We start from the raw sequence: 115,343 nt of genomic DNA on the forward strand, positions 1-115,343 counted from the left end.
AAATCATCGATCAGCATTCTGCACAAGGCAATGACGTTCTTTGCCTTGTTGCGATAAAGCCCGATGGTCTTGATGTGCTCGATCACCCCTTCTTCGCCAAGCGCCAGCATCTTGGCTGGAGTATCGGCAATCTGAAACAGTTTGCGGGTGGCACGATTGACGCCCACATCGGTCGCCTGAGCGGAGAGGGCGACGGCAACCACAAGGGTAAATGGGTTGACGTGTTCCAATTCTCCCTTGGGGTCTGGCCTCTGCACCGAAAAGCGCCGGAAGATCTCCTCCAGCTCTGCCTTGTTATAAGCCGTGCGTGCATGTCTGCGACTTCTCGCCGCGCCATTTGACTTTTGTGAGGTTTGCATGTGGGATTGGTTCTTCGAAGTTGCCATATGGCTTGTATCGCAAGGCTAAGGATGGAAGGCAACGTGGACGCCCACGAAGAGCAACCGGTTTTTGCAGCCGAACTGACGCCCTACCGCTCACTGGGACGAAAGGGTTTTCGCATATTGCTCCTGATCAGCGGAGGCATATGCATGCTTCACGCCGCTTTTTTTCTGGCCACTGGAGCATGGCCCATTGGGCTTTTCTTCGGTGTGGACTTCCTGCTGTTGTGGGGCGCGTTCGCCTTGAATTATCGGTCCGGGCGGGCGCGTGAAGAAGTCACGGTGTCGCGCACCAATGTCTCTGTGCGCAAATTCTCGCCCGCGGGCAGGCTCGTGGAACATCGCTTCAACCCTTTTTGGGCTCGCTTTCGTGTAAAGCGGCACCACGAATTCGGCATCACCTCCATGCACGTGACAGGCGAGGGGCGACATACAGATATTGGTTCCTTCCTCAACCCGGATGATCGGGAAAGCTTCGCCAAAGCGTTTCGCTCCGCTCTTTCCACCGTCAAACAACGATTGTGAGGCAAGAAACGGGTGGCACTTGCTCGCGTCCCATGGTCTTCTCGGTTCATGATGAGGATTGAGTCATGAACGCCCTTCAACCCGTGCCGGACAGCCAGATCGACGTGACGCCAACCGGCGAGGATTATCAGATCGTCAAGCAGGTGATCGAACTGATCACGCTGGATTATCGTGAACAGCCCTCGCTGGAGAAGATTGCGGCGGAGCTTGGACAATCACCCACGCAACTGCAGAAAGTGTTTACCCGTTGGGCCGGGCTTTCGCCCAAAGCCTTCCTGCAAGCGGTAACGCTGGATCATGCCAAGCGTCTGCTAGGGCATGAGCAACTGCCGCTACTTGAAACCTCGCTGGAAGTTGGCTTCTCCGGGCCGGGGCGGTTGCATGATCTTTTCGTGACCCACGAAGCCATGAGCCCCGGTGAATGGAAAGCGCGCGGTGGCGGTCTCACTATGCGCTACGGATTTCACCCATCGCCCTTCGGGCTCGCTCTGGTAATAGCAACGGATCGCGGGCTGGCGGGCCTTGCCTTTGCAGATGACGAGGGAGGGCAGGACGCCTGTTTTGAAGATATGGCGCGCCGCTGGCCGAATGCGGAGTATGTCGCCGATCAAGAGGCGACCAAGCCTTATATTGCCAGAGTGTTCGATGCGCGCCGCTGGTCACCCGAGGAGCCGCTTCGGGTGGTATTGATCGGATCGGATTTCCAGGTGCGGGTGTGGCAAAGCCTTTTGAAAATCCCGTTTGGAAAGGCCGTGACCTACTCGGATGTTGCCTGCGATATTGGACAGCCCAAAGCAAGCCGTGCCGTGGGTGCAGCCATCGGACGCAACCCGATTTCCTTCGTTGTGCCATGCCACCGCGCACTGGGTAAAAGCGGCGCTCTTACTGGCTATCACTGGGGGCTAACGCGCAAACGTGCCATTCTCGGCTGGGAGACGGGTAGGGCTTAACGCAGGGTTCAGGCCAGATCAAGAAGTGCTCTTGCTGCGCCTTCATCCGTGATCAGCGTGTTGCAACCGATGCGGCGAATGGTGGCGCGAATGGCTTTAGCGCGGTGCGCGCCGCCGGAGGACAGCACGATGTGCTTTGCCTTCTTCAACGTATCGAGATCGACAGACATGACCCGCTGATTGATGGGGTGGTCGATGGAATGTCCGGCCTCATCCAGGAAGTTGAACATTGTGTCACACACGCAACCCGCGTCCACCAGTTCTTGCAAGGTTTCGTGAGAGATGAAGCCTTCGGATAGCGATGTGGAATGTGGGCCAATATCGCCGCAGGAGACAATTGCGAGATCAAGCTGTTCCGCCAGATCATAAAGGGTTTTGAGGCCGCATTTATCAATGAGTGCTTGTTTCGTCTCGACTGAATCGACGAGCAGAGGTGCGAGAAACATATAGCATTCCGCGCCCAGCTGGCTGGCCAACCGCCACGTATAATCGATGGGATTTGTTTGGTGGACAGCGACAATGCCGCCGAGCAATGAGACGACCTTGCAATTTTCCCGACGTGGAGAGCGGAAGCCGGAAAGGGAGGCGGTCATGGTTCGGCCCCAGCCGACGCCAATGGTCATGTCGTTATTTATGACCTCGGTGAGGAATTGGCCGAGCGCAAGCCCTACGGCTTTGGCCAATGAATCGGCATCCTGCTTTGCTGGGGCTGGCACGACAATCGCCTCATCCAGACCATAAGCCTGTTCCAGCTTGACGGCGAGCGCCACGCAATCATCCACCCCCTCGCTGATCCAGATCTGAACCTCCGAGCGCTTAACCGCTTCATCCAGCATTCGAATGACGGTGGAGCGGCTGACGCCCAGCCTGTCTGCCACATCTTTCTGCGTCAGTCCCTGATTGTAGTAGAGCCAGGCGGCGCGAAGCCGCTGAGAAGCGGCTTCCGAATAAGCAATGTGGGTTTCGCGCTTCAATTTCGCCAAGGGAACTGCCGATTGGTCAGAGTTGTTGATAGTGGTGACTATCAACGTGGATGAGACATATGTCAAATCCGATCAGCAAATGTCTTGACTTTCATTCGCGAGCATTGCGATAGTGGCGGTGAAGGGACGGGCGTGTCCCAAAGCACTTTCAGAACGCAAGGAACATCCGATGGCGTCCAAACTTGAACAACTCCGTTCCATGACCACGGTGGTCGCCGATACGGGCGATATCGAGGCAGTGGCGCGTCTTAAGCCGGTGGATTGCACCACCAACCCGACAATCGTTCTCAAGGCCCTCGGCACGCCGATCTTCGCCGACAAGGTCAAGGAAGCTGTTGTCTGGGGCAAGAGCCAGAACGGTTCTTCAGACGCTGTTGTAGCAGCGGTTGCGGATCGCCTGGCCATTTCCGTCGGTGCGGCACTGGCCGAACTCGTGCCCGGTCGCGTTTCCACCGAAGTGGATGCTGATCTCTCCTTCGATACGGAAGCGTCCATCGCCAAGGCACGCGGCATCATCGCGGCCTATAAGGAGCGCGGTATTGAGAAGGATCGTATTCTCATCAAGCTAGCCTCCACCTGGGAAGGCATCAAGGCTGCGGAAGTGCTCCAGAAGGAAGGCATTGATTGCAACCTGACACTTCTCTTCTCCAAGGCTCAGGCGATTGCCTGCGCTGATGCCAAGGCATTCCTGATTTCGCCTTTCGTTGGTCGTATTCTCGATTGGTACAAGAAGTCGACCGGCCAGGACTATACGGCGGAAACCGATCCGGGCGTCGTCTCCGTTCGCCAGATCTACAACTACTACAAGGCCAATGGCATCAAGACGATTGTCATGGGCGCATCCTTCCGCAATGCAGGCGAAATTGAAGCTCTGGCCGGTTGCGACCGCCTGACCATCAGCCCGGCATTGCTGGATGAGTTGGACAAGGCGGAAGGCACGCTGGAGCGCAAGCTTTCGCCGGACAACATCACGGAAGATCCGTTCCAGCCAATCGACGAGAAAACATTCCGTTGGATGCTGAACGAGGATGCCATGGCGACCGAAAAGCTATCGGAGGGCATTCGCCTCTTTGCCAAGGATCTGCTGGCACTGCGCGATATCGTGAAGAAGGAATTGGCAGCCTAAGCTTCCTTAAAGGTAAAACATTGTACGGCCCGGTTTTCGACCGGGCCGTTCGTGTTTTAGGCAGCTCGATGCGCCTGGATCGACGTCTTCACAAAGGTTGCGATGAAGACCATGCTCATCAGCAATACAATGGTTGGGGCAGGGGCGCTGTCGATGAAGAAGCTTGCGTAGATGCCCACGAAGGAGCAGCCGACGGCAATTGCAATGGCTGTGAGCAGCATGGTGTGGAAGCGGCGTGCCATCAGATAAGCAATTGCGCCCGGACCGACGAGAAAGGCTACGGCCAGAATGATGCCAACAGCCGTCAGCGCCCCCACCACGGTAAGAGACAAGACCGCCAGCAGCCCGTAATGCAGCAGCCTGACCGGTAGGCCGATGGCCTGCGCATGTTGTGCATCGAAAGCGTGCAGCAGCAGATCCTTGCGCAAAATACCGAGGAAGAGAGTTGCTGCCAGTGCGATGAGCCCGGATTGAATAAGATCAGCCGGGGCAATGCCCAGCATATCTCCAAATAGAATATGATCGAGGTGAACATCGCTCTGCACCGCGACATACATGGTCAGGCCCAGCCCAAACATGCCGGAAAAGACGATGCCGAGCACTGTATCTTCCTTGATACGGCTGTTTTCCTTGATGAAGCCGGTGCCTATGGCGCACACCAAGCCAGCTGCGAAGGCGCCAATCGCGAGCGGAATGGAAAGTATGTAAGCGAGAACCACGCCCGGCAGAACGGCATGGGACACAGCATCGCCCATCAGTGACCAGCCCTTGAGGACGAGGAAGCAGGATAGCATTGCCATCGGTACCGAGATCATCAGCGTGACGAGAAATGCGTTCTGCATGAAAGGAAGCTGGAAGGGCAGGATTGCCAATTGCAGGGTTTCGCTCATGCCAGCCTCCCTGCAATTTCCCGGTTCCGTCGGCGTCTAGCCGCCAGCACGCCATGTTTGGGCGCAAAGACAAAGGTGATCAGGAATATGAGCGTTTGTAACACCACGATCACGCCACCTGTCGCGCCATTGAGAAAGTAGCTGGCATAGGCGCCAATAAAGCTGGTGACCGCGCCAATGGTGGCGGCAAGAGCAATCAGGCGGCCAAAGCGATCAGTCAGCAGATAAGCAGTTGCACCAGGGGTCACCACCATTGCAACGACGAGGAATGCGCCAACCGTTTGCAGGGCGGCAACTGTAGAGGCGGCCAGCAGCGTGAAGAACAGCACCTTCAAGGCGTCCGGTTTCAGGCCAATGGTGCGGGCATGGTTCTCGTCAAAGAAGGCAACCATCAGGTCCTTCCATTTGAGCGCCAGCACGGCAAGGCTGACGCCGCCAATCAGGAGCAGTTGCAGCTTGTCCTCGGCGGTGATGGCGAGAATATTGCCAAGAACAATGGTCTGGATGTTCACCGATGTCGGTGAAAGCGACACCATGAACAGGCCAAGGCCAAAGAAGGAGGTGAATATGAGGCCGATAATGGCATCTTCCTTCAACTTTGTGCGCTGGTTGAGAAACAGCATGGCACCAGCCGCAAGCCCACCGGAGAGGAAAGCGCCGAGCGCAAAGGGAAGGCCCAGCATATAGGCACCCGCCACGCCGGGTACGATGGCATGTGAAAGGGCATCGCCAATCAGCGACCAACCCTTCAGCATCAAATAGGCGGAGAGGAAGCCGCAGACGCAGCCGACGAGTGCGCTGACCAGAATTGCATCGCGCATATAGCCATAGGTAAAGGGCTCAATGAGCGTCTCGAGCACTATGGGCCTCCTGCCGACGCGTCTCTGTTGGCTCCACCCGTGCGGTATCTGCTCCGTAGGTCACGTAGGGCCGTTCTTCATCGGTAATGACCCTGATCCGCCGCCGGTCGTCATCGTCATGCAGGTCGGTGCCGCCTAGGATGAAATGACGCAGCACGCCGCCGAACGCCTTTTCCAGGTTTTCTTCGTTGAAGACCTGATCTGTTCGACCCTCCGCAATAACTGTGCCTTTGACGAAGACGGTGCGGTCGCAAAAATCGGGCACGCTGCCGAGATTATGGGTGGAAACCAGCATGATGCGGCCTTCATCGCGCAAGGCTTTCAAAAGCGCAACAATCTGCTCTTCCGTGGTCACATCCACGCCGGTAAAGGGTTCATCAAGCAGAATAATCTGCCCCTCTTGCGCAAGCGCGCGGGCCAGAAACACCCGCTTGCGTTGCCCGCCGGAAAGCTCGCCAATCTGGCGTTTGCGGAAGGCTTCCATGTTCACGCGACGAAGCGCCTCGGTCACCATGGCGTGGTCACGGCGCGAAGGAATGCGCAGCAGGTTCATATGGCCATAGCGGCCCATCATCACCACATCCTCCACCAGCACGGGGAAGTTCCAATCCACCTCTTCTGCCTGTGGAACATAGGCAACCAGATTGCGGCGCAATGCCTCTCGCGCTGACATTCCAAGCAGTTCCACCTTGCCGGAGGAGAGGGGTACAAAGCCCATGATTGCCTTGAATAGAGTTGATTTTCCCGCACCGTTCACACCCACCAATGCAGTGATGCTGCCCTTGGGAACGGCAAAGCTTGCATTGGAAAGTGCGACATGGCCGTTGCGATAGGCGACAGTGATGTCGTCTACCGAAAGCCCTGCGTGATGGCGTGTGGACCTGCCCATCCTCATGATGCCAACCCCTTTGCAATCGTACCGGTTGTGACCTTCAAAAGATCGAGATAGGTCGGAACAGGGCCATCGGGTTCGCTTAAGGAATCCACATAAAGGACACCGCCGTAGGCAGCCCCGGTTTCCTTGGCAACCTGCTTGGCCGGATCGGCCGAGACCGTGCTTTCTGAAAAGACAACGTTGATCCGATTTGCCCGAACGGCATCTATGACGGATTTCACCTGTTGCGGCGTGCCCTGGCTATCGGCATTGACCGGCCAGAGATAAAGCTCCTTCAGGCCAAAATCGCGAGCCAGATAAGAAAATGCGCCTTCACTGGTCACGAGCCAGCGGCGATTTTCCGGCAGTCGGGAAAGCGCATCACGTATGGGCTGTACGGTGGCGCGGATCTTGTCACTATAGGCCTTTGCATTGGCGTTGTAGGTTTCCGCGTTGGCGGGATCGGCGGCAACCAGAGCCTTGCGGATGTTTTCCACGTAGATCAGCCCATTTTCCGGCGACATCCAGGCGTGCGGATTGGGCTTGCCCTGATAGGCGCCGCCGGCAATGGACATTGGCTCTACGCCCTCTGAGACCGTAACGCTCGGTACCTTGCCAAGGTTGACCAGGAACTTGTCGAACCACTGTTCCAGATTGAGCCCATTGCGCAGAACAAGCGTGGCATTGCGGGCGCGCAAGATATCGCGTGGCGTCGGTTGGTAATTGTGGATCTCCGCGCCGGGCTTGGTGATGCTTTCAACATCTGCCGCCGTGCCCGCAACATTGCGTGCCATATCGGCAATCACGGTGAACGTGGTGACAACCTTCGTTTTTTCCGCCGCTGTGGCGATGGAAGGTAACAGGCCGAGAGCCGCGATAAACGCCAGAGTTAGACTTTGAAAACGCACGGGGGGCACCCTTATTGCAATTCATTCTCATTTGAATGTAGCGTTTCGATCCAGACTGTCAATGCTATTGCGAATTAGTTGCAACAACGAATGGCTTTGCCGTCCCGCACGGGTGGGTTTGCCTTTCATCAGCTAAGTTGCTTCGCGCGGAAAGGTGGAAAGCCGCCGGTCATATTAAAGCTTCTTCAAGAGTAATGCGGCAGTATGTGTCGTCTCGGGAATATGTATTGCGTTGATGGGAGTGATGGATGCCGGAGTTCCGGTTGTGAAAGGCTTGAAGCTGAGGCTTTCACGAACTCTCATCCTTGTTCTCGGTGGCTTGCTTCTCGTGGGTGGAAGTGGCGCAGCAGCCCTTTATTTTGGTTCTGAAAAGCTTCTCGGCCCTCCCTATGAGAGTGTGAACGGGCTGGAATGCACCACGCTTCAGGAAATGAAGATCAACCGAGAGCAACGCACCTGGGTGCGTCGTTATGTCTTCACCGAAGGAGGCGATGGCCCGGCGCGGTTGAGAACTGCGGTGCGCGTGGCAAAAGCGGTACAAGCATCTGCCAAGGCCGATCTCATTCAAATCACTGTTCTGGATAAATCGGGGCCAACACAGCGTGCTGCCATGCGCGGGCGCGCCATTGGTGCGCAGGTGGTCTACATTCCCGACACCAGCAAGGCGCCAGACCCGTCTGACCCGATCTATTCCGCATTCTACATTGAGGGAGCCGCGAGCAACGGCGAATTCTACGGCTTGAGAATTTCACCGCCGGTTGAAGATATCGAGAAAATTGCCGCGGGGTTGACGGATGGGGCCGATTGCATTTCTCCTGTGGTAGAGACCGAAGGTGATGCCCACGGTGGAGCTGGCGAGCATGGCAAGAGTCCTGGCCATGGGGAGAAGAAGGGCAAAGGTGCCGCTTCTGAGCATGGCGGAGGTCATGATGCTCCTGCTGCGGACGCAGGCCACGGAGAAGCAAGTCCTGCTGAGGCGTCTCATGGTGAGGCTGCACCTGCCGAAGGGCATGGCGCGGAAGGTGCAAAAAGCGAAGGTCTCGTAAGCTCGATCAGCAACATGCTCTTCGGCAAGAAGAACGAGGCCGAGGCAGCGCAAGCGCACGCTGATGAGACGCATGGAGTAGCGGGGAATAACCACGATACCAACTCAGAAAGCCAGCAGGCCTCAGATCATCAGGCACCAAGCCCCGAAACGACCGCTGTGGCTGAAAAGCCCGGTCTGGTAGACCGCATCAAGAACATGATGTTCGGGGATAGCAAGCCGGACGTCGTGGAAAAGCGTGCGCCATCCCCAAATGCCAGTGATACCGCGCATGAGGTGGAGCCTGCCCATGATGGGATCGATCCCATGAAGGTCGCTGCACCAACGGAAGCACAGGCGGCTCCTGATGCCGCCTCTCCCAAAGTTGGTCATTGAAGGGCAGGCTTACTTCCGTAATTTCCTCAAGCATTTCCGATAAGCGGAATACTCTCAATATCTGCTTTAACGCAGTCCGGTGGTAACACGGCAAATGCTTCTGTAACTGGAATGCAAAAAGGCTCGCCGATGACGAGCCTTTTCATGTTTAAAGCCAGCGATTGTTAGTCCGCTTTATTGCGGCGTGCCGGGAAGAGAATGACATCGCGGATCGACGGCGCATTGGTCAGGAGCATGATCAGGCGATCAACGCCGATGCCAAGGCCGCCAGCGGGCGGCATGCCCTGGTCAATTGCATCAAGGAATTCGTCGTCCAGCTGCTTGTCCTTCTCACCGCGAGCATGGGCCTGTTCCAGCTGCTCTTCCATGCGGCGGCGCTGCTCTTCCGGGTCGTTGAGCTCGGAAAACGCATTGCCCACTTCCCAGGCATTGCAATAGGTCTCGAACCGCTCAACAAGGCGCGGTTCGCCCGGCACTTCCTTGGCGAAGGGGGAAATATCCTTCGGGAAATGTGTGACGTGGCTGGGCTGAATCAGCGTGCCTTCGACCTTTTCTTCAAAGATGAAGGCAAGGCACTCGCCCCAGGTCCAATCCTTTTCGACTTCGAAACCGGCAGCCTTGGCGGCAGCGCGGGCTTCCTCATCCGTCTTGATTGAGAGGAAGTCGATGCCGGTTGCTTCCTTTACGGCGTCCGGCATGGGAACGCGCTTGAACGGACCCTTGAATGAAAGGGTCTTGTCTCCAAACACCACATCCGTGGTGCCGTGAATAGAGGTTGCCAGCGTTTCAAACAGGCGTTCAACCAGCGCCATCATGTCTTCATAATCGGCATAGGCCCAATAGCACTCCATCATTGTGAATTCAGGATTGTGCCGGGTGGAAACACCTTCATTGCGGAAGTTGCGGTTGATCTCGAACACCTTGTCGGAGAGCCCGGAAACCAGCGTGCGCTTCAGGAACAGTTCCGGCGCAATGCGCAGATACATGTCCATCTTCAGCGTGTTGTGAAAGGTCTTGAACGGGTCAGCAGTCGCGCCACCGTAAACCGTTTGCAGCATCGGGGTTTCGACTTCCAGGAAGCCTTCGCTTTCCAGGAACCGGCGGAAACCGGAAACGATTTTCGAGCGCTGCTGGAAGCGCAGCTTGCTCTCATCGTTCGACATGATGTCGAGGTGGCGCTTGCGGTAGCGAATTTCGACATCCGCGATGCCGTTCCACTTTTCCGGCATCGGCAGCAGCGACTTGGTGAGCATTGTGATCTCTTGTGCATTGATCGTCAGCTCGCCGCGCTTGGTACGGCGAACCACACCCGTCACGCCAATAATGTCGCCGATGTCGATCATCGCCAGCATGTCGCGGGCGGCTTCCGGCGTGGTGTCCTTGTGGCTGAAAATCTGGATCTTGCCAGAGGCATCCCGAACATCCATGAACATGCCGGAATTGCGCGATGAATAGACGCGGCCAGCAACGGTGACGACGTCCTGCGTCTCGACATCCGGCTCCAGACCTTCATATTTTTCCGCGAGTTCCGCATTGGTCATCGTGCGATGGAAATGAGCCGGATAGACGTCGCCGACCTTTTCGCGCAGCATTGCCAATTTCTGGCGGCGCACTTCCGTGGCGTCGGAGGAGAGGGCGGTTTCAGTCTTCTGTTCGGTCATCGTCTATCGCCTTTTCGGCTGTGTTCGTTGCGGTTACCGGCTCATCAGGCCCCTCGCGGAGAGGGGCCGGAGCAATGCGGCAGATTATTGTGTCTTCAGCTTCCGCTGCCAACCATGGTGGAAACCACGGTTGCGGCAATCTTCAGGCGCTGGCGCACCACGGAGCGACCGAGCAGAGCCATCGAGTCAAACAGCGGAAGTGAGCGCTGGCTACCCGACATGGCAATGAAGAGCGGCGGCGTGACCACGCGCAGTTTCTTGCCCAGCTTGTCTGCTACGGACCGTAGTTCCTGATCGATGCTCTCCACCGTCCATTCCGCCATCTTTTCGAAATCGGCCTGAACGGTATTGATGATTTCCAGCGTTTCAGCAGGCGAGGTCTTCAGGCCGCCAAAGGAAGCTGGCGTCAGCCCCACATCATTGGCCAGCAGGAAGCCGCCCAGGCTCGGCAATTCACCGAGCTTGGAAATGCGGCTTTGTGCCAGCTTCAAGCCTTCCGTCAGGCGGCTGTTTTCGGATGCCCATTCAATGGTACGGGCAATGAATTCTTCCGGTGTCAGTTTTTCGCGCAGCCAGCGACCGTTCAACCAATCGAGCTTCTGGATGTCAAAGATCGCGCCAGCCTTGGAAAGATTGTCCGGGTCGAACTTATCGGCCAGTTCTTCCATCGTCAGAAGCTCTTCGCCTTCCGCAATCTGGATGAAGAAGAGGCCAAGGAAGTTCATCAGCGCTTCGGGCAGGTAGCCAAGAGCTGAATAATAGGAAATCGAGGTTGGGTTCTTACGCTTGGAAAGCTTAGACTTGTCGGCATTGCGCATCAGCGAAAGATGCATGAACTTCGGCTCCTGCCAGCCGAAATAGCGATAGAGCAGAATGTGCTTGGGCACGGAGGCCAGCCATTCCTCGCCGCGCGCCACATGCGTGATCTTCATCAGATGGTCATCGATGACGTTTGCCATGTGATAGGTCGGCATGCCATCGGCTTTCATCAGCACCTGCATGTCGACCGAAGACCACGGAATGGAAACATCGCCGTAGACGCCATCGTTGAACTCGCAGGCACCTTCGGTCGGGATCTTCATGCGAACAACATGCGGCTCACCGGCGGCAACCTTGGTGGTCACTTCTTCGGCGCTCAAATGCAGGCAGCGGCCATCATAACCGGGCGGCTTGCCGGCAGCGCGCTGCTCTTCGCGCATCTTTTCCAAGCGCTCCGGCGTGCAGAAGCAGCGGAATGCATGGCCCTTTTCCAGGAGTTCATCAGCGAAGGGCTGATACATGGCCTTGCGGTCGGACTGGCGATAGGGACCAAAGGGACCGCCCACATCCGGGCCTTCCTTCCAGTCGAGGCCTGCCCAGCGCAGGGCATCCAGCACCTTCTGCTCGAACTCCGGTGTGGAGCGCGTGGCATCCGTATCTTCGATACGCAGTATGAACTCGCCGCCCATCTTCTTTGCGAAGAGATAGTTGAACAATGCGATGTAAACCGTGCCGACATGCGGCTCGCCGGTTGGAGAAGGTGCGATGCGGACGCGAACGCCGGAAGTGCTCATGAGGACCTGCTCGAACTTGGACAATGGCGCGCCCAAGGGGCGTAAGCCTGATTATAGGTTTGGCTGGCCTTAGCGCATATTCCGCTGCAAGCGTCAAGATTTTTAGGTCTGGCAGGTATTACTGCACCGGCCAGAACCACATCAATGCCGGCACGCTGACGAGAACGATCATTATCGATAGCGGCAGGCCCAGGCGCGGATAATCGGAAAAGCGGTAACCGCCTGGCCCCATGACCAGCGTATTGCACTGGTGGCCGACAGGCGTCAGAAAATCGGAACCTGCACCAATGGCAACCGCCATCAGGAATGCCTCTGGCCGAAAATTGAGAGTCGTCGCGAAGCTCACGGCAATCGGTCCCATGACCAGCACCGTTGCGGCATTGTTGAGGAATGGGGTCACGGCCATGGCCGTGATCATGATCAGCGCAATGGCTCCATAGGGCGGCAAGTTATGGGCGATCTGGCCCAGCCAACCTGCTATCAATTCGCTGCCGCCGGACGTGCGCAGAGAATCCGAGACAGGAATGAGAGCGCCAAGCATGACGAGGATAGGACCGTCGACGGACTTGTAGATATCCGTCAACGGTACTGCCTTGAAAAGAGCCATGCCCAGCGCGGCAGCAAAGAAGGCAACGGCGACCGGCGCATAACCAAGAGCAGTGGTAACCATGGCCAGCGCCAGGATCATGATTGGGATGAGTGCCTTGCGCTGCGTTCCCAGCATGACTTCCTGTTGGGCAAGCGGCAGAAGCGCCAGATCCTGCAGAACGCCGGGAAGGGTTTCACGCCCGCCCTGCAGAACGATGACATCGCCTTCGCGCAGCACCAGATCGCTGAGGCGTTCACGGACACGTTCGCCTCGCCTGCTGACGGCAAGAATGTTGACGCCTCGCGTATAGGACAGAGCCATTCCACGGGCAGTAAGACCCTCAAGCGCCGATTGACGGGAGATAACGGCCTCAATGGAAATCAAATCTTGCTGGACGCGTTTGCCCTGGTTCAGCTCCTTGCCGGAAAGTCTGAGTTTGGCACCGGAGATCACCCGCTCCAGCGCAGAAGATCTGCCTTCCAGAAGGACGGAATCATCCTCCCTGAGAATAAGATCGGGAAAGGGTGACATGCGCACCGGCCCGCGCAGAACAGCTGTTGCAACCACTTCCCCGTCACCCAGCTTCAGAAGTTCGGCAAGTGGCCTGCCCATGATCTGGCTTTGGCCCGTCACCACCGCTTCTGAGGCATAGTTGGAGATTTCGACGGCTTCTTCGATGCTATTGTTCTGTTTTGTGCGTTCAGGAACAAGCCAATAGAAGAACATCAGGAAGGTGACGCCGACGATTGTCAGAATGCCGCCCACGGGCGTAAAATCGAACATTGAAAACGGTGTGCCCGTCATTTCCGCGCGAAGGCGTGACACGACAATATTGGGCGAGGTGCCGATCTGGGTCATCAAGCCGCCGAGAAGGGCGGAAAACGCCATCGGCATCAGGTAGCGCGATGGCGATACACCGGATCGGCGGGCGAACTGAAAGGCCACCGGCATCATGATGGCCAATGCGCCAATATTCTTGATGAAGGCGGAAAGAACCGCCACCACGATCATCAGCAGCGCCATCTGGGTGCGCAATGATGTCAAGTTCGGAAAGAATTTTTTGATCGCGAGATCGACAATGCCGGAACGCGCAACACCAGCGCTCACGACGAGCGCGCTGCCAACAATGATGACGATATCATCTGAAAAGCCGGAAAACGCATGATTGGCGGGTACGACACCAAGAGCGACGGCGACCACAAGAGCACAGCAAGCAACCACATCATAACGAAAGCGGTCCCAGATGAACACCGCCATCATGCCTGCAATTACGGTGAAGGAAAGGATCTGTTCAGTGGTCATGCCGCTCCGCAAGGGCCGTGGCGGCAAGAACTGCCACCGAATGATGGGCCTGCCGCAACGCTTCAAATGAGAATCGCAGCAGGTGATCACACCAATACAATGCCAGTCTCAAAGTTCCAACCACTTGCGCGGGCGTACGCTATTGTCCCTGTTTCTGCCGCTTCCGCTGTCTGGCATTTCGAGCAAACATGTTGAGAAGCTCAACCAGAGCAGAAAACGCCATGGCTGCATAAACATAGCCCTTCGGCACGTGGAAGCCCATGCCCTCGGCAATCAGCGTGGTGCCGATCATCAGCAGGAAGGCGAGCGCCAGCATGACGATCGTTGGGTTCTTCTCGATGAAGTTTGCCAGAGGTGTTGCCGCGACCAGCATGACCGTCACGGCTGCGACGACGGCAACCACCATGATCGGCAGATGCGGCGTCATGCCAACCGCTGTAATGATGCTATCAACCGAAAAGACGAGATCCAGCAGCAGGATTTGGCCGATGGCTGCGCCGAAGCTCATGGTAACGGTCTTGCCCACCATGTCTTCCTTGTGGTCGACCGGATCGACACTGTGGTGGATTTCCTTGGTCGCTTTCCAGACCAGGAAGAGGCCACCGGCAATGAGGATGAGATCCTTCCAGGAGAAGGCGTGACCGAGCACTTCAAAGACCGGATTGGTCAGCTGGACGATCCAGGCAACGGTGCCGAGCAGGCCAAGGCGCATCACCAGCGCCAGGCCAATGCCGATCTTGCGCGCTTTTTCGCGGCTTTCCGGCGGCAGCTTATTGGTAAGGATGGATATGAAGATCAGATTGTCGATACCGAGAACAACTTCCATGACCACAAGCGTGACCAAAGCGACCCAGGCGGCTGGATCTTGGACAAGGACCATAATGTCTTGCATTGAGTGGTTTTCCTCTGCGCCGCGATGATGACCGGCGAACTATTGGTAGAATTTCGGCGGCCTGATTTAAGCCGTCTCACTATACGAAACAGAGGTGAAAACTATTCCCTATCCAGTCAATTATTTTTTTACGCCATAGGCGGCCATGAATAGGCGTACTGCACTGGAAACAATGCGATGCAGTTCTTCCGCAGGTGGCTGATCCTTCAAGTCCCCGAAGAGGCGGAGTTTGAAGAACCCCCCGGATGTAAGGTCGAGGAAATGGCGTGCTGCCAGCGGCACATCGTCTATAATCAAGCGGCCGGCATCGCAATGGCGCTTGAGAAATGCTTCGAGCACCGTGCGGACGTTAAGGTTATCGGTGCTGAAAAAACGGCGTGAGAGGTTGGGCATGCGGTGGACAACACCAATCATGGTGCGCATCGCAGATACTGTTTCCTCGTGGGTGACGCGCAGAATGAAGCCGGAGCCGAACCGATAAAGACCGTCTTCCACCTCTGTCGAATCGTCGAGCACATCTTGCATGGATCGGGCCAGCCTACCGCGTTCTCGCTCCATGATCGCGGCGAACAGATCATCCTTGCCATTGAAGTAGACGTAGATCGTACCCTTGGAGACGCCTGCCTCACGGGTGATATCGTTCATGCTGGCAGCATCAAAGCCGACATTCATGAAAACGCGCTTGGCACCGTCAAGAATCTGTTCCCGCTTGGCAGGATCTTCTCCTGCTGCGAACCGCCCTGGCTGCGGCGGGTTCTCACAGGGGGTGCATCTCTTCTCCGTCATATAAGAACCTAATTTTTAACCTTTTCGAACCGAGCGGTTCGATTGCACTTGTAATGTCCTGCATATGGGATTATGTCAAGATCATTAAACCGATCGGTTCGATTGGATGCCACCCAGCTACGGTGATAGCACATGACATCTCCTTCCAATTCAGGTTCTCTCCGCGTCGTGCCCCAAGATGCGGAAAACAAGGACAAGAGCGAAGCGCGGCCCTCTTCGCCAGCGCCTGACAAGGTTTCTGCGGAAGCAAAGCCTTCGGAAACTGGTGGACCTAAGAAAAAGCGTAGCCCTGTGCTTCCCATCCTTTTGCTTGCGGCCCTTGGCGCAGCTGGATGGTATGGCCATAACTGGTGGACCGAAGGCCGGTTCCTCGTGTCGACCGATGATGCTTATGTGGAAGGCGATATTGCGGTCATTGCGCCAAAGGTTTCCGGATACGTTCAAAAGGTGAATGTTATTGAAAACCAGACGGTCAAGGCTGGCGATCCGCTTGTAACCCTCGATCAGGGCGATTATCAGCTGGCGCTTGAAAAGGCTCAGTCCAATGTGCAGAGCGCCAAGCTGGCGGTAGCGCGGATCGACGCGCAGATCGGTGGCGGTGAGGCAAGTCTGCTTCAGGCACAGGCGCAACTGGGTGCGGTTCAGGCAGCGCTTCGCGGTGCCGAAATTACGCAGAAGCGCGCGGCTGAACTGGCTGCAAAGAATGTCGGTACTGCGGCTGATCTTGATAATGCGCAGGTTGCTCTCGACCAGGCGCAGGCAAATGTCAAAGCTGCCGAAGCAGCTGTCACCTCCGCGAAGGCCAATATTGAACTTCTGAAAGCCCAGCGTGCCGAAGCCGTGAATACGATCGATCTTCAACAACTGGCCGTTGATCAGGCCAGGCGCGATCTCGATTTCACGGTGCTTAAGGCGCCATATGATGGAACGGTCGGCAATCTGGCTGTCCAGACGGGTGATTTCGTTACCGCTGGCAAGCGCCTCGCCTCTCTCGTTCCCCTGAATGCGCTCTATATCAGTGCAAACTTCAAGGAAACGCAGATCGGCCATATCGTGCCGGGCTCCAAGGTCCGTATTCACGTCGATGCCTTCGACGACCATCCGATTGAGGGAACGGTGGAATCCATATCCCCTGCCTCAGGGGCGGTCTTCTCGCTGCTGCCGCCGGAAAATGCGACAGGCAATTTCACCAAGGTCGTTCAGCGCGTTCCGGTTCGCATCGCTATCCCGCAGGAAGCTCTGGCAACGGGTCGTTTACGTGCAGGTCTCAGCATCATTGCCGATGTCGATACTCGCACCGCACCGGATGCAAAGAAATAACCAGCCTTCAATGCCTGCCGAGCTTTCCAGTCCGGCAGGCGATGTGTCGTCGTCTCTGCGCGAATGCCGGTCAATTGCCTTGAGGTTCGTCCGGTAGTGCCCTGAAGGAGCAAGCCCATGGCTGCCGTTACAGCAAATGCTGGCGCCATGCCTGTCGATCCGCCCATGGATAGAAGAAAGCTGATTGCCTTCTTCGCCATGGTTGTCGGCATGTTCATGTCCATTCTCGACATTCAGATCGTCTCAGCCTCGCTATCGGAAATCCAGGCGGGCCTCTCTGCGGGTTCTGATGAAGTCGCCTGGGTGCAGACATCCTATCTGATTGCGGAGGTTATCATGATCCCGCTGTCTGGCACGCTGGCACGTATTCTTTCCACGCGCGTTCTCTTCACCATTTGCGCCGCTGGCTTCACAATGGCCTCGGCACTCTGCGCCACGGCAACCAGCATCGAGCAGATGATCATCTACCGCGCCTTGCAGGGCTTCATCGGCGGCGGCATGATTCCCTCTGTCTTCGCGGCGGCATTCACCATCTTTCCACCTTCGAAGCGTTCGGTCGTGTCTCCAATCATCGGCCTGATTGCCACGCTTGCACCGACGATTGGACCTACAGTGGGCGGCTACCTCAGCAATGCCTTTTCCTGGCACTGGCTGTTTCTCGTCAACATCGGGCCGGGCATTGTCGTGACACTGCTTGCCTGGACATTCATCGACTTCGACAAGCCGCAGCACCAGCTGATGAAGCGCTTCGATTGGTGGGGCCTGCTTTCCATGGCAGTCTTCCTCGGATGCCTGGAATATGTGCTGGAGGAGGGCAACAACAAGGATTGGTTCAGCGACGAACGCATCGTGCTTGGCACCGTTGCCATGACGATTGGCGCTGTCGTGTTCTTCTGGCGGGCGTTCAAGGTTGATTTCCCGGTGGTAGACCTGAAGGCATTTTCCAACCGCAACTTTGCCTTCGGCTCACTCTTTTCCTTCATTATGGGCGTCGGTCTCTACGGCCTCACCTATATCTATCCGCTCTATCTCGCCCGTATCCGTGGCTATGATGCGTTGATGATCGGTGAGACCATGTTCGTCTCCGGTCTCGCCATGTTTTTCACCGCGCCCGTCGCGGGCAAGCTTTCGGTGAAGATGGACCCGCGGGTGATGATGGCCATCGGCTTTTTCGGTTTCGCTTGCGGTACCTATCTGATGACCGGGCTGACAGCGGATTGGGATTTTTACGAGCTTTTGCTGCCGCAGATCCTGCGCGGTTGCTCGCTGATGCTGTGCATGGTGCCGATCAATAACGTGGCACTTGGCACATTGCCGCCGCAGCGTATCCAGAACGCATCCGGCCTTTATAATCTTACCCGAAACCTCGGTGGCGCGGTGGGGCTGGCCATCATCAATACCATGCTGACCCAGCGGTCCGATGCTCATTATGCGCGTCTTTCAGAACATGTGAACTTCGGCAATCCAGCCGCTCTCGACTGGCTGAACAATGTTGCCGGAAACTACAACTCCTACGGCATGGATGGTGCAACCGCCGCCATGCAAAAGCTTTCGGGGATGATCCACCAGCAAGCGACCATCATGTCCTTTATCGATGTGTTCATGGGTCTGACCATATTGTTCGCAAGTCTTATCCTGTTGGTGTCGATGATCTCCAAACCAAAAGCCGCCCCGCCTCCAGACGCGGCACACTGACATCTGCTCCCTGCCAGATGCCAGCTCCTGAGGGGCCGTTGCCGAAAAGCAGCGGCCCCATTTCCATTTCAATATGTCGCAATCCAACGTGTTTTTCGACATCGCGAACATTTCTGATTTACGTACCTCAATTCCTCCTTTATGCCTTTGCACCGGAGGAGACATGAAGCCAACCGTTCACGATATCGCAGCTCATGCGGGCGTCAGCCTTGCAACGGTCGATCGTGTTTTGAACGGTCGCGCCGGTGTGCGTGCACCCACGCGGGAGCGGGTGGAGGCGGCGATTGCAGCACTTGGTTTTGTGCGCGATGTGGCGGCTGCCAACCTTGCAAAAGGCCGCATTTATCGCTTCACCTTCATTCTTCCCGCCAACGATAATTCCTTCATGATTGGTGTGCGCACCGAGGTGGAAGAGGCGATCCGGTGGGCGGCACGCGAGAGGATGTCGATCCGCGTGGTTGATGTTCCGGCCTTTGACGATCTGGCGCTTGCTGGAGCACTGGAGCAGGCGGGCGAGGATGAGGTGGATGGCATCGCTTTCGTGGCCGTCGATTCCGCTGCCGTTCGAGATGCCGTGGAGAGATTGGCGGAACGCGGAATAATTCTCGTCACTCTGGTGTCCGATCTTGCGGGTTCCAAGCGTCATCATTTCGCGGGCATCGATAACGTTGCTGCCGGGCAAACCGCTGCAACGCTGATGTGCCGGTTCTTAGGTGAGCGCGCAGGAAAGATCCTGCCCATCGCGGGATCGCTGCAAGTTCAGGATCATCGTGACCGTTTGAAGGGGTTCAGCGATCATGTGAGCCGCTCTTTTCCGGGCCGTGCGCTCCTGCCCGTCGTGGAAGGTGCGGATAACCCGGAGCGCGTCGCATATCTGGTGCGCCATGCGCTGGCTGAGAGTCATGGCATTGCCGGCATTTATAGCTTCGGGGCAGGCAATCGCGGGCTTTTGCAGGTGCTGAATGAGCAGGCGGCCGAGGGGCCGGTGGTCGTGGTGCATGAACTGACCGAGGTCAGCCGGCAAGGCTTGCTCAGCGGCCGTATTGATGCGGTTCTCAATCAGGATGCCGGGCATGAGGTTCGCAGCGCCCTTCGCGTGCTGAAGGCGGGGACCGATGGTGCAGCCCTTCTCGCCGCGCAAGAGCGCATTCGCATCGACATATTCTTGAAAGAAAATCTGCCCTGAGGGCAGGAGAGAAGGAGAAATCCATGTATCTTGGTCTCGATCTCGGCACGTCCGGCGTCAAAGCTTTGCTGATCGATGATAATCAGGCCGTCATTGGCTCGGCAACCGCCGCACTGGATGTTGCGCGCCCACACCCCGGCTGGTCGGAGCAGAACCCGGCGGATTGGATCGCCGCGACGCAGGAGGCAGTTGCGGCCCTGAAGGCAGCGCATGGTGAAGCGCTTGCTGCTGTTCGCGGCATTGGCCTTTCCGGGCACATGCATGGCGCAACGCTGATCGGTGCAGATAATGCGGTGCTGCGTCCCTGCATTCTCTGGAACGATACCCGCTCTCATGCGGAAGCAGCGAAACTGGATGCTGACCCACGTTTCAGGGCGCTGACTGGCAATATCGTCTTCCCCGGCTTTACCGCGCCCAAGCTTGCCTGGGTCAAGAACAATGAGCCAGAGATATTCGGCAAGGTCGCCAAGGTACTTCTGCCAAAGGATTACCTGCGTCTTTGGCTGACGGGCGAGCATATCTCCGAAATGTCCGATTCCGCTGGCACCAGCTGGCTCGATACAGGCAGGCGTGCATGGTCGGACGAATTGCTGGCTGCTACCGATTTGACCAAAGAACACATGCCGCATCTGGTGGAGGGAACCGAAGCGGGTGGTGCGCTACGTGGCGAACTTGCCGCGCAATGGGGCATGACGGGCAATATCGTGGTGGCTGGTGGAGCAGGGGATAACGCTGCCTCTGCCTGCGGCATGGGTACAGTGCGGGAAGGTCAGGCTTTCGTTTCGCTCGGCACCTCCGGCGTTCTTTTTGCCGCCAATTCCGCCTATCTGCCAAAGCCCGAAAGCGCCGTTCACGCCTTTTGCCATGCGCTTCCCAATACGTGGCACCAGATGGGTGTGATCCTCTCTGCCACCGATGCGCTGAACTGGCACGCAAAGGTCACAGGCAAAACTGCAGGCGAGCTTTCTGCCGAACTGGGCGATGCGCTTCAGGCTCCCGGTGGTGTGACGTTCCTCCCCTATCTTTCCGGCGAGCGCACACCGCATAATGATGCTAAAATTCGCGGTGCCTTCATCGGTCTTGCCCATGAAACATCGCGCAAGGCGCTAACCCAGGCAGTGATGGAAGGCGTGACCTTTGCGATCCGCGACAGCCTGGAGGCACTGAAATCGGCAGGCACCAGCATTGAGCGGGTGACGGCGATCGGCGGCGGCTCGCGCTCGCGCTATTGGCTTGCCTCAATTGCAACGGCGCTTGGCGTGCCGGTCGATATTCCAGCCGATGGAGATTTTGGAGCAGCCTTTGGTGCGGCAAGGCTCGGCCTTGTGGCTGCCACCGGCGCTGATCCGCTCTCCGTCTTCACCGCGCCGAAAACCGCCGAAACGGTCGATCCGGTTTCCACGCTGACTGCTTCCTATGACGAAGCGTATCAGCGTTACAGCGCACTCTACCCCGCCATCAAATCCCTTTGAACAGACCTTCCCAAGGAGGAGTAACACCCATGAGCACCGGCTTTTTCGCAAACACACCGAAGATCAAATATGAAGGCCCCGACAGCACCAATCCGCTGGCTTTTCGTCATTACAATCCCGATGAAGTGGTCATGGGCAAGCGCATGGAAGACCATCTGCGCTTTGCCGTCGCCTACTGGCACACCTTTGTTTGGCCAGGCACGGACCCGTTCGGCGGCAACACCTTCGAGCGCCCATGGTTCAAGGATACTATGGACGCCGCGAAGCTGAAGGCCGATGTGGCCTTTGAATTCTTCCAGTTGCTTGGTGCACCCTATTACTGCTTCCATGATGCGGACGTGCGCCCTGAAGGCGCGAGCTTCGCGGAGAACACCCGCAATCTCAACAAGATCGTTGATTATTTCGCAAAGAAGCAGGAAGAGACGGGCGTCAAGCTGCTTTGGGGCACGGCGAACCTTTTCTCTCATCGCCGCTACATGTCTGGCGCTGCCACCAATCCTGATCCGGATGTCTTTGCCTTTGCGGCAGCCACGGTGAAGACTTGCATGGATGCGACTCTGAAACTCGGTGGCGAAAACTACGTGCTCTGGGGTGGCCGCGAGGGTTACGAGACCCTGCTCAACACCGACCTGAAAAAGGAATTGGACCAGATGGGCCGATTCCTTAACCTAGTGGTGGAGTACAAGCACAAGATTGGCTTCAAGGGAGCGATCCTCATCGAGCCGAAGCCGCAGGAGCCTTCCAAGCATCAGTACGACTATGATGTCGCCACGGTTTACGGCTTCCTCAAGAATTACGGGCTTGAGAAGGAAGTAAAGGTGAATATCGAACAGGGGCACGCGATCCTGGCGGGCCATAGTTTTGAACATGAACTGGCGCTTGCCAATGCGCTTGGCATCTTCGGCTCCATTGACATGAACCGCAATGACTACCAGTCCGGCTGGGATACCGACCAGTTCCCCAACAATGTGCCGGAAATGGCGTTGGCCTATTATCATGTTCTGGCGGGCGGCGGTTTCACCACCGGCGGCACGAACTTCGATGCCAAGCTGCGTCGTCAATCACTTGATGCCGAAGACCTGCTGATTGGCCATATTGGCGGCATGGATTGCTGCGCGCGCGGTTTGAAGGCTGCCGCAAAGATGATTGAGGACAAGGCGCTTTCGCAGCCTCTCGACGCTCGCTATGCCGGGTGGAACAAGGCGGAGAACCAGAAGATGCTGCGTGGCGAAGAAAGCCTTGATGCCATTGCGGCCCGTGTGGAAAGCCAGAACGTCAACCCGCAGCCGAAGTCTGGCAAACAGGAACTGCTGGAGAACGTGGTCAACCGCTACGTTTGATCGCTTTAAAAGGTAAGGAGCCGCTTTGCGGCTCCTTACAAGAGTTTTTGCGCAAAGGCGAAGCTGGAAACGGAAATTCGATTGCCGCTGGGGTCCAGCGTTTGGGAGAAACGATAGCCCTGGCCCTCGCGGATGCCGTTAAATTCGAGACCACGTTCATAAGCGCGGGCAACGAACTCATCGACATCAGCGACATCGAACACAAGTTCCACCTGCTTTTGTTCGCAAGGGTCAGCCTCTGTGCGCCGGATTAACAACGCAGCACCCCCTTCAACGGGGGTCAGTTCTATCAGTTCATCGCCTGCAAGGTTCCTGGCTCTGAAACCGAAATGATGCGCATAGAATGCCACCATCGCTTCTACATCGCTCGAATGGAGGATGATTCTGCCGATGCCAGCCACGTTCATATCGATCCCGCCGTTCTTGCCAAGCCCGTACAAGGGTTTTAATCCGCTAGCCGTTTTGCACGGCTGTTTGCAAATAATCTCTGCTGGCGCTCCAAGGGCATGCATGTCTTCAATGCCACCTATTCATCAAAAAGATATATACTTTTCCACCAGAGCGGGAAAGATGAGTATGGCTTTCGTCCGCTACGCGGAGGCATCCCTAATCACATGTTTTTCTAGCATTAAATTCGTTTTCAATCAGTTACTTAATTCCTCAATTCGGGGTGGCGGATGAGGCATGTTCCGACACGTTTTTGTATGGCTGAGCCTTGCTATCCCATTGTACCTCAAGTGTGTTTTAACAACATGTCATGCTAGCGCGGTTGTCTTGGTGGACGAACTGCGTTAGCCATTACTGCAACGTTGCAGTTATTCTCAGGGAGGAGACTAAATGAAGACGATAAAAGGTCCGGCCATCTTCCTCGGCCAGTTTGCGGGCAGTGAAGCTCCGTTTGACAGCTGGGACGGCATTACCAGATGGGCAGCAGAGAAGGGTTATGTGGGCGTTCAGGTGCCGACATGGGCAAGCCAGCTGATAGACTTGAAGAAGGCCGCAGAATCCAAGGATTACTGCGAGGAATTTGCGGGCGTTGCGCGACAAAACGGCATCGAGATCACAGAGCTTTCCACCCATTTGCAGGGGCAGCTTGTTGCCGTGCATCCGGCTTATGACGAAGCGTTTGACGGCTTTGCCGCGCCAGAGGTGCGAGGCAACCCGAAGGCCCGTCAAGCCTGGGCCGTTGAGCAGGTGAAGATGGCGCTGAAAGCCTCACGCAATTTGGGCATCAAAGCCCATGCCACCTTCTCCGGTGCGTTGGCGTGGCCCTTCATCTATCCTTGGCCGCAGCGCCCCGCCGGTCTTGTTGAAGCAGCGTTTGATGAGTTGGCTGCGCGCTGGCGTCCTATCCTCGACTACGCTGATGAGAATGGCGTCGATATTTGCTACGAAATTCATCCCGGCGAAGACCTGCACGATGGCGTGACGTTTGAGATGTTCCTGGAGCGGGTGGGTAACCATGCGCGCGCCAACATGCTCTATGATCCCTCGCATTACGTGCTGCAGTGCCTGGATTACCTGGATAACATCGACATCTACAAAGACCGGATCAAGATGTTCCACGTCAAGGATGCCGAGTTTAACCCGACCGGACGCCAAGGCGTTTATGGTGGCTATCAAGGCTGGGTACAGCGTGCTGGCCGCTTCCGGTCACTCGGTGACGGGCAGGTCGATTTTGGTGCCGTCTTCTCCAAGCTTACCGCCAATGATTTCGATGGTTGGGCCGTGGTCGAATGGGAATGCGCGCTGAAGAATTCTGAGGATGGCGCGCGTGAGGGAGCCGAATTCGTCAAGGCGCACATCATCCGCGTGACGGAAAAGGCGTTCGATGACTTCGCGTCCGGTGGCACGGATGATGCCGCCAACCGCCGAATGCTTGGCCTTTAAGCGGCTGGAGAGGTCCCATGACAATCGAAGCAAGCAAAACAGAGCAGCGGGCAGCCAAGATCAGGCTCGGCATGGTTGGCGGCGGGCAGGGAGCCTTTATCGGCGCCGTGCATCGCATGGCGGCCCGTCTGGATGATCATTACGATCTGGTAGCGGGAGCACTGTCTTCGACGCCCGAAAAATCCAAGGCATCCGGTGCAGTTCTTGGTCTTGATCCTGAGCGGTGCTACGGCTCATTCGAGGAGATGGCCGAAAAAGAAGCGGCGCGCCCTGATGGCATTGAGGCGGTTTCCATCGTTACGCCGAACCATGTGCATTTTCCTGCGGCGAAGGCCTTTCTGGAACGCGGCATCCACGTTATTTGCGATAAACCGCTGACCTCCAATCTGGAGGATGCAAAACAGCTGAAACAGGTGGCCGACCAAGCTAAGAGCCTCTTCATCCTAACCCATAACTATACTGGCTACCCTATGGTGCGCCATGCGCGGGAACTGGTGGCAAGTGGCGAGGTGGGTGATATTCGATTGGTACAGATGGAATATCCGCAAGATTGGCTGGCAGAACCTGTGGAACAGACGGGTGCCAAGCAAGCCGTATGGCGCACAGATCCCAACCAGTCCGGCGTTGGCGGTTCAACGGGCGATATCGGTACCCACGCCTATAATTTGGGAAGCTTCATATCCGGCCTGCAACTGGATGAGCTGGCTGCAGACGTGCACACCTTCGTGGAAGGCAGACGGCTGGATGACAATGCCCATGTCATGCTGCGCTTCAAGGGCGGCGCGAAGGGCCTGCTCTGGTGCAGTCAGGTGGCTACCGGCAATGAGAACGGGTTGAAAGTGCGCGTCTACGGCACCAAGGCCGGTATCGAATGGACGCAAGCTGACCCAAACTATCTCTGGTTCACGAAACTGGGGGAACCAAAGCAGTTGATCACGCGTGGCGGTGCCGGTGCAGGCTCTGCTGCTGCCCGTGTAACGCGCATTCCGAGCGGCCATCCGGAAGGTTACCTGGAGGCCTTCGCCACGATCTACTCCGAAGCTGCTGCGGCCATTCATGCGGCACGCACGGGCGTGCGTGTCGATTCGGCGGTGGTCTATCCGACGGTAGACGACGGTGTGAAAGGCGTTGCCTTTGTTAGCGCTTGTATCGAAAGCTCACGCAAGAACGGAGCCTGGGTCAAGCTTTGAGAGAGTGCCAGGGTCGCGTTGGCGGCCCTGGCGCGGGTTCGTGAGGACGAGTCCGGTAGGTTAGTTGCACTGAAACTTCGAGGTCCAGATCCAGCTCACATTCGATTTTGAGGCTGGAATTTTCTGTTGCGTCATGCCGCTGTTGGCCGGTTTGCCGTCAATGCAAAGTAGCCAGTAGGGTGAGCCTAACTGGCCCTTGGTGGAGGATGGGGTCGTTGAAAAATTGCCGGTTCCAAGAACCATCAACAACGAGTTGCCAGCGTATTTATGTGACCATCCCGTCACATAATCCGGTCCGGCTTTTTGCATTGCCTGTTGAACGGTCATTCCTTGCGTCCAACCTATCTTGAAGCTGAGAATGGAATGGCCGTTCTTGTACGAAAGCGTTGCAGCGTTTGTAGCCGCTGGAAGTGCAATGCTCAGAGCTGCTGCGCGGATCAGGAGTGATAAAGTCTTGTTCATGAAAAGGTTCTCCGAAAAATACAACCTAAAGTGACATGTTCCTGATTAAAATACAACGCAAATCTAGTCTTGTAAGGTGATGAATGATCGATCCCAAAGCACTTGCTGACCGCTTTCCCGGTGACTTTCTGTTTGGCGTAGCAACGGCTGCCTATCAGATAGAAGGAGCAACCAAGGCTGATGGGCGCAAGCCCTCTATTTGGGATGCGTTCTCAAACATGCCGGGGCGCGTTTATGGACGCCACAACGGCGATGTGGCTTGCGATCATTACAACCGGCTCGATGAAGATCTCGACCTTATCAAGGAGATGGGCGTTAACGGTTATCGCTTTTCCATTGCCTGGCCGCGTATCATTCCGGACGGGATCGGTTCCACCAATGAGAAGGGGCTGGACTTCTACGATCGGCTTGTGGATGGCTGCAAGGCGCGCGGTATCAAGACGTTCGCCACGCTTTATCACTGGGATTTGCCCCTGGCGCTGATGGGCGATGGCGGATGGACGGCACGCTCAACGGCCTATGCTTTCCAGCGCTATGCGCAGGTTGTGATGGCGCGGTTGGGCGATCGTCTCGATTCCGTTGCAACATTCAACGAGCCCTGGTGTTCGGTCTGGCTCAGCCATCTCTACGGCGTCCATGCCCCGGGAGAACGCAATATGCAAGCCGCACTTCATGCCATGCATCACACCAACCTGGCGCATGGCTTGGCGGTGGAAGTCATTCGCCAAGTGGCGCCACAGGTGCCGGTCGGGTTGGTGCTCAACGCGCATTCCGTGGTGCCGGGCTCTGACAGCGAAGCCGACCGCGCTGCGGCAGAAAGAGCCTTCCAGTTCCACAATGGCGCATTCTTCGATCCCGTCTTCAAGGGTGAATATCCGCAGCAATTCCGCGAAGCGCTGGGATCGCAAATGCCGACAGTCGAAGAGGGCGATCTATCCGTCATCAGCCAGAAACTGGATTGGTGGGGCCTTAATTACTATACCCCCATGCGCGTGCTGGATGATCCTTCCGGTCAGGAGTTTCCGGCAACGCAGCCGGCCCCTTTCGTCAATCCCGAAAAGACCGATATTGGCTGGGAGATCTACCCTTCGGCGATGGGTGATCTCGTCAATGATCTCTACCGTCGCTACGATTTGCCAGAGATGTACATCACCGAAAACGGTGCCTGCTACAATCTGGATGTGGTGGATGGCGAAGTGGACGACCAGCCTCGTATAGACTATTATGGCGATCACCTCTCGGTTGCAGCAGACCTGATCTCTGAAGGTGTTCCGCTGCGCGGCTATTTTGCCTGGAGCCTGATGGATAATTTTGAATGGGCAGAAGGCTATCGCATGCGCTTTGGTCTGGTTCATGTGGATTACGATACGCAGAAGCGCACCGTTAAAAAGAGCGGCAAATGGTATCGTGAATTGGCCCAGCATTTTCCTAAAGGTAATCACATTAAGCCATTTATTTAGCACGGCCTTAATCATTGCCAGGTAGCTTCGCGTCATGCGCGTAGAGAGGATTTCATGGCGACAGGATGTGAAGGCTGTAAAAACGGCTCCGGCTTTGAGTTGCCTTTCTCGATGGCGTTTCAGCCAATTGTAGATGTGGCGACAGGTGAAGTGTTTGCGCATGAAGCCCTTGTCAGAGGCATGGCAGGGGAGGGCGCAGGCTTTGTGCTGGCGCGTGTGAACGACCAGAACCGTTACGCCTTTGATCAGGCTTGCCGGGTAAAGGCTATCGAACTGGCGGCAGGTCTTCTCAGAGACAATGGAAACGAGAAGCTTTCCATCAATTTCATGCCGAATGCCGTTTATGAACCCAGAGCGTGCATTCGCTTGACCCTTGCCACAGCCGAGCGCGTAGGCTTTCCGCTGGAAAGGATTATTTTTGAATTTACGGAAAGCGAGCGGATCGACACGAACCATCTGCTCAACATTCTGTGGACCTACCGCTCCATGGGCTTCAAGACAGCAATCGATGATTTCGGCGCTGGCCATGCGGGTCTCAACCTGCTGGCCCGCTTCCAGCCGGATATCGTAAAGCTGGACATGGATCTCATCCGCGGCATCGATCAGGACCCGGCGCGCCGCATTGTCGTGAGGCACACGGTTGCCATGCTGGCGGATTTCGGCATTACGCCGCTGTGCGAAGGCGTGGAAACCGCAGGTGAGCTTCATGTTCTACAGGATCTGGGCATCAGTCTTTTCCAGGGTTATCTCTTTGCAAAACCTGCGTTTGAGAGCTTCATTCGCCCTCAGCTGATGGCTGCATAAACCCCGCTCATCAAAGGCGGCGGTTTCTCGTCCGATTGCTTGATTAGGCTGGTTACTGAAAAGTGCCTGCTTGTTTAGCGGGTTCGCCTCTTTATCTAGAGCCGGTCGAAATGGCATTTCGGCTGGCTCCTCCCGCCGGTCGGGATTGATAAAAGGTTTTATGAAATGCTTCTTGAAAAGCTGAACTGGCGCTATGCCACGAAGAAGATGGACCCGAAGCGGGCCGTTTCTGAAGACAAGGTCGAGCGCATCGTCGAGGCTGCACGCCTTGCGCCAACATCCAGCGGTCTACAGCCGTTTGAAGTCATCGTAGTGTCCAATCCGGAAGTGCGTGCAAAAATTCAGGCGGTTGCCTGGAACCAGGCGCAGATTACCGAGGGTTCGCATCTGCTCGTCTTCGCGGCATGGGATAATTATACTCCCGAGCGCATCAACGCGATGTTTGATCTGGTCAATGAAGAGCGCGGCTTTACCAACGAAGGCTGGGAAAATTATCGCAAGATGATTCTTGACACCTATCCCCCGCGCGACCCGCAGGTGAACTTCGAGCATGCCGCCCGCCAGGCCTATATCGGTTTCGGCATGTCAATTGCGGCAGCCGCCTTCGAGGGTGTGGACGCAACGCCGATGGAAGGCTTCGAGCCTGAAAAGGTGGACGAAATCCTCGGCCTCAAGGCTCGTGGCCTTCGCTCTGTTACGCTCCTTCCGCTGGGGTATCGCGAAAGCGAAAATGACTGGCTGGTCAACCTGAAGAAGGTTCGCCGTGCCAAGGATAAGTTCGTTAGCGAAGTGCGCTGATAGGGTGCATCCAACAGGGCATGGAGCAATTGTTTCATGCCCTGTTTCATAAGCTGTTGAGCAACGTTTCAAAGCCTGCAATTCGAGCCAGTCCGTTAATGTAAATTGAACGCTTTGGCAGGCAATGTGGCCTCTCATTCCGGGGCGCATGTATGCGATTTGTCTCAGCAAAATTCGGACAATCCGCGACGACAGTGGATCGGCGTTCTGCCGTTCGCTCACTGCTTCTTATTTTTGCGGCAGTGATGATCTGCGTATCCGCCATGGTGTTCAGTGCGCTGGACCGTGTTGGCCACTATGCCAACCAGTTGGATGAAAGCCGTTCCCGTGAAGCGGTCACCGGTGCAATGCGAACGTTTCGGGATCAGCTGGCCGCAACGCTTCATGATTACTCGGCCTGGGATGATGCAGCACAATTTGGCTATAGTCCGATGGGGCGTGATTGGCTCGTGCGCAATTTCGGGGAAATGAGCTTTAACAGCGATCTCTTTGATGTTGCGATGGTCTTGAATCAGCGTGGAGCGGCAATCACTGCCCATTCACAGGGAGAGGATATTTCTCGTCGGGTCGGGGACTTCCTCACGCCCGATGTGATCAGCCTTTTCGAAAAGGTTCGCGGCATGGATGATACCAGCATGCCGGAAGCCACAGGTTTCGTCTCGACAAAGAAGGGCGTGGCAGCTGTTGGGATCGGGCTCATTCGTAAAAAATCCGGTGAGCGAGCCGTTTCTCTCGGCGAAAGTCGCTATGCGGTTTTCCTTCGGCATTTAACGGATGACGCTATCGAGAGAATTGCACAGTCTTATGTTTTGCCCGGTCTGGAACTGGTCGCTGATACTGCTGCATCAGAGCAGAGGGTCGTTTTAAATAGCACGAGAGGTCGACCTGTCGCCTCGATTACCTGGGTGGCACGTTCACCGGGCGATACGAGCCTTGCACAGGTGCGTCCATTAATCTGGTGCGCCGTCTTGATGATCGGCATTTACATGGTGCTGCTCTTCGTGACGGGCAGCCAGATTTTGAAGCGCGTGAGTGCTGATGAAGCAGCAGCCGTAAAGCTTTCCCTGACCGACCGTCTGAGCGGTCTGCCTAATCGTGCTGGTCTTTTCGTCGGCCTGCAGGAACTGGTGACGAAGGCGCAAGAGGAGGGGAGCGATGTCGCACTCCTTTACCTCGATCTCGATGGGTTCAAGGAAGTCAACGACGCCTACGGGCATGCGACCGGTGATCGGTTGATCCGTAGCGTCTCCGCCGGGCTTCGTGTGTTGACGAGGGAGAACGCGGTCCTGGCCCGATTGGGCGGCGATGAATTTGCTGTCGCATTTGCTGGCTTTGATGTGCAGAAGGAAGCCGCTCAGCTTTCAGATCGTGTCCTGGAGTTTCTTGACGAACCCTTGACCATTGGCGAACGTGTTGCGGTCATCGGCTGCAGTATTGGTCTGTCAGTCTCGAAGAAGGGGCTTGTGCCGGGAGAGGAACTGATCCGCCGGGCAGATGTGGCCATGTATCGCTCCAAGGAGGATGGCCGCGGTCGCTGGACTTTCTATGATGCTTCCATGGATGACGAACGCGAAGAGAGAAATCTTCTGGAACTCGATCTGCGTGCGGCTATCGACCGTCAGGAAATTGGGGTCGTGTATCAGCCCATAGTCCGTGCCAGCGATTACAGTATTTCCGGTGTAGAAGCGCTGGCACGCTGGAATCGTGCGGGCTACGGACCTGTTTCGCCTGAAATCTTCATCCCGATCGCAGAAAGCACGGGTCTGATCGATCTTCTGGGTCTGTGTGTCTTGCGGTCGGCATGCTTTGCGCTGCGCCAGTGGCCTGATATTACGCTGTCGGTCAATGTTTCTCCCGGGCAATTCCGTGATCCGGCCTTTGTCGGACGTGTGGGGGATATTTTACAGGAAGCAGATATCGACGCCTCGCGCTTGACGCTGGAAATGACTGAGACCTACTTCATCCAAAACCCTGCTCGTGCCCGGCAGACGCTGGATATGCTGCGTGACATGGGTATCAAGGTTGCGCTGGATGATTTTGGTGCTGGTTTCTCAAGTGTGGGTTATTTGCGCCAATTCGGTTTTGACCGCATCAAGATCGACCGGGCACTCGTTGAAGGTGTGGCGGATAGCCAGCGCGATGCCGAATTGCTGCATGCGACGGTAGCGCTCGCGCGGTCTCTCGATATGCCTGTGACGGCAGAGGGTGTGGAGACGCAGGCTCAGGCCGAGGCACTGAAGATCGCCGGATGCCAACTTTTGCAGGGCTATCTCTTCGGCAAGCCAAGCGGGCAGGAGCAGATCACGCAGATGATGGTTTCGCTTGAAGAGAAGCCACGGCTTTATGGGACGAAGTGATTGAGCGGGCTATTGGCCCGCTTCCTTGCTTAGCTTCCCAGATGCTTTTCGCCACGTTTACGGGCCAGTGCAATCTGATGCTGCCTCTGGCGGTAGCGGTCCTTGTCCGCTTCGCTGCGCTTGTCATAGCATTGTGGGCAGGAGACGCCTTCTTCGAAGAGAGGAGATGCCATAACCTCTGGTGTCAGGGGCTCACGGCAAGCGTGGCAGAGTTTGTGATTTCCTTCCTTTAGTCCGTGCGTGACAGACACGCGCTCGTCAAATACGAAGCATGCGCCTTCCCACAGGCTCTCTTCTTGCGGCACTTCTTCCAGATATTTCAGGATACCGCCCTTGAGGTGGAAAACCTCATCGAAGCCCTGTTCCTTCATGAAGGCCGTTGCCTTTTCGCATCGGATGCCGCCGGTGCAATACATGGCAATTTTCGGTTTGTTATGCAGGCCGGAATTGTTGCGCACCCAGTCGGGAAATTCACGGAAGGTCTTGGTCTTCGGGTCCACCGCGCCCTTGAAGATGCCGATGGCTGTTTCATAATCGTTGCGCGTGTCAATCACGATGGTCTCGGGATCGGATATCAGGGCGTTCCAATCCTTCGGGTCGACATAGGTGCCAACGATGCGATTGGGGTCGATATCCTCAACACCCATCGTTACGATTTCCTTCTTCAGCCGCACTTTCATGCGCAGGAACGGCATTTTGGAAGCGCGGCTTTCCTTATGCTCCAGGTTGGCAAATTCCGGCAGAGCGCGAATGAAAGAGAGTACGGCGGCAATTGCGGCATCTGTGCCAGCAATCGTGCCGTTGATACCTTCGCGCGCCAGCAGCAATGTGCCTTTCACGCCTTTCTCTTCGCAAAGCGCTTGAAGCGGGTCGCGAATATCCGCGAAGCGTTCAAAACGCGCAAAGTGATAGAGCGCGGCCACGAGGAAGGAGCCGGACTGGGCGTCAGCACTGGTGTTCAGAATGTCGGTCATGAAAGGCGAAATACTGCCTCACGCGCTGCAAAGCAACGATTTTCGCGATCACGAATGTGCTTTGATCTTTGTCAATCTCTGGCAGGCGTGTTTCATCCCCGCCATGAAACGGGGATGAACTTTAATGAAAAGAACTCAGGCGGCTCTTTGCGCCATCCGGGCTGCTGATTTGGCATCCAGATTAAACTGTACCATCAACTCCCGCAGGCGCGTTGCTTCGGCAGCAAGTGCTTCCGATGCGGCACTGGTTTCTTCCACCATGGCGGCGTTCTGCTGCGTGCTCTGGTCCATGTGATTGACGGCGGTATTGATCTCCTTCAACCCGGTGGACTGCTCACGTGCCGAGGTGGCGATGGCGCTGACATGTTCGTTGATGGCAACGATCAACTGGCCGATGCTGGAAAGCGCCGTTCCGGTATCCGATACCAGTCGCACGCCGGCACCCACTTCCGTTGTCGAGTTCTGGATGAGAACCTTGATTTCGCGGGCTGCATTGGCCGAGCGCTGGGCAAGTTCGCGCACTTCTTGTGCCACGACAGCAAAGCCCTTGCCTGCCTCGCCAGCACGCGCCGCCTCAACGCCTGCATTCAACGCGAGGAGATTGGTCTGGAACGCAATTTCATCGATCACGCCGATGATATTGGAGATCTGCGTGGCAGAGGATTCGATCCGGCTCATGGCTTCCACGGCTTCAGCCACCACAGCACCGGATTTTTCAGCGCTCTGGTTGGCTTCCGTCGCCACGCGGCGGGCTTCCTCAGTCAGGTGAAGCGATGAGGAAACATTGGTCGTGATCTCATCAAGAGCGGCCGCAGTTTCTTCCAGCGATGCTGCCTGCTGCTCCGTGCGGCGAGACAGATCATTGGTATTGCTGGCAATGTCGCGGGTGCCGGCATCAATGTTCATGGCAGAGGACACGACGACCGACATGGTTTGGCGCAACTGCTGAACAGCATCGTTGAAATTGGTGCGCAGGTCTTCGTATTCCGGTGCAAAGCGTTGATTAAGCTGCACGGTCAGGTCGCCACGTGACAATGCACTCAAGCCATGTGCCAGCGCCTGGTTTGCTTCCATCATCGACTGCATGCGCTGCTGTTCACTGTTTTCCTGCTCAAGGCGCTGCTTCTCAACCATCTTGCGGCTGGCATCGGCATCCTGCTGCAGATTGAGTGACTGCTGAACGCTTTCCTTGAAATATTGGACGGCGCGAGACATCTCGCCGATCTCGTCGGCGCGGTTCTGGTTTGGCACGTCTGTTTCCAAAGCGCCGCCGGAGAGCTTCTTCATGACTGCGGACAGCGAGATGAGAGGCTCGGTAATGCCGCGCAGCAGGAACATCAGCGCAAAAGCTGAAGCCAGCAGAGTGAGACCGGCAATGGCTGCCTGGCCCAGCAGGGACGACCACGTGTCACGCATGATCGCTTCCGTATCGAAAGCGAGCACCATGGTGCCGATGGTCATTTCCTTTCCTTCTTCCGTGTGCTTCAACGGCACGACGGAGAAGCGAAGATTGTCTTCATTAGCAGTGGCAGCCTGTTTGCCAGCAAGCTCAGTCGCGGAGGTGATCGCCTGCGCTTCGCCTGAGGAAAAGAAAGCCTTGCCGGTGTTGTCCAGAACAACGGCAGCGCGGAAATCGTTATCGGTTGTCGCCGGTTCGAACGTGTCTTTCGCCAAACCCTTGTCGAACTGCCACATGGCGGTGGAGGCGCCAGCGGTGGTCATGGACGCCGTCAGGCGCACCTTGCGCTCAAAAAGTTCACGGGCAGAATCTGCCTGCGACCAGACAGAATAGGCGCTGATGGCGATAGAACCAACGGCAATGAGGGCCAATGAAGGTAGCATCACCTGCATGCGAACGGATTTGCTTTTGAACATGGTCTTGATCCTGAAAATCTCGAATACGTCCCGCATTTGCTTGTCTGGGCGGCGAGACAGCGTGAGGCGGGCTATTTTTGCGGGTTGAACCAGTAGCGCGTGTCCATCGCCAGAATATCATCCGGCAGATTGGGGTTCGGTATCTTGATGATTGTCCGGTTTTTCAGGTCGCCTTTTTCTAGCGCCAGCATGATATCCGGATAGGAGAGGAAGACCTTTTCAAACGATCCATCCTGCCACGCAGCTTCCAGCCCGCGCATCAGGTCGTCGCGCAAATCAGGTCGATTGCGGGAAACGTAAAAGATCGAAGCGGAAGGATATTGCAGAACAAGGTTCTTTTCGACAGCAAGTGATGGAAGTTCCGCCACTTGTTTGGCCTGCTCGTTGAGAGCCTCATTCACGCCTCGCGCGAAGTAATCGCCACGCTTGCCGATGGTCATACGGTAGAGATTTTTCTGCGGCCCGGTGCGAACGGTGAGGTCCGATTTGCGCAGCACGTCCACGTCAGCCCAGCCGGTTCCCTGCAGCGCTATGAAATTTTTGAGGTCTGCGAGGTTCTTGACCTGGCTGAACTCACTTTGGCGGCTGCCATCAATGAGAAAGAGGCGATAACCGCCCAGGCCCATATCGACGGGAAAGGGTACAGAGAGAAGCTTTGTGGAAACGGCTTTGGAAGCATTGACCCAGGCGATATCGATCTGCGCGCCGTTCGCGATAGCATCCACCATGCCGGCATTTGAGCTGTAGCCGGTGGGTGATGGTTTCAGACTGTAGTTTTTACCCGATTTTTCAATGGCCAACTTGAGAACTTCGAAGCCCAGTGTCTTCTCTTTCCCGCCGGCAGAGTTGTAATAGATCGTATCGCCTCCAGCTGCTTGCGCAATACTGGAAACGCAAAAGACGCCAAATGCCATGGCGCATAAACTGCGGCGCGTCAGCAAAGCATATTCCCCCTGTTGTTCCCGAGGGCAAGGTGCTTGGTCTAAATTAAAAAATGTTGAATATTCAGCAAGAAAACGACATCGTAGCGCTATGAAATTGATAGTCAGTCAGAAGCAATTTGATCCCAAATATTGGATTTCGTCCTAGGCCAATCAGTCTGCCGCTTCGAGCCACAGCGTCGCGATGATCGACGCTTCCTGTGCTGGCGCATCATTAAAGATACGTTCTGCAAGAGGCATGACATCCGTGCGAAGCGCCTGCTGCGTTCGAATAACGACACCAAGCAGCAACGCCAGAGTTTCGCTTGTGGGAAGCAGATCCGGATTTTCGTTGATCGTTTGCATCAGCACGCTCAGATCATGCTCATGGCCAAGAAGATCGACCAGATGCTTCACCTGTTCGCGTTTTGCCTCCATGGCACTTGGCCAAAGGTCTTTCAGCAATTGCAGATGCATCCAGTAGATCTGGCCGCATTTGCGAAGCTCATGGAAAGCGGTTTCAGTATGGCTGGCATGGCAGGATTCCAGCGCCTTGTGCGATTTCCTCAAGTGTTTGCGCCAGACTTTTTCAAGCCGTTTGGCGGTGCGTCCACGCCCTTCCGGCAGGTCCAGGGCCTCCAGAGCCTGTATCGCATCCCGGCATGTCGAAATCGCCTGGGTTAGCTTCGCCTCCAGATCGTGTTCCGCCTCTTCGGCAATCTGATCACGGCGCTCACGCAGAGCATTCTGCGCAAGCTTGAGCGCTTCTGCCTCTTCTTGGTCACTCGATCGGGATTTTAGATAATCCAGCGTTTCCACGAGCGCCGTCGCATCGCGCACGGTAGAAAGCGTTCGGGCCATATCGCGAATGCGTTCATTCTCTTGTCTGCGGAACTCCTTGGCCTCCGGTTCAACAAGTCGGTAGAGAGCGCGCAGGCGCTTGAAGCGTTTTCGAGCGGCGTGAATGGCCTCATGCGTGCCTTCAGGACGCTGTTCCAGAACATCGATCGCCCGGCGCAACTGTTCTTCAACGGCACGAGAAAACTCGGCGCTGAAGGACTTAGAGGGCTTGATGCGATACGCCATGTATAAGCTCCAAAGCGAGGTCCTGGGTGGCAAGGATCATATTCGAGTAACGGCCGTCGCCGGTTACCTCTTCGCCCAGCCAGGCTGGCGGCTCAAAGGCATCCTCTTCACTATCAAGTTCAACTTCCGCAACCACGAGCCCGGAATAGAAGCCCTCATATTCATCGACCTCGACGACTTTGCCGTCATGCGGCACATGGTGTCGCTTCTTCTCGATGATAATGCCAATGGCCGTGCGAGCAAGTTCCTCCGCATCGCTCACCGGGATCTCATATTCGAACTCATCACGCACCAGTGCACTATGTCCGATCTTGATGGTGAGGGTGGCCTGTGCGCCATCCTTGATGCGAACCCGGACGTTCCGGTTTTCATCCACGGCGATATAGGCCTGGATCAGGCTCGCCTGCGATACCGCCTTCTCTCGCCAGTCCTGTGACCGCACCAGAAATTTACGTTCGATTTCCTTTGCCATGCGGTTGTCCGTCCTTAGTTATCCTCTAACCTATTGCAAAGAATGGGGCGAGGCCAGTGCTTGGTCCAGGCCGAAACGGTTTTTTCCTCGACAGCGACAGCCTGTCGCGCTATGCCCTTCGCAGCTAATTCAATCGTTTAAAATCCGTCTAACGGGAGATCGATCATGAGCAGCAAGACCGAAGGTCTGCTTTCCATCCTGAAACTTCAGCCGGTCGTGCCGGTGCTGATCGTGGAAGATGCGGCGTCTGCCGTGCCTTTGGCTCGTGCGCTCGTCGCGGGAGGCTTGCGGGCAATTGAGATCACCATGCGCACACCTGCGGCACTGGATGCGGTAAAGGCGGTTGCTTCCGAAGTGGAAGGTGCCAATGTCGGTGCTGGAACGATTTTGAATGCGCGTGATTTTGAAGCGGCCGTCAAGGCCGGCTCAACCTTCATCGTGAGCCCTGGTGTGGCACCGGGCGTGCTAAGCGCCGCGAAGGATTCTGAGGTGCCGCTTTTGCCAGGTGCGGCAACAGCCAGCGAAGTGATGACGCTTCGCGAGGCGGGCTATGACGTCATGAAGTTCTTCCCCGCTGAACAGGCTGGTGGTTCGGCCTATCTGAAGGCGCTGTCATCTCCACTTGCGGGAACACTGTTCTGCCCAACGGGTGGCATCTCTTTGAAGAACGCGCGCGATTATCTCTCGCTGCCGAACGTTGTCTGCGTTGGCGGTTCATGGGTTGCGCCGAAGGAGCTTGTTGGCGCTGGCGATTGGGCGGCGATCACGAAACTGGCATCGGAAGCCTTCGCACTTAAGGGCTGATTGCCTTTGTAATGCGGAGATACGTTCCTATCTTCTCCTTGAGTTCAACAGGGAGAAGATGAATGTTCGACGCGAAAAAGCTGCTTGACCAGTTTCTGGGGTCACAAATCCCCGGATTGTCCGGGTCGGTCAAAGGGCGTGCCGAACAGGCGGGCAGCTTTGCCCGTAACAACCCGATGAAGGCAAGCGCCCTGGCTGCCGCCATCCTTGGCACCAAGACAGGCCGCAAGCTCGCCGGAAATGTAGCGACCGTGGGCGGCATTGCCGCCATTGCCGGCCTTGGCTATCTCGCCTACCGCAACTACCAGTCCGGACAGAAGCCGCAGGGCGTGCCAAATGATCTGGCAGCGCTCCAACTTCCAGCGGATTCACCGTTCCATCCGCAGTCGGCGACACTGAGCAATGATTTCGCCCTGACGCTATTGAGGGCCATGATAGCCGCCGCCAAGGCAGATGGGCATATCGACGCTTTCGAGCGGCAGAATATCATGCAGAAGGTGCACGAGGTAGATCTGGGTTCCGAAGCGGAAGCCTTTCTGGCCAAGGAACTCGCTGATCCCATCGATCTTGACGCTCTGGTGGCTGCTGGCCGCACTGAGGAGCAGCGCGTGGAAATCTACACCGCCTCTCGCCTGGCCATAGACCCCGATACACGCGCCGAACGCGGCTATCTCGATCTTCTGGCCGGACGCTTGAAGCTACCGGACCCCTTGGTGGATCACATCGAAGCCACGGTTTCTTCTGCCAAGGTCAGCCTGTGACATTGCTGACGCGGTCAGCTTGAAAAGCATTCGGGTGCGGCATGAGCGAACATTGCCTTTGCCGCGCTACTCCCCTAAGCCTGAAGCGGTAATGGAGGGGAAGAACCATGCGTGATCTTGCCGAATTCAAGGGCTGCCCGCCGCCTTCGCCGGTGCGGCTGGAGGGTCGCTATGTCATTGTCGAGCCTTATGAACGGGCAGTGCATATTCAAACGCTGTGGGAGGCGCTTGGGGCAGGAGACGGCATCAACGATCTCATCCGCTATTTTCCAAACAAAAGCTATAACCACCCAGAACAATTTGCCGATTGGATAGAGGATATCAATCACCGCCTCGGCTATGTCACGCTTGTCTTTCGTGACAAGGAAGATGGCGAAGTGGTGGGCATGGCGACCTATATGCGTCCCGATGCAGCCAATGGCGTGGTAGAAGTCGGGTCCATCGCTCACGGTGCGGGCATGTCGCGCTCACCTCTTTCCACAGAAGCGCAATATCTGTTGGCCCGTCACGTATTCGAGGATTTGGGCTATCGCCGCTACGAGTGGAAGTGCCACAATGGCAACGAGCCGAGCAAGCGCGCTGCACTCCGGTATGGCTTCACCTTCGAAGGCGTGTTTCGCCAGCACATGATTTCGCGCGGCGAAAACCGTGATACGGCCTGGTTTTCGATCATCGATAGCGAGTGGCCGCTGCTGGCAAAGGCCTTTGAGGCATGGCTGGACCCTGCCAACTTCGATGAGCACGGACATCAGAAGCGGAAACTGGAAGCCATCCGTGCGGAGTTGCAGGATAAGGCAGCATGACAAATAGATCTGGCCGTTCGCCCGCCATTGCCGCGGCAATTATCTTCTTTGGTTTCATGCTGCTGTTTTTCGCCATGCCCGCGATCATGTTGTGGCTGGCGGATTTTTCGCCATGGCTTGCAGCAGCCTTCGGTACGCTTGCGGTTCTATCCTTCTTTCTGGTCTTCTGGCTGCGGGCAAGACACCAGCGCAGCCAGGATCGCTGAGCATCAGAAACCTTGTAATCCCGTGCCTTGAAGCGAGGCGGCAAGCAGGCTCAAACCGACCACGATAATGAAAAGCGCGCCGAAAATCTCGATGGCGTTGGTCACGAGGTTTGCTGTGCGCGAGCGCTTGCCAGCCAGACGCACAGCGAGATCCTTTGCTGTCACCGCAACGATCGCAAGGATCGAAACAGTCATCGCCGTGCCGATTGACATGGCGAGCACGGACAGCCCCCCGCCGAGATAAAGCCCATTGAGCAGTGAGAAGCTCATGACCAGAATGGCACCGGAGCAAGGGCGAAGCCCGACTGCAATCATGGCCGACCAGGCTTCCCGCCAGTGGAAATCCTTCTCGCGCAGTGCAGCAGGGTTTGGAATGTGCAGCTGGCCGCAATCAGCGCAGTATTCCCCAGCCGCCAGATCCTTGTGGTCATGACCCACTTCCACCGCTTCAAAACGAAGTCCTGTCGGGCCACCGGCAGGTGCGGCATGAGCGAAGATGGGCAGGGATGAGCGTTGCGGCCACAGCGCGACGAGCTTCTTACCGAGCAGCCAGAAGCCGAACAGTGCGACCAGCCCGAAGCTTGCGATTTCCATGGCCCAGGTTGCCTTGGTCATGGTGATGCCTGTGCCGCGTAGAAGAAGATAGGCGACAGCCACGAGAAGGATCGCTGCCAGACCTTGAAGAAGGGCACTGATGAAGGAAATCAGAATGCCACGACGAAGGGCGGTTTCGTTGGCGATCATGTAGGAAGAGATCACGGCCTTGCCGTGCCCAGGTCCGGCCGCGTGGAATATGCCATAGGCGAACGAAAGTCCGATCAGACCTTTCAGCGCCCATGGGTCTTGCCGCATGTCGCGGAGCGCACCGGTTAGTTCGCGGTAGAAGGCTTGCTGCCAGACATTGATCCAGCCGAGATAGGGGCCGAAAAAGCCTGTTGTATTAAAGGATGGTTCGGCTGTTCCGACGCCAAGGGGAGACTGCGCATGGGCCGCGACCACGAAACCCAGCAATGCCAGGATCGCAACGGGTACGACGCGTTTACTCAGCATGTCACCTCCAGGCGGGTGGCAAAAAGCTTTGTCATGTCCGTGCCTGTCGGATCGTTGAAGAATGCGTCCGTGAGGGAAGACTGGTTCTGGGCGATCACCTCATCCGGGTTGGGGCGCACCACCTTGTGCTGACAGGCAGCGAACGCTTTGCCCTCCGGCACGAGATCCTTATCATTCGGGAAGTCGAGCGAGGTGTACATGGACGGATCGTATATGCCGAAAGTGAGCTTGCCCTTCAATGGAACGGCCTCGCTTGGTTTGACGGCGAAGAAGGCGAGCACCTGATTGTCCTGAAAGGTGACATGGATCACATCCGGCTTCTGCACCGGAATGTTTTTACCGTTCATGGTGATGGTGGTGAAGTAATGAAAATCGACAAGCGAGTTACGCATGGTCTCGCCCAGTTCCGCAAGTTCCGGCGGATCGAGCTTGCCATTGGTGTTCTTGTCGAAATCCAGAAGCACGCTGGATGAGAACATCTCGTCGAAACGCCAGATATTGCGCACTTCGGAAATCTGACCCTTGTCATCGGCCAGCACCTCCATGCGCGCTTCCACGAATATGTGCGGATGAGCCAATGCGGGCAGGGGGGAGAGGATAAGTGCTGCGGCAGCGAGCCACCCGTATCTGGTCATTGCCGAATCCTGTGAAGCGTTAGCGCTGATTTCGCCCGCAAATGGGACGGAATTTCGGCCAGCGTCAACAGAGCAGTGCCCTGCCGTCTTGCTTTCACAAGGATTTGCGGAACCAGTTGGAGAGAAAATCGACGAAGCTTCGCACTTTAGCGGGAAGATAGCGGCGATGCGGATAAACGGCGTAAATGCCGCGGTCCTTGTCGATATACTCATCGAACAAAGTCACAAGCTCGCCGGATTCGATCGCTGCCTTGGCAACGAAATCCGGAATCAAAGCGACACCGAGACCGGCCTTTGCAGCACGGAGGGTTGCCTGCGGACTGTTGACCTCGATTGGCCCGGCAACCGAGACCGAAAGGTTGCTGCCATCCAGGTTACGGAACCGAAGATGGTTATGCGAGCGCGCATTGGTATCGATGATAACCGGCTTGCCGACAAGATCCTGCGGATGTTTCAAGGGACCGAATCGGGCCACATAATCGGCTGTGGCACAGGCATGAACCCGAAAGTCGGAAAGCTTGCGCGCAATCATGCCGGAATCCTCAAGCCGCGTGATTCGGATGGCGAGGTCAAAATTTTCCTCGATCAGGTCCACGAATCGGTCTTCAGCGACGATATCGAGCGAAACCTCGGGATGAGCCTTGGCAAAATCGATGAGCGACTGCCCAACATCGGCATCGATAAAGGTGCGCGGCGCGGAAATTCTCAAGCGTCCTTTGAGATCCGCATTATTCTCGCGAACCAGATCGGCGAGATTATCGATCTCTTTCAGAATATCCGAAGCTGTTCGGTAATAGGTGTGGCCAGCCTCTGTCATGGAAAATTGGCGCGTGGTGCGGTTTAAAAGCAATGCGCCAAGATCGTCCTCCAATTCACGGACATACTTGGAAAGCAAGGCTTTTGAACGTCCGGTGCGGCGGGCGGCGGCTGAAAAACCTTCCGCTTCCACCACATCAATGAAGGCGCGCATGCGCGTCAGCGTGTCCACACTCTCGTCCCTTTTCTAGCGTTGTCTCCTTCGTGGAGCGTTACGCATCGTTGTGCAATGTGAAATTTTCAGCCGTGTGAAAAAAGCCCTTGATTATGACGGCGAATATTCATATTTCCGTGCTGCCCAAAGTCGCACGTGCCTGTGGGTGTCCGCCGACCCTCGAGTGGTGAGGAAAATCGGTAAGGTACCTGGAACTAACCCCTCCAGTCGCTATTCCGGCCAACCGGAAAATGCGAGGACATCTTGAAGCAACGACGGTGCGGGCCTTTCTAGTCTCTGCAGGCTTTCCATCAGCCTGCAATACTGAAGAGGCACACCATCATTGCCGGAAGTGCGGTTGGGATAATCCCCTCCAATCCATGGCAGACAAAGCCGGATCAATGCTCTTGGCAGGGCGTTGACCCAAACCCTGCGCATTCAGGCGCGAGTGAAGCTCCGGGATTTTCCACCGGCCGGGCCTCGCTCATCTGCTTGCGCGTCTTTGTCCTTCGGCTTGCCGGAGAAGCTCTATAGGGATTAGACCAATGACGACGACCGCTCGCATTCTCGACTTTCTCCGCACCCAACGTCCGGAAGGCCCGTGCCTCGTCGTTGACCTTGATGTCGTGCGCAACAATTACACCGCCTTCCGTCATGCTCTGCCGGATAGCGCGATTTACTATGCGGTAAAGGCCAATCCCGAGCCTGAAATCCTGAAGCTTCTCGCTTCCATGGGTTCCAACTTCGACTGCGCCTCCGTCGCTGAAATCCAGATGGCGCTGGCCGCCGGTGCTTCCGCTGACCGCATTTCCTTCGGCAACACCATCAAGAAGGAACGCGATGTTGCGCGCGCTTTCGAACTCGGCGTTGGCCTGTTTGCGGTGGATAGCCACGAGGAAGTGGAAAAGGTTGCCCGTGCAGCCCCTGGTGCCCGCGTATTCTGCCGCGTTCTGACCGATGGCGAAGGTGCCGAATGGCCGCTGTCTCGCAAGTTCGGCTGCGTTCCGCAGATGGCGGTGGACGTGCTTGTTTATGCACATCAACTGGGTCTGGAAAGCTACGGCGTCTCTTTCCACGTTGGCTCGCAGATGACCAAGGTCGATGCCTGGGATTCCGCTCTGGCCGATGCCAAGCGTGTTTTCGCACAGCTCGCCAAGCAGGGCATTTTCCTGCAGATGGTGAACATGGGCGGCGGCTTCCCGACCAAGTATCTGCGCGACATCCCGTCTGCTGAGGAATATGGTCAGGCGATCTTCGCTTCGCTGCGCAAGCACTTTGGCAACAACCTGCCGAAGACCATCATCGAGCCGGGCCGCGGCATGGTGGGCAATGCGGGTGTGATCAAGGCGGAAGTCGTTCTGGTTTCCAAGAAGTCCGACAATGACGAACATCGTTGGGTCTTCCTCGATATCGGCAAGTTCGGCGGTCTGGCAGAAACCATGGACGAAGCCATTCGTTACCCGATCCGCACGGAGCGTGACGGTGACGAGATGGAGCCTTGCGTCATCGCTGGCCCAACATGCGATTCCGCCGATGTTCTATACGAAAAGAACATGTACCCTCTGCCGATCTCGCTGACGGTGGGTGATGAGGTTCTGATCGAAGGCACGGGTGCCTACACGACCACTTATTCGGCGGTTGCCTTCAACGGCTTCGATCCGCTGAAGGCCTATGTGATCTGATTGGCTGGCTCCGGTTTGTAGCCGGAGCCGCATCTCACAATTCTTTTTCGAGCCGTCTGAACGGTGTTGAGCTTCGGAGGCCAAGATGGCCGCTGTTCTTGATTCTGTACGCGCCCTGTTTGCGCGGAACTCCTTCATCATTGCTACCGAGACCCCGGCAGATATCGTTGCGCGCGAAAATTTGCTGGATCGCGCCATGGGACCTGGTCGTCGCAGGAAGTCATCGGAGAAGCTGCGTCGTGGACGTCTTCCCGCAGAAGGGTTAGCCCTTGTGGCTCGCGATGACGAGGGACATGTCATCGGCACAGTGCGCCTTTGGAATGTGGAGGCGGGTGTGGGTGCGGATGGCGTCGCGGTTGACGCGCTTCTGCTCGGACCGTTGGCTGTGGATCAGGCGCATGAAGGCAAGGGAATTGGCGCAGCCCTTGTGCGGTCGGCTATCGCGGAGGCGAGCGCACGCGGTCACGGTGCCATTCTTCTGGTTGGCGACGCGCCGTATTACGAGCGTTTCGGTTTCTTTGCCTCCAAGGCACAGCACCTCGTCATGCCGGGTCCGTTTGCCCGTGAGCGTTTTCTGGGGTTGGAGCTAAAGGCTGGCTGGCTGGAGGGTGCCGTCGGTATGTTGACGGCGTCGGGCCGTAAGCTTTCCCGCACTATCGAGCAGCGCCGCGCCGCCTGACAAGACCTTGTGACATGATCTTGAATGATCATGTCACCTATTGATGTCCAACTTACTCTCAACCTGAACACCGGGACGGTCGCAAAGCAGCGGTATATGTGTTGGGTGGACAGGGCGAATATCGATCCGCGTCAGAGCCTCCAGGATTTGCTCCTCTGGCATTCTGCTCCGGCTGTACTTCAGCCAGAAAACAAGGACCGCCAGGAGAACTGTGGGCGGAAAGACCAGCCAGATTGTTTTTATAATGTCCGGCAAAGCGCGGAACGTGGCGAGAAAATCGGTTATAAGATTATAATCGGTCATGCGTCTGCTCCGGCTTTGCGAAGTCAGAACGCGCTTTCCCTGAGAATGATCCTCAAAGCTGATACAGTTTCCGAAACGACTAATTTCTCGTTAAAGACAGCAGGCGCAGGTGTTGCAAAATTGCACTGTGCTGTGTGATTTTTTGTAATTCAATCAGGGCCTTGACCTTCGTCAAACGCGTTTGATGCCGATCAAGCTCTTTGCGACGATTACAACTAAACCTCTCCCCATCGCATGAGATTGATTGTTGCAAGGAGAGTATCATGATCAAGAGCGGACCAGCGATTGCTGCAATTTTGGGTGCGGCCACGGTCGTTCTTTCCGGCGCGTCGCAGGCTGCGGACCTGACGGTATCCGATCCGGTTCAGGCTGCCCATGAGGCCGTTGCTGCGTCGCACAGCCCATGGCAGGTTCGTGTCCGCGCGCTTGGCGTTATTCCAAATGACAAGGGTTCGGTGAACGGCGTGGCTGGGTCGGACTTGAAGTATTCGAATTCGATCACCCCCGAACTGGATATCTCCTATTACTTCACGGACAATGTCGCCGCCGAACTGATCCTTGGCACAACGAGTTCAAAGATCAGTGGCGATGGTGTTCTGGCTGGCACGCCAGTCGGGAAAACCTGGATACTGCCGCCTACTGTTACGCTGCAGTATCATTTCACCGATTTAGGTGCTTTCAAGCCCTATATTGGCGCCGGCTTGAATTATACCTTCTTCTACAACGAAACCACCAAGCCCGGCTTCAGTAATCTGAAGGTTGATAATCATGTTGGTGCCGCACTACAGGTCGGCTTTGACTATATGCTGGATGAGCATTGGGGCCTCAACTTCGACGTGAAGAAGATCTTCCTCGATACGAAATGGAGCGCAAACACCGCAGGTGGTTTGCTTTCGGGCAAAGCCAAGCTTGATCCCTGGCTGGTGGGTGCAGGTGTAACCTACCGCTTCTGATTTTACGTCTACCTCGAGGAAGAATCGTTCGGATGGGGGCATCCGGCACCGTGGCAGGTTTCTTCTTAAAAGAGGTGAGCGAGGGTCGGCACTCAGGTGTCGGCCCTCGATTTTGTTTGATTATAACGCCGGTGACATTCTTTGCGCTTCGAGCTTGGTGCACTGCGATAGCAATTCCATTCAAACCGGAGCTCGCACATCAGGAAAATTGATGATGCCGGCCGAGAAGCCATCACCCCGGGAGCGTCCCTCCGGTTTGCGGTGGTCGAGAAAAATCCACATCAAAGATTATTTTTGCTGCGGTGCGAGCGCGCGCACAGCCGCCTGTGCGGCGCGCCTTCATGATTCTGTATCATTTTTATGCACTATGGGGAATGTGGAGGCTGAATCTCCTCTTTTGAAGCTCTAATAATATAATAACTGTTCACGTTAAAAAATTTGGATCGATTACTTCAATTTTTTAAATTTATCAGAAATAGCAAAGTGGATTACTAATACACCCATAGTTTTAAGGTGCTTTCATACAAAAACGAAATTACGTTTTTTCAGTGACTGTTTTTCCATGAATAAATTTTTTATAACCTATCTATAGGAGAGGGAATTGCTTACGAAAACCTCCTTGAAAGCTTTGACCTCCGCGCAGAAAGGCATATGGCTGAAGCAACGCTTCTCCTCCAGTGACACTTTATTCGATATTGCCGAAGCTATTGAAATTCATGGACCCATCCATCCCGGTGTGTTCACAACAAGCCTTGAAATGGTCTCTAACGAAATTGAGGGCGCGCGCAGTGAGTTGGTGGAGGTCGCGCACGTCCCTCATTTTTCGATCCGCGATAAGCGCATTGAGCCGTTTGAGGTTCATGATTTTTCAAATAGCGCTGATGCTCGCAGTGCAGCATACGACTGGATGCAAAAGGAGATTGTGAAGGGCGATGGCCGCCTCTTGTGGGACAGCGCCTTGCTGCGGGTGGCGCATGACCACTGGGTCTGGTTTCACCGCGCCAACCATATCATCATGGACGGGTTTTGTGGTGTCTTGATTGCCCATCGGGTATCGCAGATTTATACCGCGCTCATAAACAACGATCCCATCCCTCCTACCGAACTTGGCAGTATGCAGGATGCGCTCGATCTGGAGGAGCAATACAGGACCTCTAGCAGCTTCGCTCGTGATCGCGATTACTGGCTGTCGCAGCTGCAGGATATGCCGCCGCTTGTAACCCTCGCGAACCGACGCGGCACAATGTCTGGCGGCATTCTTCGCCATCGCGCAAAGCTTCCACGTGAGCAGGTGGAGAAGCTATCCGCGCTAGGCAAGGAGATTGGCTGCACCCTGCCGCAATGCCTGATCGCGCTCGTCGCGGCCTATTATGCCCGTGCGACTGACAGTGAAGACTTGACGATGGCCACCATGGTTACGGCGCGCACGAGCCCCGCCATGCGTCGCCTGCCTGTAATGATGGCGAACGGTGTGCCCTTGCGTTTCCGCATCGGGGCAGACGTGAATTGGTCGGATTTGGCCAAACAGGTCGGGCAGCAGATGATGCGGGCACTGCGCTATCAGCGCTATCGCTACGAAGACATGCGTCGTGACCTGAGCATGAACAAGCAGGAAGACCAGCTAGTCAGCCTGGGCGTGAACATTGAGCCCTTCAACTACGATCTGCGCTTCGATGGACATCCGACCACAGCACACAATCTTTCCAATGGCACGATGAGCGATTTCACCATCTTTGCCTATGATCGGGGTACAGATCAGGATGTCGAACTGGATTTTGATGCCAATCCTGGTCTTTATACGTTGGAAGATTTGAAGACGCATGAGGTGCGTTTCAAACGGATGCTGGATGCTATCTTGGAAGTGCCAGAGACCCCGGTGCATGCAGTTTCCCTGCTCTCAGAACCAGAACTGCACACCCTTCTCCACACGTGGAACCGGACGCAGAAGCCTGTGAACGGCCAAAGCTGGCTTGAACTGTTCCAGATGCAGACTTGCCAGCACTCGGATGCCTTGGCCGCACGCTTTGGTGATCGTAGTACAAGCTATTTCGATCTCGATTGCCTCTCGGATCGCTGGGCAGCAGTGCTGCGGCAGGAAGGCATTGGCCGTGGCGATCTTGTGGCTGTCGCGGTTCCCCGGTCACTGACCATGCTGGTGGCGATGATTGCGATCCACAAAGCCGGTGCTGCCTATCTGCCGGTTGATCCGGAAGATCCGGTCCATCGCCTTTCCATGATTTTTGAGGATGCAAAGCCTGCCGCCCTGATGACGACGCGGGACACGGTTCGCCAGCTGCCGTCGGTTCATGGTCGAACCTTATATATGGATGAGCAATTGCCGGAAATCCGCGGGCCAGTGGCCTCCGTCATGCCATCGGGCGATGATACTGCCTATGTTATCTTCACATCGGGTTCCACTGGCCGTCCAAAGGGCGTGGAAATATCGCATCTCTCACTTCTGAACTTCTTGCAGGCCATGCAGGAGATGCTGAGGCTGGAAGCCGGTCAGAAGATTGCCGCTGTCACCACGGTCGCCTTCGACATTGCAGGGCTGGAACTCTTTCTGCCTCTGACGGCGGGTGCGGCAACCGTCATTGTACCGCGTGATGTGGTGAAGGACCCGGCAAGACTGGTCAATCTCATCGAGCGGGAAAACGTGTGCCTCATGCAGGCCACGCCATCGCTTTGGCGCTCTCTTGCGCATGAATTCGGCAAACGGCTCAAGGGCTTGCGGTCACTGGTCGGTGGGGAGGCGCTGCCATCGGATCTTGCTCGCAAGATGGCGCTTATGGGCCATCCCGTCTTGAACGTGTATGGACCGACCGAGACGACGATCTGGTCTACAGCCATGCAGTTAACGGGCCATGACCTTGAGACCACGCCTATCGGACGTCCAATCCTGAACACGCAGGTTTATGTTCTGGATCGTAATCTCAAACCCGTCGCGGTTGGAGTTCCGGGGGAGCTCTATATTGGCGGTCTCGGTGTTGCCAAAGGTTATCTCCATCGCCCCGATCTCACGCAAGAGCGTTTTCTGCAAAACCCATTCACGCAGGATGGCGGTCGAATTTACAAAACAGGTGATCTGGTTCAGTGGCGCAGCGATGGTGTGCTGGAATATCTGGGTCGGAATGATGACCAGATAAAAATCCGTGGTTTCCGGGTCGAGCTGCGCGAGATCGAAGCAGTCATTGCGTCTCAGGAGGGGGTGTATCAGGCCGTCGTTGTCGCAAAGCCCGATGCCAGCCAGCGCATGCGTCTCATTGCCTATCTGGTGATGGAACAGGGACAGCATCTGACCACGAAGGCGCTGCAACACAAGCTCACCGGCTTCCTGCCAGCGCATATGATCCCATCCGATTTCATCGTGCTGGACGCCATGCCGTTGAATACGAATGGCAAGATTGATCGCCGTGCACTGCCCGAGCCCCGCGAGACGGCGAAAGTACAGGCGGTACTGCCGTCTACGGAACTGGAAAAGCGCGTTGCGAAAATCTGGTGCAATGTGCTTGGGCTTACTTCGGTCGGCATCCATGACAACTTCTTCGAGCTGGGAGGTGATTCTCTCTCCGCAGCGGTCATGATTTCAGCTCTGCGCGATGTTGGGCTGCCGGATGTGCCGATTGCTGCCCTTCTGGATTCCTTTACAATTGCCCGTCTAGCTGTGGTTTTGGAAAAACCATCGGATGTGAACTACTTCCAGCCCGTTCTTCCGTTGCGGGAAGGGGGACATGAAGCGCCGCTTTTCTGCATTCATCCGGGCGTCGGTTTTGGTTGGAAGTTTGCGGCTCTTTCCCAGTCACTCGATCCAGACGTGCCGATCCATGCCCTTCAATCCGATGCCTATGCGGAGCAAGGTTTGCGACCGGATGATACCATCGAATCCATGGCACAGCGGTATGTGAGCCGGATCAGGGAGATTCAGCCCACAGGCCCTTATCGACTGCTCGGCTGGTCCATGGGCGGACTTGTCGCGCACGAAATGACGCGCCAGATCGTGCAAGGCGGTGGCAGTGTTTCATATTTGGGGATGCTGGATTCTTATCCGTTCACCAACACCAAAATCGATGTGGCGGAACGGCAAGGCTTCCTTGTCCAACAGGCACTTGCTTTCCTGGGCCACGATGCCATGGCACTCGGCGACAACCCGACAGTGGACGAACTGGAAGTCTTTCTTCTCGATCAGTGGGAATTTAACGGCACCACGTTCGAGCGCGAGCTGAAACTAAACAATCCTCAAATGTTCGCGCGTGTCAGAGGTGCTATCGTGCAGCATCTGGAAATGAGCAATAGGTTCGTGCCGGGTCGTGTCGATGTCGATATTCACATGTTCCAGGCACGCTCCATGGCATCTCCCAAGTTGAGAGAAGTCTTGAAATACGATCCTGCCGCCTGGTTGGAGCACACACGCGGCAATCTGGATGTCATTCCAATCAATGCTGGACATGCAGATATGCTGGATGCCAAACCTGCAAAGGAAATAGGCATGCTGGTATCTCAGCAACTGAAATCCAAGAAGAAGCCCCACCTCGTGCCGATCGCGACGAACCGGCGGATGCTGGAGAATGTGCTCTCAGCAGAAAGCCTTGTCTAAAAGGACAAAGCCTGCAGCTGCTTTGAGTTTTTTGACATGCAGAGGCTTCTGGCATCGAAAATGCCAGAAGCCATAGCCTCAGCCGGCGATATCGATCACGCCGCAATCACCGGTTTCCGATCCGAATGCCAGAAGCTTGCCATTGCCGCTCCAGCTCAAAGCGGTAATGGCACCATTGCCGGGGCGGCGCAGCAGCGCTTCCTTGCCGTCGCCCACGCGAACACCCAGCACCATGCCATCGATAAAGCCGATGGCGAGAACCTCTTCTGCAGGATGGAAGCTGACGCAGGTGGCGAGCACATTGGCACGTGTGCCAAGCTCGAGAGGTGCCTTGCCCATCGGGCCATCCTTGGCTGAAAATGGCCATACGATTGCCGCAGGGGCGCCGGATGTGGCCAGCCACTTGCCCCTGGGTGACCAGGAATAGGATTTGACCTTGGCGGGATAGCCCGTCATGCGCATATGGCGCGGGTCACCCGGCTTCCCATCGAGCTTCCAGCCATGCAAGGCATTTTCCTGCATTGTGGTAACCAGGAAGCGACCGTCTGGCGAGAAGGTGACGCCGGTATGCGCACCCTTCCATTCCAAATCGGATGCTGGTGTATTGGTGTTCACCCAATGCAGCGACACACCATTGTAACGGGCTGCTGCAATCCGCAAACCCTTGGAGGCGAAAGCAAGGCCTTCAACGGTGCGTTCCTCGGCAAATTCCTTGGTCGTTCCATCGGCCAGCACCACATGGCTTGCCTTGCCGTGAGCGTAGGCCACGGCACCCTGCGGCCCACCTGCCACGACATTGATCCACTTGCGCGGCGCTTCCGCCACTTGCAACGTAGAACCATCAGCGGCCACGCGCATCACCTTGCCATCTTCACCGCCGGTCAGCAGCGAGGCATGAAAGGGATCGCGCACGCAGGTCAGCATGCCCTGATGGAGCTCGGTGACTTTCTCGCCGCCATCGAGCCGCCGAATCTCTCCGGCAGCCGTTGCGAAGAAGGGGATGTCGCCTAGAAAATGCGCCGCAATAACGTGGCCTTCGATATCAAATGGGGCAACTGTCGGCATTTCAGGCGTAATCCTTCTGTCTCTTGCTGCGATCAGCCATTCGCCTGGCAGGCGAGGAAGCTCTGCTCGATCTTTTCACGATCAAGGTCGCGACCGATGAAAACGAGGCGGCTTTCGCGCTTCTCCCCGTCCTTCCAGGCGCGCTGGTGATCGCCTTCAATAATCATGTGAACGCCTTGAACCACATAGCGCTCGTCATCGCCAGCAAAAGCAATGATGCCTTTGAGGCGAAGGATATTTGGACCCTGCGTCTGTGTGATCTTTTGTATCCACGGGAAGAAGCGATCCGGGTGCATTTCGCCACCGCGCAGCGAAATGGATTTCACCGTGACATCGTGGATAGCAGAGGGTGCATCGTGATGATGATGGTGGTCGTGCCCATGATCATGATCATGATCATGATCATGATGATCGTGGTGGTGGTGATCATGATCGTGGTGGTGATGGTCGTGGCCGCAATCCGGGCCGCAAACATGTTCCGGGTGCCCATGCTCCAGGAAATGCGGATCGTTTTCGAGCGCACGCTCCAGATTGAAGGCTCCCTGATCGAGTACACGAGCGAGGTCAACGCCTGAGCGAGTGGTCTTGTAGATGCGGGCGGCCGGGTTGATGGCGCGGACAATCTCTTCGATGGTTGCAAGTTCCTGTGGCGAGACGAGGTCGGTCTTGTTGATCACGACGACATCGGCGAAAGCAATCTGGTCTTCCGCTTCTCGGCTGTCCTTCAGGCGCAGCGGCAGGTGCTTTGCATCGACCAGGGCCACAACTGCATCCAGCTCCGTCTTGGCGCGAACATCGTCATCCATGAAGAATGTCTGGGCAACAGGCACAGGATCGGCAAGGCCCGTCGTTTCTACGATGATGCCGTCAAAACGGCCCGGGCGGCGCATCAGGCCTTCAACGACGCGGATCAGATCCCCACGCACGGTGCAGCAGACGCAGCCATTGTTCATTTCATAGATCTCTTCGTCCGACTCGACGATGAGATCGTTATCGATACCGATCTCGCCAAACTCATTGACAATGACCGCATATTTCTTGCCATGGCTTTCGGAAAGAATGCGGTTGAGAAGCGTGGTTTTGCCAGCACCGAGATAGCCGGTCAGAACGGTTACAGGAATTGGCTTTTGCGCGGCTGTATCGGCCATTAGAACCTCCGGGAGTGAGGGCGCTCGCGAATGGAGCGTCAGCGGTTGCGTTCATATAAGCTGTCTTGGCGGCAGTTCAAAGGGTCTTCCGATGTTATAATGTCACGTTTGGGAGGACAGTGTGTTGACATCGAAGCGGCGTACATCTTCCAGCAATTCCAGAATGCCCTGCACCGCATGGTTTAGCAGCAGTTCGCCGCGAGCGGCTGTCGCAGCAGCGGCATTTCCAGCCACGCCCTCGGCATTGAGGTCCGACATTTTCCAGCCAAAGGCATGGGGTCCATAGGCGCGCAAATGCTTGAATGTTTTCATGTACTCGAGCTGCCGTGACGAAAAGTCTGCGGCTCTCCCCATGTTCACTTTCTCCGGGTAGAGCGCCAGCATGACGGAAGTTTCGATATCTCCACCATGGATATCGATTACCTTGTTCTCCGGCTTTATCCAGCCCTCTGGTTGTCCGAACCGGGTCCAGCTTGTTGCGACAGCCAGCATGTCGAAACGCACGCGGGCTTCAGTCGCCACAATTGTCATCAGCGGTGAGTTGCCACCATGGGCGTTCAGCATCACCAATTTGCGAACACCCGCCTCGGCAAGACCTTCGGCTATGGCCAGCCAGCGATTGATGGCCTGGGAAAAAGTGAGGCTTCGCGTTCCCGCCACATCCATATGCTCGATGGAATAGCCAACCCGCTCGACGGGAAGGAAGGTCACGCCCAAGTCTTCGGGACGAGCTGCGATCAGCCGTTCGGTCAGACCTGTCGCAATCAGAGTGTCGGTGTCAAAGGGAAGGTGGGGGCCATGCTGCTCATGTGCGCCGAGTGGCAAAACGGCGATCCAATCTGCGCGCTCAGCAGGAGAAAGCGCCGGATCGTTCTCGTAGAAGCGTGGTTTCGGCAAGGGCATCTGGCGGTAAGCTCCTGCTTTCGCTATTCATCACTGAAACCTGAGCATATAGCGGGCAAAGCCGGAAGCGGCAAACGGGGCCAAGGCTGAATGAGCAAGAAAAAGAGCGACAAGAAAGACAAGGCGGGGAAGAAGAAGCCAATCCCCGCCCAGGAAAACGTGGCCCCTGTGTTGACGGCAGCGGCGCGTTCTCTTCGCACTGTCCTGTCCAGAAATCTTGCGGAAGCGGGGCTTTATGCCGGGCAGGATGGAGTGATCCTGCAACTGGCCCAAGGCGAGGCTCTTACTCCTGGACAGTTGGCCCAACGCCTTGGCGTGAAAGCGCCGACGATGACGCGCACGGTGGGACGCATGGAGGCGCAGGGCTTTCTCCAGCGCAAGCCGGATGGCGAGGATGGCCGCCTCATCAAGGTTCACCTGACTGAAGCCGGACTGGATACGGTCGAGCGCATTCAGGCCGCCGTCGCCGCCAGTGCCGCTCAAGCATTGGAAGGCTTTTCAGGTAAGGAAGTCCGCACGCTTTTGAAGCTCCTCAAAGCCATGGATCGTAACCTGATGGGCGCTGAAGCGGTGGACGATGCGGAGGTGGACATGACGGAGTAATGACAGAGATTGCACTCCCCAATTAAATTGTTTAACTAAACTTTTAGAACGGAGTGCAGAATCCGCCGGGGAGGGGACGTGGTTCAAAAGGTCAAGCTGTCTACGATTGCCGAGAGCCTCGGCCTATCGACTGCCACCATATCTCTCGCTCTGCGTGACAGTCCGCTGGTGGCGGTCGATACGCGAGAGAAGATCAAGGAACAAGCCCGGGCGCTGGGCTATATCTATAATCGCCGCGCCGCCAGTTTGCGCACATCGCGCTCCGGCATTATCGGCGTCGTGGTTCATGACATCATGAACCCCTTCTATGGCGAAATTCTCAAAGCCATTGAGAGCGAGCTCGATCGCAGCCGCCAGACCTTCATTCTTTCCAATCATTATGACTCGGTCGAGAAGCAGCGGACGTTTATCGAAACTCTTCTGCAACTGGGTGGCGATGGCGTCATCATGTCGCCTGCCATCGGCACGCCGATTGAAGATGTGAAGCTGGCTGAAGCGAATGGAATGCCTGCCATCCTGGTGGCGCGTTCCATGGATGGCGTTGATCTGCCCACCTACCGTGGCGACGACAGCTACGGCATTTCGCTTGCGACCAATCACCTGATCGGACTTGGACATCGCAGCATTGCCATGATCGGCGGGACGGATCAAACCTCAACGGGCCGTGATCGTTATCAGGGCTATGTCGATGCTCTTCGCAAGGCAGGCATTGAGGTGGACCCGAACCTGCGCATTCCCGGACCACGCACAAAGCAGGGCGGTTTTGAAGCGGCAGTGCATTTCCTTTCCCTGCCGCAAAAACCAACGGCTGCCGTCTGTTGGAACGATCTGGTGGCGATTGGCCTTATGAACGGCGTGGCCCGTGCCGGTCTCCAGCCGGGACGCGATATTTCCGTCACTGGCTATGACGATCTCGAAGAGGCGTCCATCGCAACGCCTGCTCTCACCACAGTCTGGAATGGACAGACTGAGGTGGGACGTTTGGCCGCCCGTGCGCTGCTTGATCGTCTCGCCGGAAGCCACGATCCGGATGGTATTCACCTCATCAAGCCGGAAATGCGCATCCGGCAATCTACCGGGCCTTATCGCCCCCGCGCCTGATCTCGTAAGGAGCTTGTCATGACCGAAGCCAAAATCACCGTTCTCATTCCAGGCGGCATGAATGCGCGCGTCGTGAAGCGGTTGGGGGAGGGATTCGATCTCATCCAGACCAAGTCAGGCTCAGAGATGGATCTGAGCGCGGAACAGCGTGGACAAATCCGTGCCGTTGCAACAGCAAATCGCATGCCAGCGGAATGGATCGATCAGCTTCCAAAGCTTGAGGTGATCTCCAATTTTGGTGTCGGATACGATGGTGTGGATGCGAAACATGCCGCAACCAAAGGTATTTTCGTTACCAACACGCCCGATGTGTTGAACGATGAGGTGGCCGATACGACCATTGGCCTTTTGCTGAATACCATCCGCCGCTTTCCTGTAGCCGAAACCTATTTGCGTGAGGGGCGATGGGAAAAAGAAGGCTCCTTCCCCCTGACCCCGCTTTCGCTGAAGAACCGCCACGTCGGTCTTCTGGGCCTGGGCCGGATCGGTCTCGAAATCGCAAAACGTCTTGAACCCTTCAAAGTCAAGATCAGCTATCACACGCGCACGCCGCGCAAGGATGTGTCTTATACTTATGCGCCCTCGCTGCTGGAACTGGCGAAATCAGTCGATACGCTGATTTCCATCATTCCGGCAACACCGGAGACCCACAAGATCATCAATGCCGAGGTGCTTCAGGCGCTGGGGGGCAATGGCGTTTTCATCAATGTCGGGCGCGGCACCAGCGTAGATGAGGATGACCTGCTTGAGGCTTTGAAAACCGGCACCATCGCGGCGGCGGGCCTCGATGTTTTCTACGATGAGCCGCGCGTGCCAGCAGGCTTCTTCGATCTGCCGAACCTTTCCATGCTGCCGCATGTGGCGTCCGCCTCAGTCCCAACCCGCAATGATATGGCAGACCTGGTGGTCGATAACATTGTCGACTGGTTCAATGGCCGCCACCTGCGCACGCCAGTGCCGGAAACGCCAGTCAAGTAATCAGCTGCGCCGTGCTGCATATTCGCGCACGGCGTTGCCAAAGGCTTCGAACAGCCTGCGTGACGGCGTGTCGCCCTCGGCCCAATATTCCGGGTGCCATTGAACGCCGACCGCAAAGCCCTTGGCATCGATCACGGAGACCGCTTCCACAGTGCCATCGGCGGCACTGGCTTCCACTTGAAGCCGAGGTGCGGTCTTCCCGATGGCCTGACGATGCAAGGAATTGACCTGGATTTCACCGGACTGGCCAAGGTAACGGGCAATGCAGGAGCATTCCGCAATGAAAACGGGCTGGCGGATTGCATACATCTCATCTCGGCTTTCCACGGGAGGGCGGCGATGATCCCACACGCCGGGCTGATCCTGTATTTCGCGGGCCAAGGTGCCGCCCAGTGCCACATTCAACTCCTGTAGACCACGGCAAATGGCAATAAGTGGAATCCCGCGATCAATGGCGCGGCGGATGAGTTCCAGTGAGGTTGCGTCGCGAGCGGGATCAAAGGGGCCATCTGCTTCTGTCCAGTCATCGCCGTAGAGAGAAGGGTGGACATTGCTGGCCGAGCCCGAAATCAGAACGCCATCCACGCGGTTTAGAACAGAATCAACATCCATGCCGTTTTCCAACGCTGGAATGAGAACCGGCAGAACACCGGATACGCGCACCGCGGCATTGACATATTGCGTTTGAACGGCGTGCCAATCTGCCTTGTCGAGATGGCGGATGTCGGCGGGAATGGCAATGAGAGGCAGCGTCATCAAATCGTCTCCGTCATAAAATCTTGTCTCAGCAGGTGAGGTGCGGCAAGTCAAGGCAGACGCTCTGGTTCTTGGCTCAGCTTTCCTTGCTTTTTCATCTTAGACGAAAGTCATAGATCGGAAGACCTATCTTTGAGGGAAGATTTACGCCCCCTCTGCTTGCCACGAACAAAGCGGCATGGTTACTTCATTATTCAGCCGACAGAGGGGAAAGAGACTGTTCGGCCAAGGATAACGGGAGGTAATTCATGGATCGTCGCTCATTCTTCAAGAAGGCCGCTGCCGCAGGCACCGGGGCTGCTGCTGCCACTGCGCTGGCTGCTCCTGCCATTGCTCAATCAACACCGAAGGTTACATGGCGATTGACCTCGTCCTTTCCCAAATCGCTGGATACGATCTGGGGCGGCGCGGAAGATATTGCCAAGCATGTTGCCGCCGCCACCGATGGCAATTTTACTATTCAAACCTTCGCTGCAGGCGAAATCGTGCCTGGCCTTCAGGCTGCGGATGCCGTTTCTGCCGGTACGGTCGAAATGTGCCATACATGCTCTTACTACTATGTGGGCAAAGACCCGACTTTCGCGATCGGTACGGCCATTCCATTCGGTCCGAACCAGCGCCTGACCAATGCCTGGCTCTATGAAGGCAATGGCACAAAGCTGCTGAACGAGTTCTACGCGACGCACGGCTTGGTTGGCTTCGCGGCAGGCAATACCGGCGTTCAGATGGGCGGCTGGTTCCGCAAGGAAATCAACACCGTCGATGATTTCAAAGGCGTGAAAATGCGCATCGCCGGCCTTGCAGGCCGCGTGGTTGAAAAGCTTGGCGTCGTGCCGCAGCAGATTGCCGGTGGCGATATCTATCCATCACTTGAAAAAGGTACCATCGATGCAGCCGAATGGGTTGGCCCCTATGACGACTACAAGCTCGGCTTCTACAAGGTCGCCAAATATTATTACTATCCGGCCTTCTGGGAAGGTGGCCCGGTTATCCATGCCTTCATGAACAAGGAAAAGTTCGAAGGTCTGCCAAAGGCTTATCAGGCTATACTGCAGGATGCCTGCACCTTTGCCAACACCAACATGATGGCAAAGTACGACATCAAGAACCCGGCGGCGATCAAGCAGATCGTGGCCGCTGGCACGACACTTCGTCCCTTCAGCCAGCAGATTCTGGAAGCAGCCTTTAATGCTTCGAAGGAAGTCTACGCCGATATTTCTTCTAAAAACGAGTGGTTCAAGAAGATTTATGAGGATCAGGCTGCCTTCAAGAAGGAAGGCTATCTTTGGATGCAGCTGTCCGAATATACCTATGACACGTTCATGATGATCCAGCAGCGCAACGGCAAGCTCTGAGTTTTCTTCGATTTGAATGCCAATGCCCCGGAATGCATGTTCCGGGGCATTTTTATTGTCTGAAGCTTGAAGAATGTGGACGTGAAAAGAGCCCCGTTCGGGGCTCTTTTCGTCTCATGGATTGATCTTTGGCGGCTGACTCAGATCCGGCTGTGATGAGGGTGCCGGTGCCGCAGGGCTCTGGCCCGGAAGTCCCTCCATTGGCGGAAGACCGAGAGCGGGAGCAGTGTTTTGCTGCGCAGGCTGGCTGTCTCCTCCTAGATTCAAAGGTGGCAATCCGAACTGGGGTTGAGAGCCATCCGTTCCAGGAGCGCCCAGAGGCGGCAGGCCAAGAGACGGCGCATCTCCTCCCGTCGTTCCCATACCCGGCAGCTGTATCTGCACGTCGGATGGGTTCGTTGTCGGTTGATCCGTCTTGTAATGCATGACGAGACCGGGGAACGCGATCACCACCAGGATCATGATGAACTGGATTACGATGTAGGGGAAAACGCCCTTGTAGATTTCGGTTGTCTTCACCCCCGGCATTGTTTTGCCCGTGACCTTGTCGACCCAGTTTCCGGCGGGTGCAATGGACCGCAGGAAGAAGAGGGAGAACCCAAATGGCGGTGTGAGGAACGAGGTCTGCAGGTTGATGCCAAGGATAATGCCGAACCACACAAGATCGATACCCAGCTTGTCGGCAACCGGTGCCAGCAGCGGCACCATGATGAAGGCGATTTCGAAGAAATCGAGGAAGCAGCCCAGGATGAACACGATGATCGTCACAACGATCAGGAAGCCATATTCGCCACCCGGCAGTGCCAGCAACAGCTCTTCCATCCAGACATTACCATTAATGCCGTAGAAGGTGAGGCCGAAGACGCGCGCACCGATCAGGATCATCATGACGAATGCAGACAGACGAGTGGTCGAGTCCAATGCCGTCTTGATGGAGGTGAGGGTCAGGCGTCCCTTCGCCAGAGCAAGAAGCAAAGCTCCTGTCGCGCCCATTGCTCCGCCCTCTGTGGGCGTCGCAATCCCGAGGAAGATGGTGCCGAGAACGAGGAAGATCAGCGCCAGTGGCGGGATGAGAACAATGATGACCTGTTCCGCAAGCCGGGAGATGATCTTGTTTTCCATGCGGCTGTTCAGCAGCGCAACCACATAAACGACGGCAACAGCGAAAGCGAGAGCCGCGACCAACCGCCATTCTTCGCTCTGTATGCCGGGGAACAGCAGGTGCATCCCGATATAATAGAGAGCGATGGATATGGCGATCATCACGAAAAGCGATGTGACGCCATTACCGAGGGTGCGGGCTTCCTGGGGCAGGGCGGGTGCCGCTTCCGGCTTTATCATCGTCACTGCGAAGATGTAGAGGCAGTAGAAGGCAACGATGATCAACGCAGGGTAAAGCGCGCCCACATACATGTCACCGACTGACCGGCCTAGCTGATCAGCCATGACGATGAGGACGAGGGACGGCGGTACGATCTGCGCCAAGGTGCCGGAAGCCGCAATCGTGCCAGCTACAAGCGGACGATTGTAACCATAGCGCATCATGATTGGCAGGGAGATGAGGCCCATTGCCATGACTGAAGCGGCGACGACGCCGGTGGTTGCGCCGAGCAAGGCGCCGACGAGAATGACTGCATAGGCAAGACCGCCGCGAACCGGTCCAAAAAGCTGCCCGATGGTATCCAGCAGGTCTTCCGCCATGCGCGACCGCTCTAGAATAATCCCCATGAAGGTGAAAAAGGGAATTGATAACAGCGTGTCATTATACATGATCCCGTAAATGCGCTCGGGATGCGATTGCAGCAAAGGCCAGAATAGGCGGATATCCGGCGAGATATGGGATAGCTCGACGCCAACGAAGAAATAAAGAAGCCCGCCTGCTGCCAGGGTGAAGGCGACTGGATAACCGAGCAAAAGCATCAGCATTACAGTCGAGAACATAACCAGCGGCAGGTTGAGCGCGATGAGATGGATCAACTCAGTCATGAACCACCTCCGCGCCAGGTGCTGCGGCATCGGAGGACGGTTCCTCCCGAGGATCGGCTATGCGACCAGTAACTACCGCGTAACGCTTGATGATTTCTGAAAAAGCCTGCGCCAGCAGAAGCGCAAATCCAACCAGTACGACCAGCTTTGCCGGCCAGATCGGCAAGCCTCCGGCGTTGGAAGAGACCTCGCCAGATTTGAATGACAGCCAGAACCAGGGAAAGGCCAGATAGGTCATCAAGCTTGCAAAGGGTACAAGAAAGATGATGTGCAACACGAGATCGAGAATATCGCGTGTTCTTTGGCTCCATCGCGATGACAGGATGTCAATCCGCACATGCTCGTTTTTCAGTAGAGCATAGGCTGCGGCGAGCATGAAGACGGTACCATAAAGATACCATTGCACTTCCAGCCAAGCATTGGACGATACGTCGAATGCCTTACGGATGACAGCATTTCCAGCGCTGATCAGTACGGCAGCCAGCAGTAGCCACGAAACCCACCGGCCTATAAAGCTGGTCACCGCGTCGATTGCGCGGCTCACAGCAAGAAGAAATTTCATGAGAGCTCCCCCACTCTTTATTCTTGGTACTGTTGTAGGACAAATACGACAAATCGCGCAACGCTACCAAAGGTGATGCTGCTACGGCTTCCAGCATTATTTTAGTGAAAAGCATATTTGGATGGCTGAGCGCCTGCAGCGGCGAAGCGCAATTGCACTTTGCCGCCTTTTTGTGTAGCCATTCTTGTGAAGAGAGGTTTGCGATGCGCTGCATTTACCGCGCGCATTGCCGAATGGGGAGAGCTGGGACATGGACAATCACAAGGCAGGACCGGTCGAAACGGGTGCGCCAATGGACTACCGCGAACACGACAAGACCTACAATGCGTTTCTGACTGCTGCGAAGTGGGGAACGATGATGGTGGTCGTTCTGCTTCTTGCCATGCTGGGCGGCTTTTTCGCGGGTGGTGGCCTGCTCGGCGGAATTCTGCTGTTCGTTATTCTGAATGCAGCCGGGTTCTACCTGCTCCGCTAATTCTCAGATTTATGACCGAATCAAAAAAAGCCCGGCGCAAACCGGGCTTTTTTATTGGTTAGCCTTCGTGCCTCAAGCGCCGCTTGCGCTTCTGGTGCGGGCAACGCCGTCCTGAGCTGGCTTGTAATTTGGATCGAGCCGGGCCGCATGATTGTAAGACTTGAATGCGCGAGCGCGATCACCACGACGCTCATAGACCAGCGCCTGATTGGCCCAGGATTCGGCAACCTTGTCGTTCAGATCGATTGCATGGTTGAAATCGGCGAAAGCGTTATCGTTGTCGTTGAGCGCAAGATAGGAAACGCCACGTCCGTTATACGGCTCCGGTGAGCTCGGCGAAAGCGAAATGGCCTTCGAGAAGTCTTCGATTGCCTGAGGGTGCTGGTTGCGCAACTGATAGATCAGCCCGCGACCATGATAGGCGCGACCATCGGTCGTATCCTGCTGGATCGCCCGGTTGAAGTCGTTGAAGGCATCATTGGTGCGGCCAGCCTGGCGATAGATATTGCCGCGACCGATGAGCGCCACATCATAATTGGCGTTGATCTGAAGAGCGGCGTTATAGTCGTTCACCGCCTCCGCAGGCTTGCCCATGTTGCGATAGACGAGGGCGCGGTTCGCATAGGCCTGATAATAACGCGGGTTCAACTGCAGTGCGCGATTGAAATCATCAACAGCCCGCTTGAACTCACCGGCGCGGCCATAGGCGGCACCACGTACGTTATAACCTTCCGGGTCTTGCGGGTTTTGCTGAATAACCGCTGAAAGCGAGGAGATATTCTGCTCGGATCCTTGTGCCCGGTCTAAACGGAAGACATCCGAACTGGTGTTCGTCGTCTGGCAACCGGCCAGAGCCAAGCCAGCGATCAGGAGCATGGACCCTGCCAAGCCTGATTTCATGCGAGCCGTGTTCTGCTGGAAAACGGTTACTGCCTGGAATTCATGCGAAATTGCTGCGGTCTTGGCGGCCATCAGGCGCAGGTCCTCGTATCAGTCGGGAGTTGTCCGGCAAATCAAAAAAAGCGGCGGCGAAAATTCGCCCCCGCCCTTTAATCACGAAATAACGTCGAAAAAACGGCCAATTAACGGCCGGTACGACCGCCTGCTACCAGGCCTTCGCGCTGAGCGCGCTTGCGGGCAAGCTTGCGAACACGGCGAACAGCTTCAGCCTTTTCACGAGCGCGCTTCTGAGAAGGCTTCTCGTAATAGTCGCGCATCTTCATTTCACGGAAAATGCCTTCGCGCTGCATCTTCTTCTTAAGAGCGCGGAGAGCCTGATCGACGTTGTTGTCGCGGACAAGTACCTGCACGTGAATCCCGTTCCTTTGGTTTTTAGAGTTAGCCGCCCAACAGCGTGTGCCGAAGACGAAACAATAGCTTCCATGGCGCGGAGCCATGCGATTGGTGAAGGCACATAACAGAAGGCTTTGGCCAAGTCTAGCGGCCTCCTGCACGCCTTGTGCGAAAAAGCGTAAAACCCACGAAATACGGGGGTTCTGATGTAATTTTACACGGGAATGGACCGCTTTAGTCCCGGCCTTGCCATTTGCCTTTTCGCCTGAAGAGACTCATATCCAGTCAGTTTCAGAGAGACAATAAGGAGTTAGACATGCGTTCATTGGTTTATTCGCAATTTGGAAATCCGGCTGATGTCCTGCGGCTTGAGGAGAAGGACATTCCCCAGCCAGGCAAGGGCGAGGTGCGCCTTCGCATGATCCTTTCTCCCATTCATAATCACGATCTTCTGACTGTTTCCGGTCAGTATGGTTACAAGCCACCGCTGCCTTCAGGCGCCGGAAGCGAAGGCGTGGGTGTCGTGGACGCTTTGGGTGAAGGTGTTGATCACGTCCAAGTCGGCCAACGCGTCGCCGCCAGCGGCCTGAAAGCGGCCTGGGCGGACTATGCGATTGGAAAAGCATCATCTGCCGTGCCATTGCCCGATTCCATCGATGACGAGACGGCGGCGCAATTGATCGCCATGCCGCTCAGCGGTTTGAAGCTTCTGGAGTTTACCGGGATCGGCAAGGGCGAGTGGCTGATCCAGAACGCGGCCAATGGCGCTGTCGGCAAGGTGGTGGCGCAGCTTGCGAAGCCGCGGGATGTTCATGTCATTAATCTGGTGCGTCGTGCAGAGGCGATTGCCGAGATGCAAGAACTGGGTATCGACAATATCATTGCGACTGACAGCGATGACTGGAAGGACAAGGTGAAGGCTCTCACCGGCGGTGCCCCCATTGCCGTTGGCGTCGATGGCGTGGGCGGGGGTGCGTCTGGCGATCTTCTGTCGCTTTTGGGCGAGGGGGGCCAGTTGATCTCTTTCGGCGTGATGTCGGGTGAGCCGATGCGTATTTCGTCCGCCGATGTGATTTTCAAACAGGCGGTGGTCAAGGGTTTCTGGCTGGCAAAGCTTATGGAAACCATGCCAGCCGATGAGATGCGACGCCTCGTTGGCGAATTGGTGTCCCGTGCCGCTTCGGGCGATCTGCGCTTGCAGGTGGATGGGGTATTTCCCCTGGACGATGCGGCTTCTGCCATGAAGGCGGCTGGCGCAAAGGGACGCAAGGGCAAGGTGCTTTTGAGGCTCTCCTGAAGTTGACCGTGTGACACTTGCGGGCCAACAAAATCGCGTGTGTCGAAACCGGTGCCTCCATGCGTCGCAAAAGGGCCATTGCGACGCATGGCGATTTGCGATTTCTATGTTCCAATAAGGCTTGGATAGCCTCAACGAGCGGAAGGCATAGATGCGCAAATATTCGGTCTTTGCGGTGGCCCGGGAGGCCATGCGCAGCCACAAGGGGTGGGAGCCTCAATGGGTTTCTCCTGAACCGCGTTCTTCCTACGATGTCATCATCATCGGTGGGGGCGGCCACGGCCTGGGCGCTGCTTATTATCTGGCCAAGGAACATGGCATTACCAATGTGGCGGTGATAGAAAAAGGCTGGCTTGGCGGCGGCAATACAGGCCGTAATACCACCATCATCCGCTCCAACTATCTCTATGAAGAGAGTATGGACATCTACGAGCATTCCCTGAAGCTGTGGGAAGGCTTGAGCCAGGATCTCAATTACAACGTCATGTATTCGCCGCGCGGCGTGATGATGCTCTCGCACAATACGCATGACATGCAGAGCTTCAAGCGCCATATCAATGCCCATAGACTCTATGGCATCGACAATGAGTGGCTGACTCCGGAACAGGCAAAGAAGTTCTGTCCGCCGCTCGATATTTCCAGCACGGCTCGCTACCCCATCAACGGTGCAGCGCTGCAAAGGCGTGGCGGTACTGCCCGTCACGATGCTGTGGCCTGGGGCTATGCGCGCGGCGCGTCCGACCGAGGCGTGCACATTATTCAGAACTGCGAGGTCACTGGCATCCGCCGTGGGCCGGGCGGCGAGGTCGTGGGTGTTGAAACCAATCGCGGCTTCATCGGCGCCAAGAAGATTGGCGTCTCGGCGGCGGGTCATTCCTCCGTTGTCATGCAGATGGCCGATGTTCGCGTCCCTCTCACCAGCAATCCGCTTCAGGCGCTGGTGTCTGAGCCCTTGAAGCCGATTTTCCCATGCGTCGTGATGTCGAACACGGTTCACGCCTACATCTCGCAATCGGATAAGGGCGAGTTGGTGATCGGAGCGGGTACTGACCAGTACCATTCCTATTCGCAAACGGGCGGCTTGCAGATCATCACCCACACACTTGATGCCATCTGCGAACTCTTCCCGATTTTCCGCCGCGTGAAGATGATGCGCCAGTGGGGCGGCATCACGGATAACACACCGGATCGTTCAGCTATTCAGAGTGTGACGCCTGTGCCAAACCTCTTCGTCAATTGCGGTTGGGGAACGGGTGGTTTCAAGGCAACGCCTGGTTCGGCGCACCTGTTTGCCTGGCTGATTGCCAAGGGTGAGCCGCACCGGCTGGCGCAGGGCCTGACGCTGGATCGCTTCCGCACCGGACGTCTGATCGATGAGGCGGCTGCTGCCGCCGTTGCACACTAAGGGGAAAACGATGCTGTTGATCAAATGCCCCTATTGTGGCGAGAACCGTTCGGAACTTGAATTCCGCTGGGCGGGTGAAGCGCATATCGCTCGGCCGAAAAACATTGCCGATATTACAGACGATGAATTCGCGGAATATTTCTTCATGCGTGACAATACCAAGGGTATAGCCTGGGAGCGCTGGCGTCATATTCACGGTTGCGGGCGCTTCTTCAATGCGATCCGCGATACTGTGAGCGACAAGTTCCTGTTGACCTATGAGGCGGGTATGCCGCGTCAGCCCGTTCCTGGAACTGAACCATCCAGCGCGGGAACGGTTGAAGGAGGTGCTGCATGAGCCCTCATCGTATCAAGGGCGCAGGCCGACTGACGCCTGCCCGCAAGGCACGCTTCACCTTCGACGGCAAGATCTATACGGCGCTGGAAGGCGATACCGTAGCCTCGGCGCTGCTTGCTAATGGCGTCCATCTGATGGGCCGGTCGTTCAAATATCACCGTCCGCGCGGCGTTCTCTCAGCCGGTGCTGAAGAGCCGAATGCGCTGGTGGATGTGGCGCGTGATAATGCAAGGCGCCAGCCGAACGTTCGGGCCAGTGTACAGGAAGTCTTCGATGGTGCGATCATCGAATCTCAAAACCGCTGGCCAAGCCTGGGCTTTGATATTGGTGGCATCAACAATCTGCTATCGCCTTTCTTCGCGGCTGGCTTTTACTACAAGACCTTCATGTGGCCGCGCGAGGCCTGGGCGAAAGTCTATGAGCCGATCATCCGCCGTGCTGCCGGTTTAGGCAATGCACCAAAAGAAGCCGATCCCGATCACTACGCCAATCGCTATGCCCATTGCGATGTGCTTGTGGCAGGTGCCGGTGCGGCCGGTCTGACAGCAGCCCTTTCCGCCGCTGAAACCGGTGCCGAGGTCATTCTGGTCGATGAGCGCGCCGATGTGGGCGGTGCTCTTCTGTTCGATAGCTCGACGGTGATCGATGGCAAGTCGGGATACGACTGGGCGCAAGCTGCTCTGGCGAAGCTCAAGGCCATGCCAAATGTTCGCGTGCTGACGCGCACGACGGTGTTTGGCTATTACAACCACAATTTCATCGGTCTGGTCGAGCGTGTGACGGATCACCTGCCGCGTCCGGACAAGTCTCTCCCGCGTGAGCGCCTCTGGCAGGTGCGGGCGGGAAAGGTGGTTCTGGCAACGGGTTCCATCGAACGGCACATGGTGTTCGCCAATAACGACCGTCCTGGAATTATGCTCGCTTCTGCTGCGCGCATGTATCTCAATCATTATGGCGTCGCTGTCGGCTCAAAGGTCGGCGTCTACACGGCCCATGATAGCGCCTACGAAGCGGCCTTCGATCTCAAGAAGGCTGGCATCGATGTCGTTGCAATCGTGGATTCCCGACCACGCCCGAATGAGCAGCTTCTTTCGGTTGCACGTACACTCGGCATTGAGGTCCTGACCAATTACGCCGTGGTCGATACAGCCGGCAAATTGCGCGTTTCATCCATGACGGTGTCGCGCAGTGGATCGACCAACCATCGGAAGATCGTAATCGACGCTTTGCTGATGTCTGGCGGCTGGACGCCATCGGTTCATCTGTTCTCGCAGTCACGCGGCAAGCTGAAATTCGATGCGGCAAACCAGCGCTTTCTGCCGAACATCTACGCTGAAAACTGTGTTTCCGTTGGTGCTTGCAACGGCACGGACGACATCAATGAGTTGCTGCTGGAAGCCGCCGAAGCTGGTGGCGGCACCGTGCGTATTGCTGGGGAAAGCACCTATGCCTGGACAGGCGGCATGATTGGTGCAGCAGAAGGTGCAGGACCCGAGACTGCGGTCAAAGCCTTTGTCGATTTCCAGCACGACGTTACGGCCAAGGATATTCGGCTGGCGGTGCGTGAGGGCATGCACTCCATCGAGCATATCAAGCGCTTTACCACCAATGGCATGGCTTCCGATCAAGGCAAGCTTTCCAACATGCACGGGCTTGCCATTGCGGCAGAAATGCTGGGCAAGGAGATTCCGAAGGTTGGCCTTACCACCTTCCGTGCGCCTTATACGCCTGTGACTTACGGTACGTTGATCTCTCATTCACGCGGCGATCTCTTTGACCCGGCCCGCAAGACCCCGCTTCATGCGGATCTGGTTGCGGCAGGCGCGGAATTCGAAGATGTCGGCAACTGGAAGCGTGCCTGGTACTTCCCACGTCGTGGCGAGGATATGCATCAGGCCGTGAACCGCGAGTGCAAGACAGTTCGTGAAACGGCCGGCATCTTCGATGCGTCCACGCTTGGCAAGATCGAAGTGGTGGGCCCCGATGCGGCCAAGTTCCTCAACCTTCTTTATACCAATGCCTGGGATACGCTGAAGCCCGGCAAATGCCGCTACGGCATTATGACGCGTGAAGATGGCTTTGTGTATGATGACGGTGTTGTTGGCCGTTTGGCCGAAGATCGCTTCCATGTGACGACGACGACAAGCGGTGCGCCACGTGTCATGCATCACATGGAAGATTATCTGCAGACGGAATTTCCGCATCTGAAGGTTTGGCTGACCTCCACCACCGAGCAGTGGGCCGTGATAGCGGTTCAAGGCCCGAAGGCGCGTGAAATCATTGCGCCGCTTGTGGAAGGCGTTGATATTTCCAACGAAGCCTTCCCACACATGAGTATTGCCGAGTGCAAAGTCATGGGGGTTCCAGCACGTCTTTTCCGCGTGTCGTTTACGGGGGAAATTGGGTTCGAAGTCAACGTGCCTGCCGATTATGCCGCCTCCGTATGGCAGGCGATCTGGGAGCGCGGACAGGCATTGGGCGCCTGCCTTTACGGCACGGAAACCATGCACGTTTTGCGCGCCGAGAAGGGCTATATCATCGTCGGCCAGGATACGGATGGAACTGTCACACCGGATGATGCAGGCTACGGCTGGGCGGTTTCCAAGAAGAAGACAGATTTCGTTGGTATTCGGGGCCTGAAGAGACCGGACCTCATCCGCGCCGGTCGAAAGCAGTTGGTCGGCTTGCTGACGCAAGATCCAACGGAAGTGCTGGAGGAGGGTGGCCAGATCGTGGCTGATCCGAACGAGCCTAAACCGATGACTATGCTAGGGCACGTCACCTCGTCCTACTGGTCTGAAAACCTCGGCCGTTCCATCGCCATCGCGCTGGTAGCCAATGGCCGTGAGCGTATGGGCAAGACCGTGTACATTCCGATGAAAGACAAAACCATCGCTGCCACCGTGACGGACATGGTGTTCTTCGACAAGGAAGGGGGCCGTATCAATGGCTGATCCAGCGCTCCGTAATTTCCCACTTGCCGGGTTTCACGGCGGTTCTGCCACGGTTGGCCTACATGCGGCACCGCCTGCGCACCGCATCTCTTTGCGGGCAGGGTCAGATGCAGTTTCGGCTCTCTCTGCGGCATTTGGTGTTGACTTGCCGACGAAGCCCAAGACTTCGGCAACAGCTGGTAGCCGCACGGCACTCTGGCTTGGGCCGGATGAGTGGCTCGTATTGGATGAGAGCGATACGGGCCTTGCCAATAGCCTGATGCTGGATGCGGCAAAATCAGCCAGCCTCCATTCCGCAACCGATGTTTCCCATCGCAATACCGCGATTTTGGTGAGTGGACCGGGTGCTGCTAATGCCATCAACAGCGGTTGCTTCATGGACCTGTCTTTGAAGGCTTTTCCGGTCGGAGCCTGTGCCCGAACCTTGCTCGGCAAAATTGAAGTTGTTTTGCTTCGCACAGGCGAAGAGGCATTCCGTGTTGAATTCTGGCGGTCCTTCTCGGACTACGCATTTGGTCTTCTGCGTGAAGGAGCAGAGGACGCGGTGCTCTAAGATCAGCCGCTTGCCGATGTATATAATCAAACAGTCAAGCCCGCTTCATCGAGAGATCGAAGCGGGCTTTTCTCAACAAAATGAGTTTCAAAGAGAACCCGCGCTGACCCGACAATAGTGCAGCGTGTGTGGCAAATCAGAAATCGTCCCAACTTTCCTGTGCTGGCGCAGAAACAAGGCCCTGTGCTTTGGCAATATGACCTGCGCTGGCGTGAGCGGTGGAGCAGCGGATGCACGTCTACCACTTAATGCTGTGGTTGTTGCGCAGGAAGATGCCTCTGTCGCGTCAACAGTTCTTGTAGCGGTATGTGCTACGGGAAAATAGAATTTCTTTCGGTTAGAAGATTATAAATAAGAAATACGTTAATATTAAATAACGTTATTCAACATAATACAGGCTTTCATGTCTTATCTATCAGTAAAATTATTCGATAATATTAATTTTACTTTTAGTTGTGATGATCCTTAAAAAATTTGATCTTATCGAGGGCCGGTATGCAACATTGGGCAATATCCAAAAAATTCACTGCACTTATGATAGTGTTTGGCGTCTGTTCATTAGCTGTTGCGTTGTATATGGGCTCGCAGATAAACCAAGTGTCGCGCAACTACCAGGAGTTGTTGCAGGAAGATAGCCGGGCAGCTGTGTCAATGGCGCGGTCCAACCGCTTTGCGCAGACAATTCGCGCTAGCGTTGCAGACGTGGTGTTAGCAGGTAACAATGCTGCGCGCGATGCTGCTGTCGAAGAGTATATAAAGGCTATCGAGAAGTTTACCTCCTTTGTTGAGGCAGCGAGTGCTGCTGTGCCGGAAAAGACGGAGATTGGGCCTGTTAAGGCAGACTTCCTTTCGGACTTGAAGACCTTCTGCGAACCCCTGATTACCAGCGCCAAGTCATCCGCTGCCGGCTCCAATCTTGCCGATCTCATGAAACGCTACAGCGAGAGCTGCCAGCCTGTTTTCAGCAAGGCGACAGCTCGTATCTCCGCTCTGGTCAACACCATCACTGATGATGCCGAAAAAGTAGGTTCGAAACTTGAGGCCTCGGCCACCAGCACAACCCGGTTTTCCATCGGTTTGGTTGTTGTTTCCCTTGGCTTCATTCTAGGTTTTGGTTTTTGGACAGTGCGCCGAACCGTCGTAGAGCCGATCAACAAGCTTGTCGCTGCCATGCAGTATCTCGCCCAAGGTGAATTGAAGACGGTCGTTGAGGGCAATGCCAGAGGGGATGAAGTGGGCGCCATGGCCCGTTCCGTTCAGGTGTTCAAAGATAATGCGATCGCTGCCAAGGAGCTGGCTGAGGAAACTGAGCGTATGCGTGAAGCGACCACAACCGAGCGGGAGAAATCCGGCGAGCTGGAGCGTCGCCGGGCGGCCGAGATGAGCAAGGCGACAGAATCGCTTGCGGAAGGCTTGGAGCGTTTGTCGCAAGGCGATCTCACCTACCGCTTGCGTGAGCCCTTTGCGGGCGAGTTCGAGGGTTTGCGGCAGAACTTCAACGGTGCCGTGGAGGGTCTTGCATCCGCATTGCATGAGGTGGCCAAGGCCTCTGACGTTATTGCCGCCGGTTCCCAGGAAATGAGTGTGAGTGCATCTGATCTTTCCTAGCGCACGGAGCGCCAAGCGGCGTCGCTTGAGGAAACGGCGGCGGCGCTGGATCAAATCACCGCAAATGTCACCAGTTCGTCACGCCGCACCGAAGAGGCGAAGATGCGTGCCAAGGATGCAACAGGGGCGGCGGAACGTTCCGGCCAGGTTGTCTCCAATGCTGTTGATGCCATGAACCGTATTGAGCAATCGTCAAAGCAGATTGCAAACATCATCAGCGTCATTGATGAGATTGCTTTCCAGACCAATCTTCTTGCGCTCAATGCTGGTGTAGAGGCTGCTCGCGCCGGAGAGGCAGGCAAAGGTTTTGCGGTCGTGGCCCAGGAGGTGCGTGAGCTGGCACAGCGATCCGGCCAGGCGGCTAACGAGATTCGCGGCCTGATCCAGACCTCCGCCAAGGAAGTGGAAAATGGCGTTGAGCTGGTCACTGCAACAGGTGATGCCCTGCAAGTGATTGGCGAACATGTGATCGCGATCAACGGCCAGCTCGATGCCATCGCAACTGCTGCGAAGGAGCAATCGGTTGGGCTTGCCGAAGTCAATAGCGCGGTCAACCAGATGGATCAGGTGACCCAGCACAATGCCGCGATGGTGGAAGAAGCAACAGCTGCCAGTGGCACGCTCAGCAACGAAGCTGTTCGTCTGCGGCAATTGCTGTCGCGCTTTCAGCTCAGTGCGTCTCAGCAGCAGTTCTCAAGAGCTGCCTGATCTACAGCGTGTCGCGATCTTTCGCTTACCAACGCTTTAAGTCTTTGTTTTACCGCTGTGTTAGCGCAAAACCGCTGCAACTTTTGCGCAACATGCTCCAGCATGATCCACGGGGAGGCGGATCAGTCCGCCTCCGGCCTGTCTTTCGGATCGAACTGAACGATGGTGATCCATCTGGCAGCGATAGCTGGCTTTTTTTCATCTTCAATTTCCACCACCACGTCATAGCTTGTCATCAACATGGCAGCACCCCGATAGCGGGCCTCGCTCAAGGTAAAGCGCCCGCGCACCCGCTTGCCCACCTTCACCGGCGAACCGAAGCGGACTTTATCGAAACCGTAGTTCAATCCCATCGTCTGCTCTTTGATCTTGGGAAGAGCGGCATAGTTCATGGCGGAAAGCAGCGAAAGCGTCAGGAAGCCGTGGGCAATAGTGCCGCCAAACGGGCTTTCCGCGGCCGCGCGCTCCGGGTCGGTGTGGATGAACTGATGGTCAAGTGTCGCATCGGCAAAAGCGTCGATCATGGTTTGATCGACGGTGATCCAGTCTGAAATACCAAGTTCCGTTCCCACCAGAGCAGGCACGTCTTTCAGGGAAATTTCCATTTGCATTGATTGTCCTGTGCGCGGGTCAGGTGAAAGGGTTTTCAGTTGTCTTCTACATCCGCTCTATCATCCGTCTGTGACACAAGCCAAGTGACGGACCGTGGTGCAAAGCCCAGTTCCGGTTGAGGGCGTGTGCCCAGAACTTCCAGCCAGCTTCCTTCTGGAAGACATATCGCTTGTTCCCGGCTGGAACGGTTGAAGACGATAGCCAGTTTCACATCTGAATTTTGATCATGATCACGGCTTTCCAGGATCATGGTCAATTGCGTGCGTTGAGGATCTTCCCAATCGCCCACCGTCATTGGCTCCCCAAACTCATTCAGCCATTCGATATCACCTTGACCCGAGAAGAATTCAAGTTGCGAAAAGGCTGAAAACCGTCTGCGAATATGAGCAAGCTCCGCCGTATAGGCGATGAGCTCATCGTTCAGGCTGTTCCAGTTCATCCAGGTGATGTCATTGTCTTGCGCATAGGCATTGTTGTTGCCGCGCTGGCTGCGTCCGGCTTCATCACCCGCTGTCAACATTATTGTGCCTCGAGACGCAAAGAGGGTGGAAAGCAGTGCCTGCACATCCCGCTCGCGCGCCGCCTGAATGGTCACGTCATCCGTTTCGCCTTCAGTGCCGTTGTTCCAGGAGTGATTGTCGTTGTGGCCATCGCGATTGTCTTCCCCATTGGCCTCATTGTGCTTGTGAGCGTAGGATACGAGATCCATCAGGGTGAAGCCATCATGGGCTGCAAGGAAGTTGACGCTGCGCGTTTCAGTTTCCCCGTGACGCGAGAAGAGCTGTGAGGAGCCTGCCAAGGCGCTGGCCAGCGTACCTGTGCGACCTTCATCGCCACGCCAGTAAAGCCGCATATCGTCACGCGCACGGTCGTTCCATTCGAGAAAACCTGCCGGGAAGTTGCCGAGTTGGTAGCCGCCGGGGCCAATGTCCCATGGCTCCGCAATCAGGATCCGGTCCGACAGCACATCGTCTTCGGCAATCGCCTTCAAGGTGTCGCTTTGACGCGAAAAGCCTTCGATGCTGCGGCCGAGTATAGTGCCGAGATCGAAGCGGAAGCCATCAACGCCTGCATTGAGCACAAAGTGGCGCAGTGTATCGACAATCATGCGGCGTACCGTAGGGTGGTCACACGCGACCGTATTGCCAGTGCCTGTATCGTTGACCAAAGCGCCTGCGTCGTCGGGGTGGCGATGGTAGTAGGTCAGGTTGTCTAGGCCACGAAGGCTGAGCGTAGCGCCGAAGCGGTCGCTTTCGCCTGTATGATTGAAGACGAGATCGAGGATGACCCCGATATCATGCCGGTGAAGCTCAGCTACGGTTTCGGTAAGATCGGCCATGCCGCTCGGCGCAAGCCTGGGATCAAGTGCCATGAAGGTGACGGGATTGTAGCCCCATCCATTTGAGAGCCCCAGTGCAGGCAGGTGGCGTTCGTCTATCCAGGCAATAATCGGCAAAAGCTCCACTGCATCCACGCCGATCCGCTTCAGGTGGGCGATGACGGAGGGATGCCTCAGGGCACGCAGGGTGCCACGATCCTGCTCTGGCACATCCGGGTGCAGCTTGGTGAAAGGGCGCACGCCAAGCTCATAGATCAGCCCGCCTTTGCGGAATTTCGCCGGCGCTCGCTCTACAGGCCGATCTTCAGTCACAATGGCTTTCGGAACAAGGTCAGAGGTGTCGAAGCCAAATTCGGAGAGGCGAGGATCGTGGGCAAAGCCGCGGTCAAGGCGTTTGGCATAGGGATCGATCAGAAGCTTGGCAGGGTCGAACCATAGGCCCCGATCAGGATCATATTCGCCATGGGCACGAAGGCCATAGTGCATGCCGTCCTTGATCTTCTCCAGGAATAGCGAGAAGCGGCCTGTCCCTTCGCGGTTCATTTCCAGGCGTTGAGCCTCTCGCTTTCCGGCCTCATCGAAAAGGCATAGTTCAATCTTGCTTGCATGGAGAGATTGAACGCGAAACCAGCAGCCACTGGATTGAAGGGTTGCACCAAGAGCGGAAGAAGTCATGCAGTTTCCAGTTCAACTCTGTCAGCAGGTCGTATTAGATAGTCATGATTTAAGTCCAATCCATGGGGTTGGACTTCAGTTTCAACGGCAGATCTTGAGGAGGATATCATGCCATTTGCAATTCGCCTTCATCGTGTTGTGAAAGCGCCGATTGAGCGCGTTTTTCGTGCTTTTACCGATCCCTATGCGGTGGTGAAATGGAACCCGCCACATGGGTTTACGGCGCAAATTGAAGAATTCGATCCCCGAGTGGGCGGCCGTTTCAAGATGTCTTTCACCAATTTTACGACAGGGGAAAAGCATGCTTTCGGCGGTGCGTATCTCGATTTCGTTGAAAACAAGCTGTTGCGCTATTCCGATCAATTCGACGATCCCAATCTCTCCGGCCAGATGGAAACCACCGTTGAGTTCAAGGAGACGCCGCTTGGTACCGAATTGACGATTATCCAGGCGGGCATCCCTGATCCTATCCCCGAAGCGGCCTGCTATCTCGGTTGGCAGGAATCGCTTGCCCTGCTGGCGCTTTTAGTGGAGCCGGAAATCCGCCAGCCATAAAGAGAGAAGGGCGCCGTTGTATGGGCGCCCTTCCTGTTTTTTCAGGTAATTACCGTCGGCGCATCACGGCCTGTGCGGGTTTTAATCTCCGCAATTTGGTCCGCAACCGCAATGAGGTCAGCAAGTGCTGCCTGCGTCTCGATGTTGTGGCGGGCGGCATCCGGCTCGTAACGTTCTACGTAAAGGCGAAGCGTCGCGCCTGACGTGCCGGTGCCAGAGAGACGGAAGACAACGCGGCTGCCACCTTCAAAGAGCACACGAATGCCCTGGTTCTTCGAGACTGAGCCATCGACCGGATCGTTATAGGCAAAATCGTCCGCAGCCTCGACCTTCAGCGCACCAAAGCTCTGGACGGGCAGGCTGGATAGCTTCTCGCGAAGGGCGGTGACCAGACCATTGGCAGCGTCCGTATCCACTTCCTCATAATCGTGGCGAGAGTAATAGTTGCGGCCATATTCGGCCCAATGCGCCTCAACGATCTCCTTCACGCTCTTCTTTTTGGCCGCAATGATGTTGAGCCAGAAGAGAACGGCCCAGAGGCCATCCTTCTCACGCACGTGGTTGGAGCCGGTGCCGAAGCTTTCCTCACCGCATACGGTAGCCTTGCCTGCATCAAGCAGGTTGCCGAAGAACTTCCAGCCGGTCGGCGTCTCATACATGCCGATGCCGAGCTTTTCCGCCACACGGTCAGCGGCAGCGCTGGTGGGCATGGAGCGGGCAATACCGGCAATGCCATCGGCATAGCCGGGAGCAAGCGTCGCATTGGCCGCGATAATCGCAAGGCTATCGGAAGGCGTGACGAACATGCCTTTGCCAACAACCATGTTACGGTCGCCGTCGCCATCGGAAGCAGCACCAAAATCCGGACCGCTCGCGCTCATCACGTCGTCGTAGAGTTCCTTGGCGTGAACCAGGTTCGGGTCTGGATGGTGGTGGCCAAAATCAGGCAGGGGTTCAGCATTGCGCACGGAGCCTGCCGGTGCGCCAAGACGCTTTTCCAGAATTTCCACTGCATAAGGACCGGTGACGGCACTCATGCTGTCGATCACGACGCGGAAGCCGGAGCCAATCAGCGAACGGATTGCGCCAAAATCAAACAGGCTTTCCATCAGGTCGGCATAGTCAGCAACCGGATCGATGACGTCTACCACCATGTCGCCGAGCGCATACATGCCGATCGTGTCGAGATCGACATCGGGTTCTTCCAGGATTTTGTAGGTATCGATCACCTTGGTGCGAGCATAGATGGCATCGGTAATCTTTTCTGGTGCCGGTCCGCCATTGCCGATATTGTATTTGATGCCGAAATCTTCGGTCGGGCCGCCGGGATTGTGGCTGGCAGACAGTACGATACCGCCGAAGGCATCGTATTTACGGATAACATGCGAAGCCGCAGGCGTAGAAAGAATGCCACCCTTGCCCACCATGACCTTGCCGAAGCCGTTGGCGGCAGCCATTTTCAGCGCCTTCTGAATGACTTCACGGTTGTAGTAACGGCCATCGCCGCCAATCACCAGCGTCTTGCCCTCAAAGCCTTCCAGGCTGTCGAAAATCGACTGGATGAAGTTCTCAGCGTAATGTTCCTGCTGGAAAACCGGCACCTTCTTGCGCAAGCCGGACGTGCCTGGCTTCTGGTCCTGATAGGGTGTGGTCGAGACGGTCTTGATCATCAATAAGAACCTTTCGGTAGAAGGCTGGAATATAGTTCAGCGTAAAGCCCTGCACTCTTTTCCCAACTCACGTCGGATTTCATGCCTTGCTTCTGGATCTGAGCCCATGTTTTTGTGTCGCCATAGAGGCGAACGGCGCGTCTAAGCGCACGCTTGTAATTGTCGAGCGTTACAGGCCCGAAGGAAATGCCGGTCGCAACGCCAGCGCCAAGTGCTGCCGGGTTCGCGTCGATAACAGTATCGTTGAGGCCCCCGGTTCTGGAAACCACCGGCACACAGCCGTAGCGCAAGCCATAAAGCTGAGTGAGGCCGCAGGGCTCAAAGCGGGAAGGAATGAGAATGGCATCGCTGCCCGCCTGCATCAGGTGCGAAAGCGGCTCGTTATAGGCAACCTTGATGCCAATCCGCCCCGGATGACGGCTCGCAGCACCTTGAAGTGCATGAACCAGTTCCGCATCGCCCGAACCGAGCACGGCAAGCTTGGCACCCATGGCAACCAGATCATCGGCAGCTTGCGCGATGAGATCGATACCCTTTTGCCAGGTCAATCGCGAGATGACGCAGAAAAGCGGTGCATCATCATCGACCAGTCCGAATTCTGCTTCCACAGCCCGTTTGTTCTGCCGGCGAGCGCCAAGGTCAGCCTCGCTAAAGTGGTGCGGCACATCCTTGTCACCTTGCGGGTTCCAGATATCCACATCAATGCCGTTGACGATACCATGCAACTCGCCAGCACGGCGATTGAGCAATCCTTCGAGCCCCATTCCGAATTCGGGCGTGAGAATTTCTTCCGCGTAAGAGGGGCTGACTGTGGTGACAGCCCAGGCGGTTTGGACACCTGCTTTCAGGTAGCCGACCTGCCCGTAATATTCCACGCCCTCAATATCAAAGGCGTGGGCAGGCAGTCCTAACTGCGGGAAGATGTCGGCCCCGAAATTTCCCTGAAAGGCGATGTTGTGGATTGTCATGACGCTCGGGACCGCCGGTCCATCCAGGAAACGGAGATAGGCTGGCACGAGACCCGTCTGCCAATCGTGGACATGGACGAGATCCGGTTGCCATCCCGGCAACTGGCCAGAGGCAATGCGCGCGCCTGCAAGCGAAAGTGCTGCAAAACGCCGCCAGTTGTCATTGTGATCGTGCCCATCCGCATTGAGATAGGGTCCACCAGCACGATCGAAAAGGGCGGGGCATTCCAGAACCAGAAGATCGAGCCCCGCGGCTTTTGCTTCCACAATGCGGGCAGGTTCTCCCAGCAGATCATCGAAATGAAGGCTCAAAGTCACATTGCTCAAAGCCTTCATCACGGCGGGATAGCCGGGAATGAGAGTTTTGACCTCGATACCCAGCGCCGCCATGGCCAGCGGCAGCGCCCCTGCCACATCGGCAAGGCCGCCCGTCTTGACGAGCGGATAGATTTCGGAGGCAACCGATAGAACCTTCATTCCCATCCCCTTGATGTCCTCACCCTCGAACCTGCTGGACCACGCCGTCAGAGGTCCAGCTTGTCGATCATCGGCTGCGTGATGAGGCAGATGCCACCTTCACTGCGGCGGAAGCGCTTGGCGTCAAGCTCCGGCTCTTCACCCACCACCAGGCCTTCCGGAATGGTTACACCCGCATCGATGACAACATTTTTAAGCTGGGCGCGTCTTCCGATCCGCACATTCGGCAGGATGACCGCTCCTTCAAGGCGCGAGTAGGAATTGGCGCGAACCCCGGTGAAGAGCAGGCTGTTGTAAAGCGATGAACCGGAGATGATGCAATCGCCCGAAACGACAGAGGAAACGGCGGAGCCGCGACGGTCTTCGTCGTCGTGCACGAATTTAGCGGGCGGCGTGATTTCCGCATAGGTCCAGATCGGCCAGGATTTGTCATAGATATCGAGTTCCGGCGTAATGCCCGTGAGGTCGATATTGGCCTGCCAATAGGCATCGATGGTGCCGACATCGCGCCAGTATGCCTGCCGCTCGAAATCGGAGCGCACACAGGATTGCGTGAAGCGATGCGCGACGGCTTTGCCGTTTGCAACGATCCACGGAATGATATCCTTGCCGAAATCGCGGCTGGAACCGGCATCGGCTGCATCGCGGCGCAGGCATTCCATCAGGAATTTGGTATGGAAGACATAGATGCCCATGGAAGCGAGCGCGAAATCCGGCTTGTCAGGCATTCCGGGCGGATCGGCAGGCTTTTCAACGAAAGCGATGATCTCATCCTTCTCGTTGACATGCATGACACCGAAGCCGGTGGCTTCCATGCGCGGCACTTCAAGGCAACCAATGGTCACATCCGCGCCGGAATCCACGTGCTGCTGCAGCATCAGCTCGTAGTCCATCTTGTAGATGTGGTCGCCAGCCAGGATCACCATGTATTCGGGGTTATAGGCCTCGATGATATCGATGTTCTGGTAGACGGCGTCGGCTGTGCCTTCGTACCACTGCGTTTCTGAAACGCGCTGGGAAGCCGGCAGAATGTCGAAACTTTCGTTTCGCTCTGGCCGCAGGAAGTTCCAGCCGCGTTGCAGGTGCCGGATCAGCGAGTGTGCCTTATACTGCGTGGCGACCCCGAAGCGGCGGATACCTGAGTTCAGCGCGTTGGACAGCGCAAAGTCGATAATGCGGGCCTTGCCGCCGAAATAGACGGCGGGCTTTGCGCGGCGATCTGTCAGTTCCTTCAACCGGCTGCCTCTTCCCCCAGCCAGCACATAGGCCATGGCATCGCGCGCCAATGGCTGAACACGTTTACTCGTCATGGCTTCCTCCCCATTTCATAAATTCAGGATTCAAATTCCAGCATGATTGTGGCAAGCGGCGGCAATGTTACCTCGGCATGAACCACTCCCCCGGCGGACACGGCTTGAACCTTGCCCCCATTGCCTTTGCCGCTACCGCCGTAAATTTCGGCATCCGAGTTCAAGACTTCGCGCCAGCGACCCGCCAGCGGCAGCGGTATGCGGTAGTTTTCCCGATAAACCGGCGTGAAATTGGTAATCACCGCCACCGGCTTTTCCCCCGGTGCCTTGCGCAGCCAGGCATAGACGGAGTTTTCGGAATCGTCGGCAATCAGCCACTCAAAGCCTTCGCCCTCACAATCGCGAGCGTGAAGTGCAGGCTTGGAGCGATAGCAGAGATTAAGATCACGAACGAGACGGCGCACGCCCTCATGAGGATGGTAGTGGAGCAGGTTCCAATCCAGTGACCGTGCCTCGCTCCACTCGCTCCACTGGGCAAATTCCTGCCCCATGAACAGCAGCTTCTTGCCGGGATAACCCCACATGAATGCATAGTAGGCACGTAGGTTGGCAAACTTCTGCCAGTCATCGCCCGCCATCTTGGCAATCAGCGATCCCTTGCCATGCACTACTTCATCATGGCTGAGCGGCAGGACGAAGTTTTCCGAATAGGCATAGACGAGACCGAATGTCAGTTCATGATGGTGGTATTTGCGATGCACGGGCTCACGCTTCAGGTAGCTCAGCGTGTCATGCATGAAGCCCATGTTCCACTTGAAGCCGAAACCGAGGCCACCCTCGTGAACCGGGTGTGACACCTTCGGCCAGGAGGTGCTTTCCTCAGCAATCGTCATGACGCCGGGATGCGCCGCATAACTCACGGAATTCAGCTTTTGCAGGAAGCGCACGGCCTCCAGGTTTTCGCGCCCGCCATATTCGTTGGGCACCCACTCGCCTTCCTTGCGCGAATAATCGAGGTAGAGCATGGAAGCGACGGCATCGACACGCAGGCCATCCAGATGGAACTTTTCGGACCAGTAGAGCGCATTGTTGATGAGGTAGGAGAGCACCTCGTTACGACCGAAATTGTAGATCGCCGTGTTCCAATCCGGGTGGAAACCCTGGCGGGGATCTTCGTGCTCATAAAGAGCCGTTCCATCGAATTCCCTCAGGCCATGGGCATCTGTCGGGAAATGAGCAGGCACCCAATCCAAAATGACACCAAGGCCGACCTTGTGGCAGCCATTGACGAAACGGGCAAAGCCTTCCGGATCGCCAAAGCGGGCCGTTGGCGCATAGAGCCCGGTCGTCTGGTAACCCCAGGAGGGGTCATAAGGGTGTTCGGTAATTGGCAGGAACTCGATATGAGTAAAGCCCATATCGGTCACGTAGGGGATCAGTTCCGATGCAAGCTCATCCCAACTGAGGAAGCTGCCGTCGTTGCGTTTGCGCCAGGAACCGGCGTGGACTTCATAGATGGAAATGGGCTGGCGGCGGTGATCGGCTTTGGCCCAGAACTTGCGATGTGCCTCATCCTCCCATTTCTGCACCAGCTCAGGCGCGGTGATGGAGGCGGTTTGCGGGCGAAGTTCGGCCTGGCGGGCGTAAGGATCAGCCTTCAGCGGTACAGGCTTTCCGGTTTTGCTGACGATTTCAAATTTGTAGGTGCTTCCCACCATCACATCGGGCGCAAAGATTTCCCAAATGCCGGTATCCATGCGCAGGCGCATGACGTGGCGGCGTCCATCCCAATTATTGAACTCGCCGACTACGGAAACGCGGGCAGCATTGGGAGCCCAGACGGCGAAGTGGAAACCTTCGACGCCCTCATGCTTCATCGGATGTGCGCCCATCTTGTCAAACAGGCGAAGATGGGAACCTTCCCGCACGAAATAGTCATCCATCGGCCCAAGCACGGGGCCGAAACTATAGGGATCGGTCAGCGCCCATTCCACGTCACCACGGCGCGCACGGTAACGCAGCGGCTTTTGCGCGGTAAGCGTGACAGGGCCTTCGAAGAAACCCGCCTCATGCCGTTTCTTCAACTCGCCCAGGCGCGTACCGTCCAGGCTCAAGGCCACGACGGCATCGGCTCCGGGGATGAAGCAGCGGGCAATAAAACCATTGCCCGCCTTATGCGGTCCAAGAACCGCGAAGGGATTGCCATGTGAACCGTTGATGATCGCCTCGATCTCAGCCAACGGAAGTTCACTTTTGGATGGTCCGTTCTCACTGAGAGATTTGGGCGTCAAGGTCATCAGGCTCTCCAGATCTCCGAAGCGTATTGGCGAATGGTTCTGTCGGAGGAGAACCAGCCCATGCGAGCAGTGTTGCGGATGGTTTTGCCGTACCAGGAAACAGGATCGCTCCAGATCTGGTCCACATCGCGCTGTGCTTTGGCATAGGCATCGAAGTCGGCGGCCACCATGAACCAGTCATGGCTATAGATGCCATCGATCAGGGCAGTGAAGCGCGAACGGTCATCCGGCGAGAATACTCCGGAGGCGATGGCGGAAAGCGCCTGCGCAAGCTCGCGCGAGCCTTCGATGATCTCACGTGGATTATGACCGTCTGCACGGGTCTTGGCGACTTCTTCCGCTGTCATGCCGAAGATCACGATGTTCTCTTCACCCACATGATCGCGCATTTCCACGTTGGCACCATCCAGCGTGCCGATGGTCAGAGCGCCATTCAGCCCGAACTTCATGTTACCGGTGCCGGATGCTTCCATGCCAGCCGTGGAGATCTGCTCCGAAAGATCGGCTGCCGGAACCATGACTTCCGCCAGCGAGACGTTGTAGTTCGGAATGAAGACCACTTTCAGCAGGCCGCGCACAGCCGGATCATTGTTGATGACACGCGCCACATCGTTTGCCAGTTTGATGATCAGCTTGGCGTTATGATAGCTCGGGGCTGCCTTGCCTGCGAAGAACTTCACACGCGGCACCCAGTCCTGCTCGGGATGCGAGCGGATCTGATCATACAGTGCGACAGCTTCCACGATGTTCAAAAGCTGGCGCTTGTATTCGTGGATACGCTTGATCTGAATGTCGAACATGGCTGACGGATCGATGCGCACGCCCATGCGGCTGGCAACCAGATTGGCCAGTTGCACCTTGTTCTGCCGCTTGATGGCAGCGAACCTCTCCTGGAAGCTCGTATCATCCGCAAAGGCATCCAATGCCTTTAGCGCTTGCGTATCGTCCTCGAATTCAGGGCCAATGGCATCGCGGATGAGGTTGGTGAGGCCGGGATTGCACTGCATCAGCCAGCGACGCGGGGTAATACCGTTCGTCTTGTTATTGATGCGTGTGGGATAGAGCGCATGAAGATCCGCAAATACGGTTTCCTTCATCAGTTCCGTATGCAGGGCAGAAACACCGTTGATCGAATGGGAGCCGACAAAGGCCAGATTGCCCATGCGCACCCTGCGTTCGCCGCCTTCGTCGATCAGGGAAATTGCACGTATCTGGCTATCGCCGAACTTCTTCTCCTTGCGGGCCTCCAAGAGAATCTTGGTATTGACCGCATAGACGATCTGCATGTGGCGCGGCAGCAGGCGCTCGAATAGCGGCACTGGCCAGCTTTCCAGCGCTTCCGGCAGAAGCGTGTGGTTGGTGTAGGAGAAGGTCTGGCGGGTAATGTCCCATGCCTGGTCAAAATCCATGCCGTGAACATCGCAGAGAAGACGCATCAATTCGGCAATGGAAACCGCTGGATGCGTGTCGTTCAGCTGGATCGACACCTTTTCATGCAGATTGGTGAAATCCGGATATTGCTGCAAGTGGCGGCGCAGAATGTCCTGCAATGAGGCGGAGGAGAAGAAATACTCCTGCCGTAGGCGCAGTTCCTGACCTGCCGGGTTCGCATCCGCCGGATAGAGAACGCGGGTGAGCGATTCCGCCTTGTTGCTTTCCCGAAGCGCGCCGATGTGGTCGCCAGCGTTAAAGGCATCGAGAAGGATCGGGTCGATGGGCTGGGCCGACCAGAGACGCAGCGTGTTCACCCGCTTGCCACGCCAGCCGACAATCGGCGTGTCATAAGCCATGGCAATCACGCGCTCTGCCGGTTTCCAGACAAAGCGCGGCGGATCATCATAACCGCCAATACTCTCAACCGAACCGCCATAGCCGATTTCGTAAGAGCTTTCCCGGCGCTCGAATTCCCATGGATTGCCATGGGCAAGCCATGTTTCCGGCAGTTCTACCTGCCAGCCATCCGCCATTTGCTGGCGGAAAAGACCGTGAACATAGCGAATGCCATAGCCATAGGCGGGAATATCCACCGTTGCCATGCTTTCCATGAAGCAGGCTGCCAAGCGACCGAGGCCGCCATTGCCCAAAGCTGCATCCGGCTCCAGCCCGGCAATGACATCGATATCGACGCCGAGCGAAGTCAGTGCATCGCGAATCTCAGCCAGTAGATCCAGATTGCTGACGGCATCGCGCATCAGACGACCGATCAGGAATTCCAGCGATAGATAATAAACGCGCTTGTCGCCTGTCGCGTAGACGCGGCGGGTGGATTCCATCCATTTATCGATGATGCGGTCGCGCACCACGAGGATTGTTGCTGTCAACCAGTCATGCGGCTTGGCAACCTTTGCGTCCTTGCCGATGCGGTAAGTCAGGCGCTCTATGATTTCTTCCGCCATGATTTCCGGGCGGGAACTGCGGGGAGCGGGCTGAGGAATCTCGACCGTGGGGAGTGTGTTCGTCATGAGGTCGCCAATCGTGCTGGGAGGAACGTGAGAGGAGGCGTTCGGTTCAGGGGTATGGCCTTTTACTGTCTGAAATACTAATCGATATGATGCACATGCGTTCCTGCGCCGCAATAGGTTTTGCATCAGATTTTCAAAGCGCTTTGAAGTCGATCAACCGGTTGAGCGAAAACAAAAAAGGCACCTGCATTGCTGCAAGTGCCCTATGTGTTTTTTTTAAGCTAAAAGTCAATTGGTCAGACGGGTTTGGGTTTTTGCCGCCTTGCGCCCGATATCGCCGAAGGCTGCCACTAGCTGGCTCATATCGGATGATTCGTAGTAGCTTTCCTGGTTGCTGGCGCAGGCTTGCAGCAGTGATTTTCCATTGGCCGGTGCCATGAAGGCAACCGTGAAGACGGTGATGCCGTCAGCTTTTGCCTGATTGCAAGCAGCGCGCACCTTGTCGTCAATGCTCTTGTTCCAGTTGCCGCTATTGCCGGTCATTTCACCGTCGGTCATCAATACGATGAAGCGAGAGAAGGAATAGTTCTTCTTGGACTTGTGCTGCGTCGTCTCAGTGGGGTTCAGCGATTTCAGGTCCGAGAAGGCCATTGCCATAGCGCCTGTCGCGTCGGTTCCGCCTTGCGGAACCTGTGGCAGCGCCAGCACATAATTTTTCGCTGCGGTGATGCCCCAGGCCGGCTTCTGTTCGGTCTTGGTCACATGAGTGTATGACACCGCGCCGACACGAATGAGATCCTTGGCGGCTGCTTCCTGCACTGTTGTGCTGCTGCTATCAGGTGCGGCAGCTTTTTGTAGCTCGGAGAACATCACGCCTGCCGCAGTTTTCAGTGCGGCGATCTTGGTGACGTAATTCGTAACCTGATAGCTCCCATAGCATTGCGACCACCCGCAGTCATACCAGCCAGTAACGGTCTTGGTTGGATTGATCGGATCGACTGTCGTGGTATCCCAGGCCATGGAGCCGGATTCGTCCAGTACCAGATACATGGAAAGTGCATTGCCCTCGCGGGCGCTGGCGGATGCGCTGTCAACCGAGACTGGCAGATAGGCAAATCCCATTACGCGGCTCAGCCCGTTCATGGGCACTCTGCTTTTCAATGTCAGCTTGACTTCGAAATTCTTGCTGCTGCCACCTGTTGATGTCACGGTGGCCGTGGCCTGCATGTTCTTCAGAAGCTCGTCTTTCAGCGCGGCGATATCGGAATCGGACAGGCCGTTCTGCTTCATGTTGGCGAGGTATTGTGCCAGCATTTCCTTCTTGGCCATGGCCTCGGCATCAGCAGGGCTAATGTCATCACGAGACATTTTGGAGGCTGCGGAAAGCGTGGCGGAATCAGCTATGTTTTGCAGGTTTGAGCGCTCACGCACGGCATCCGTCACGTCCATAGCCAAACCCCCGATGCCAAGCGTCACCGGCAGCAAAAGCGCTGTCATGATTGCAAAATTGCCGTCCTGATTTCCGAAAAATTTGCTGAAGCATCCCATCGGCCGACCCCTGTCCCATTCATTAGAACGTCTTCACAGATAGGCTGTTCGCTTAAGCAAACCGCTAACGTACTTGGTTGCATTTTAGTAAAGCGGTTGAATCTGGGTCGGAATTTGCGATTTTCGGCTGTTGTCTACGATTTGATAGGAATGACATCCACAGACTGGGTCGTGCTCTGGTTGCCGTAGCTTTTTAACACGCCAATGACCGGCGCCACATCGGAATAGTCACGTCCATAGCCTACGACGATATGGTCTGATCCAGCGGGGATGTTGTTGGTTGGATCAAGCTCGATATAGCCTGTCGTCTTGCCGCACCAGACACGCACCCAGGCGTGCATGGCATCGGCACCTTCCAGCCGCTCTTTGCCGGGCGGCGGGATCGTGCGCAAAAACCCGCTGACATAGCCTGCCGGGATGCCAAGGCTTCTGAGTGCCACAATCATGATGTGGGTGAAATCCTGGCATACGCCATGCTTCGCCTTGAAAGCTTCGGCGGGCGTGGTGTCGACGGTGGTCGCCTCGGAATCGTATTTGAATTCCTTGAAGATGCGGGCGCAAATGGCGGCTGCAATCTCGCGCGTGGAAAGACCGGAACCCGCGGTCTCACGAGCAAAGGCTGCAATCTGCGCATCATCCGGTAGACGAGGGCTTGAGCCGGCAAGATGATGTGGAGACTGGCAGTCCACGGAACGAAGCTCGGCCAGTTCCAGCGCAAGATCCCCAGGAGGTGGTGAAAAGTCGGCGCTCACATTGGCCGCTTCCACCATGACCCGCGCCTGCATGCGGAAATCCAGCTTTTCATGCGGTGCGCGCAGAAGAATGGATGTTGTTTGCTGGCCGAAGAAATCAACGAAATCGCTTCTTTCTTCCGGGTTGGGAGAAATCGTTACGGAACCGGCAATCAATCTCTGCCTGTTCGGTATGGACAGGGGCAACAGGCGCAGCATGTGGCGTGCGCCAGAGGCTGGCACGTCATAGCGATAGCCCATATGAAGCGAAATATCGTAAAGCATGGACTATCCGAAATAGGTGCGGCCGAGGAGGTCGGAAAGCTTTTCCATCTCCGCTTCCAGCCGCTGGTAAATATCGTCCGTCATGCCCTCCGGTGTCATGACCGCAAGGCCCGAATGAAGGCGCATCGCTTCCCGATCCAGTGCCGACATCTGACCGTTGCCATAAGGATGCGGGAGCTGCTCCACCTCGGTGCGAATTTCATTCAACTGGAACAGGATGGAGCGGGGGTTGAGCGGGTCGAGCGCCAGCAGGTCTGTCACCGTCAGCCGTGCGGTGTTGACATTGTAGCGGCGGCGATGGGTCATGACGCTGTCGCCGATTTCCAAGAGCATATCCAGCGCGCCGTCCGGTGCATCCGGCCCGGACATGTGGCCGAGCAGGCGTGTCATGTGCAGACCGCGTTCGAGATAGCGCCCTATGGAGAGGAAACGCCATCCGGTAAAGCGATACATGTTTTCATGCACAAGACCGGCAAAGCCTGCGAGTTTGCGCAATAATACGGTCATGGCATGGGCGGCATCGTCACCATGCTTGACACCCTCATGGAAACGGCGGGCGGTTTTTGCCAGATCGTTCAGCGCCAGCCAGCCATCAGGCGAAAAGCGGTCGCGAATATTGCTGGCGGAATAGATGGCGCTATCGATGTTGCGGATCAAAGGCAGAGGCACTGCCTTTGTCATGTCCATGTCCACGTTTTCGAGATAGCTGGAAACATTGGCGAGCAGTGGCTGTTCCGCATTGGCGGCTTCGGCATATCGCATATGCCAGGAGCGCAGAATGCGAAGCGCCCCCTCCGCCCGTTCGATATAGCGCCCGAGCCAGAACAGATTGTCGGCAGCGCGGCTTGGCAGGCTGCCCGGCATGTTGCGCGAGAAGCTTTCCTCCGGCGGCAGCAGCGTTGGTTTTTCCACCGGCCTGTCGGACACGATCCACACGTCGGCCGCTGTGCCACCCGCCTGCATGGCAATGGCGGCCACATCATCACCTGAGCCAATGCGAGCAAAGCCGCCAGGCATGATCTGCCAGCCTTTATCGGTTCGCGCCGCAAAGACGCGAAGAGACATAGGGCGTGGTGTGAGCTTGCCGTTGACATAAGCAGGCGTGGTGGAAAGCGTCACGGCTTCCTGGCCGACCAGACGTGGGCCTTGTGCTTCCAGCCAGCTTTCCAGCGAATGCTTTTCCGCCTTGCGGGCAGCGCCCAGAACGGATTGTCCATTGTCATCGAAAAAGGGTGCGCGGGAATAGGCGGGGCCGATAACCATCTTCTCGATATGATCGGCCACATGCTGCCGTTCCGGTTTCTGGCCGCACCACCACGTGGCGATGGAAGGCAGTTTCAGATCCTCGCCAAGCAGATACTGGCTCATGGCGGGGGTAAAGGCGAGAAGCGCACGGGTTTCCAGAATGCCGGAACCCAAGCCGTTCACGATAGTCACTGAGCCCGAACGCAATGCCTCCACCATGCCCGGCGTGCCGATGTGTGAGTGCTGGTTCAGTTCCAGAGGATCGGCGTAAGATGCATCCAGCCGCCGCCAGAGAACGCCGACTGGCTTCAAACCTGCAACTGTGCGCACCATCACTCGACCGTTGACCACAGTCAGGTCTTCGCCTTCCAGCAGCATGAAGCCGAGATAACGGGCAATATAGGCATGTTCGAAATAGGTTTCGTTGGCAGGGCCGGGGGTCAGAACCGCGATGCGATCGTCTGGCGAACGTTTTTGCGCCTGAAGGGCATCACGAAACGCGCCGAAGAACGAAGCCAGCCGATGTACATGGCTTTCGCCATAGATATCCGAGAAGGCGCGTGTGGTGGCAACGCGGTTTTCCAGCGCGAAACCTGCACCAGATGGCGCTTGCGTGCGATCTGCCAGCACCCACCAGTTTCCATCCGGCCCACGTCCGATCTCGAAGGAACAGAAATGCAGATGATAGCCGCTGGAAGGCTTGATGCCGACCAAGGGCCGCATGAATTCCGGGTTCGAGGCTACCAGCGCGGGCGGCAAGATACCCTCGCGCACCAGCCTGTTCTCGCCATAGATATCGGAAACTACCTGTTCCAGCAGTTCGGCCCGCTGGATCAAGCCTTCCGAGACTTTCTGCCACTCCTTTTCGTCGATGAGGACGGGAATATGGGAAATGGGCCAGTTGCGTTCGGCACTACCCTGACCCCCATAGGAACGATAGAAAACCCCTGCATCCCTCAGATAGCGGTCGGCTCGGGCGAAGCGTTCGACCAGTTCTCCTTCTGACATCTGGCTCAATGAGCCAATCAGCTGTTGCCAAACCGGGCGTATATGCCCGTTCCGGTCCAGCATCTCATCCGATACGGCAGGCAGGGCGCGATAACCGAGGATGGGATCGTCGCCCATCCCGCCGTCAGGCTCTCTTCGGTCATCGGCTGGGACCACGGACAAAGCTACACTCCTACAGGGCGACGCAGATCGAGCGTCAGCGGGAATTCCGCCGAGGGCAGCTCAGGCATCAAATGATATTGGCCCGCCCTATGCCCCCAAGGCTCAAACCGTGCAAGCCTGCGGGCCTCCGCTTCATTGCCATTCACCGGAAATGTTTCGTAGTTACGACCGCCGGGATGTGCCACATGATAAACGCAGCCGCCGATTGAGCGGTTAGACCAGGTATCATAGATGTCAAAGGTTAGCGGTGAATTGACCGGCAGCACGGGATGCAGGCCGGATGCGGGTTGCCATGCCTTGAAGCGCACGCCAGCCACGGCAGCACCGGAGATTCCAGTCGGAGCAAGCGGCACAGCACGGCCATTGCAGGCCACACGATAGCGGGCTGGATTGCTGGTCTCCAGCTTCACCTGCAAGCGCTCGACCGAGGAATCCACATATCGCACCGTACCGCCGATGGCACCCTGTTCGCCCATCACATGCCATGGTTCAAGCGCCTGACGGATCTCGAGCTTTGCGCCTTCATATTCCACCTCCCCAAAGAAGGGGAAGCGGAACTCCAGCTGCGCTTCAAACCATTCGGGCCGCAGATCGAAACCGTTCTGGCGAAGGTCTGCCAGCACGTCCATAAAATCCGCCCAGACGAAATGCGGCAGCATGAAGCGGTCCGCGAGCGCCGTTCCCCAGCGCACGAAAGAGCCTTGCGCCGGATTTTTCCAGAAACGGGCAATCAGTGCCCGCACCAGCAATTGTTGCGCCAGAGACATGCGGGCATTGGGCGGCATTTCAAAGCCACGGAACTCTACAAGGCCCAGGCGGCCCGTTGGACCATCCGGCGAAAACAGCTTGTCGATGCAGATTTCCGAGCGGTGCGTATTGCCTGTCACATCCGTCAAAAGATTGCGGAACAGGCGGTCCACCAGCCAGGGCAGTGGGGGTACGCCTTGTCCCGGTTCTGGAACCTGTGAAAGCGCGATTTCCAGCTCATAAAGGCTATCGTGGCGGGCCTCATCGATACGCGGGGCCTGACTGGTGGGGCCAATGAACAGACCGGAAAATAGGTAGGAAAGCGATGGATGCCGCTGCCAATGCAGAACGAGGCTCTTTAGAAGATCGGGGCGACGCAGGAAGGGGCTGTCATTCGGGTTGGCACCACCAACCACAACGTGGTTGCCCCCGCCGGTGCCGGTGTGGCGTCCATCGATCATGAATTTGTCGGCACCCAGACGGCTTTGTCGCGCCTCTTCATATATGGCTGTGGTGATATCCACACAGTCTTTCCAGTTGGAAGCCGGGTGGATATTCACCTCGATGACGCCCGGATCGGGCGCAACGCGGATCACGTTCAGCCGCTCATCATGGGGTGGCGTATAGCCTTCGATGTGAACCGGGAGGTTCAGCGCCTTGGCGGCACGTTCTGCCGAAGCGATCAGATCAAGATATTCTTCCAGTGCGGCTGTGGGCGGCATGAACACACAAAGCCTGCCATCGCGCACTTCCACCGAAATGGCGGTTCGCACGCGCCCGCCGATTTCCTCGTAGGATTGGCCAAGCTGGGTCTGCTGGGCAATGTCGGGCCGCAGCGAATGCTCCGGCATAATGCGACCTTTTTCGTCGGAAAAGTCCGGCAGGGGCGGGCGCTCGACTGTTGGATCGACCGGATTGATGTAGGGATAGATCGATGGCGGGATATAGGGCAGGGCGTTCAATGGCAGGCGGAAGCCAACAGGGCTATCCCCTGGAACGAGATAAAGCCGTCCACGGCGCGTGCGCCACTTCTCACTGACCCAGGCGCGGCCTGAAGCCCTTGTCTGCCAAGCCTGAACCGGCAAAACATAGCCAGCTGGCGTGGTCAAACCATGCGAGAAAACTTTGGCGATCCGGTTTCGCTCTTCCGGGTCCTTCAGCCTTGAATTGGCCGGATCGACATTTTCCGGCAGGTTTGCTTCGCGAATGATCCATTCCGCCGGGTCCTCATAGGCGGGCGTCACATTGTCTGCGGAGAGATCCAGCTCAATCGCGATTGCCTGAAGAAGCCTTGCCGCATCCTCATGGGCCACCTGGTGATCGCGATTTTCAACGGCGATGAGGTTTGGATCGCTCCAGATCGGCAACCCATCCTTGCGCCAGTAGAGAGAGAAGGTCCAACGCGGCAGGCTTTCGCCAGGATACCACTTGCCTTGGCCATAATGCAGGAAGCCTCCGGGGGCAAAGCGCTCGCGCAGTTTGCGGATCAGCACATCGGCGCGATCACGCTTGGTCGGGCCAACGGCAGCCGTATTCCATTCTTCGGATTGAAAGTCATCGATGGAAACGAAGGTCGGTTCGCCGCCCATGGTCAGGCGCACGTCCTGTGCTTTGAGAACCGCATCGACCTTTTCGCCAAGAGCGTTCAGTGCCTCCCAGCTTTCATCCGAAAAAGGCTTGGTAATGCGCGGATGCTCTGCCACGCGCGATATCTTCATGTCAAAATCGAAGCTGGTTTCCGCTTCACCGAAATAGCCGCCGGAGATTGGGGCTGCATTCTTATAATGCGGGGTGGCAGCAAGCGGGATATGGCTTTCGCCTGTGAGCAACCCTGAGGTGGGGTCGAGGCCGATCCAGCCAGCGCCAGGAAGATAAACCTCCGCCCAGGCGTGGAGATCTGTGAAATCGTGATCGGTGCCCGAAGGCCCGTCCAGTGCCTTGAGGTCCGGCGTCAGCTGGATCAGGTAGCCGGATACGAAGCGGGCGGCAAGGCCGAGATGACGCAGCACCTGCACAAGCAGCCAGCTGGTATCCCGGCAGGAGCCCTTAGCCTTTTTCAGCGTCTCCTCTGGTGTCTGGACGCCGGGCTCCATGCGGATGACATAGCCGATCTCCTGTTGAAGGCGGGCATTCAGCCCCACGACCATATCCACCGTCGGCTGGTTTGCGCTCTTATCCACCGTGCCCAGGAACCGGGCCAGATGCGGGCCGGTCGGCTCCGGCGTGCGGTAGATGGAAAGGTCTTCCACCAGGTCTGCCGGATATTCGAACGGCCAGTTGGTGGCCTGCTCTTCGACGAAGAAGTCGAACGGATTATAGACCGTCATGTCCGCAACGAGATCGACCTCGATTTTGAAATCAGTCACCGGATCGGGAAATACGAAGCGGGCGAGGTAGTTGCCGTAAGGATCTTGCTGCAGGTTTACGAAGTGATTTTCGGGGGTGACCTTCAGCGAATGACTAATGACGCGGGTTCGGGAATGTGCTGCCGGCTTCAGGCGTATGATCTGTGGTCCCAATCGGACCGGGTTGTCGTATTTGTAATGGGTGAGGTGATAAATACTGGCCTTGATCGACATGAAGCTCCTTGCCGGGGCCTGTCATTTGCGGCCCGCCCCCGAATTACGGAGCGAGTTTGTGCAATGCAGCCCGACAAAGCAAGCTGTTTCGAGCGAGCTTACAGCATCCCCCAAGTGATGCTGAGATCTCTACCCCTCTTTAACTTGATGCGGCTTTCAAGCGATGACGAACCGACTGGCGCTGGGCGTCACTATTCTTGATCCACTGCAAATACATTAGGCGAAACGCTCAATGATGAGTCCCGCCAATCCTCCTGCCAAAGAGTTGAGCCGCAAACCTGCTTAGTTTCGCGGCTCGTGCTTATAAAAGCGGCAGAAGTGCATTCCGCTTAGGCAATGGACTTAGCTAGGCTTGCCTGTTGGAGTGGCACAATCGCGGACCGCCTCCTCATGATACCAGCTGCCGCCGAATGCCAGATCGCAAAGTGCCGGGTTAACCTCCGGTCCTTTCTTGTCCATCCGCTGCACGAATTCGCGACGTGCGCGAAGGCCGTTTACAGGGAAAGGGATGATCTTCGCTGTGGGTCTTTCGGCTGCTGTGCTCATGATCTTATCCTTAGTGCATTCTTCCGCCTGGAATGTTGTTTGCATAAAAAATAGCCATGATGCATTATATTGCATCTTTTGGCTGCGGATTCTTTGGGCATTATGCCCATATTTTATCCAAATGGCAAGCGATGATGTCGTTGCCGTAAAGGCTGAGCCCCATCGCGAATTGCGCTCCACTCGTAATAAAGCCAACGGAATATGCTGCCTCATGTTCCATCCAGAAAAACGACGAAGAGCTTTAAAGAAGTCGCACCTTGGCAAAGCAGTCGGGGGTGTTTTCGGCTTTTTGATCGCTCACTCTCGAATCTGGCACGGTGTATGCATCGCTATAATCAGTCCCGAAGGCGCGCCCATGAAGAGCGCAGCGGAACGGGATGTGCCGATAACGCGCAGACCTTAAGAAACGAGAGAACGCTATGACGAAATACAAGCTCGAATACATTTGGCTCGATGGCTACAAGCCGGTGCCGAATCTTCGCGGTAAGACCCAGATCAAGGAATTCGACGCGTTCCCGACGCTGGAGCAGCTGCCGCTCTGGGGCTTTGATGGTTCCTCCACGATGCAGGCTGAAGGTCATAGCTCGGATTGCGTCTTGAAGCCTGTTGCAATCTATCCTGACCCGGCCCGCACCAACGGCGCACTCGTCATGTGCGAAGTCATGATGCCGGATGGTGTCACGCCTCATGCTTCCAACAGCCGCGCTACCATTCTGGATGACGATGGCGCCTGGTTCGGCTTCGAGCAGGAATACTTCTTCTATGAAAACGGTCGTCCGCTCGGCTTCCCTGAGCAGGGCTATCCAGCTCCCCAGGGTCCGTACTACACGGGCGTTGGTTACAAGAACGTCGGCTCGGTCGCTCGCGAAATCGTCGAAGAGCATCTGGACCTCTGCCTTGCTGCTGGCATCAACCACGAAGGCATCAACGCCGAAGTGGCGAAGGGTCAGTGGGAATTCCAGGTCTTTGGCAAAGGCTCCAAGAAAGCCGCTGACCAGATCTGGATGGCGCGCTACCTGCTCGTACGTCTGTGCGAAAAGTACGGCATCGATGTCGAATTCCACTGCAAGCCGCTCGGCGATACCGATTGGAACGGCTCTGGTATGCACTGCAACTTCTCCACCACCTACATGCGTGAAGTTGGCGGCAAAGAGTATTTCGAAGCTCTCATGGCGGCCTTTGCCAAGAACTGGAAAGAGCACATCGACGTTTACGGCCCGGACAACCATCTGCGCCTGACCGGCAAGCACGAGACGGCTCCTTGGAACAAGTTCTCCTACGGCGTTGCTGACCGTGGTGCATCTATCCGCGTGCCGCATTCCTTCGTCAACAATGGCTATCGCGGCTACCTCGAAGATCGTCGCCCTAACTCTCAGGGCTGCCCATACCAGATCGCTTCGCGCGTATTGGCTACGATTGCCGAAGTCCCGACAGCGGCTTCCGCTGCGGCATAAATCATCCTCCCAAGGATTTCATGAAAAAGGGCGTCGGTTCAACCGGCGCCCTTTTTGTGTGTTCATCCTTTAGTCAAAGGGATCACATCTCGCCGACGGCTTCGCGTCTCTGGCGATCCAGTTCTTCACTGTAGCGCCGCAGCACATGCGCCTCGGAAAGCTGGCCGATCACCTTGCGATCAATCAAGTTGTTGATGACGGGAAGTGCTTCCGCATGGGCCTGGTCGAAAATTTCCACTGCCTGTTTTGCATTCATGTTGGGCAGCAGGAAGTCGTTCTGGAATTGCAGAAACTCCTTCAACTCGGTACGCGGCCGGGTGCTTTCCGCTTCGTCGGCATAGATATCCGGTACCGGGATCATGCCGGCATATTTCTCGTCCTCATCGAGCAGGATTACGCGCTTGGCAGAGCCGAGGGGGAAGGTCTCGCGGAAGTCCGTGAGGGTTGCGTCTACCCTTGCGCATTTAACGTCCGAGCGCATCAGCTTGTCTACCGTCAGGTTCCTGATCCATCCCACATCATGGGCGCTGCGAATGCTCTCACCTCGCAGGTGGAAGCGCCAGGTGGCAAAAGAGTAGCCGAACATGTTGCGCACCACGAAGGATGAGGTGATGACGGCTGCAAGCACAAGCGCGGTAATGGGAAAGTCGGCAGTGATTTCCAATGCCAAAAAAGTCATGGTCAGCGGGCCGCCGATGATCGCAACGGCCAGCGCGCTCATGCCAACGACAGAAAGCACTGTTGGCGTCAGCGTGCCGGTGGTGATGAAATCTGCGGGCACGGAGAAGATTTTCCCCACCAGCGCCCCCATGAACAGCGAAGCGAAGAACAGGCCACCACGGAAGCCGGAACCGATGGAAACGGCGGAGGCGACAGATTTCATGAGAAAGAGGCCGATGAGAATCTGTACTGGCGCACTGGAATCGAGGTTGATGTGCAATGCTCCGTGACCAGCTGACAGCACCTGCGGCGTTATCATCGCAAGCAAGCCGACGATGATGCCGCCGATTGCCGGGCGCACATAGGGCGGCAGCGAGCTTTTGCGGGCGGTTTCCTCAATGAAGGCAACGCCCTGCATGAGTAGGATGCCAACGCCTGCGCAAATGGCACCCAGTGCTATGGCTGGCACGTAATCGGCAGGTGCGATGGTGCCGATCTCGCCAACTTCGATCAGGAAGCTATCGCCGGAAAAGCTGCGTGCTACGAAAGTGGCGACGATGGCTGAAATCACCACAGGTGCCAACGCCACCATGCTATAGGTGCCGATGATCAGTTCGAAGGCGTAAAAGGAGCCGGTGAGGGGAGCGTTGAAAGCCGCAGAGATTGCGCCTGCTGCGCCGCAGCCGACCAGAATGCGCATATCCTCGCGGCGGAGCTTCAGCTTGCTGCCGAGCTTGGAGGCGATGCCGGCCGAAAGCTGCGTATAACCGGCCTCCAGCCCCACAGACGCGCCAAAGCCGTTTGAAATAAGGTTCTGGACCGCCACGATAATGCTGTCGGTCAGCGATATGCGCCCGCCATAAAGCGCATTGGCCTCGATGGGGTCGACAATCTGCCGCCTGCGGCGGCGTGCAAGGATATAAAGGAAGATGCCAAGAATTATGCCGCCAGCAATCGGGCCGCACAAAACCACCAGCTTGTTTTCGATCTCTGAGGCGCTTAGCCATTCGCTCATCTCAATGCCATAGACCAGGCTGTGGAGCGAACGGGAAATCCAGCTCATGCCGCTGACGGCGCTGCCAGCTGCCATTCCGATGATAACGCTGGAGAGGATCAGCCCGATTTCAGAGCCGCGCGCAAAGGCCTTCTTCTTGAACAACTTGCCCCAGGCGTGGCCGAGCTTGACGATATGTGATGCCGACAGCGTCTGCATGGGGCGCTCTTGCCCTCCCGGTGGTAATCGCGCTTTCGTTTGCGTTGCGCGGAATAACTGAAACTGCTGAAGCGCTTTGTCTGGAACCAGACTTTGGCTTCAACTTCAAGCAGGCAATTGGTCATTAATTCGTGGCCGTCAACCCAAGAGGCTTTATCTAGTCCCTCGTACCCGGCAGATCGATGAATGGCCGGTTCACCTACCATTCAGATCGTTCCTCATATTTTCGAAAATGCAGTGAAACTTGAGGTCACGAAGATGAAAGCGTTAGTCCTCGCCGCCGCCATGCTTGCAGCAGGCGCGGTATCCACCCAGGCTCAGCCTATCGCGGTAAAACCAAATGTCGCACCCGCCAACATGGTGGAAAAGGTAGATTACGCCTGCGGTCCCGGTTGGCGATTGAACCGTTGGGGCGATTGTGTGCCTCGCCGTGGTCCGCCACCGCCGCGCTACTACCGCCCGCCACCACCGCCAAGCTGGGGCTGGGGTCCGCCACGACACCATCATCACCGTGATTGGGGTCCGCCACAGCGTCGCTGGGGCCCGCCTCCAGGCTGGTATTAAAAAGAAAAGGGGCGAGCAATGTGGCTCGCCCCTTTCGTCGCTTCAGGGCACGACGATACGATAGAAAAGCAAAAAGGCCTCTGGTTTCCCGAGAGGCCTTTTGAATAGGAATGGTGGGCGTGACAAGGATCGAACTTGTGACCCCTACGATGTCAACGTAGTGCTCTCCCGCTGAGCTACACGCCCTTCCGTGGCGGCGGATAGACCATAAAAGCGGCTGATCCGTCAACCGCTTTTTTCATCTTTGTGACGCTTTTTTTGCAGCGCCGCATAGACCGCTGAAAAACAGGCCTCAAGCAGCCAGAAGCTTGTTCACTTCGTCCACGAGGTCGCGCAGATGGAAAGGTTTAGAGAGAACCTTGGCATCCTTCGGCGCCTTCGAATCGGAATTCAGGGCCACCGCGGCAAAGCCGGTGATGAACATGACCTTGAGATCCGGGTCCAGTTCGGTTGCACGGCGCGCAAGCTCGATGCCGTCCATTTCAGGCATGACGATATCTGTCAGCAGAAGCGAGAATGGTTCTTCGCGAAGGCGGTCGTAGGCGCTTGCTCCATTGTCAAACGAGCTGACCTTGTATCCAGCCTTTTCCAGCGCCTTCACGAGGAAGCGTCGCATATCGTTGTCATCTTCTGCGAGAAGTATTTTTTGCATCATCAGGACCGTTTTTGATTTCTCGTGGTTCAGGACAACTTAATACAGGCCAATCTGCCTTCAAGGCAAATGATGGTCGTCGAAGTACATCCGTGGGTAGGCATTGCAATAGTATGGACTTCGGAGCACGCAACTGGCAACATGGCGTCTTGAGTTGTTCACGACATGGTAAAGACCGGATGGATTGGCTGGCAGGCGATACTGAACCCTTTGAGGTGCGCGAGCCTGAAACGCAGACAATTCCCTTCGTTTTCAACTCTCCCCATAGCGGAAGGCACTATCCAGCACAATTCCTGGCATCATCACGTCTTGATGCAATGGCGATACGCCGGTCCGAGGATCATTTCGTCGATGAGCTCTTTGCCGATGCGACCCATTTCGGCGCACCTTTGCTGCTCGCGCATTTCCCTCGAGCCTATCTCGATGTGAATCGGGAACCTTACGAGCTTGATCCGCGCATGTTCGAGGACCCGCTTCCCTCTTACGCCAATATCGGTTCCATGCGCGTTGCGGGTGGACTTGGCACCGTGCCGCGGATTGTGGCCGAGAATATGGAAATTTATGCTCGCCGCATGCCCGTTGCCGATGCGCTTTCGCGGATAGAGACCATTTACAAGCCGTATCACGCCTGCTTGCGGCGATTGATTGCACGCACCCATGCTCGCTTCGGTCTGGCAATCTTGATTGATTGCCACTCCATGCCCGGTAATATCCGCGTGGCAGGTTCGGATGCGCGACCGGATTTCATCATTGGCGATCGTTACGGCACCAGTGCATCGGCTGAGCTTTCGCGGGCGGCTATCCAGTTCCTCGAAGATATGGGGTTCAACGCGGTCCGTAATAAACCCTATGCGGGTGGCTTCATAACCGAGCACTACGGTCGCCCTGTGCGCGGGCTGCATGCCTTGCAGATTGAAATCAACCGCTCGCTCTATGTCGATGAGACGACGCTTGAGAAGCGCGCGGAGTTCGATTTGATTGCGGGAGCGCTTTCCGCCTTCATGCGCCAAATGGTGGAGTTTGCCGAAGACTTCTCGATTGAGGCAACGCTTGCAGCCGAATGAGCTGCGGTCCCGATCTACCCAAATTCCAATAAAGAAAATGTCGCGATCAAAAAAAGACCGCGCCAGAGGCGCGGCTTTGAGTCTAGGGAGGAAACACCCAAGGAGGGTATTTACAGTCAAAAGACTGTGACTGTTACGTTACAGCCGGACTGCACAAATGTCAAGCAAATCCGTATGCTGATTATTCTTCGGGCATTCTGGCCGGTGCAAATCTGCCTTGCTCAAGAGAACCATTTCGATAAACAGAAACCGAGAGAATGTTTGGGTTAAGCCGAGACATGCTCTTCAATTCATTTGCAGGGGAGCCGTTTTACCGATGATACCAGATCGTGCTTTTTTCGACAGTCTTGCCGACGCTGCCCGTCAGGAAACTCTGCCCCGGTTTCGCGCAGGCACTGCGGTTCAAAACAAGCTTTCCTCAGGGTTTGACCCGGTCACGGAAGCTGATCAGGCCGCGGAACTTGCCATTCGCAAGCGCATCATCGAGCATTTTCCGCATCATGGGATTTTGGGCGAGGAACATGATTCCATTGGTCTGGACCGGGATGAGGTTTGGGTGGTTGATCCAATCGATGGTACACGCGCCTTCATTTCTGGTGTGCCGGTGTGGGGAACGCTGATTGGCCTTTATCGATCCGGCCGGGCGGTGATGGGCATGATGGATCAACCCTTTACGGGCGAGCGCTATTTCGCCGATGGCAGCGCAAGCTGGTATCGCGGCCCCGATGGTGAGCGGCAGCTGAAGACGCGTGATTGTCAGGCGCTTTCCGATGCGATCCTGTTCACCACCTCACCGCATATCTTTACCGAGATTGAGTCGCAGAAATATCGCCGCGTCGAGCAGGACGTGAGGCTCTTTCGGTATGGAACGGATTGCTATGCCTATGCCCTCCTGGCGTCAGGCCATATTGACCTCGTTATCGAAAGCAGCCTGAAGCCATATGATATCGGCGCACTCATTCCGCTGATCGAGCAAGCTGGTGGCGTTGTGACGACTTGGGATGGCGAACGCCCGGAAAATGGCGGCAACATCATCGCGGCAGGCAATGCGGAGTTGCATCGTCAGGCGCTTGAACGGATTGCGGATTGATTGGTCAGGCAGCCGTTTCCGTTTCCGAGAAATCAACCAGAGGATCTGTCCCAGGCATGAAGGCCGCGATGGCTGCCAAGGCTTGCGCCCGGTAGATATCCCGCTCCTGGAAAAGCTCATGGCGCGCGCCGGTAATCGTGATCAACTGGGCGGCGCGAAAATTGCGGGCCAATTGCTCCTGCGCAAGGTAGGGGACAATTCCATCCAGCATGGGTGCCAGCAATAGGGTCGGGATCGTGATCCGGGTCAGGTGAGATTGTCGTGTCACCAAGGCTGCGGCGGAAAGGCTTTCGTGCAGCCACCGGGCCGTAGGCGCGCTAATCGTCAAGTCTGGCCGAGCTGAGATGACTGCCGCATTGCGATCGAAACGTGCCTTATCGGAGGTCAACGGATTGTTCTGGAACGCCCGTTCGCTTTGATCCTTGCCCATGGAGAGATTGCCCAATCCCAGGGCGGAAAGACTGCTTGCCAGTTTGCGAATCCAGTGTTCCGGCAGCGATTGACCACCCAGCCCGACGAATGGTGCTGCAAGCGCCATACGTTCGATCCGATTGCTCAGGCGCGGAGCGGAGGCAAGGGCAATAAGTGCACCAGTGGAATGAGCGAGCAGAAAGAAAGGCAGTCGCGCATCGGGCAAAACGATATCGCGGAGGAAGATTTCCAGATCTTGCTGGTAATCGGAAAAACGACGCACATGGCCCTTGCGACCATCTTTCAGCAGCCTCTGAGAGCCGCCTTGTCCACGCAGATCGAATGTCGCGACCCAAAGACCCATGGCGTTGAGGTCGCGGATGGTCTCATAGTATTTCTCGATGAATTCGTTGCGGCCTTGAAGCAAGACCACTGTCCCGCGCGCGGGCGAAACGTCTGAGCGGAAAATGCCATAGCGCAGTCGCGCGCCGCCATACCCCTCGAAAAATCCAGCAGTACAATGCAGCGGCATCGGATTGTCCGCGCAGGAATAGAGGGTATCGTTCGTGGAATTTGCCGCTTCGCTCATGGGCCTAGAGATATCGTATCCTAAGCGGTGTGGGAACCAGATTTGATGATCCTGGAAAAAAGGCCGGAACCACTTCAGTGGCCCCGGCGAGCTCCAGACTGAAGAGAAGGGACGTGGCTTCAGTCTCCGGGGCAGATGCCGCCGGTTGACGATTGGTCTAGCGAGTTTGGTCTGAACCCTTCCGAAATGGTCCGTTCATCGCCCATTCATTCGCAGAAATCGTCATCGTATTTTTTCGCAGATCAGGGTCTTGAAGGAAAAAATGCGCCTTCCCATCTGAAGGTCACGGATGCCGCAAGGGTCCGTAACGCAAGGGCAGCGTCGCCACATATGGGGCGTTGCCTTGTCAGTCAAAACTCGCAAACGTCGCTTCCAAGGAGGACACTATGCGTCACGTCGATTTTTCCCCGCTCTACCGCTCCACTGTAGGCTTTGACCGTCTTTTTTCCATGCTGGATGGCGTCGGTCAGCCCGAACAGGCGCAGAGCTATCCGCCCTACAACATCGAGCGCACCGGTGAAAACACCTATCGGGTCACCATGGCAGTTGCTGGCTTCGATGAAAAAGAACTCAGCATTGAAGCTCACGCTCATGTGCTGACTGTCAAGGGCGAGAAGTCCGAGGAAGAAGCATCTGAAAAGACAGAATACCTCTATCGCGGCATTGCCAAGCGCGCCTTTGAGCGCCGCTTCCAGCTTGCCGATCACGTTGAGGTGCAGGCTGCATCGTTGAAGAATGGCCTTCTGCACATCGATCTTCTTCGCAACATTCCTGAAACGTTGAAGCCGCGCCGTATCGCGATTGCTGCGGATGTGGCCGAGGCAACGAAGACGATTGAGGCACAGCCTGCCCCACAGCAGGTAAACTGAGCATTATCGTTTGATTTCAGATATGAAAGGGCCCCGTCCTGACCGCAGGACGGGGCCTAACTGTATGTATGGTCTCAGGCCACTTTGATATCGACCACCGGCTCGGTCACCAATCGCTTGGCCGCATATTTCTGGGCGATGACGGCGCAGACCATCAACTGGATCTGGTGGAAAAGCATGAGCGGCAGGACGATGGCCCCGATGCTCTGGCCTGCAAAAATGGCACCTGCCATAGGCACGCCCGATGCCAGGCTTTTCTTGGAGCCGCAGAAGGTGATGGTGATCTCATCTTCCTTGTTGAACCGCAGAAGACGGCTGCCGAAGGTGGTGATGCACAGCACGACGGCCAGCAGCGCCATGTCGAGGCCGATGACAATGGCAATGTCGCGCACCGAAAAGGTCTGCCACAGGCCCTCGTTCACCGATTCGCTGAAGGCGAGATAGACGACCATAAGGATTGAGCCGCGATCCACAGGCATCAGCAGTTTCTTCTTCGAGCGAATCCACTTGCCAATCCAGGGCTCAAGGACTTGACCGAGAATGAACGGCGCCAGCAATTGCAGCACAATGGTTTCAAGTGCATCCAAGTTGAAGCCCGCACTGCCGCTGGTCGTCATCAGCAGGCCCACGAGAAGGGGTGTGAGGAACATGCCGAACAGGTTGGAGGCGGAAGCCGAACAAATGGCAGCCGGAACATTGCCGCCTGCAATCGACGTGAAGGCAATGGAGGATTGCACTGTCGAAGGCAGGACACACAGAAACAGCAGTCCCACATAAAGCTCGGGCTTCAGGATAGATTCGGGAATGTAACCAAGCGCCATACCGATGAGTGGGAAGATGCCGAAGGTGACGAGAAGAATTGTGAGGTGCAAGCGCCAGTGCAACACGCCGGCAATCACTACATCACGGGAGAGGCGCGCCCCATGCAGGAAGAACAGGAGTGCAATGGCACAATCCGTCGCATCGCCGAAATATTCAGCGAAATCGCCCTGTGCAGGCAGGAACGAGGCAATGATCACTGTTGTGACCAAAAGCAGTGTAAAGGTATCCGGCAGGAAGCGACGCATGATTTCTCCTTGCGAATAATCCTATCAAAGGCTTTACGCCTGCCCTATCATGAAGCAAGATGCAATAACTAACAGTTATTATGGATTGTGATGAGATGTTGAATCTCGTTCATCTCGCGAGCTTTATAGAGCTCTACGAGGCTGGAAGTTTCACGCTGGCTGCGGATAAGCTCGGGGTGGGGCAATCTACTGTAACCCAGCATATTCAGCGGCTGGAAAAGAACCTCGGTCGCCAGTTGATCGATAGAACCACGCACCGGGTGAAGCTGACCACGGAAGGTGAGGCGCTTTTAAGCTATGCCAGGGGAATGATGGACCTGAATGGAAAGGTTCTATCTCTCTTCGGCCAAAGCCGCTTGCATGGCCGTCTGCGGCTTGGTGTATCGGAAGATGTGGTGGCAAGCCGGCTTACTGCCGTGCTGGAGGATTTCATTCGGCTGCATCCGCTGGTCGATCTGGAACTGACGGTGGCATTGAGCGCGCCGCTTTACCAGATGCAGGACATGGGCGAGCTCGATCTGGTTCTGGCCAAGCGGCATATTGGCGAAACGCGGGGACGCCTGCTTTATCGTGAACCATTGGTATGGCTGGCGCGAGATCCTGATTTGCTTCGTTTGCGGGGTGATCAGCCGGTGCCGCTGATCGCCTTTCCACCTCCAAGCATTACCCGCAAGGTGGCGCAGGACGCTCTGGATCGCGAGAAAATCCTATGGCGCATTGTCTGCACCTGCGCGAGCTTGAGCGGGCTTACAGCTGCGGCAAGGGCTGGTATGGGGGTTCTGGTTCAGCCGCGCAGTATGGCGCCCGATGGTCTTCGAGAAATCACGGGCGAGCACTTGCCACCATTGGAAGATGTGGAGTTTGTGCTTGTTCCTCGCAAAGGTGCAGATATCGCCCTTGTCGAGGCGCTTTCCTCTTTGATTGAGGCACGTATTACGCCGCAAGCTGCGGCGTAACTATGGATCGGACAATACTGGAAGTGGGCACGCTGAGATTACTTCTCGGGCATCAGTGAAGAGTGCAGGTGATCAATTTTCCATTGGCCGTTTTCAAAGCGGTAGATGAAGCTGTAACGCGCTTTTACTTCAGATGCCCTGCCTGTCGCCGGATCGGTCAGCTTGATCGTCCAGGTTCCTGCATTAACAGCCGTATGGCAATCGATTTCGACTTTGGATGTATCGAGACGAGCAACCGGACTATTCTGCAGAAAATGCTCGAAATAATCCTTCACTTCGGCTGGATTGTTGCGCGGCCTGTTAGAAAGCGTTGCCAGTAACAAGGGCTCCTTTGTGAAAAGCGCCGTCACTGTTTCGGGATTTTTGGTCGCCCACGCCTCATTAAATTTGGTGAAAAGGGCTTCAACCTGTTCTTTCGAAATCGGTTCACAGGATTGTGTCTTTGCCTGAGCGGCGACGCCCCCTGTCGTTAAGAACATGACGGCGAGTGCTGTAGCATAGATATTTTTCATTGATCGTTCCTCCAATCAAAGCCTTTAAGGGCAACGAGAGGAGATGTGATTGATATAAATATTTTTACAATATAGTTTTGTCTTCTTCTAAAATGACAAGTTTGTTATCGCAGTAAATATATATATTATAAAATAGACATACCGATAGCGTCATTCTTTGGTTTTATATTTCAAATATAGGAATACATTAGGTCCGTGTATGAGAAGAGCTTCGCGGCTGGCTGCCCGACAGCCTGCCGCGAAGGTCTTTGTGGCCACTCAGCCTGCCTGAAGCACTTTGAGGAAATCTTCGACATCCTGACGTTCGGTTGCAAAGCTCGTCACGAGCCTAATCAGCATTTCGCCCTGTTGGACCGGCTGGGCCATAGCTGCCGGCTCCGGCCAGTCATAGAACTTAGCGCCATTGGCTTGGGCCGCTTTCATCAGGTCGATCGGAATGACGGCAAAGACCTCGTTGCTCTCAGTCTGCCAAGCAAGGCGAACATTGTTCGTACGGGCAAGCCCCTCGCGCAGGAGGTCCGCTATGTCGTTGGCGTGGCGAGCCAGTTGAAGCCATAAATCGTTTGTCAAATAGGCATCAAACTGCGCTGCAATAAAGCGGGATTTGGAGAAGAGTTGCGCTGAACGCTTACGAAGAAACGGCATTTCCTTTGCCTTTTCCGGATCGAAAAAGACAATGGCCTCCGCACACCAGCAGCCATTTTTGGTGCCACCAAAGGAAAGCACGTCAACGCCACTCTTCCATGTCATTTCCGCAGCTGTTGTGCCGAGCTTGGCGAGAGCATTGGCAAAGCGCGCGCCATCCATATGCAGAGGTAGGCCGTTTTCTTTCGCAATGGCTGAAATGGCCTGAATTTCATCGAGGCTGTAGACTGTGCCCACTTCCGTGGCCTGCGTGATGGTGATGGAGTTAGCGCGACCGTGGTGAACGGCATCTTGCGGGAACCGAGCAATGCGTTTCTGCAGGTCAATAGGGTTCATTTTCCCTTCTGGACCCTCAACCGGCGCAATTCTCATTCTGCTAAAGAAGTCCGGTGCGCCGCACTCATCTTCTATAACATGCGCATCGGCGTGAGCGAAGACCACCCCGCCGGGCTTGGCAAAGTTGGAAAGTGCCAGCGAGTTGGCAGCAGTACCTGTGGCCACAAAGAAGACTGCGACTTCCTTCTCGAAGATGTCATTGAAGCGTGCTTCGATGGCGCGGTCGAGATCGCTGTTGCCATAGGCTGCGGCGAAACGTGTCGTTTCATTCATCAGTCGTTCGTTAATGGTGCTGTGCGCGCCAGCCCAATTGTCGGAAGCGAAAAACATGTAGGGACTTTCCAGTTCTGTATGCAGGTCGCCTGGAGCCTAAGCAGATCGGCGAGGGGTTCAATGAAAAAATTCGCATATTGAGAAGCGGACCTGATTTCTGCGCCTGCATCTCGCCCTCCGCTCACGCATCCTCGCAAGAATTTATACGGAGCGTCTGAAAGGGGGTAATTTTCTGTCGCCAGAACTCTTGATGATGAAACTTTCCTGTATCCGTCAACAAATTATTTCAGTCTCGATGTCTTGCACCTTGAACAGTTGTCTGTCATAAAATCTGGGAAATAGGACAGATATGTTGTCCTAATTTTTATCTTGGTGCCGCTTTCGTTGGTCCGACAAGATGTGGCGGTGCCTCAGGCGTTGGTCGGTTGGCCGCGCTAGCAACCGAAACCTTCCGCCCCGGCGGTGACTAGGAGGAAATGATGACGAAGCCTGTATCCGCTCCCGAGCAGGGCGAGAGCATGAAAGCCGTTATCCCAGCCCGTCGGTCTCCTTCGGGCATGCCGTTCGCGCAGGGTCTTTACGATCCCCGCAATGAACACGATGCCTGCGGCGTTGGCTTCATTGCGCATATGAAGGGGCACAAGTCGCACCAGATCGTCAAGGATGGTCTGTTCATCCTGGAAAACCTCACGCATCGCGGCGCTGTCGGCGCTGATCCGCTGATGGGCGATGGCGCGGGTATTCTCGTTCAGATTCCGGATCGCTTTTTCCGTGAGGAAATGGCCAAGCAGGGCGTGACGCTGCCGAAGGCTGGCGAATATGCCGTCGGTCACATCTTCATGCCGCGCGACCCGGAGCAGATCGAGCACTTCAAGAAGGTGATGATCGAGGTTGTCGCCGAAGAAGGCCAGCAATTCCTCGGCTTCCGCGACGTGCCGGTCGATAATTCTTCGCTGTCCAAGGCGCCGGATATCGCTGCGACCGAACCATATCACTGTCAAATCTTCATCGGCGCTGGCCGTGATGCTGCGACGAACCATGATTTTGAGCGCAAGTTGTTCCTTCTGCGCAAGGTCATTTCCAACCGAATCTACGATCAGTTTGGTGGTGAGGAAACCGGCTTTTATCCAGTCTCGCTGTCCTCCTCGACCATTGTCTACAAGGGCATGTTCCTCGCCTATCAGGTTGGCGACTATTACAAGGACTTGAGCGATCCGCGCTTTGAGTCCGCCGTGGCGCTTGTCCACCAGCGTTTCTCCACCAACACTTTCCCGTCCTGGAAGCTGGCGCACCCTTACCGCATGGTTGCCCATAACGGCGAAATCAACACGCTGCGCGGCAACGTCAACTGGATGGCGGCGCGTCAGGCGTCGGTGTCTTCGCCGTTCTTTGGCGACGATATCTCAAAGCTATGGCCGATTTCCTACGAAGGCCAGTCGGATACGGCTTGCTTTGACAACGCGCTGGAATTCCTCGTGCGCGGCGGCTATTCGCTGGCCCATGCCGTCATGATGCTGATCCCGGAAGCCTGGGCGGGTAACCAGTCCATGTCACCTGAGCGGAAGGCATTTTACGAATACCACGCGGCCCTCATGGAGCCTTGGGATGGCCCAGCTGCCGTTGCCTTTACCGATGGAAAGCAGATTGGCGCGACGCTCGACCGTAACGGCCTGCGTCCCGCGCGTTATGTCGTGACTTCAGACGACCGCATCATCATGGCATCGGAAGCTGGCGTTCTGCCAGTGCCGGAAGAAACCATCGTCAAGAAGTGGCGCTTGCAGCCTGGCAAGATGCTGCTGATCGACATGGAAAAGGGTCGCATCATTTCCGATGAGGACGTGAAGAGCGAACTGGCCACCAAGCATCCGTATCGCAACTGGCTGGATCGCACGCAGATCATTCTGGAAGAATTAAAGCCGGTGGAGCCCCGTGCACTTCGCCGTGACGTATCCTTGCTCGACCGCCAGCAGGCCTTCGGTTACACCTCGGAAGATACCCGCATTCTGATGTCGCCTATGGCGACGACAGGTCAGGAAGCCGTTGGCTCCATGGGTACCGATACGCCGATTTCGGCGATGTCGGCCAAGTCCAAGCTGCTTTACACCTATTTCAAGCAGAATTTCGCGCAGGTCACCAATCCACCGATCGACCCGATCCGCGAAGAACTGGTGATGAGCCTTGTCTCGTTCATCGGTCCACGTCCGAACATTTTGGACCATGAAGGCATGGCGAAGGCGAAGCGCATGGAAGTGCGCCAGCCGATCCTGACAAATGGTGATCTGGAAAAGATCCGCTCCATCGGCCATGTGGAAGACCATTTCGATACCAAGACGCTCGACTTCACCTACGATATCGAGCGTGGTGCTGAAGGCATGCCGGAAATGCTGGATCGTCTCTGCGAACGGGCGGAAGCGGCAGTGCGCGGTGGCTATAACATCATCGTTCTGTCCGACCGTCAGTTGGGTCCAGACCGTATTGCCATTCCGGCCCTGCTGGCCACTGCTGCTGTTCACCATCACCTGATCCGCAAGGGTCTTCGCACCTCGGTCGGCCTCGTTGTCGAAACAGGCGAGCCGCGTGAAATTCATCACTTCTGCTGTCTGGCCGGTTTCGGTGCGGAAGCGATCAACCCGTATCTGGCATTCGATACGCTCATCGACATGCATAAGAAGGGTGAATTCCCGAAGGAAGTTTCGGAAGACGAAGTCGTCTACCGCTACATCAAGGCCGTCGGTAAGGGCATTCTGAAAGTCATGTCCAAGATGGGCATTTCTACCTATCAGTCCTATTGCGGGGCACAGATTTTCGATGCCATTGGCCTGTCTTCGGAACTGGTCAACAAGTACTTCTTCGGTACGGCCACGACGATTGAAGGTATTGGCCTCAACGAGATCGCCGAGGAAACCGTCGCGCGTCATAAGGCAGCCTTCGGCAAAGACCCGGTTCTTGCCTCCAACCTCGATATCGGCGGCGAATATGCCTACCGCATTCGCGGCGAAAGCCATGCCTGGACACCGGATGCGGTCGCGTCGCTTCAACATGCCGTGCGTGGCAACAGCCAAGACCGATATCGCGAATTCGCCGAAATGGTGAATGATACGGCGCTACGCATGAACACCATTCGCGGCCTGTTCAAGATCAAGAATGCCGAGCAGATTGGACGCAAGGCAGTCTCTATCGATCAGGTTGAGCCAGCGGTTGATATCGTCAAGCGCTTCTCGACAGGCGCCATGTCCTTCGGCTCGATCAGCCGTGAGGCGCACACGACGCTGGCCGTTGCCATGAACCGTATCGGCGGCAAATCTAATACGGGTGAGGGCGGTGAAGAGAGCGACCGTTATCTGCCGCTGGCGGACGGTTCGCAGAACCCGGAGCGTTCCGCCATCAAGCAGATCGCCTCTGGCCGTTTTGGTGTGACGACGGAATATCTCGTCAACGCCGATATGTTGCAAATCAAGGTCGCGCAGGGTGCCAAGCCCGGTGAAGGCGGTCAGTTGCCAGGTCACAAGGTGGATGCAACGGTTGCCAAGACCCGCCATTCCACGCCAGGCGTCGGCCTCATTTCGCCGCCGCCGCACCATGATATTTACTCCATCGAAGACCTGGCACAGCTGATCTTCGATCTGAAGAATGTCAATCCGCAGGCCGATGTATCGGTCAAGCTGGTATCGGAAGTGGGTGTTGGCACGGTTGCTGCCGGTGTTGCCAAGGCACGTGCCGACCACATCACGGTTTCCGGCTTCGATGGCGGCACGGGTGCGTCTCCGCTCACCTCGCTGAAGCATGCCGGTTCCCCTTGGGAAATCGGTCTTGCCGAAACCCAGCAGACGCTGGTGCTGAACGGTCTTCGTTCGCGTATCGCCTTGCAGGTGGATGGTGGTCTGAAGACGGGCCGCGACGTCATCATCGGCGCGCTGCTCGGTGCGGACGAGTTTGGTTTTGCCACGGCTCCGCTCATTGCGGCTGGCTGCATCATGATGCGCAAGTGCCACCTGAACACCTGCCCTGTGGGTGTTGCCACGCAGGACCCGGTTCTGCGCAAGCGCTTCAAGGGGACGCCGGAACACGTCATCAACTACTTCTTCTTCGTCGCCGAAGAAGTGCGCGAAATCCTTGCCTCCCTTGGCTTCACAAGGCTGGATGAGATTATCGGTGCGTCGGAACTGCTCGAAAAAGATGACATGCTGGCCCATTGGAAGGCCAAGGGTCTCGATTTCTCGAAGATCTTCCACAAGGTGGATGCTCCGAAGGAGGCAACCTATTGGACCGAGCGGCAGAAGCATCCGATTGATGACATTCTCGACCGCAAGCTGATGGAAAAATCGATGCCAGCGCTGGAAAACAAAGAGCCTGTGGTCTTTGAAGTGCCGATCAAGAACGTGGACCGTTCTGCCGGTGCCATGTTGTCCGGTGCGCTAGCAAAGCGGTGGGGCCATAAGGGTCTGAAAGACGATACCATCCATGTCACTCTGCGCGGCACGGCTGGCCAATCCTTCGGTGCCTTCCTTGCCCGAGGTATCACCTTCGATCTGGTGGGTGATGGCAACGACTATGTGGGCAAGGGTCTTTCGGGTGGTCGCATCATCGTACGTCCGCCGGAAAATTCGAAGCTGGCAGCCGAGCATTCGATCATCGTTGGCAATACGGTTCTCTACGGTGCCATCACCGGCGAGTGCTACTTCCGCGGTGTGGCAGGCGAGCGCTTCGCTGTTCGTAACTCCGGCGCAGTCGCTGTCGTCGAAGGTGTGGGCGATCACGGCTGCGAATACATGACGGGCGGCATTGTCGTGGTTCTGGGTGAAACGGGCCGCAACTTCGCAGCCGGCATGTCCGGTGGCGTGGCCTATGTTCTTGATGAGAGCGGAGATTTCGCCAAGCGCTGCAACATGGCCATGGTCGAGCTGGAGCCGGTGCCGGAAGAAGACGACATGCTGGAGAAGCTCCACCATCACGGTGGCGACCTCATGCACAAGGGACGTGTTGACGTGTCCGAAGACATGACGCGCCACGATGAAGAGCGCCTCTACCAGATGATTTCCAACCATCTCCACTACACCGGCTCCAACCGTGCCAAGGAGATCCTGGATCGCTGGACCGAGTATCGTCCAAAGTTCCGCAAGGTCATGCCGGTCGAGTACCGTCGTGCGCTGGAGGAAATGGAACGCATGCGCATGGGCGTTGCGGCGGAGTGATTGGTTTTTCGACTTCTCTTGTGATATGCTTATGGCATATTACAAACATGGAGTCGAAAATGAGCACGAACTTAAATTCTGCTGGTGAAGGTGGTGAAGTTTCCGTCGCCATCTTCAAAAATGGTCGAAGCCGGGCGGTTCGGATACCGAAGGAATTCGATCTTGAAGGCGACAGCGCCGTCATGGTGCGGCAGCCCGATGGTTCGATCTTGGTAAGAACTGCGGTGACCGCTGGTTTGGTCGATTACCTGAAGCATGCGGAGGCGTGGAGCGGAGACGATTTCGTCGGCAATAATGACGATTTGGCGCCGCTGCATGAGGTCGAGATCTGATGCGGTACATGCTCGATACCAACATCGTTTCGGCGATCGTTCGGGATCCGCGTGGACAGGTTCTTGAACGACTACTCGAGGTTGGAGAGCAAAACGCTTTTATCAGCATCATCACTCACGGTGAGATCTGGTACGGCGTCAGGAAAAATGGCTCAGAGGAGCTGTCGCGGAAGGTGTCAGCAGTTACGCGGAGGCTTTACGTCGCGCCCCTCCAACTGCCAAGCGACCAGCGCTATGCCGAGACCCGGCTGGCTTTGCGACAGGGGCAGAACATAGGTCCAAATGATCTTTGGATTGCCGCACACGCGCTGGCGCTTAATGCCGTGCTTGTGACGAACAACGAGAAAGAATTTTCCCGCGTGCCGGGATTGAAGGTTGAAAATTGGCTGCGCTAGCGGCGAAGATTGAGGGATGAAACATGGGCAAGGTTACGGGTTTCATGGAAATCGACCGGCAGGTGGCAAAGTACCAGCCTGCGTCGGACCGTATTCGCCATTTCCGCGAATTCACCATTCCAATGTCGGATGCCGAGGTGACGAAACAGGCGGCCCGCTGCATGGACTGTGGCATTCCCTATTGCCACGGCCCGACCGGCTGTCCGGTTCATAACCAGATTCCGGACTGGAACGACCTCGTCTATAACAACAAGTGGGAAGAGGCGATCCGCAACCTCCATTCCACCAATAACTTCCCGGAATTTACCGGTCGCGTTTGTCCGGCGCCTTGCGAAGAAGCCTGCACGCTGAACCTGGAAGATGCGCCGGTCGCCATCAAGACCGTTGAGCAGGCGATTGCCGATAAGGCCTATGAGCTTGGTTTCATCGCGCCGCAGCCGGCGACGATTCATACAGGCAAAAAGGTTGCCATCATCGGTTCCGGTCCGGCCGGTCTCGCCGCTGCCCAGCAGCTTGGCCGTGCAGGCCATGAGGTTCATGTCTATGAGCGTGAAACCAAGCCGGGTGGGCTCCTGCGCTACGGAATTCCTGATTTCAAGATGGAGAAGAACTTCATCGACCGCCGCGTCGAGCAGATCAAGGGCGAAGGCGTTACCTTCCATTGCGGCGTCAACATCGGTGTCGATATGCCGATGGAAAAGCTGCTGGCCGACCACGATGCCGTGGTTTACTGCGGCGGTTCGGAAACGCCGCGTCCTGCCGGTATTCCGGGTGTTGATCTGCACGGCGTCTATGATGCCATGCCTTACCTTGTGCAGCAAAACCGTCGCGTTGGCCGCGAAAACATCGATAGCGTGGGTTGGCCTTCTGAGCCGATCCTGGCCGGTGCAAAGCATGTCGTGGTTGTCGGCGGTGGCGATACTGCCTCTGACTGCGTCGGCACCGCTTTCCGTCAGGGTGCGGTGAAGGTGACCCAGCTCGACATTCGCCCCATGCCGCCGGAAAAGGAAGACAAGCTTGCCGTCTGGCCATTCTGGGCCACCAAAATGCGCACCTCTTCCTCGCAGGCGGAAGGTGCCAACCGAGAGTTTCAGGTCGCCACGCTGGAATTCGTCGGCGAAGACGGTCAGTTGACCGGCGTTCGCTGCTGCCAGGTGGATGAGCAACGCAAGCCGATTGCCGGCACAGACTTCATCATCAAGGCAGACCTTGCCTTCATCGCTATCGGTTTCTCCGGTCCGGCGAAGGATAGCGTGCTGAAGGATCTGGGCGACAAGCTTGCGCTGAATGTCGACCGCCGTGGCTCGACCAATGTCATCGCCAATGAGCGTGACTATAAGACCTCGGTGGATAAGCTCTGGGCAGCGGGCGATGTTCGTCGCGGCCAGTCTCTGGTGGTTTGGGCTATCCGCGAAGGTCGCCAGGTTGCACGCGCTGTCGATGAAGCCCTGATGGGCGCATCTGTTCTGCCGCGTTGAGCACGCACGGGAGAGGCCGCAATCCGATGAGCCTGAAATTCTATCTCGCCGGACCTGAGGTCTTTCTCCCGCATGCTCGCGAAATGCTCGATGCCAAGGCCGCGTTGACCCGCGAATTTGGCTTCGAACCTATTTGCCCCGGCGATCTCATCATTGAACCTGCCCCGACGCGTCATCAGTTCGGATTGAATATTAGCGCCGTCGATGAAGGCATGATGAACCGCGCCGATGGCATCATTGCCAATCTGACGCCCTTTCGCGGTATTGCCGCTGATGTGGGCACAGCCTTCGAGCTGGGCTATATGTGTGCGCAGGGCAAGAAGGTAGCGGCCTATACCAACATGACCGCCACTCATTTCGAGCGAACGCGCGGTTTCTACAACGGCGATATCATTGAAGGTGCGGATGGCCGCAAACGCGGGCCAGATGGTCTGTCGCTTGAAGATTTCGATATGATCGACAATTTGATGCTGCATGGTGGTATCGAGCGGCGAGGCGGTTTTGTTGCCACGCATGATGCCGCAGCCGATGCCCTCTACACGGACCTTTCGGCGTTTCGCCGCTGCCTGGAATTCTTTGCCAGCCGGTGAGGTTGGTAAAGCTCAGTTCGTTTTGACGGGTTCGGTTCGATAGTAATCGATTCGGCCCACCGGCGCTTCCGCCAATTCTCCCTTGGTCAGCAGCAGGTTTTGCGGGGTCTCTGCGGGCAGAGGTTTTGTAACCGCCGCGCCCAATAACTCTTTGCCGCCGTCGAGTTCTGGATCGGAAAGGCTGATCGGCTGGCTCGGAATTTTGGATTCCACATCCGGTGGTAGATTGGCCAGAAGCGGAAGATTGCCTGAATCCAGCCGGATCAGGTCGCTGACGCTGAGATCCCCCAAATGCCGCTTTGCAAACTTCTCGACATAGAATGCGAGTTTCCGCTTGCCTGCATCTGTGAAACTCACCCCATCCGCACCGCGCAGGCGAGCCGGTTGACCGTTCATATCGGAGCCGGTGATGATGAACTGCCCGCCTTCATCGACAAAGCCATCCCAGATATCGACGAACTCGCCTCCCACTTCTTCGACATCCTGACGGAAGATACCGTTGAGCGTCAGCGCATCGGCACTGAGGGAGGGAGATTCGAAAGCGGCAAGGCCAACCCAGAGCAGCGGGATTTTCCTATCGGTTACCAGTTTGGCAAAGCGTGTGACCCGCGCATCATATTCTTTCAGCCAAGCGTCTGAACGGAAGCGTTCCTTGCTGCTGCCGATCGTCATGGTTTGCCGGTCATTCGCGCCAATCATGACAACCACGATCTGGGGCTTCACCTCCTCCAGCATCTTCGGCAGTTCAGCCAGCCAATCGTAGTGATCCTGACGCACCAGGCCGGAGGATGGAGAGCCCTTCTCAACGACAACGACGGAGGGGTCTTCGGCAAAAGCCGTGACAAGACCTTGACCCGCACCCATGGCACCGAAATCGCCGACCACCAGGATCTTGCGGGCGGTTTCCATCTTCTCCACCGCCTCCGGCTCGGCAGGTGCTGCAACAACCGGGGCAGGGGCGCGAACGGCAGGGCGGGCAGGTGAAACATTGGCTGGCGGACGCGCACGCTGCCGGTTCGGCTGAATGCGAATGATCGAGCCTTCCGGCCTCTGGCGGCGAGGTTCACCAAACAGCATGTCGAGAAGTGTGCGGCGTTCCTGCGCATGAGCAGGCACGGTTGGAACGGCAAGCACGAGCATGAGGCAAGCCGTCACAAGCCTTGGCCCGGATCTGTGCCATCTGCTGCCCATCGTCGTCTCTTTCCACATGCGGCTTTCGTCAAGGTACGGAATGTGCCGCTCAAATTCCACCCCGGATGGCACTTCGCATCAAGTGCCAGAAAGGCGAGGTATATCGCCTTTCTCTTATCGATGAATGTGCGGGAGCTTGCTCAGTTACGCAAGGCGCGAAGCAGCGATTTCGAGGGCTGGCCATCATTCTCCATGCCGAGGCGAGACTGTATGGCGCTGATTGCAGCCTTGGAACCGGAGCCGAAATTGCCGTCTATTTCGCCGTCATAATAGCCCATCGCCTTCATTCGGCTCTGAAGCTCGAACTTTTCCTTGATGTCGAGCGTATTGTGCGGGCGCGGCCAGGCTTGTTGAATGCCGCCATAGCCTGCAATCTCATCTGCCAGAAGGCCCACAGCAAGCGCGTAGGAATCCGCAGCATTGTATCGCTTGATGACGAAGAAGTTCTTGGTCATCAGGAAGGCAGGGCCGTTCGCACCCGCCATCAGCTTCAATTCTGCGCGGTCATTGGGGCGTGGAAACGCCTTGCCATTGGCACGGACAAAGCCAAGCTTTGCCCACTGGGCAAGTGTCTTCGTCTGGCCGCTATAACGACTGCCACCGTTTGGAATAACGGCTTCATAGCCCCAAGTGGAGCCCGTCTGCCAACCGTTCTTGGCAAGCAGATTGGCGGAGGTTGCCAATGCGTCTGGTACGGAACTCCAGATGTCTCGGCGTCCGTCGCCATCGGCATCAACCGCGTAGAGCAGATAGCTTGTGGGGATGAATTGCGTGTGGCCCATGGCACCCGCCCACGAGCCAGTCAGATGCTTGGGCGTCACGTCGCCGGATTGCAGAATTTTAAGGGCTGCGATCAGCTGCTTGCGAGCAAAATTGGCACGCTTCGGATCGGCCCAGGCAAGTGTTGCAAGTGCCTGGGGCACATGATGCAGGCGGTCACGATTTTCGAGTGCTGCACCATAATTGGTTTCCATCGACCAGATGGCGAGCAGCGTATATTTGTCGACGCCGAAATGCTTCTCGATCGCCGTCAGCGTGCGGTTGTGGCGGGCTAGCATCTCGCGGCCAACCTTCACCGTGTAGGGGTTCACGCGCGAATCGAGATAATCCCAGATCTGCGATTTGAATTCCGGCTGATACTGCGCCTTATCCAGAACATCCTGATCTGGCCCTGTTACCCCGGCGAA

General features: G+C 56.4%; 95 protein-coding genes, 1 tRNA gene and 1 pseudogene (2 of these 97 running past the window's edge). 46 read left to right on the forward strand and 51 right to left on the reverse strand.

Going from position 1 to position 115,343, the window contains the following annotated elements; translation table 11 throughout:
* On the reverse strand, positions 1-386 hold the beginning of the coding sequence (nth, locus tag AC0JZ1_RS04270) for an endonuclease III (RefSeq protein ID WP_471881196.1). It extends 403 nt beyond the left edge of the window; 386 of the gene's 789 nt are visible here — the first part of the coding sequence; its start codon is at positions 384-386; its stop codon lies off the left edge, out of view.
* Positions 387-410: 24 nt separating this feature from the next.
* Between nth and AC0JZ1_RS04275 the strand changes: the two genes are divergently transcribed.
* Both AC0JZ1_RS04275 and AC0JZ1_RS04280 read left to right on the forward strand, forming a co-directional pair.
* Positions 411-905: a DUF2244 domain-containing protein gene (locus tag AC0JZ1_RS04275; RefSeq protein ID WP_471881197.1), complete on the forward strand. Its 495-nt coding sequence runs from the start codon at positions 411-413 to the stop codon at positions 903-905.
* 65 nt (positions 906-970) lie between these two features.
* Positions 971-1,855, forward strand: coding sequence for a methylated-DNA--[protein]-cysteine S-methyltransferase (locus AC0JZ1_RS04280; protein WP_471881198.1), 885 nt, complete (start codon positions 971-973; stop codon positions 1,853-1,855).
* Positions 1,856-1,863: 8 nt separating this feature from the next.
* Here the strand turns inward: AC0JZ1_RS04280 and AC0JZ1_RS04285 are convergent, their stop codons facing one another.
* A complete protein-coding gene (locus AC0JZ1_RS04285; RefSeq protein ID WP_471881199.1) occupies positions 1,864-2,838 on the reverse strand; it encodes a sugar-binding transcriptional regulator in 975 nt (324 codons plus the stop codon).
* Between the two features lie 169 nt (positions 2,839-3,007).
* Between AC0JZ1_RS04285 and tal the strand changes: the two genes are divergently transcribed.
* Positions 3,008-3,964 carry a transaldolase gene (gene tal, locus AC0JZ1_RS04290; protein ID WP_471881200.1) on the forward strand — a complete coding sequence of 319 codons (957 nt, stop codon included), beginning with the start codon at positions 3,008-3,010 and terminating at the stop codon, positions 3,962-3,964.
* Positions 3,965-4,020: 56 nt separating this feature from the next.
* Here tal and AC0JZ1_RS04295 read toward each other — a convergent pair whose 3' ends face one another.
* Genes AC0JZ1_RS04295 through AC0JZ1_RS04310 form a run of 4 tightly spaced genes read right to left on the reverse strand, consistent with a single transcriptional unit; the run spans position 4,021 to position 7,496 of the window.
* Positions 4,021-4,854, reverse strand: coding sequence for a metal ABC transporter permease (locus AC0JZ1_RS04295; RefSeq protein WP_471881201.1), 834 nt, complete (start codon positions 4,852-4,854; stop codon positions 4,021-4,023).
* Positions 4,851-5,675 carry a metal ABC transporter permease gene (locus AC0JZ1_RS04300; protein WP_471883350.1) on the reverse strand — a complete coding sequence of 275 codons (825 nt, stop codon included), beginning with the start codon at positions 5,673-5,675 and terminating at the stop codon, positions 4,851-4,853. The genes AC0JZ1_RS04295 and AC0JZ1_RS04300 overlap by 4 nt, the downstream gene beginning before the upstream one ends.
* Before the next feature lie 19 nt (positions 5,676-5,694).
* A complete protein-coding gene (locus tag AC0JZ1_RS04305) occupies positions 5,695-6,609 on the reverse strand; it encodes a manganese/iron ABC transporter ATP-binding protein (RefSeq protein WP_471881202.1) in 915 nt (304 codons plus the stop codon).
* Positions 6,606-7,496 (reverse strand): metal ABC transporter substrate-binding protein, encoded by an 891-nt coding sequence (locus tag AC0JZ1_RS04310; RefSeq protein WP_471881203.1) that lies wholly within the window; start codon positions 7,494-7,496, stop codon positions 6,606-6,608. Before AC0JZ1_RS04310 ends, AC0JZ1_RS04305 begins: the two co-directional genes overlap by 4 nt.
* Before the next feature lie 244 nt (positions 7,497-7,740).
* Here AC0JZ1_RS04310 and AC0JZ1_RS04315 point away from each other — a divergent pair, with 244 nt between their 5' ends.
* Complete coding sequence (locus tag AC0JZ1_RS04315; RefSeq protein WP_471881204.1) at positions 7,741-8,916, forward strand: hypothetical protein; 1,176 nt, start codon at positions 7,741-7,743, stop codon at positions 8,914-8,916.
* A gap of 164 nt (positions 8,917-9,080) precedes the next feature.
* Here AC0JZ1_RS04315 and lysS read toward each other — a convergent pair whose 3' ends face one another.
* The 5 genes from lysS to AC0JZ1_RS04340 all read right to left on the reverse strand — a co-directional run bounded on the left by lysS (position 9,081) and on the right by AC0JZ1_RS04340 (position 15,699).
* Positions 9,081-10,577, reverse strand: a complete 1,497-nt coding sequence (gene lysS, locus AC0JZ1_RS04320; protein ID WP_471881205.1) for a lysine--tRNA ligase — start codon at positions 10,575-10,577, stop codon at positions 9,081-9,083.
* Positions 10,578-10,672: 95 nt separating this feature from the next.
* Positions 10,673-12,130: a glutamate--tRNA ligase gene (gltX, locus tag AC0JZ1_RS04325; protein WP_471881206.1), complete on the reverse strand. Its 1,458-nt coding sequence runs from the start codon at positions 12,128-12,130 to the stop codon at positions 10,673-10,675.
* Positions 12,131-12,248: 118 nt separating this feature from the next.
* Positions 12,249-14,021, reverse strand: a complete 1,773-nt coding sequence (locus tag AC0JZ1_RS04330; RefSeq protein ID WP_471881207.1) for an SLC13 family permease — start codon at positions 14,019-14,021, stop codon at positions 12,249-12,251.
* Positions 14,022-14,160: 139 nt separating this feature from the next.
* On the reverse strand, positions 14,161-14,913 hold the full coding sequence (locus AC0JZ1_RS04335) for a TerC family protein (RefSeq protein WP_471881208.1): 753 nt from the start codon (positions 14,911-14,913) through the stop codon (positions 14,161-14,163).
* 120 nt (positions 14,914-15,033) lie between these two features.
* Entirely contained in the window at positions 15,034-15,699 is a 666-nt protein-coding gene (locus AC0JZ1_RS04340; protein ID WP_471881209.1) for a TetR/AcrR family transcriptional regulator, read from the reverse strand.
* 132 nt (positions 15,700-15,831) lie between these two features.
* Between AC0JZ1_RS04340 and AC0JZ1_RS04345 the strand changes: the two genes are divergently transcribed.
* The 5 genes from AC0JZ1_RS04345 to xylA all read left to right on the forward strand — a co-directional run bounded on the left by AC0JZ1_RS04345 (position 15,832) and on the right by xylA (position 22,712).
* Positions 15,832-17,019, forward strand: a complete 1,188-nt coding sequence (locus tag AC0JZ1_RS04345; RefSeq protein WP_471881210.1) for an HlyD family secretion protein — start codon at positions 15,832-15,834, stop codon at positions 17,017-17,019.
* A gap of 117 nt (positions 17,020-17,136) precedes the next feature.
* Entirely contained in the window at positions 17,137-18,714 is a 1,578-nt protein-coding gene (locus AC0JZ1_RS04350; protein WP_471881211.1) for a DHA2 family efflux MFS transporter permease subunit, read from the forward strand.
* 163 nt (positions 18,715-18,877) lie between these two features.
* Positions 18,878-19,900 (forward strand): LacI family DNA-binding transcriptional regulator, encoded by a 1,023-nt coding sequence (locus AC0JZ1_RS04355; RefSeq protein WP_471881212.1) that lies wholly within the window; start codon positions 18,878-18,880, stop codon positions 19,898-19,900.
* Between the two features lie 23 nt (positions 19,901-19,923).
* On the forward strand, positions 19,924-21,372 hold the full coding sequence (gene xylB, locus AC0JZ1_RS04360) for a xylulokinase (protein ID WP_471881213.1): 1,449 nt from the start codon (positions 19,924-19,926) through the stop codon (positions 21,370-21,372).
* A gap of 29 nt (positions 21,373-21,401) precedes the next feature.
* Positions 21,402-22,712, forward strand: coding sequence for a xylose isomerase (xylA, locus tag AC0JZ1_RS04365; protein WP_471881214.1), 1,311 nt, complete (start codon positions 21,402-21,404; stop codon positions 22,710-22,712).
* A gap of 35 nt (positions 22,713-22,747) precedes the next feature.
* On the opposite strand, the gene AC0JZ1_RS04370 is transcribed toward xylA, so the two are convergent.
* Complete coding sequence (locus AC0JZ1_RS04370) at positions 22,748-23,152, reverse strand: VOC family protein (protein ID WP_471881215.1); 405 nt, start codon at positions 23,150-23,152, stop codon at positions 22,748-22,750.
* Between the two features lie 397 nt (positions 23,153-23,549).
* Here AC0JZ1_RS04370 and AC0JZ1_RS04375 point away from each other — a divergent pair, with 397 nt between their 5' ends.
* Complete coding sequence (locus AC0JZ1_RS04375) at positions 23,550-24,602, forward strand: sugar phosphate isomerase/epimerase family protein (RefSeq protein ID WP_471881216.1); 1,053 nt, start codon at positions 23,550-23,552, stop codon at positions 24,600-24,602.
* A gap of 17 nt (positions 24,603-24,619) precedes the next feature.
* Entirely contained in the window at positions 24,620-25,792 is a 1,173-nt protein-coding gene (locus tag AC0JZ1_RS04380) for a Gfo/Idh/MocA family protein (protein ID WP_471881217.1), read from the forward strand.
* A gap of 60 nt (positions 25,793-25,852) precedes the next feature.
* Here the strand turns inward: AC0JZ1_RS04380 and AC0JZ1_RS04385 are convergent, their stop codons facing one another.
* Complete coding sequence (locus tag AC0JZ1_RS04385) at positions 25,853-26,254, reverse strand: hypothetical protein (RefSeq protein WP_471881218.1); 402 nt, start codon at positions 26,252-26,254, stop codon at positions 25,853-25,855.
* 83 nt (positions 26,255-26,337) lie between these two features.
* Between AC0JZ1_RS04385 and AC0JZ1_RS04390 the strand changes: the two genes are divergently transcribed.
* From AC0JZ1_RS04390 to AC0JZ1_RS04405, 4 genes are all read left to right on the forward strand, one after another.
* Entirely contained in the window at positions 26,338-27,714 is a 1,377-nt protein-coding gene (locus AC0JZ1_RS04390) for a GH1 family beta-glucosidase (RefSeq protein WP_471881219.1), read from the forward strand.
* A gap of 54 nt (positions 27,715-27,768) precedes the next feature.
* The gene (locus AC0JZ1_RS04395) at positions 27,769-28,518 is read left to right on the forward strand and encodes an EAL domain-containing protein (protein WP_471881220.1); all 750 of its coding nucleotides are present in this window, start codon (positions 27,769-27,771) and stop codon (positions 28,516-28,518) included.
* A gap of 165 nt (positions 28,519-28,683) precedes the next feature.
* Positions 28,684-29,316 carry an NAD(P)H-dependent oxidoreductase gene (locus tag AC0JZ1_RS04400; protein ID WP_471881221.1) on the forward strand — a complete coding sequence of 211 codons (633 nt, stop codon included), beginning with the start codon at positions 28,684-28,686 and terminating at the stop codon, positions 29,314-29,316.
* Positions 29,317-29,468: 152 nt separating this feature from the next.
* Positions 29,469-31,673, forward strand: a complete 2,205-nt coding sequence (locus AC0JZ1_RS04405) for a putative bifunctional diguanylate cyclase/phosphodiesterase (RefSeq protein WP_471881222.1) — start codon at positions 29,469-29,471, stop codon at positions 31,671-31,673.
* A 29-nt stretch (positions 31,674-31,702) separates the two neighbouring features.
* On the opposite strand, the gene trhO is transcribed toward AC0JZ1_RS04405, so the two are convergent.
* The 5 genes from trhO to AC0JZ1_RS04430 form a co-directional block, all read right to left on the reverse strand.
* Complete coding sequence (gene trhO, locus AC0JZ1_RS04410; RefSeq protein ID WP_471881223.1) at positions 31,703-32,647, reverse strand: oxygen-dependent tRNA uridine(34) hydroxylase TrhO; 945 nt, start codon at positions 32,645-32,647, stop codon at positions 31,703-31,705.
* 135 nt (positions 32,648-32,782) lie between these two features.
* Complete coding sequence (locus AC0JZ1_RS04415; protein WP_471881224.1) at positions 32,783-34,522, reverse strand: methyl-accepting chemotaxis protein; 1,740 nt, start codon at positions 34,520-34,522, stop codon at positions 32,783-32,785.
* A gap of 71 nt (positions 34,523-34,593) precedes the next feature.
* On the reverse strand, positions 34,594-35,436 hold the full coding sequence (locus AC0JZ1_RS04420) for a hypothetical protein (RefSeq protein WP_471881225.1): 843 nt from the start codon (positions 35,434-35,436) through the stop codon (positions 34,594-34,596).
* Positions 35,437-35,616: 180 nt separating this feature from the next.
* Positions 35,617-36,528 (reverse strand): CHAD domain-containing protein, encoded by a 912-nt coding sequence (locus AC0JZ1_RS04425; protein ID WP_471881226.1) that lies wholly within the window; start codon positions 36,526-36,528, stop codon positions 35,617-35,619.
* Positions 36,503-37,000, reverse strand: a complete 498-nt coding sequence (locus tag AC0JZ1_RS04430) for a CYTH domain-containing protein (RefSeq protein WP_471881227.1) — start codon at positions 36,998-37,000, stop codon at positions 36,503-36,505. Before AC0JZ1_RS04430 ends, AC0JZ1_RS04425 begins: the two co-directional genes overlap by 26 nt.
* A gap of 165 nt (positions 37,001-37,165) precedes the next feature.
* Here AC0JZ1_RS04430 and AC0JZ1_RS04435 point away from each other — a divergent pair, with 165 nt between their 5' ends.
* The 4 genes from AC0JZ1_RS04435 (at position 37,166) to AC0JZ1_RS04450 (ending at position 39,574) form a co-directional block, all read left to right on the forward strand.
* Positions 37,166-37,804, forward strand: a complete 639-nt coding sequence (locus tag AC0JZ1_RS04435; protein WP_471881228.1) for a 2-dehydro-3-deoxy-phosphogluconate aldolase — start codon at positions 37,166-37,168, stop codon at positions 37,802-37,804.
* Positions 37,805-37,866: 62 nt separating this feature from the next.
* A complete protein-coding gene (locus AC0JZ1_RS04440; protein WP_471881229.1) occupies positions 37,867-38,565 on the forward strand; it encodes a tellurite resistance TerB family protein in 699 nt (232 codons plus the stop codon).
* Positions 38,566-38,672: 107 nt separating this feature from the next.
* Positions 38,673-39,368, forward strand: coding sequence for a GNAT family N-acetyltransferase (locus AC0JZ1_RS04445; protein ID WP_471881230.1), 696 nt, complete (start codon positions 38,673-38,675; stop codon positions 39,366-39,368).
* A complete protein-coding gene (locus tag AC0JZ1_RS04450; RefSeq protein ID WP_471881231.1) occupies positions 39,365-39,574 on the forward strand; it encodes a hypothetical protein in 210 nt (69 codons plus the stop codon). The genes AC0JZ1_RS04445 and AC0JZ1_RS04450 overlap by 4 nt, the downstream gene beginning before the upstream one ends.
* 3 nt (positions 39,575-39,577) lie before the next feature.
* Here AC0JZ1_RS04450 and AC0JZ1_RS04455 read toward each other — a convergent pair whose 3' ends face one another.
* The 3 genes from AC0JZ1_RS04455 to AC0JZ1_RS04465 all read right to left on the reverse strand — a co-directional run bounded on the left by AC0JZ1_RS04455 (position 39,578) and on the right by AC0JZ1_RS04465 (position 42,247).
* A complete protein-coding gene (locus tag AC0JZ1_RS04455; RefSeq protein WP_471881232.1) occupies positions 39,578-40,624 on the reverse strand; it encodes a nickel/cobalt transporter in 1,047 nt (348 codons plus the stop codon).
* Positions 40,618-41,259, reverse strand: a complete 642-nt coding sequence (locus tag AC0JZ1_RS04460) for a DUF1007 family protein (protein WP_471881233.1) — start codon at positions 41,257-41,259, stop codon at positions 40,618-40,620. Before AC0JZ1_RS04460 ends, AC0JZ1_RS04455 begins: the two co-directional genes overlap by 7 nt.
* A gap of 94 nt (positions 41,260-41,353) precedes the next feature.
* Positions 41,354-42,247, reverse strand: coding sequence for a LysR family transcriptional regulator (locus tag AC0JZ1_RS04465; protein ID WP_471881234.1), 894 nt, complete (start codon positions 42,245-42,247; stop codon positions 41,354-41,356).
* Between the two features lie 527 nt (positions 42,248-42,774).
* On the opposite strand from AC0JZ1_RS04465, the gene odc2 reads away from it, so the two are divergent.
* Both odc2 and AC0JZ1_RS04475 read left to right on the forward strand, forming a co-directional pair.
* Positions 42,775-43,911 (forward strand): ornithine/lysine decarboxylase, encoded by a 1,137-nt coding sequence (gene odc2 / locus AC0JZ1_RS04470; protein ID WP_471881235.1) that lies wholly within the window; start codon positions 42,775-42,777, stop codon positions 43,909-43,911.
* A gap of 85 nt (positions 43,912-43,996) precedes the next feature.
* Positions 43,997-44,590 (forward strand): GNAT family N-acetyltransferase, encoded by a 594-nt coding sequence (locus AC0JZ1_RS04475; RefSeq protein ID WP_471881236.1) that lies wholly within the window; start codon positions 43,997-43,999, stop codon positions 44,588-44,590.
* A gap of 33 nt (positions 44,591-44,623) precedes the next feature.
* Here the strand turns inward: AC0JZ1_RS04475 and AC0JZ1_RS04480 are convergent, their stop codons facing one another.
* On the reverse strand, positions 44,624-44,893 hold the full coding sequence (locus AC0JZ1_RS04480) for a hypothetical protein (protein WP_471881237.1): 270 nt from the start codon (positions 44,891-44,893) through the stop codon (positions 44,624-44,626).
* Positions 44,894-45,156: 263 nt separating this feature from the next.
* Here AC0JZ1_RS04480 and AC0JZ1_RS04485 point away from each other — a divergent pair, with 263 nt between their 5' ends.
* Both AC0JZ1_RS04485 and AC0JZ1_RS04490 read left to right on the forward strand, forming a co-directional pair.
* Complete coding sequence (locus AC0JZ1_RS04485) at positions 45,157-45,846, forward strand: OmpW/AlkL family protein (protein ID WP_471881238.1); 690 nt, start codon at positions 45,157-45,159, stop codon at positions 45,844-45,846.
* Positions 45,847-46,447: 601 nt separating this feature from the next.
* The gene (locus tag AC0JZ1_RS04490) at positions 46,448-50,440 is read left to right on the forward strand and encodes an amino acid adenylation domain-containing protein (protein ID WP_471881239.1); all 3,993 of its coding nucleotides are present in this window, start codon (positions 46,448-46,450) and stop codon (positions 50,438-50,440) included.
* A 78-nt stretch (positions 50,441-50,518) separates the two neighbouring features.
* Here AC0JZ1_RS04490 and AC0JZ1_RS04495 read toward each other — a convergent pair whose 3' ends face one another.
* The 3 genes from AC0JZ1_RS04495 to AC0JZ1_RS04505 form a co-directional block, all read right to left on the reverse strand.
* On the reverse strand, positions 50,519-51,505 hold the full coding sequence (locus tag AC0JZ1_RS04495) for a WD40 repeat domain-containing protein (protein WP_471881240.1): 987 nt from the start codon (positions 51,503-51,505) through the stop codon (positions 50,519-50,521).
* A 32-nt stretch (positions 51,506-51,537) separates the two neighbouring features.
* Complete coding sequence (locus tag AC0JZ1_RS04500) at positions 51,538-52,653, reverse strand: CobW family GTP-binding protein (RefSeq protein ID WP_471881241.1); 1,116 nt, start codon at positions 52,651-52,653, stop codon at positions 51,538-51,540.
* Positions 52,654-52,755: 102 nt separating this feature from the next.
* Positions 52,756-53,556: a creatininase family protein gene (locus AC0JZ1_RS04505; protein WP_471881242.1), complete on the reverse strand. Its 801-nt coding sequence runs from the start codon at positions 53,554-53,556 to the stop codon at positions 52,756-52,758.
* A gap of 90 nt (positions 53,557-53,646) precedes the next feature.
* On the opposite strand from AC0JZ1_RS04505, the gene AC0JZ1_RS04510 reads away from it, so the two are divergent.
* From AC0JZ1_RS04510 to AC0JZ1_RS04520, 3 genes are all read left to right on the forward strand, one after another.
* Positions 53,647-54,159 carry a MarR family winged helix-turn-helix transcriptional regulator gene (locus tag AC0JZ1_RS04510; protein WP_471881243.1) on the forward strand — a complete coding sequence of 171 codons (513 nt, stop codon included), beginning with the start codon at positions 53,647-53,649 and terminating at the stop codon, positions 54,157-54,159.
* Between the two features lie 78 nt (positions 54,160-54,237).
* Positions 54,238-55,260 carry a LacI family DNA-binding transcriptional regulator gene (locus tag AC0JZ1_RS04515; RefSeq protein WP_471881244.1) on the forward strand — a complete coding sequence of 341 codons (1,023 nt, stop codon included), beginning with the start codon at positions 54,238-54,240 and terminating at the stop codon, positions 55,258-55,260.
* Positions 55,261-55,278: 18 nt separating this feature from the next.
* The gene (locus AC0JZ1_RS04520; RefSeq protein WP_471881245.1) at positions 55,279-56,238 is read left to right on the forward strand and encodes a 2-hydroxyacid dehydrogenase; all 960 of its coding nucleotides are present in this window, start codon (positions 55,279-55,281) and stop codon (positions 56,236-56,238) included.
* Here the strand turns inward: AC0JZ1_RS04520 and AC0JZ1_RS04525 are convergent, their stop codons facing one another.
* Complete coding sequence (locus AC0JZ1_RS04525) at positions 56,239-56,994, reverse strand: gamma-glutamyl-gamma-aminobutyrate hydrolase family protein (RefSeq protein ID WP_471881246.1); 756 nt, start codon at positions 56,992-56,994, stop codon at positions 56,239-56,241.
* Positions 56,995-57,242: 248 nt separating this feature from the next.
* Between AC0JZ1_RS04525 and AC0JZ1_RS04530 the strand changes: the two genes are divergently transcribed.
* On the forward strand, positions 57,243-58,349 hold the full coding sequence (locus tag AC0JZ1_RS04530; RefSeq protein ID WP_471881247.1) for a TRAP transporter substrate-binding protein: 1,107 nt from the start codon (positions 57,243-57,245) through the stop codon (positions 58,347-58,349).
* A gap of 114 nt (positions 58,350-58,463) precedes the next feature.
* On the opposite strand, the gene AC0JZ1_RS04535 is transcribed toward AC0JZ1_RS04530, so the two are convergent.
* Both AC0JZ1_RS04535 and AC0JZ1_RS04540 read right to left on the reverse strand, forming a co-directional pair.
* Entirely contained in the window at positions 58,464-60,326 is a 1,863-nt protein-coding gene (locus tag AC0JZ1_RS04535; RefSeq protein ID WP_471883351.1) for a TRAP transporter large permease, read from the reverse strand.
* Position 60,327: 1 nt separating this feature from the next.
* Positions 60,328-60,897, reverse strand: coding sequence for a TRAP transporter small permease subunit (locus AC0JZ1_RS04540; protein ID WP_471881248.1), 570 nt, complete (start codon positions 60,895-60,897; stop codon positions 60,328-60,330).
* A gap of 250 nt (positions 60,898-61,147) precedes the next feature.
* Here AC0JZ1_RS04540 and AC0JZ1_RS04545 point away from each other — a divergent pair, with 250 nt between their 5' ends.
* Entirely contained in the window at positions 61,148-61,372 is a 225-nt protein-coding gene (locus AC0JZ1_RS04545) for an aa3-type cytochrome c oxidase subunit IV (protein ID WP_471881249.1), read from the forward strand.
* Between the two features lie 72 nt (positions 61,373-61,444).
* Here AC0JZ1_RS04545 and AC0JZ1_RS04550 read toward each other — a convergent pair whose 3' ends face one another.
* Positions 61,445-62,272 carry a tetratricopeptide repeat protein gene (locus AC0JZ1_RS04550; protein WP_471883352.1) on the reverse strand — a complete coding sequence of 276 codons (828 nt, stop codon included), beginning with the start codon at positions 62,270-62,272 and terminating at the stop codon, positions 61,445-61,447.
* Between the two features lie 182 nt (positions 62,273-62,454).
* Positions 62,455-62,682, reverse strand: coding sequence for a 30S ribosomal protein S21 (gene rpsU / locus AC0JZ1_RS04555; protein ID WP_071004399.1), 228 nt, complete (start codon positions 62,680-62,682; stop codon positions 62,455-62,457).
* Positions 62,683-62,981: 299 nt separating this feature from the next.
* Between rpsU and AC0JZ1_RS04560 the strand changes: the two genes are divergently transcribed.
* The 6 genes and pseudogenes from AC0JZ1_RS04560 to AC0JZ1_RS04585 form a co-directional block, all read left to right on the forward strand.
* Positions 62,982-63,962 carry a zinc-binding dehydrogenase gene (locus AC0JZ1_RS04560; protein WP_471881250.1) on the forward strand — a complete coding sequence of 327 codons (981 nt, stop codon included), beginning with the start codon at positions 62,982-62,984 and terminating at the stop codon, positions 63,960-63,962.
* A gap of 151 nt (positions 63,963-64,113) precedes the next feature.
* Positions 64,114-65,367 carry a sarcosine oxidase subunit beta family protein gene (locus AC0JZ1_RS04565; protein ID WP_471881251.1) on the forward strand — a complete coding sequence of 418 codons (1,254 nt, stop codon included), beginning with the start codon at positions 64,114-64,116 and terminating at the stop codon, positions 65,365-65,367.
* A 10-nt stretch (positions 65,368-65,377) separates the two neighbouring features.
* Positions 65,378-65,704, forward strand: coding sequence for a sarcosine oxidase subunit delta (locus AC0JZ1_RS04570; RefSeq protein WP_471881252.1), 327 nt, complete (start codon positions 65,378-65,380; stop codon positions 65,702-65,704).
* Positions 65,701-68,658, forward strand: coding sequence for a sarcosine oxidase subunit alpha (locus AC0JZ1_RS04575; RefSeq protein ID WP_471881253.1), 2,958 nt, complete (start codon positions 65,701-65,703; stop codon positions 68,656-68,658). Before AC0JZ1_RS04570 ends, AC0JZ1_RS04575 begins: the two co-directional genes overlap by 4 nt.
* The gene (locus AC0JZ1_RS04580; protein ID WP_471881254.1) at positions 68,651-69,211 is read left to right on the forward strand and encodes a sarcosine oxidase subunit gamma; all 561 of its coding nucleotides are present in this window, start codon (positions 68,651-68,653) and stop codon (positions 69,209-69,211) included. The genes AC0JZ1_RS04575 and AC0JZ1_RS04580 overlap by 8 nt, the downstream gene beginning before the upstream one ends.
* Positions 69,212-70,339: 1,128 nt before the next feature.
* Positions 70,340-71,500, forward strand: a pseudogene (locus AC0JZ1_RS04585) (methyl-accepting chemotaxis protein); the annotation flags it as partial.
* A 149-nt stretch (positions 71,501-71,649) separates the two neighbouring features.
* On the opposite strand, the gene AC0JZ1_RS04590 reads toward AC0JZ1_RS04585, so the two are convergent.
* Complete coding sequence (locus AC0JZ1_RS04590) at positions 71,650-72,138, reverse strand: MaoC family dehydratase (RefSeq protein ID WP_471881255.1); 489 nt, start codon at positions 72,136-72,138, stop codon at positions 71,650-71,652.
* Between the two features lie 35 nt (positions 72,139-72,173).
* Positions 72,174-74,153 (reverse strand): glycogen debranching protein GlgX, encoded by a 1,980-nt coding sequence (gene glgX / locus AC0JZ1_RS04595; RefSeq protein WP_471881256.1) that lies wholly within the window; start codon positions 74,151-74,153, stop codon positions 72,174-72,176.
* Positions 74,154-74,261: 108 nt separating this feature from the next.
* Between glgX and AC0JZ1_RS04600 the strand changes: the two genes are divergently transcribed.
* Positions 74,262-74,708: an SRPBCC family protein gene (locus AC0JZ1_RS04600; RefSeq protein WP_471881257.1), complete on the forward strand. Its 447-nt coding sequence runs from the start codon at positions 74,262-74,264 to the stop codon at positions 74,706-74,708.
* Between the two features lie 41 nt (positions 74,709-74,749).
* On the opposite strand, the gene AC0JZ1_RS04605 is transcribed toward AC0JZ1_RS04600, so the two are convergent.
* From AC0JZ1_RS04605 to AC0JZ1_RS04650, 10 genes are all read right to left on the reverse strand, one after another.
* Positions 74,750-76,378: an alpha-D-glucose phosphate-specific phosphoglucomutase gene (locus AC0JZ1_RS04605; RefSeq protein ID WP_471881258.1), complete on the reverse strand. Its 1,629-nt coding sequence runs from the start codon at positions 76,376-76,378 to the stop codon at positions 74,750-74,752.
* Complete coding sequence (gene glgA / locus AC0JZ1_RS04610; protein WP_471881259.1) at positions 76,378-77,823, reverse strand: glycogen synthase GlgA; 1,446 nt, start codon at positions 77,821-77,823, stop codon at positions 76,378-76,380. Before glgA ends, AC0JZ1_RS04605 begins: the two co-directional genes overlap by 1 nt.
* Positions 77,824-77,870: 47 nt before the next feature.
* Entirely contained in the window at positions 77,871-79,133 is a 1,263-nt protein-coding gene (glgC, locus tag AC0JZ1_RS04615; RefSeq protein ID WP_471881260.1) for a glucose-1-phosphate adenylyltransferase, read from the reverse strand.
* A 23-nt stretch (positions 79,134-79,156) separates the two neighbouring features.
* Entirely contained in the window at positions 79,157-81,370 is a 2,214-nt protein-coding gene (gene glgB, locus AC0JZ1_RS04620) for a 1,4-alpha-glucan branching protein GlgB (protein WP_471881261.1), read from the reverse strand.
* Entirely contained in the window at positions 81,370-83,832 is a 2,463-nt protein-coding gene (locus AC0JZ1_RS04625; RefSeq protein WP_471881262.1) for a glycogen/starch/alpha-glucan phosphorylase, read from the reverse strand. The genes glgB and AC0JZ1_RS04625 overlap by 1 nt, the downstream gene beginning before the upstream one ends.
* A 228-nt stretch (positions 83,833-84,060) precedes the next feature.
* Complete coding sequence (locus tag AC0JZ1_RS04630; protein ID WP_471881263.1) at positions 84,061-85,320, reverse strand: vWA domain-containing protein; 1,260 nt, start codon at positions 85,318-85,320, stop codon at positions 84,061-84,063.
* 134 nt (positions 85,321-85,454) lie between these two features.
* Positions 85,455-86,336, reverse strand: a complete 882-nt coding sequence (locus tag AC0JZ1_RS04635) for a transglutaminase family protein (RefSeq protein WP_471881264.1) — start codon at positions 86,334-86,336, stop codon at positions 85,455-85,457.
* A gap of 3 nt (positions 86,337-86,339) precedes the next feature.
* Positions 86,340-88,706, reverse strand: a complete 2,367-nt coding sequence (locus AC0JZ1_RS04640) for a circularly permuted type 2 ATP-grasp protein (RefSeq protein ID WP_471883353.1) — start codon at positions 88,704-88,706, stop codon at positions 86,340-86,342.
* Between the two features lie 47 nt (positions 88,707-88,753).
* A complete protein-coding gene (locus AC0JZ1_RS04645) occupies positions 88,754-92,077 on the reverse strand; it encodes a transglutaminase family protein (protein WP_471881265.1) in 3,324 nt (1,107 codons plus the stop codon).
* A 342-nt stretch (positions 92,078-92,419) separates the two neighbouring features.
* On the reverse strand, positions 92,420-92,836 hold the full coding sequence (locus tag AC0JZ1_RS04650) for a DUF2735 domain-containing protein (protein WP_471881266.1): 417 nt from the start codon (positions 92,834-92,836) through the stop codon (positions 92,420-92,422).
* 206 nt (positions 92,837-93,042) lie between these two features.
* On the opposite strand from AC0JZ1_RS04650, the gene AC0JZ1_RS04655 reads away from it, so the two are divergent.
* Positions 93,043-94,077, forward strand: a complete 1,035-nt coding sequence (locus AC0JZ1_RS04655) for a glutamine synthetase beta-grasp domain-containing protein (protein ID WP_471881267.1) — start codon at positions 93,043-93,045, stop codon at positions 94,075-94,077.
* 82 nt (positions 94,078-94,159) lie between these two features.
* Here AC0JZ1_RS04655 and AC0JZ1_RS04660 read toward each other — a convergent pair whose 3' ends face one another.
* Positions 94,160-95,950, reverse strand: coding sequence for a chloride channel protein (locus tag AC0JZ1_RS04660; RefSeq protein WP_471881268.1), 1,791 nt, complete (start codon positions 95,948-95,950; stop codon positions 94,160-94,162).
* Between the two features lie 186 nt (positions 95,951-96,136).
* Here AC0JZ1_RS04660 and AC0JZ1_RS04665 point away from each other — a divergent pair, with 186 nt between their 5' ends.
* Positions 96,137-96,514: a GCG_CRPN prefix-to-repeats domain-containing protein gene (locus AC0JZ1_RS04665; protein WP_471881269.1), complete on the forward strand. Its 378-nt coding sequence runs from the start codon at positions 96,137-96,139 to the stop codon at positions 96,512-96,514.
* A gap of 111 nt (positions 96,515-96,625) precedes the next feature.
* Here AC0JZ1_RS04665 and AC0JZ1_RS04670 read toward each other — a convergent pair.
* Positions 96,626-96,700: transfer RNA gene (locus tag AC0JZ1_RS04670), tRNA-Val, on the reverse strand.
* A 106-nt stretch (positions 96,701-96,806) separates the two neighbouring features.
* Complete coding sequence (cpdR1, locus tag AC0JZ1_RS04675; RefSeq protein WP_471881270.1) at positions 96,807-97,169, reverse strand: response regulator CpdR1; 363 nt, start codon at positions 97,167-97,169, stop codon at positions 96,807-96,809.
* Between the two features lie 176 nt (positions 97,170-97,345).
* Between cpdR1 and AC0JZ1_RS04680 the strand changes: the two genes are divergently transcribed.
* Positions 97,346-98,230 (forward strand): N-formylglutamate amidohydrolase, encoded by an 885-nt coding sequence (locus AC0JZ1_RS04680; RefSeq protein ID WP_471881271.1) that lies wholly within the window; start codon positions 97,346-97,348, stop codon positions 98,228-98,230.
* A 316-nt stretch (positions 98,231-98,546) separates the two neighbouring features.
* Complete coding sequence (gene hisN / locus AC0JZ1_RS04685) at positions 98,547-99,320, forward strand: histidinol-phosphatase (RefSeq protein WP_471881272.1); 774 nt, start codon at positions 98,547-98,549, stop codon at positions 99,318-99,320.
* 4 nt (positions 99,321-99,324) lie between these two features.
* On the opposite strand, the gene AC0JZ1_RS04690 is transcribed toward hisN, so the two are convergent.
* On the reverse strand, positions 99,325-100,320 hold the full coding sequence (locus tag AC0JZ1_RS04690) for an alpha/beta fold hydrolase (RefSeq protein ID WP_471881273.1): 996 nt from the start codon (positions 100,318-100,320) through the stop codon (positions 99,325-99,327).
* A gap of 386 nt (positions 100,321-100,706) precedes the next feature.
* Between AC0JZ1_RS04690 and AC0JZ1_RS04695 the strand changes: the two genes are divergently transcribed.
* A complete protein-coding gene (locus AC0JZ1_RS04695) occupies positions 100,707-101,189 on the forward strand; it encodes an Hsp20 family protein (protein ID WP_471881274.1) in 483 nt (160 codons plus the stop codon).
* 74 nt (positions 101,190-101,263) lie between these two features.
* Here the strand turns inward: AC0JZ1_RS04695 and AC0JZ1_RS04700 are convergent, their stop codons facing one another.
* Positions 101,264-102,256, reverse strand: coding sequence for a bile acid:sodium symporter family protein (locus AC0JZ1_RS04700; RefSeq protein ID WP_471881275.1), 993 nt, complete (start codon positions 102,254-102,256; stop codon positions 101,264-101,266).
* Positions 102,257-102,351: 95 nt separating this feature from the next.
* On the opposite strand from AC0JZ1_RS04700, the gene AC0JZ1_RS04705 reads away from it, so the two are divergent.
* Entirely contained in the window at positions 102,352-103,212 is an 861-nt protein-coding gene (locus tag AC0JZ1_RS04705; protein WP_471881276.1) for a LysR family transcriptional regulator, read from the forward strand.
* Positions 103,213-103,250: 38 nt separating this feature from the next.
* Here the strand turns inward: AC0JZ1_RS04705 and AC0JZ1_RS04710 are convergent, their stop codons facing one another.
* Positions 103,251-103,724: an SgcJ/EcaC family oxidoreductase gene (locus tag AC0JZ1_RS04710; RefSeq protein WP_471881277.1), complete on the reverse strand. Its 474-nt coding sequence runs from the start codon at positions 103,722-103,724 to the stop codon at positions 103,251-103,253.
* 258 nt (positions 103,725-103,982) lie between these two features.
* Positions 103,983-105,035 carry a threonine aldolase family protein gene (locus AC0JZ1_RS04715; protein WP_471881278.1) on the reverse strand — a complete coding sequence of 351 codons (1,053 nt, stop codon included), beginning with the start codon at positions 105,033-105,035 and terminating at the stop codon, positions 103,983-103,985.
* Positions 105,036-105,496: 461 nt separating this feature from the next.
* Between AC0JZ1_RS04715 and gltB the strand changes: the two genes are divergently transcribed.
* From gltB to AC0JZ1_RS04740, 5 genes are read left to right on the forward strand one after another with little or no spacing between them, the layout of a single operon-like run.
* Complete coding sequence (gene gltB, locus AC0JZ1_RS04720; protein WP_471883354.1) at positions 105,497-110,170, forward strand: glutamate synthase large subunit; 4,674 nt, start codon at positions 105,497-105,499, stop codon at positions 110,168-110,170.
* Positions 110,171-110,229: 59 nt separating this feature from the next.
* Entirely contained in the window at positions 110,230-110,502 is a 273-nt protein-coding gene (locus AC0JZ1_RS04725) for an antitoxin (RefSeq protein WP_471881279.1), read from the forward strand.
* An 8-nt stretch (positions 110,503-110,510) separates the two neighbouring features.
* Positions 110,511-110,897: a PIN domain-containing protein gene (locus AC0JZ1_RS04730; protein WP_471881280.1), complete on the forward strand. Its 387-nt coding sequence runs from the start codon at positions 110,511-110,513 to the stop codon at positions 110,895-110,897.
* A gap of 23 nt (positions 110,898-110,920) precedes the next feature.
* On the forward strand, positions 110,921-112,375 hold the full coding sequence (locus AC0JZ1_RS04735; RefSeq protein WP_471881281.1) for a glutamate synthase subunit beta: 1,455 nt from the start codon (positions 110,921-110,923) through the stop codon (positions 112,373-112,375).
* A 26-nt stretch (positions 112,376-112,401) separates the two neighbouring features.
* Positions 112,402-112,965: a nucleoside 2-deoxyribosyltransferase gene (locus AC0JZ1_RS04740; protein ID WP_471881282.1), complete on the forward strand. Its 564-nt coding sequence runs from the start codon at positions 112,402-112,404 to the stop codon at positions 112,963-112,965.
* Positions 112,966-112,977: 12 nt separating this feature from the next.
* Here the strand turns inward: AC0JZ1_RS04740 and AC0JZ1_RS04745 are convergent, their stop codons facing one another.
* Together AC0JZ1_RS04745 and AC0JZ1_RS04750 are read right to left on the reverse strand one after the other, a co-directional pair.
* On the reverse strand, positions 112,978-114,156 hold the full coding sequence (locus tag AC0JZ1_RS04745; RefSeq protein WP_471881283.1) for an SGNH/GDSL hydrolase family protein: 1,179 nt from the start codon (positions 114,154-114,156) through the stop codon (positions 112,978-112,980).
* Positions 114,157-114,296: 140 nt separating this feature from the next.
* Positions 114,297-115,343 carry the 3' portion of a lytic murein transglycosylase gene (locus tag AC0JZ1_RS04750; protein WP_471881284.1) on the reverse strand. The gene runs 168 nt beyond the window's last position, so 1,047 of the gene's 1,215 nt are visible here — the last part of the coding sequence; the start codon falls outside the window, past its right edge; it ends in the stop codon at positions 114,297-114,299.

The sequence above is a fragment of the Affinirhizobium capsici genome, from assembly GCF_977018625.1.

Bases quoted from the DNA above. Each gene is read 5' to 3' on its own strand.
- AC0JZ1_RS04605 (WP_471881258.1), bottom strand. From the start codon at position 76,378: ATGATCAAGACCGTCTCGACCACACCCTATCAGGACCAGAAGCCAGGC.
- AC0JZ1_RS04305 (WP_471881202.1), bottom strand. From the start codon at position 6,609: ATGAGGATGGGCAGGTCCACACGCCATCACGCAGGGCTTTCGGTAGAC.
- AC0JZ1_RS04695 (WP_471881274.1), top strand. From the start codon at position 100,707: ATGCGTCACGTCGATTTTTCCCCGCTCTACCGCTCCACTGTAGGCTTT.
- AC0JZ1_RS04315 (WP_471881204.1), top strand. From the start codon at position 7,741: ATGGATGCCGGAGTTCCGGTTGTGAAAGGCTTGAAGCTGAGGCTTTCA.
- AC0JZ1_RS04455 (WP_471881232.1), bottom strand. From the start codon at position 40,624: ATGCTGAGTAAACGCGTCGTACCCGTTGCGATCCTGGCATTGCTGGGT.
- AC0JZ1_RS04725 (WP_471881279.1), top strand. From the start codon at position 110,230: ATGAGCACGAACTTAAATTCTGCTGGTGAAGGTGGTGAAGTTTCCGTC.
- AC0JZ1_RS04660 (WP_471881268.1), bottom strand. From the start codon at position 95,950: ATGCAGACGCTGTCGGCATCACATATCGTCAAGCTCGGCCACGCCTGG.
- AC0JZ1_RS04540 (WP_471881248.1), bottom strand. From the start codon at position 60,897: ATGAAATTTCTTCTTGCTGTGAGCCGCGCAATCGACGCGGTGACCAGC.
- AC0JZ1_RS04415 (WP_471881224.1), bottom strand. From the start codon at position 34,522: ATGTTCAAAAGCAAATCCGTTCGCATGCAGGTGATGCTACCTTCATTG.
- AC0JZ1_RS04495 (WP_471881240.1), bottom strand. From the start codon at position 51,505: ATGCCGACAGTTGCCCCATTTGATATCGAAGGCCACGTTATTGCGGCG.
- AC0JZ1_RS04375 (WP_471881216.1), top strand. From the start codon at position 23,550: ATGAAGACGATAAAAGGTCCGGCCATCTTCCTCGGCCAGTTTGCGGGC.
- AC0JZ1_RS04590 (WP_471881255.1), bottom strand. From the start codon at position 72,138: ATGCAAATGGAAATTTCCCTGAAAGACGTGCCTGCTCTGGTGGGAACG.
- AC0JZ1_RS04430 (WP_471881227.1), bottom strand. From the start codon at position 37,000: ATGGCAAAGGAAATCGAACGTAAATTTCTGGTGCGGTCACAGGACTGG.
- AC0JZ1_RS04735 (WP_471881281.1), top strand. From the start codon at position 110,921: ATGGGCAAGGTTACGGGTTTCATGGAAATCGACCGGCAGGTGGCAAAG.
- AC0JZ1_RS04645 (WP_471881265.1), bottom strand. From the start codon at position 92,077: ATGTCGATCAAGGCCAGTATTTATCACCTCACCCATTACAAATACGAC.
- AC0JZ1_RS04440 (WP_471881229.1), top strand. From the start codon at position 37,867: ATGTTCGACGCGAAAAAGCTGCTTGACCAGTTTCTGGGGTCACAAATC.
- glgB (WP_471881261.1), bottom strand. From the start codon at position 81,370: ATGACCTTGACGCCCAAATCTCTCAGTGAGAACGGACCATCCAAAAGT.
- AC0JZ1_RS04600 (WP_471881257.1), top strand. From the start codon at position 74,262: ATGCCATTTGCAATTCGCCTTCATCGTGTTGTGAAAGCGCCGATTGAG.
- AC0JZ1_RS04580 (WP_471881254.1), top strand. From the start codon at position 68,651: ATGGCTGATCCAGCGCTCCGTAATTTCCCACTTGCCGGGTTTCACGGC.
- AC0JZ1_RS04635 (WP_471881264.1), bottom strand. From the start codon at position 86,336: ATGCTTTACGATATTTCGCTTCATATGGGCTATCGCTATGACGTGCCA.
- glgA (WP_471881259.1), bottom strand. From the start codon at position 77,823: ATGAAGGTTCTATCGGTTGCCTCCGAAATCTATCCGCTCGTCAAGACG.
- AC0JZ1_RS04530 (WP_471881247.1), top strand. From the start codon at position 57,243: ATGGATCGTCGCTCATTCTTCAAGAAGGCCGCTGCCGCAGGCACCGGG.
- AC0JZ1_RS04505 (WP_471881242.1), bottom strand. From the start codon at position 53,556: ATGCCCTTGCCGAAACCACGCTTCTACGAGAACGATCCGGCGCTTTCT.
- AC0JZ1_RS04575 (WP_471881253.1), top strand. From the start codon at position 65,701: ATGAGCCCTCATCGTATCAAGGGCGCAGGCCGACTGACGCCTGCCCGC.
- AC0JZ1_RS04485 (WP_471881238.1), top strand. From the start codon at position 45,157: ATGATCAAGAGCGGACCAGCGATTGCTGCAATTTTGGGTGCGGCCACG.
- AC0JZ1_RS04400 (WP_471881221.1), top strand. From the start codon at position 28,684: ATGCTTCTTGAAAAGCTGAACTGGCGCTATGCCACGAAGAAGATGGAC.
- AC0JZ1_RS04740 (WP_471881282.1), top strand. From the start codon at position 112,402: ATGAGCCTGAAATTCTATCTCGCCGGACCTGAGGTCTTTCTCCCGCAT.
- AC0JZ1_RS04650 (WP_471881266.1), bottom strand. From the start codon at position 92,836: ATGAGGCAGCATATTCCGTTGGCTTTATTACGAGTGGAGCGCAATTCG.
- AC0JZ1_RS04680 (WP_471881271.1), top strand. From the start codon at position 97,346: ATGGATTGGCTGGCAGGCGATACTGAACCCTTTGAGGTGCGCGAGCCT.
- hisN (WP_471881272.1), top strand. From the start codon at position 98,547: ATGATACCAGATCGTGCTTTTTTCGACAGTCTTGCCGACGCTGCCCGT.
- odc2 (WP_471881235.1), top strand. From the start codon at position 42,775: ATGACGACGACCGCTCGCATTCTCGACTTTCTCCGCACCCAACGTCCG.
- AC0JZ1_RS04390 (WP_471881219.1), top strand. From the start codon at position 26,338: ATGATCGATCCCAAAGCACTTGCTGACCGCTTTCCCGGTGACTTTCTG.
- AC0JZ1_RS04340 (WP_471881209.1), bottom strand. From the start codon at position 15,699: ATGACGGAGAAGAGATGCACCCCCTGTGAGAACCCGCCGCAGCCAGGG.
- gltX (WP_471881206.1), bottom strand. From the start codon at position 12,130: ATGAGCACTTCCGGCGTTCGCGTCCGCATCGCACCTTCTCCAACCGGC.
- AC0JZ1_RS04525 (WP_471881246.1), bottom strand. From the start codon at position 56,994: ATGACGCTGCCTCTCATTGCCATTCCCGCCGACATCCGCCATCTCGAC.
- gltB (WP_471883354.1), top strand. From the start codon at position 105,497: ATGAAAGCCGTTATCCCAGCCCGTCGGTCTCCTTCGGGCATGCCGTTC.
- AC0JZ1_RS04545 (WP_471881249.1), top strand. From the start codon at position 61,148: ATGGACAATCACAAGGCAGGACCGGTCGAAACGGGTGCGCCAATGGAC.
- AC0JZ1_RS04330 (WP_471881207.1), bottom strand. From the start codon at position 14,021: ATGACCACTGAACAGATCCTTTCCTTCACCGTAATTGCAGGCATGATG.
- AC0JZ1_RS04420 (WP_471881225.1), bottom strand. From the start codon at position 35,436: ATGGCATTTGGCGTCTTTTGCGTTTCCAGTATTGCGCAAGCAGCTGGA.
- AC0JZ1_RS04705 (WP_471881276.1), top strand. From the start codon at position 102,352: ATGTTGAATCTCGTTCATCTCGCGAGCTTTATAGAGCTCTACGAGGCT.
- AC0JZ1_RS04710 (WP_471881277.1), bottom strand. From the start codon at position 103,724: ATGAAAAATATCTATGCTACAGCACTCGCCGTCATGTTCTTAACGACA.
- AC0JZ1_RS04715 (WP_471881278.1), bottom strand. From the start codon at position 105,035: ATGTTTTTCGCTTCCGACAATTGGGCTGGCGCGCACAGCACCATTAAC.
- AC0JZ1_RS04385 (WP_471881218.1), bottom strand. From the start codon at position 26,254: ATGAACAAGACTTTATCACTCCTGATCCGCGCAGCAGCTCTGAGCATT.
- AC0JZ1_RS04550 (WP_471883352.1), bottom strand. From the start codon at position 62,272: ATGAAATCAGGCTTGGCAGGGTCCATGCTCCTGATCGCTGGCTTGGCT.
- AC0JZ1_RS04460 (WP_471881233.1), bottom strand. From the start codon at position 41,259: ATGACCAGATACGGGTGGCTCGCTGCCGCAGCACTTATCCTCTCCCCC.
- AC0JZ1_RS04630 (WP_471881263.1), bottom strand. From the start codon at position 85,320: ATGGGATGCTTCAGCAAATTTTTCGGAAATCAGGACGGCAATTTTGCA.
- AC0JZ1_RS04655 (WP_471881267.1), top strand. From the start codon at position 93,043: ATGACGAAATACAAGCTCGAATACATTTGGCTCGATGGCTACAAGCCG.
- trhO (WP_471881223.1), bottom strand. From the start codon at position 32,647: ATGACCGACATTCTGAACACCAGTGCTGACGCCCAGTCCGGCTCCTTC.
- AC0JZ1_RS04475 (WP_471881236.1), top strand. From the start codon at position 43,997: ATGGCCGCTGTTCTTGATTCTGTACGCGCCCTGTTTGCGCGGAACTCC.
- AC0JZ1_RS04565 (WP_471881251.1), top strand. From the start codon at position 64,114: ATGCGCAAATATTCGGTCTTTGCGGTGGCCCGGGAGGCCATGCGCAGC.
- cpdR1 (WP_471881270.1), bottom strand. From the start codon at position 97,169: ATGATGCAAAAAATACTTCTCGCAGAAGATGACAACGATATGCGACGC.
- AC0JZ1_RS04570 (WP_471881252.1), top strand. From the start codon at position 65,378: ATGCTGTTGATCAAATGCCCCTATTGTGGCGAGAACCGTTCGGAACTT.
- glgX (WP_471881256.1), bottom strand. From the start codon at position 74,153: ATGACTTCTTCCGCTCTTGGTGCAACCCTTCAATCCAGTGGCTGCTGG.
- AC0JZ1_RS04520 (WP_471881245.1), top strand. From the start codon at position 55,279: ATGACCGAAGCCAAAATCACCGTTCTCATTCCAGGCGGCATGAATGCG.
- lysS (WP_471881205.1), bottom strand. From the start codon at position 10,577: ATGACCGAACAGAAGACTGAAACCGCCCTCTCCTCCGACGCCACGGAA.
- AC0JZ1_RS04280 (WP_471881198.1), top strand. From the start codon at position 971: ATGAACGCCCTTCAACCCGTGCCGGACAGCCAGATCGACGTGACGCCA.
- tal (WP_471881200.1), top strand. From the start codon at position 3,008: ATGGCGTCCAAACTTGAACAACTCCGTTCCATGACCACGGTGGTCGCC.
- AC0JZ1_RS04350 (WP_471881211.1), top strand. From the start codon at position 17,137: ATGGCTGCCGTTACAGCAAATGCTGGCGCCATGCCTGTCGATCCGCCC.
- AC0JZ1_RS04560 (WP_471881250.1), top strand. From the start codon at position 62,982: ATGCGTTCATTGGTTTATTCGCAATTTGGAAATCCGGCTGATGTCCTG.
- AC0JZ1_RS04700 (WP_471881275.1), bottom strand. From the start codon at position 102,256: ATGCGTCGCTTCCTGCCGGATACCTTTACACTGCTTTTGGTCACAACA.
- AC0JZ1_RS04510 (WP_471881243.1), top strand. From the start codon at position 53,647: ATGAGCAAGAAAAAGAGCGACAAGAAAGACAAGGCGGGGAAGAAGAAG.
- AC0JZ1_RS04380 (WP_471881217.1), top strand. From the start codon at position 24,620: ATGACAATCGAAGCAAGCAAAACAGAGCAGCGGGCAGCCAAGATCAGG.
- AC0JZ1_RS04345 (WP_471881210.1), top strand. From the start codon at position 15,832: ATGACATCTCCTTCCAATTCAGGTTCTCTCCGCGTCGTGCCCCAAGAT.
- AC0JZ1_RS04445 (WP_471881230.1), top strand. From the start codon at position 38,673: ATGCGTGATCTTGCCGAATTCAAGGGCTGCCCGCCGCCTTCGCCGGTG.
- AC0JZ1_RS04425 (WP_471881226.1), bottom strand. From the start codon at position 36,528: ATGGCGTATCGCATCAAGCCCTCTAAGTCCTTCAGCGCCGAGTTTTCT.
- glgC (WP_471881260.1), bottom strand. From the start codon at position 79,133: ATGACGAGTAAACGTGTTCAGCCATTGGCGCGCGATGCCATGGCCTAT.
- AC0JZ1_RS04395 (WP_471881220.1), top strand. From the start codon at position 27,769: ATGGCGACAGGATGTGAAGGCTGTAAAAACGGCTCCGGCTTTGAGTTG.
- AC0JZ1_RS04745 (WP_471881283.1), bottom strand. From the start codon at position 114,156: ATGGGCAGCAGATGGCACAGATCCGGGCCAAGGCTTGTGACGGCTTGC.
- AC0JZ1_RS04640 (WP_471883353.1), bottom strand. From the start codon at position 88,706: ATGGGCGACGATCCCATCCTCGGTTATCGCGCCCTGCCTGCCGTATCG.
- AC0JZ1_RS04335 (WP_471881208.1), bottom strand. From the start codon at position 14,913: ATGCAAGACATTATGGTCCTTGTCCAAGATCCAGCCGCCTGGGTCGCT.
- AC0JZ1_RS04690 (WP_471881273.1), bottom strand. From the start codon at position 100,320: ATGAGCGAAGCGGCAAATTCCACGAACGATACCCTCTATTCCTGCGCG.
- AC0JZ1_RS04500 (WP_471881241.1), bottom strand. From the start codon at position 52,653: ATGGCCGATACAGCCGCGCAAAAGCCAATTCCTGTAACCGTTCTGACC.
- AC0JZ1_RS04625 (WP_471881262.1), bottom strand. From the start codon at position 83,832: ATGACGAACACACTCCCCACGGTCGAGATTCCTCAGCCCGCTCCCCGC.
- AC0JZ1_RS04405 (WP_471881222.1), top strand. From the start codon at position 29,469: ATGCGATTTGTCTCAGCAAAATTCGGACAATCCGCGACGACAGTGGAT.
- AC0JZ1_RS04665 (WP_471881269.1), top strand. From the start codon at position 96,137: ATGGCCGGTTCACCTACCATTCAGATCGTTCCTCATATTTTCGAAAAT.
- AC0JZ1_RS04355 (WP_471881212.1), top strand. From the start codon at position 18,878: ATGAAGCCAACCGTTCACGATATCGCAGCTCATGCGGGCGTCAGCCTT.
- xylA (WP_471881214.1), top strand. From the start codon at position 21,402: ATGAGCACCGGCTTTTTCGCAAACACACCGAAGATCAAATATGAAGGC.
- AC0JZ1_RS04435 (WP_471881228.1), top strand. From the start codon at position 37,166: ATGAGCAGCAAGACCGAAGGTCTGCTTTCCATCCTGAAACTTCAGCCG.
- AC0JZ1_RS04450 (WP_471881231.1), top strand. From the start codon at position 39,365: ATGACAAATAGATCTGGCCGTTCGCCCGCCATTGCCGCGGCAATTATC.
- AC0JZ1_RS04730 (WP_471881280.1), top strand. From the start codon at position 110,511: ATGCTCGATACCAACATCGTTTCGGCGATCGTTCGGGATCCGCGTGGA.
- AC0JZ1_RS04480 (WP_471881237.1), bottom strand. From the start codon at position 44,893: ATGACCGATTATAATCTTATAACCGATTTTCTCGCCACGTTCCGCGCT.
- AC0JZ1_RS04295 (WP_471881201.1), bottom strand. From the start codon at position 4,854: ATGAGCGAAACCCTGCAATTGGCAATCCTGCCCTTCCAGCTTCCTTTC.
- AC0JZ1_RS04300 (WP_471883350.1), bottom strand. From the start codon at position 5,675: ATGCGCGATGCAATTCTGGTCAGCGCACTCGTCGGCTGCGTCTGCGGC.
- xylB (WP_471881213.1), top strand. From the start codon at position 19,924: ATGTATCTTGGTCTCGATCTCGGCACGTCCGGCGTCAAAGCTTTGCTG.
- AC0JZ1_RS04275 (WP_471881197.1), top strand. From the start codon at position 411: ATGGAAGGCAACGTGGACGCCCACGAAGAGCAACCGGTTTTTGCAGCC.